General features: G+C 54.3%; 93 protein-coding genes, 3 tRNA genes and 1 riboswitch (1 of these 97 cut by a window edge). Of the genes, 51 read left to right on the plus strand and 45 right to left on the minus strand.

Annotated features, from left to right (window positions below):
• Window positions 1-69 precede the first annotated feature (69 nt).
• The 8 genes from H7846_RS11565 to H7846_RS11590 form a co-directional block, all read right to left on the minus strand.
• A complete protein-coding gene (locus H7846_RS11565; protein WP_186692257.1) occupies window positions 70-3,273 on the minus strand; it encodes an efflux RND transporter permease subunit in 3,204 nt (1,067 codons plus the stop codon).
• Entirely contained in the window at window positions 3,273-4,487 is a 1,215-nt protein-coding gene (locus tag H7846_RS11570; RefSeq protein ID WP_186692259.1) for an efflux RND transporter periplasmic adaptor subunit, read from the minus strand. Before H7846_RS11570 ends, H7846_RS11565 begins: the two co-directional genes overlap by 1 nt.
• A gap of 136 nt (window positions 4,488-4,623) precedes the next feature.
• Window positions 4,624-5,013: a hypothetical protein gene (locus H7846_RS11575; protein ID WP_186692261.1), complete on the minus strand. Its 390-nt coding sequence runs from the start codon at window positions 5,011-5,013 to the stop codon at window positions 4,624-4,626.
• Window positions 5,014-5,900: 887 nt separating this feature from the next.
• Window positions 5,901-6,422: an NAD-dependent epimerase/dehydratase family protein gene (locus H7846_RS17980; protein WP_255460584.1), complete on the minus strand. Its 522-nt coding sequence runs from the start codon at window positions 6,420-6,422 to the stop codon at window positions 5,901-5,903.
• A complete protein-coding gene (locus H7846_RS17985; protein WP_255460585.1) occupies window positions 6,394-6,873 on the minus strand; it encodes an NAD-dependent epimerase/dehydratase family protein in 480 nt (159 codons plus the stop codon). Before H7846_RS17985 ends, H7846_RS17980 begins: the two co-directional genes overlap by 29 nt.
• A gap of 266 nt (window positions 6,874-7,139) precedes the next feature.
• Complete coding sequence (locus tag H7846_RS18130; RefSeq protein WP_186696344.1) at window positions 7,140-7,250, minus strand: hypothetical protein; 111 nt, start codon at window positions 7,248-7,250, stop codon at window positions 7,140-7,142.
• The gene (locus H7846_RS17990) at window positions 7,229-7,363 is read right to left on the minus strand and encodes a hypothetical protein (RefSeq protein ID WP_255460586.1); all 135 of its coding nucleotides are present in this window, start codon (window positions 7,361-7,363) and stop codon (window positions 7,229-7,231) included. The genes H7846_RS18130 and H7846_RS17990 overlap by 22 nt, the downstream gene beginning before the upstream one ends.
• Window positions 7,350-8,270: a bifunctional heptose 7-phosphate kinase/heptose 1-phosphate adenyltransferase gene (locus H7846_RS11590; protein ID WP_186692263.1), complete on the minus strand. Its 921-nt coding sequence runs from the start codon at window positions 8,268-8,270 to the stop codon at window positions 7,350-7,352. Before H7846_RS11590 ends, H7846_RS17990 begins: the two co-directional genes overlap by 14 nt.
• A 208-nt stretch (window positions 8,271-8,478) precedes the next feature.
• On the opposite strand from H7846_RS11590, the gene H7846_RS11595 reads away from it, so the two are divergent.
• On the plus strand, window positions 8,479-8,784 hold the full coding sequence (locus H7846_RS11595; RefSeq protein ID WP_186692265.1) for a substrate-binding domain-containing protein: 306 nt from the start codon (window positions 8,479-8,481) through the stop codon (window positions 8,782-8,784).
• Between the two features lie 2 nt (window positions 8,785-8,786).
• Here H7846_RS11595 and H7846_RS11600 read toward each other — a convergent pair whose 3' ends face one another.
• The 3 genes from H7846_RS11600 to H7846_RS11610 all read right to left on the minus strand — a co-directional run bounded on the left by H7846_RS11600 (window position 8,787) and on the right by H7846_RS11610 (window position 15,796).
• Window positions 8,787-9,695: a hypothetical protein gene (locus H7846_RS11600; RefSeq protein ID WP_186692267.1), complete on the minus strand. Its 909-nt coding sequence runs from the start codon at window positions 9,693-9,695 to the stop codon at window positions 8,787-8,789.
• 261 nt (window positions 9,696-9,956) lie between these two features.
• Entirely contained in the window at window positions 9,957-12,281 is a 2,325-nt protein-coding gene (locus tag H7846_RS11605; RefSeq protein WP_186692269.1) for a GH92 family glycosyl hydrolase, read from the minus strand.
• A 101-nt stretch (window positions 12,282-12,382) separates the two neighbouring features.
• Entirely contained in the window at window positions 12,383-15,796 is a 3,414-nt protein-coding gene (locus H7846_RS11610; protein ID WP_255460589.1) for a TonB-dependent receptor, read from the minus strand.
• Between the two features lie 172 nt (window positions 15,797-15,968).
• Here H7846_RS11610 and H7846_RS11615 point away from each other — a divergent pair, with 172 nt between their 5' ends.
• Complete coding sequence (locus tag H7846_RS11615) at window positions 15,969-17,015, plus strand: LacI family DNA-binding transcriptional regulator (RefSeq protein WP_255460590.1); 1,047 nt, start codon at window positions 15,969-15,971, stop codon at window positions 17,013-17,015.
• A 13-nt stretch (window positions 17,016-17,028) separates the two neighbouring features.
• On the opposite strand, the gene H7846_RS11620 is transcribed toward H7846_RS11615, so the two are convergent.
• The 4 genes from H7846_RS11620 to H7846_RS11635 all read right to left on the minus strand — a co-directional run bounded on the left by H7846_RS11620 (window position 17,029) and on the right by H7846_RS11635 (window position 22,649).
• Window positions 17,029-18,066: a UDP-glucose--hexose-1-phosphate uridylyltransferase gene (locus tag H7846_RS11620; RefSeq protein ID WP_186692271.1), complete on the minus strand. Its 1,038-nt coding sequence runs from the start codon at window positions 18,064-18,066 to the stop codon at window positions 17,029-17,031.
• Window positions 18,063-19,268: a galactokinase gene (galK, locus tag H7846_RS11625; RefSeq protein WP_255460591.1), complete on the minus strand. Its 1,206-nt coding sequence runs from the start codon at window positions 19,266-19,268 to the stop codon at window positions 18,063-18,065. Before galK ends, H7846_RS11620 begins: the two co-directional genes overlap by 4 nt.
• A gap of 65 nt (window positions 19,269-19,333) precedes the next feature.
• Window positions 19,334-21,916 carry an ABC transporter permease gene (locus H7846_RS11630; RefSeq protein ID WP_186692273.1) on the minus strand — a complete coding sequence of 861 codons (2,583 nt, stop codon included), beginning with the start codon at window positions 21,914-21,916 and terminating at the stop codon, window positions 19,334-19,336.
• Window positions 21,917-21,920: 4 nt separating this feature from the next.
• Window positions 21,921-22,649, minus strand: a complete 729-nt coding sequence (locus tag H7846_RS11635; protein ID WP_186692275.1) for an ABC transporter ATP-binding protein — start codon at window positions 22,647-22,649, stop codon at window positions 21,921-21,923.
• Window positions 22,650-22,703: 54 nt separating this feature from the next.
• Between H7846_RS11635 and H7846_RS11640 the strand changes: the two genes are divergently transcribed.
• Complete coding sequence (locus tag H7846_RS11640; RefSeq protein ID WP_186692277.1) at window positions 22,704-23,444, plus strand: arylesterase; 741 nt, start codon at window positions 22,704-22,706, stop codon at window positions 23,442-23,444.
• Here H7846_RS11640 and truB read toward each other — a convergent pair.
• From truB to H7846_RS11665, 5 genes are read right to left on the minus strand one after another with little or no spacing between them, the layout of a single operon-like run.
• Entirely contained in the window at window positions 23,425-24,297 is an 873-nt protein-coding gene (truB, locus tag H7846_RS11645) for a tRNA pseudouridine(55) synthase TruB (RefSeq protein ID WP_186692279.1), read from the minus strand. The two genes, H7846_RS11640 and truB, sit on opposite strands and share 20 nt — an antisense overlap.
• A gap of 42 nt (window positions 24,298-24,339) precedes the next feature.
• Complete coding sequence (gene folE, locus H7846_RS11650; RefSeq protein WP_186692280.1) at window positions 24,340-24,945, minus strand: GTP cyclohydrolase I FolE; 606 nt, start codon at window positions 24,943-24,945, stop codon at window positions 24,340-24,342.
• Between the two features lie 14 nt (window positions 24,946-24,959).
• A complete protein-coding gene (locus H7846_RS11655) occupies window positions 24,960-25,388 on the minus strand; it encodes a 6-carboxytetrahydropterin synthase (RefSeq protein WP_186692282.1) in 429 nt (142 codons plus the stop codon).
• Window positions 25,385-25,798: a 6-pyruvoyl trahydropterin synthase family protein gene (locus tag H7846_RS11660; RefSeq protein WP_186692284.1), complete on the minus strand. Its 414-nt coding sequence runs from the start codon at window positions 25,796-25,798 to the stop codon at window positions 25,385-25,387. Before H7846_RS11660 ends, H7846_RS11655 begins: the two co-directional genes overlap by 4 nt.
• A gap of 44 nt (window positions 25,799-25,842) precedes the next feature.
• Entirely contained in the window at window positions 25,843-26,883 is a 1,041-nt protein-coding gene (locus H7846_RS11665) for a glycosyltransferase (RefSeq protein ID WP_186692286.1), read from the minus strand.
• Between the two features lie 70 nt (window positions 26,884-26,953).
• On the opposite strand from H7846_RS11665, the gene H7846_RS11670 reads away from it, so the two are divergent.
• The 3 genes from H7846_RS11670 to murA all read left to right on the plus strand — a co-directional run bounded on the left by H7846_RS11670 (window position 26,954) and on the right by murA (window position 29,414).
• Complete coding sequence (locus H7846_RS11670; protein WP_186692287.1) at window positions 26,954-27,433, plus strand: TlpA family protein disulfide reductase; 480 nt, start codon at window positions 26,954-26,956, stop codon at window positions 27,431-27,433.
• 153 nt (window positions 27,434-27,586) lie between these two features.
• Window positions 27,587-28,030 carry a hypothetical protein gene (locus H7846_RS11675; RefSeq protein ID WP_186692288.1) on the plus strand — a complete coding sequence of 148 codons (444 nt, stop codon included), beginning with the start codon at window positions 27,587-27,589 and terminating at the stop codon, window positions 28,028-28,030.
• A gap of 100 nt (window positions 28,031-28,130) precedes the next feature.
• Complete coding sequence (gene murA, locus H7846_RS11680; protein ID WP_186692289.1) at window positions 28,131-29,414, plus strand: UDP-N-acetylglucosamine 1-carboxyvinyltransferase; 1,284 nt, start codon at window positions 28,131-28,133, stop codon at window positions 29,412-29,414.
• 34 nt (window positions 29,415-29,448) lie between these two features.
• Here the strand turns inward: murA and ypfJ are convergent, their stop codons facing one another.
• Complete coding sequence (gene ypfJ, locus H7846_RS11685; protein ID WP_186692290.1) at window positions 29,449-30,318, minus strand: KPN_02809 family neutral zinc metallopeptidase; 870 nt, start codon at window positions 30,316-30,318, stop codon at window positions 29,449-29,451.
• A gap of 141 nt (window positions 30,319-30,459) precedes the next feature.
• Here ypfJ and H7846_RS11690 point away from each other — a divergent pair, with 141 nt between their 5' ends.
• Complete coding sequence (locus H7846_RS11690; protein WP_186692291.1) at window positions 30,460-32,046, plus strand: glycosyltransferase family 39 protein; 1,587 nt, start codon at window positions 30,460-30,462, stop codon at window positions 32,044-32,046.
• Window positions 32,047-32,068: 22 nt separating this feature from the next.
• Window positions 32,069-33,448, plus strand: a complete 1,380-nt coding sequence (locus H7846_RS11695; RefSeq protein ID WP_186692292.1) for an APC family permease — start codon at window positions 32,069-32,071, stop codon at window positions 33,446-33,448.
• On the opposite strand, the gene glgA is transcribed toward H7846_RS11695, so the two are convergent.
• Window positions 33,430-34,881 (minus strand): glycogen synthase GlgA, encoded by a 1,452-nt coding sequence (gene glgA, locus H7846_RS11700; RefSeq protein WP_186692294.1) that lies wholly within the window; start codon window positions 34,879-34,881, stop codon window positions 33,430-33,432. The two genes, H7846_RS11695 and glgA, sit on opposite strands and share 19 nt — an antisense overlap.
• A gap of 81 nt (window positions 34,882-34,962) precedes the next feature.
• Between glgA and rsmA the strand changes: the two genes are divergently transcribed.
• Entirely contained in the window at window positions 34,963-35,766 is an 804-nt protein-coding gene (gene rsmA / locus H7846_RS11705) for a 16S rRNA (adenine(1518)-N(6)/adenine(1519)-N(6))-dimethyltransferase RsmA (RefSeq protein WP_186692296.1), read from the plus strand.
• A gap of 9 nt (window positions 35,767-35,775) precedes the next feature.
• Here rsmA and H7846_RS11710 read toward each other — a convergent pair whose 3' ends face one another.
• Genes H7846_RS11710 through H7846_RS11720 form a run of 3 tightly spaced genes read right to left on the minus strand, consistent with a single transcriptional unit; the run spans window position 35,776 to window position 37,819 of the window.
• Window positions 35,776-36,483, minus strand: a complete 708-nt coding sequence (locus tag H7846_RS11710) for a hypothetical protein (protein ID WP_186692298.1) — start codon at window positions 36,481-36,483, stop codon at window positions 35,776-35,778.
• A complete protein-coding gene (gene ruvC, locus H7846_RS11715) occupies window positions 36,480-36,989 on the minus strand; it encodes a crossover junction endodeoxyribonuclease RuvC (RefSeq protein WP_186692300.1) in 510 nt (169 codons plus the stop codon). The genes H7846_RS11710 and ruvC overlap by 4 nt, the downstream gene beginning before the upstream one ends.
• Window positions 36,990-37,048: 59 nt before the next feature.
• The gene (locus H7846_RS11720) at window positions 37,049-37,819 is read right to left on the minus strand and encodes a thiazole synthase (protein WP_186692301.1); all 771 of its coding nucleotides are present in this window, start codon (window positions 37,817-37,819) and stop codon (window positions 37,049-37,051) included.
• Window positions 37,820-38,259: 440 nt separating this feature from the next.
• Between H7846_RS11720 and H7846_RS11725 the strand changes: the two genes are divergently transcribed.
• From H7846_RS11725 to H7846_RS11820, 20 genes are all read left to right on the plus strand, one after another.
• The gene (locus H7846_RS11725; protein ID WP_186692303.1) at window positions 38,260-38,919 is read left to right on the plus strand and encodes a metal-dependent transcriptional regulator; all 660 of its coding nucleotides are present in this window, start codon (window positions 38,260-38,262) and stop codon (window positions 38,917-38,919) included.
• A gap of 77 nt (window positions 38,920-38,996) precedes the next feature.
• On the plus strand, window positions 38,997-40,334 hold the full coding sequence (locus H7846_RS11730; protein ID WP_186692305.1) for an Nramp family divalent metal transporter: 1,338 nt from the start codon (window positions 38,997-38,999) through the stop codon (window positions 40,332-40,334).
• A 128-nt stretch (window positions 40,335-40,462) separates the two neighbouring features.
• Window positions 40,463-41,890 (plus strand): carbohydrate porin, encoded by a 1,428-nt coding sequence (locus H7846_RS11735; RefSeq protein WP_255460594.1) that lies wholly within the window; start codon window positions 40,463-40,465, stop codon window positions 41,888-41,890.
• A 137-nt stretch (window positions 41,891-42,027) separates the two neighbouring features.
• Entirely contained in the window at window positions 42,028-42,975 is a 948-nt protein-coding gene (locus H7846_RS11740) for a prepilin peptidase (RefSeq protein ID WP_255460595.1), read from the plus strand.
• A 72-nt stretch (window positions 42,976-43,047) separates the two neighbouring features.
• Window positions 43,048-43,455, plus strand: coding sequence for an NADH-quinone oxidoreductase subunit A (locus tag H7846_RS11745; protein WP_186692311.1), 408 nt, complete (start codon window positions 43,048-43,050; stop codon window positions 43,453-43,455).
• Window positions 43,455-43,937, plus strand: coding sequence for an NADH-quinone oxidoreductase subunit C (locus H7846_RS11750; RefSeq protein WP_186692313.1), 483 nt, complete (start codon window positions 43,455-43,457; stop codon window positions 43,935-43,937). The genes H7846_RS11745 and H7846_RS11750 overlap by 1 nt, the downstream gene beginning before the upstream one ends.
• Window positions 43,937-45,196, plus strand: coding sequence for an NADH dehydrogenase (quinone) subunit D (gene nuoD / locus H7846_RS11755; protein ID WP_186692315.1), 1,260 nt, complete (start codon window positions 43,937-43,939; stop codon window positions 45,194-45,196). Before H7846_RS11750 ends, nuoD begins: the two co-directional genes overlap by 1 nt.
• The gene (locus H7846_RS11760; protein WP_255460596.1) at window positions 45,196-45,576 is read left to right on the plus strand and encodes a transcriptional regulator; all 381 of its coding nucleotides are present in this window, start codon (window positions 45,196-45,198) and stop codon (window positions 45,574-45,576) included. The genes nuoD and H7846_RS11760 overlap by 1 nt, the downstream gene beginning before the upstream one ends.
• The gene (locus tag H7846_RS11765) at window positions 45,569-46,078 is read left to right on the plus strand and encodes an NADH-quinone oxidoreductase subunit NuoE family protein (RefSeq protein ID WP_186692317.1); all 510 of its coding nucleotides are present in this window, start codon (window positions 45,569-45,571) and stop codon (window positions 46,076-46,078) included. Before H7846_RS11760 ends, H7846_RS11765 begins: the two co-directional genes overlap by 8 nt.
• A 2-nt stretch (window positions 46,079-46,080) precedes the next feature.
• The gene (nuoF, locus tag H7846_RS11770) at window positions 46,081-47,397 is read left to right on the plus strand and encodes an NADH-quinone oxidoreductase subunit NuoF (RefSeq protein ID WP_186692319.1); all 1,317 of its coding nucleotides are present in this window, start codon (window positions 46,081-46,083) and stop codon (window positions 47,395-47,397) included.
• The gene (locus tag H7846_RS11775) at window positions 47,397-49,784 is read left to right on the plus strand and encodes a molybdopterin-dependent oxidoreductase (protein WP_186692321.1); all 2,388 of its coding nucleotides are present in this window, start codon (window positions 47,397-47,399) and stop codon (window positions 49,782-49,784) included. The genes nuoF and H7846_RS11775 overlap by 1 nt, the downstream gene beginning before the upstream one ends.
• Window positions 49,785-49,813: 29 nt before the next feature.
• Entirely contained in the window at window positions 49,814-50,872 is a 1,059-nt protein-coding gene (gene nuoH / locus H7846_RS11780) for an NADH-quinone oxidoreductase subunit NuoH (RefSeq protein WP_186692323.1), read from the plus strand.
• Between the two features lie 96 nt (window positions 50,873-50,968).
• A complete protein-coding gene (locus tag H7846_RS11785; protein WP_186692325.1) occupies window positions 50,969-51,475 on the plus strand; it encodes an NADH-quinone oxidoreductase subunit J family protein in 507 nt (168 codons plus the stop codon).
• Window positions 51,476-51,578: 103 nt separating this feature from the next.
• Window positions 51,579-51,884, plus strand: coding sequence for an NADH-quinone oxidoreductase subunit NuoK (nuoK, locus tag H7846_RS11790; protein WP_186692327.1), 306 nt, complete (start codon window positions 51,579-51,581; stop codon window positions 51,882-51,884).
• Between the two features lie 16 nt (window positions 51,885-51,900).
• Entirely contained in the window at window positions 51,901-53,880 is a 1,980-nt protein-coding gene (nuoL, locus tag H7846_RS11795) for an NADH-quinone oxidoreductase subunit L (protein WP_186692329.1), read from the plus strand.
• Between the two features lie 66 nt (window positions 53,881-53,946).
• On the plus strand, window positions 53,947-55,545 hold the full coding sequence (locus H7846_RS11800; RefSeq protein WP_186692331.1) for a complex I subunit 4 family protein: 1,599 nt from the start codon (window positions 53,947-53,949) through the stop codon (window positions 55,543-55,545).
• Window positions 55,546-57,045: an NADH-quinone oxidoreductase subunit N gene (locus tag H7846_RS11805; RefSeq protein WP_186692333.1), complete on the plus strand. Its 1,500-nt coding sequence runs from the start codon at window positions 55,546-55,548 to the stop codon at window positions 57,043-57,045. It abuts the gene before it with no gap.
• 116 nt (window positions 57,046-57,161) lie between these two features.
• Window positions 57,162-57,419, plus strand: coding sequence for a YciI family protein (locus H7846_RS11810; RefSeq protein WP_255460992.1), 258 nt, complete (start codon window positions 57,162-57,164; stop codon window positions 57,417-57,419).
• A gap of 143 nt (window positions 57,420-57,562) precedes the next feature.
• Window positions 57,563-57,910 carry a YciI family protein gene (locus tag H7846_RS11815; protein ID WP_186692337.1) on the plus strand — a complete coding sequence of 116 codons (348 nt, stop codon included), beginning with the start codon at window positions 57,563-57,565 and terminating at the stop codon, window positions 57,908-57,910.
• 30 nt (window positions 57,911-57,940) lie between these two features.
• The gene (locus H7846_RS11820; protein ID WP_186692338.1) at window positions 57,941-59,200 is read left to right on the plus strand and encodes an RNA polymerase sigma factor; all 1,260 of its coding nucleotides are present in this window, start codon (window positions 57,941-57,943) and stop codon (window positions 59,198-59,200) included.
• A gap of 366 nt (window positions 59,201-59,566) precedes the next feature.
• Here H7846_RS11820 and H7846_RS11825 read toward each other — a convergent pair whose 3' ends face one another.
• The 4 genes from H7846_RS11825 to H7846_RS11840 all read right to left on the minus strand — a co-directional run bounded on the left by H7846_RS11825 (window position 59,567) and on the right by H7846_RS11840 (window position 61,418).
• Window positions 59,567-59,878 (minus strand): ATP synthase F0 subunit C, encoded by a 312-nt coding sequence (locus H7846_RS11825; RefSeq protein WP_162403829.1) that lies wholly within the window; start codon window positions 59,876-59,878, stop codon window positions 59,567-59,569.
• Between the two features lie 123 nt (window positions 59,879-60,001).
• Window positions 60,002-60,736, minus strand: coding sequence for a F0F1 ATP synthase subunit A (gene atpB / locus H7846_RS11830; protein WP_186692339.1), 735 nt, complete (start codon window positions 60,734-60,736; stop codon window positions 60,002-60,004).
• A gap of 38 nt (window positions 60,737-60,774) precedes the next feature.
• Window positions 60,775-61,185 (minus strand): ATP synthase subunit I, encoded by a 411-nt coding sequence (locus tag H7846_RS11835; protein WP_186692340.1) that lies wholly within the window; start codon window positions 61,183-61,185, stop codon window positions 60,775-60,777.
• Window positions 61,182-61,418, minus strand: a complete 237-nt coding sequence (locus H7846_RS11840) for an AtpZ/AtpI family protein (protein ID WP_186692341.1) — start codon at window positions 61,416-61,418, stop codon at window positions 61,182-61,184. Before H7846_RS11840 ends, H7846_RS11835 begins: the two co-directional genes overlap by 4 nt.
• A 92-nt stretch (window positions 61,419-61,510) precedes the next feature.
• Here H7846_RS11840 and H7846_RS11845 point away from each other — a divergent pair, with 92 nt between their 5' ends.
• Window positions 61,511-63,418, plus strand: a complete 1,908-nt coding sequence (locus tag H7846_RS11845; RefSeq protein WP_186692342.1) for a lysine--tRNA ligase — start codon at window positions 61,511-61,513, stop codon at window positions 63,416-63,418.
• Window positions 63,419-63,432: 14 nt separating this feature from the next.
• Window positions 63,433-64,320 (plus strand): DUF817 domain-containing protein, encoded by an 888-nt coding sequence (locus H7846_RS11850; RefSeq protein ID WP_186692343.1) that lies wholly within the window; start codon window positions 63,433-63,435, stop codon window positions 64,318-64,320.
• A gap of 85 nt (window positions 64,321-64,405) precedes the next feature.
• On the opposite strand, the gene H7846_RS11855 is transcribed toward H7846_RS11850, so the two are convergent.
• On the minus strand, window positions 64,406-64,783 hold the full coding sequence (locus H7846_RS11855) for an RrF2 family transcriptional regulator (protein ID WP_186692344.1): 378 nt from the start codon (window positions 64,781-64,783) through the stop codon (window positions 64,406-64,408).
• A gap of 64 nt (window positions 64,784-64,847) precedes the next feature.
• Here H7846_RS11855 and H7846_RS11860 point away from each other — a divergent pair, with 64 nt between their 5' ends.
• Entirely contained in the window at window positions 64,848-65,642 is a 795-nt protein-coding gene (locus H7846_RS11860; protein WP_186692345.1) for a TIGR00282 family metallophosphoesterase, read from the plus strand.
• A gap of 12 nt (window positions 65,643-65,654) precedes the next feature.
• Here the strand turns inward: H7846_RS11860 and H7846_RS11865 are convergent, their stop codons facing one another.
• The 3 genes from H7846_RS11865 to H7846_RS11875 all read right to left on the minus strand — a co-directional run bounded on the left by H7846_RS11865 (window position 65,655) and on the right by H7846_RS11875 (window position 70,185).
• Entirely contained in the window at window positions 65,655-66,170 is a 516-nt protein-coding gene (locus H7846_RS11865; protein WP_186692346.1) for a GNAT family N-acetyltransferase, read from the minus strand.
• 42 nt (window positions 66,171-66,212) lie between these two features.
• Window positions 66,213-68,438, minus strand: coding sequence for a GH92 family glycosyl hydrolase (locus tag H7846_RS11870; protein WP_186692347.1), 2,226 nt, complete (start codon window positions 68,436-68,438; stop codon window positions 66,213-66,215).
• 436 nt (window positions 68,439-68,874) lie between these two features.
• Window positions 68,875-70,185 (minus strand): outer membrane protein assembly factor BamD, encoded by a 1,311-nt coding sequence (locus tag H7846_RS11875; RefSeq protein ID WP_186692348.1) that lies wholly within the window; start codon window positions 70,183-70,185, stop codon window positions 68,875-68,877.
• Window positions 70,186-70,690: 505 nt separating this feature from the next.
• On the opposite strand from H7846_RS11875, the gene smc reads away from it, so the two are divergent.
• The 8 genes from smc to H7846_RS11915 all read left to right on the plus strand — a co-directional run bounded on the left by smc (window position 70,691) and on the right by H7846_RS11915 (window position 79,450).
• Entirely contained in the window at window positions 70,691-74,572 is a 3,882-nt protein-coding gene (smc, locus tag H7846_RS11880; protein WP_186692349.1) for a chromosome segregation protein SMC, read from the plus strand.
• Window positions 74,573-74,631: 59 nt separating this feature from the next.
• A complete protein-coding gene (locus tag H7846_RS11885) occupies window positions 74,632-75,261 on the plus strand; it encodes a hypothetical protein (RefSeq protein ID WP_186692351.1) in 630 nt (209 codons plus the stop codon).
• Between the two features lie 132 nt (window positions 75,262-75,393).
• Window positions 75,394-76,311 (plus strand): phosphoribosylaminoimidazolesuccinocarboxamide synthase, encoded by a 918-nt coding sequence (locus tag H7846_RS11890; RefSeq protein WP_255460597.1) that lies wholly within the window; start codon window positions 75,394-75,396, stop codon window positions 76,309-76,311.
• Complete coding sequence (locus tag H7846_RS11895; protein WP_255460598.1) at window positions 76,308-76,901, plus strand: CvpA family protein; 594 nt, start codon at window positions 76,308-76,310, stop codon at window positions 76,899-76,901. The genes H7846_RS11890 and H7846_RS11895 overlap by 4 nt, the downstream gene beginning before the upstream one ends.
• Before the next feature lie 4 nt (window positions 76,902-76,905).
• A complete protein-coding gene (locus tag H7846_RS11900; protein ID WP_186692352.1) occupies window positions 76,906-77,208 on the plus strand; it encodes a helix-turn-helix domain-containing protein in 303 nt (100 codons plus the stop codon).
• A gap of 80 nt (window positions 77,209-77,288) precedes the next feature.
• Complete coding sequence (locus H7846_RS11905; protein WP_186692353.1) at window positions 77,289-79,145, plus strand: hypothetical protein; 1,857 nt, start codon at window positions 77,289-77,291, stop codon at window positions 79,143-79,145.
• Between the two features lie 87 nt (window positions 79,146-79,232).
• Window positions 79,233-79,307 (plus strand) — tRNA-Gly (locus tag H7846_RS11910).
• A 68-nt stretch (window positions 79,308-79,375) separates the two neighbouring features.
• Window positions 79,376-79,450, plus strand: a tRNA-Cys gene (locus H7846_RS11915).
• Between the two features lie 69 nt (window positions 79,451-79,519).
• On the opposite strand, the gene H7846_RS11920 is transcribed toward H7846_RS11915, so the two are convergent.
• From H7846_RS11920 to H7846_RS11930, 3 genes are all read right to left on the minus strand, one after another.
• Window positions 79,520-80,002, minus strand: a complete 483-nt coding sequence (locus H7846_RS11920; protein WP_186692354.1) for a tyrosine-type recombinase/integrase — start codon at window positions 80,000-80,002, stop codon at window positions 79,520-79,522.
• Between the two features lie 388 nt (window positions 80,003-80,390).
• The gene (locus tag H7846_RS11925; protein WP_255460599.1) at window positions 80,391-83,807 is read right to left on the minus strand and encodes a TonB-dependent receptor; all 3,417 of its coding nucleotides are present in this window, start codon (window positions 83,805-83,807) and stop codon (window positions 80,391-80,393) included.
• Between the two features lie 72 nt (window positions 83,808-83,879).
• Window positions 83,880-85,178: an MFS transporter gene (locus tag H7846_RS11930; RefSeq protein WP_186692355.1), complete on the minus strand. Its 1,299-nt coding sequence runs from the start codon at window positions 85,176-85,178 to the stop codon at window positions 83,880-83,882.
• A gap of 284 nt (window positions 85,179-85,462) precedes the next feature.
• On the opposite strand from H7846_RS11930, the gene H7846_RS11935 reads away from it, so the two are divergent.
• The 6 genes from H7846_RS11935 (at window position 85,463) to H7846_RS11960 (ending at window position 94,598) form a co-directional block, all read left to right on the plus strand.
• Window positions 85,463-86,512 (plus strand): LacI family DNA-binding transcriptional regulator, encoded by a 1,050-nt coding sequence (locus H7846_RS11935; RefSeq protein WP_186692356.1) that lies wholly within the window; start codon window positions 85,463-85,465, stop codon window positions 86,510-86,512.
• A gap of 96 nt (window positions 86,513-86,608) precedes the next feature.
• Window positions 86,609-87,355, plus strand: coding sequence for a 6-phosphogluconolactonase (locus H7846_RS11940; protein WP_255460600.1), 747 nt, complete (start codon window positions 86,609-86,611; stop codon window positions 87,353-87,355).
• 56 nt (window positions 87,356-87,411) lie between these two features.
• Window positions 87,412-88,416 (plus strand): sugar phosphate isomerase/epimerase family protein, encoded by a 1,005-nt coding sequence (locus H7846_RS11945; protein ID WP_186692358.1) that lies wholly within the window; start codon window positions 87,412-87,414, stop codon window positions 88,414-88,416.
• Window positions 88,417-88,455: 39 nt separating this feature from the next.
• Entirely contained in the window at window positions 88,456-89,769 is a 1,314-nt protein-coding gene (locus H7846_RS11950; RefSeq protein ID WP_186692360.1) for a Gfo/Idh/MocA family protein, read from the plus strand.
• Between the two features lie 85 nt (window positions 89,770-89,854).
• On the plus strand, window positions 89,855-92,251 hold the full coding sequence (locus H7846_RS11955; RefSeq protein ID WP_186692361.1) for a hypothetical protein: 2,397 nt from the start codon (window positions 89,855-89,857) through the stop codon (window positions 92,249-92,251).
• A gap of 589 nt (window positions 92,252-92,840) precedes the next feature.
• Window positions 92,841-94,598, plus strand: coding sequence for a glycoside hydrolase family 13 protein (locus H7846_RS11960; RefSeq protein WP_186692362.1), 1,758 nt, complete (start codon window positions 92,841-92,843; stop codon window positions 94,596-94,598).
• Window positions 94,599-94,637: 39 nt separating this feature from the next.
• Here the strand turns inward: H7846_RS11960 and H7846_RS11965 are convergent, their stop codons facing one another.
• Window positions 94,638-95,378, minus strand: coding sequence for a GntR family transcriptional regulator (locus H7846_RS11965; protein ID WP_186692363.1), 741 nt, complete (start codon window positions 95,376-95,378; stop codon window positions 94,638-94,640).
• A 32-nt stretch (window positions 95,379-95,410) separates the two neighbouring features.
• A complete protein-coding gene (locus H7846_RS11970) occupies window positions 95,411-96,364 on the minus strand; it encodes a dihydrodipicolinate synthase family protein (RefSeq protein WP_186692364.1) in 954 nt (317 codons plus the stop codon).
• An 83-nt stretch (window positions 96,365-96,447) separates the two neighbouring features.
• On the opposite strand from H7846_RS11970, the gene H7846_RS11975 reads away from it, so the two are divergent.
• Together H7846_RS11975 and H7846_RS11980 are read left to right on the plus strand one after the other, a co-directional pair.
• Window positions 96,448-98,085: an FAD-dependent oxidoreductase gene (locus H7846_RS11975; protein WP_186692365.1), complete on the plus strand. Its 1,638-nt coding sequence runs from the start codon at window positions 96,448-96,450 to the stop codon at window positions 98,083-98,085.
• A 15-nt stretch (window positions 98,086-98,100) separates the two neighbouring features.
• A complete protein-coding gene (locus H7846_RS11980; RefSeq protein ID WP_186692366.1) occupies window positions 98,101-99,432 on the plus strand; it encodes an MFS transporter in 1,332 nt (443 codons plus the stop codon).
• On the opposite strand, the gene H7846_RS11985 is transcribed toward H7846_RS11980, so the two are convergent.
• The 7 genes from H7846_RS11985 to H7846_RS12015 all read right to left on the minus strand — a co-directional run bounded on the left by H7846_RS11985 (window position 99,383) and on the right by H7846_RS12015 (window position 112,193).
• Complete coding sequence (locus H7846_RS11985; RefSeq protein ID WP_222597496.1) at window positions 99,383-100,549, minus strand: sialidase family protein; 1,167 nt, start codon at window positions 100,547-100,549, stop codon at window positions 99,383-99,385. The genes H7846_RS11980 and H7846_RS11985 overlap by 50 nt on opposite strands.
• 74 nt (window positions 100,550-100,623) lie before the next feature.
• Window positions 100,624-102,627 (minus strand): beta-L-arabinofuranosidase domain-containing protein, encoded by a 2,004-nt coding sequence (locus H7846_RS11990; protein WP_186692367.1) that lies wholly within the window; start codon window positions 102,625-102,627, stop codon window positions 100,624-100,626.
• A gap of 270 nt (window positions 102,628-102,897) precedes the next feature.
• A complete protein-coding gene (locus tag H7846_RS11995; RefSeq protein WP_186692369.1) occupies window positions 102,898-106,122 on the minus strand; it encodes a TonB-dependent receptor in 3,225 nt (1,074 codons plus the stop codon).
• Window positions 106,123-106,452: 330 nt separating this feature from the next.
• The gene (gene hpf / locus H7846_RS12000; RefSeq protein WP_186692370.1) at window positions 106,453-107,109 is read right to left on the minus strand and encodes a ribosome hibernation-promoting factor, HPF/YfiA family; all 657 of its coding nucleotides are present in this window, start codon (window positions 107,107-107,109) and stop codon (window positions 106,453-106,455) included.
• 11 nt (window positions 107,110-107,120) lie between these two features.
• On the minus strand, window positions 107,121-108,791 hold the full coding sequence (rpoN, locus tag H7846_RS12005) for an RNA polymerase factor sigma-54 (RefSeq protein WP_186692371.1): 1,671 nt from the start codon (window positions 108,789-108,791) through the stop codon (window positions 107,121-107,123).
• A 196-nt stretch (window positions 108,792-108,987) separates the two neighbouring features.
• Window positions 108,988-109,716, minus strand: coding sequence for an LPS export ABC transporter ATP-binding protein (gene lptB, locus H7846_RS12010; protein ID WP_186692372.1), 729 nt, complete (start codon window positions 109,714-109,716; stop codon window positions 108,988-108,990).
• On the minus strand, window positions 109,713-112,193 hold the full coding sequence (locus H7846_RS12015) for an LptA/OstA family protein (protein ID WP_186692373.1): 2,481 nt from the start codon (window positions 112,191-112,193) through the stop codon (window positions 109,713-109,715). Before H7846_RS12015 ends, lptB begins: the two co-directional genes overlap by 4 nt.
• Window positions 112,194-112,281: 88 nt before the next feature.
• Here H7846_RS12015 and H7846_RS12020 point away from each other — a divergent pair, with 88 nt between their 5' ends.
• The 3 genes from H7846_RS12020 to H7846_RS12030 form a co-directional block, all read left to right on the plus strand.
• On the plus strand, window positions 112,282-112,932 hold the full coding sequence (locus tag H7846_RS12020) for a hypothetical protein (RefSeq protein ID WP_186692374.1): 651 nt from the start codon (window positions 112,282-112,284) through the stop codon (window positions 112,930-112,932).
• Between the two features lie 27 nt (window positions 112,933-112,959).
• Window positions 112,960-113,048: transfer RNA gene (locus H7846_RS12025), tRNA-Leu, on the plus strand.
• A gap of 137 nt (window positions 113,049-113,185) precedes the next feature.
• Window positions 113,186-113,378: riboswitch (cobalamin riboswitch) on the plus strand.
• 83 nt (window positions 113,379-113,461) lie between these two features.
• A protein-coding gene (locus H7846_RS12030; protein WP_222597497.1) for a ribonucleoside-diphosphate reductase subunit alpha crosses the window boundary here: on the plus strand, window positions 113,462-115,343 show its 5' portion. 518 nt of this gene lie beyond the right edge of the window; the window shows 1,882 of its 2,400 coding nt (coding positions 1-1,882); its start codon is at window positions 113,462-113,464; its stop codon lies off the right edge, out of view.

Consider the following 115,343-nt stretch of genomic DNA (forward strand, 5'->3'; position numbering starts at 1 on the left):
GCGATTGATAAAACATCCGAGGTTCTGCTTCGTGCGTGAAGAAGCTTGGCGTGAACCATAGCTCCCGATCTATACAACGGCTGCTTCACGGTTGGCCTCCTTTGCGACAGAGGACTCTTCCTCTTTGTGATGGATGAGAAGATAAGCGGTTGGAACAAGAAACACGGTCACCACACCTGACACAGTGAGACCGCCCAAGATAGCCCGAGCAAGCGGTGCGTATTGCTCGCTCCCAGGCTCGAGGGCGAGCGCCATCGGAATAAGCCCGAGAATTGTCGCTAACGTCGTCATCAAAATTGGACGTAAGCGAACCTTACAAGCTTCCGCAAGAGCTTGCTTCAGCGGCATATCCTCTTTGCGTAGAGTACCGACGAACTCAACAATCAAGATACTGTCCGATACTGCAATTCCAGTCATCATGACCACCCCCATCAGAGACATAACGTTGAGTGTCGTTCCTGTCACCAAAAGGAAGATGAGTACCCCTGATAATCCGGGTGGGACCGCCAGCAAAATGATGAACGGATCGGAGAGCGAAGCAAACTGGGCCATCAGAATCAGATAGACCAGTACGACAGCTAGCACAAGTCCTATACCGAAACTTGAAAAGGACTGCTGCATATCTCGTACCGATCCTTGAACTTTCACAGTCACGCCCTCGGGGCGTTGAATGCCATTAAGAACTTTATTAACCTCTGCCCCGACCCGACTCAAATCTTCCTTCTTTGGCATGACATAGATATCGAATTCACGACGAAGTTGATAGTGATCCACTTCGGTTGGAGTACTAATCTGCTTAATATCAACACCTGATTCCAGTGGTGTCGTTGCGCTCGTTGCCTGAGAGCGAAGGGGGATCTGCATGAAGTCTGTGAGAGTCTTGATCTGCGTTTCGGGGTACTGAACCGTCAACATATAACTGTTTCCGGTTTTAGGATCGACCCAGAAACTCGGGGCTATCATACCGTCAGATGTAAGGGCCGTAATGACGTTATCCACCACCGACTTGGGGGAGACACCTAATAGTGCCGCCTTTTCTCTATTGATGTTCAGCTCCAAGCCGGGATAGTCCAGGTCTTGCGGAATAAGAACATCATTCACTGAATTCAATTCACGAAGCTTTTCAGCAGTCGATTGTGCTAACTGATACGTTTGCTTTAAATCGTTTCCTCCGATCTGAATATCGATCGGTGCCGGTTTCCCTTGATTGACAACTGAGTCAACTAAACCGCCCGCTTGAAAATAAGTGGTAACGCCGGGAAAATCCTTGGATAATTCCTTCCTCACCAGTTGCATATAAGCATAGCTACCCGTCTTATGTTCTTCTTTCAGGCTTACCTGAATAAACGCGGTGTGCATCCCTGAATTCGAAGTGTAAATCGCCGACAAATCGGGAGTAATTCCGATATTGGAAACGATCATGTTCAAATCGTCTGGCGCAACAACCTTACGAATGTCATCTTCCATCTTCCCGACGTAAGTATCCGTGAGTTCAATTCGTGTTCCTGCCGGAACTTTTACATTGATGACAAATTGACCAGGATCAGTCCGCGGGAAAAAAGCTTTTCCGAGAAAAGGGTAGAGAGCAAAACTGAGCACCACAAAAAGGCTGAACCCTCCAACTACAAGCTTGGGATGATCCAGACAAACTGCAATAGCCTTCTCGTATCTGATCTGCAAAGCTTGAAAAGCTACGTTAAATCTTCGGATTATGGCGTGAAATATCCGGTATTTATTCGAGGTATTGGCTGAAGATTCTAGACTGTCTTCTATAGCTAACTCGCTGCTATATTCATATCCTGGATCAATGCGAATAAAGGTTGCACAAAAAAGCGGAACCACAGTCATCGCTACAAGATACGAAGCGAATAAAGCAAGTACTACAGCCAGCGCCAGGGCAGTAAAGAGATACTTGCTCACACCATACAAAAGCACGACAGGAAAAAACACAATGCAGGTACTTACGGTCGCCGCCAACACCGCCAACTGCACTTCCTTGCCTCCACGTTCTGCGGCAATAGCCGATGCCTCTCCCATCTCCATATGGCGGAAGATATTTTCGAGCACAACCACCGAGTTGTCTATAAGGCGAGAGAGCGCCAAAGCGAGGCCGCCTAGCACCATCGTATTAATTGAGCTTCCTCCCAGATTAAGAGCCAGAAATGTCGCAAGGCAGGAAATCGGAATAGACAACAATACTGCAATCGTTGCACGTACATTCCCCAGAAAAAGGAGAATCATGAGAGCCGTTAGACAAAGGCCGATCGCGCCTTCGTTAATAACATTCTTAACTGCGATCTTCACGAACACAGATTGATCGAAAACAACATCGGTTTTAAGTGCTTTCGGAATATCGAGAAGATGAGCTACAGCTTTCTTCACACCATCAACAATCGTGATGGTATTGGAGTTCCCTCCCTGCTTTAGCACAGGAATATATACAGAATGCTGCCCATCGACCCGCACGATATTCGTTTGAAGTTGGCCAGCATCTTTTGCCTGTCCAACATCCGCAACCATTACCGACGCATCACCGACGGTTTTTAAAGGTAGATCATTGATATCCTCAACTACTGGCACTTGGCTGTTCGCATAGATGTTGTAATCTTTCGATCCAATGCGAACATCACCTGCAGGCAAAATGAGATTGGATTCATTGAGAGCATGGACTACATCCATCACACTCATCTCGTGTGCTTCCAACTTGACTGGATCGACGTACACCATGATCTGCCGATAGCGTCCGCCATACGGCTGCGGCACAGAGGCGCCAGGAACGTTTGCAACTTGATTTCTAACGCTGAACTGGGCCAAATCTTTTAATTGAGTCTCATTAAGACCTTGACCTTTTAGCGTGATAAGGCAAACCGGTAAATTTGATGCATCGAATTTAAGAACTACAGGGGGCAAAGTGCCGGGAGGTAATCGGCGCAAATTCGCCATGGCGAGGTTGGAGATATTGCTAACTGCCGCGTTGCCATCTGTACCCGGTTGAAAGTAGATTTTGATAAGGCTGACGCCAGATAGAGAGCGGGATTCGATATGGTCAATTCCACTCCCCAACGTAAAGAATCGCTCATAACTGTTGGTAATATCCGATTCAATCTGTTGCGGTGGCATTCCCGCATAAAATGTCGCAACGACAACCACCGGAATATTAACTTCAGGGAATAAATCAACTGGCATTCCTGCGACAGTGGTAAAACCAACGATGACGACAATTAGGCACATCATCAGCACAAAAAACGGGTACCTAATGGCGAAGGAAGACATTAGTTCCCGTCTCCATCGTTCGGCATTAGAACAGAAGCCATCTTCGGACGAACAACTTGTCCAGCCTGGTAGTTGGTTTGAGCAGAGACAATGACTAGTTCGTTGTCGGAAAGACCATTTGTAATTTCTGCCTTGTCCGCACCCTGAATACCCAGGGTTACAAGTTTCTTTCGTACATGGTTGGTGCTATCAACCACCAGGACATATGGCTGGGACTCCCCCTGCACGATTGCCTGGATTGGTATGGTAAGCACATGATTGCGCTGCTGCAACGAAATGACCGTCTCGGCATACATTCCCGGGCTCAGAGCCAACGTAGAATTTGCAACGTCAACCTCTGCAAGCATGGTCCGCGTTGATGGATCGAGCGCACGGGCAAAGCGAACAATCCTTCCGACGAAGGTCTTTCCCGTTGCTTGGACCTTAACTGTAACTTGACCGCCATCTTGAATATAGGGAACGTCTGATTCAGGGACCGGCATTCGTAAGCGGAGGACATCACTCTGTGCAATCCTCACCAGAGGCATAGCCTGAGTATTTGAGGCAGTTCCAGCCTGAATCAGGGACCCTGTGTCGGCATAACGCATTGTAATAACCCCATTAAACGGGGCTGTGACAGTCGAGTAGTCTGATAGCGACTGTAGGCGTTGACTATCGGCACGAGATACCCCTAGTCGTTGTTCAGCAGCTGAGAGAGCGGATTTAGCTATATTGATGCGGGCTTCAGAATCTTGGTCCTTCGCTCGAGCATCGTCTAATTCCTGCTCTGCGATCAATCCGGGCCGTTGCTTCGCTGCCTGTTCAAGTCGCGTATATGCCGAGTGTAGTGCAGCATGATTCGACTGGGCCGCAACGACCTCACTTTGAGCCCTGGCTATCTCTGATTGACTGTGCCTGACTTCAGCTTGGGCCCCTGTCAGCTGCGCGGTTAGCTCTGGAATCTCCAGCGTTGCGATAACCTGACCAGATCGTACCCGATCCCCGATGTCGACATTGATATGACGAACATATCCCGAAACTTTTGCGTGTAGCTCAACATCCTGATAAGGCTGGAACTGTCCTGCGACTGTAAGAGTGCTGGAGAGATTCTCACGAGTAACGCGAGCCACAGCGGCGCCGGCAATATCAGAGGTGTTCGCCTCCGATGTTGTGCCTTTGCATCCAGCAAACATCAGACTCGCCAGGAGATACAGGGCGATAATCCCTGCAGACATCAAGGAGGATCTCTTTTTCATGTCGTAAACACCGTATTCCGTCAATGCAGCATGAGAAGATAATTGCGACCTGTCCTATAGAAAGGGCAAATTACAACATTCTGAGCCATGACTCAGGGACTAGGATGTACTGGAATTAATTAAGATAGGAAGTAGTAGGAGGAGGGCGAAAGAAGAAAAAGCTTTGACCTTGGGGTCGTCGAATTCGTTTCGTATTCTGTACGTCTGAACGAACATACGAATACTCATGCTCTTCGCGAACGCACGAGAGGATGCTCACCCACCAAGCCAACGCAGTAATAAAGATCGGAATAGCAGCAACTGCGAGTTCTGTTACGTTCACCGAAGTGGGACGTTCCTTTTGAGAAAGCAACTTGGCAGCTGCCATGGGTGCTGACGCTTTAGCCGGAAGATTATACAGAGAGAGCTTGTACTGAGATCCCCATGAAAACACAGCAGCTGCAAGAAAAAGCATCCCAAGCGTCATTAAGTGGGAATACCAGCGTCTTGTGTCATCAAGAGTCATGGAAATCTCGTGCGCGGCCGGCAAAGGAAATCAATTCGCTAAAATTGCTTCACGATCCTCACCTGTCATTATGCAGCAAATTTTGATCTTCGGAAAAATGAATTTACTTATTGAAGATAAATAAATTTTATAAATTTCCTATATGAATCTCTTCCAACAGAATTTGACTCATCGTCTGTACGTTTCCTAGCATCGCTGACCGAATTGGCTTTGTGAAGCCACAGAATGATCTATGGTATGAGACGAATCCAGCGATCCACTCGTCACGTCAATAATTCCGTTGTGCTGTGGGCGAGTTAATCATCAATAAGATCCGATGCCTGCATGTTTTAGGAGACTTATTACCAGATGAAGATGGATCGGATGGGTATCCTGCGTGAGATTGGCCAGATTCCCAAATTTCAACTGAATTCAGTTTCGACTGCTCTGTTACCGGATTTGCCCAGCGCTTCCGGTTTAGAAGTATTGTCATAGCCATACCGCTATCATCATCCAACTGATTTAAGATCATCACCCGCGTCGTACTGCTCGTTCTTCGTTAATCCACTCGATCGAACGTAAGCTCTTCGGAAGTCGCCTCGTATCTCTACTCGTTCTTTGTCGACGCGGAACTGCATCAGTCCGAGGTCGTCGCTCTGAAGGTGACATTTTCTCCGCGTACATGGCTGAAATCGACGATCAAATCTGTACGCTCCGCTAGAGCGGGACAAGCCGGGTCAATTCGACAGGAGCTGCGAGGAGCCCTTGATCGCTCCCGATAATGTTGAAAGCCTTGCCCGTTTGAAAAGAGCCAGAAACAAACTGAATAATTGGGCATCGCTCCACGGCCAAGCCAGTTACGACTTATGTCCAAGTACAGTTCTCATCCGAACCCTCAGGTGAGAGTCTCACGCTTCCTGAGGCAAATAAAAATCCTGCACATATTCTCGGACAGCGTCCTCCAGAAGCGTAAAAGTCCGCATGTATCCAGACTTCCGCAGTTTTGAAATCTCCGCCTGCGTAAAATACTGATACTTCCCACGCAATTGTTCGGGCATCTCGATGAACGTAATCTGTGGCTGTACCCCCAAGCCAGCATAGACCGCGAGCACCAGGTCTTTCCATGTTCGAGCCTGCCCTGTGCCACAATTGAAAAGTCCGCCAGCTTCGCTGTTGAGAGCAAAATGAAGCGTCACATCTACAGCATCCTTGACATATACAAAATCCCTCATTTGCTCGCCATCTGCATACTCTGGGCGATAGCTACGGAATAATTGAACCTTTCCTGTTTGGCGTATCTGGCTATAGGCTTTAGAGACAACTGATCTCATATCTCCTTTGCTGTCTTCATACGGGCCGAAGACGTTAAAGTATTTGAGACCAACAATGCGATCTAACAGATTATGTCGGAGCACCCAAAGATCGAACATGTGCTTCGAATACCCCATACATATTCAAAGGCTTGAGGTGCGGCGTAATCGCATCATCGTCCGAATACCCCAACTCTCCGTCACCGTACGTTGCAGCGCTCGATGCGTACACGAACCGCGCCCCAGTTCGAATACACCACTCACATAGCTGGCGCGTGTAACGATAGTTATTTTCCAATAGAAAGTCTGCATCGCATTCCGTCGTCGCACTGCTCGCGCCCAGATGAATTACACGCCCTACCGGCTCCAGTCTTCCGCTCTGTATCAAATCAAGGAAGTGTGCAGGTGAAACCAGATCTTCGTAACGCAGACCGAGCAGGTGTTTCCACTTGTTATCCGCACCCAGCACGTCAACTAGCAGAATGTCCTCATGGCCACGACGATTAAGCTCTTCCACAACATTGCGGCCGATGAAGCCCGCCGCTCTTGTCACCGCAATACGCCCATTCATCGCTTCACCTCTGCATATGCTCGCAATACCTTCTCGATCACTCTTGTCGTCGATCGCCCTTCAACCATCTCAGCTACACAACACGTCCGTCATAAAGCTCCACGATCTCACGACCACTGACATAGCATGCCCAATCCCTTCACCATCACCTGTGGAAGAATCTTGCAAATCAACTCTTTCGACTCATCTTCACGAACAGAACCGCATAGTTGATGGATTGCAGAGAACCAACCATATAAGCACGATCTTCTTTAGAGTTAACTGGCCTAGCTCTCCCTTGTTCGACGCACTGACGTATCCGTGCTCAAACCAGCTACCAGAGCATCACCCTGGGAACACGCAAATGCCAGGTATGCTACATGGCCACGATGCAGAATATCGAAGCACCCATTGTGAACGCCGACTGCTTGCCTTCAGCTACGAGGCGATCACGTTCCGCAGGCATCTGCTCCGCAGCCAGAATGGCCGGCTCTGCTTTAGTGCATTCCACGCGCATTCTCCGCTGCTACTCGCAAAATCTCTTCTGGACTAGCCGTTCCAGTCGTGCGAATCTTCTGCACAGTCACCATAGCTGCGAGGTTCGCCAATTCGGCCGCCATCCTGGCGGACTGTCCACTACCCAAGGTTGCCGCCAATGCTGAAACTACGGTGTCTCCTGCACCTACGGTATCGACTTCGCCTGAGATATAAATGCCCGGAACATGACCCGCATCATCCCCTGCAGCAAATACGATCCCCTGCATACCGCGCGTTACAAACGCCGGCTTACCTGTGCGTCCCTGTAACTCACGTACCTGCTGAAGGGAACGGTCAAGCGATATCTCTTCGTCGTGAGCTTGCCCAAGGCATCGGCTTGCCTCCACGCTGTTTAACTTCAGTACAGCTGGCGCAAACTGTTCAGCTTTATCACGCGCATCAACTATGAATATGACCTCGGGCAGGGACTCTATCAGATTATTGACTCTCTGCATCATATGACGTGTCATCACGCCGCGGGGTACCTGCTGGTTAAGAATGACAACATCGCTCTGCCTGGCTGCAACTTCCAATTGGTCAGTCAAAGTATCGAGGTCTTTATCGCTAAGATCGTTGAAGGAACCGAAGTCGATACGGTTGCTTTCCGCACTTCCTATGCGCGGCTTTGCGTATACCATCGTCTGCCAGTCCTCTTGTAGTAAAAAGCCATCCATCAGAATGCCGAAACTCCGCAACAGATCGACCATGCGCGAACCAAAGACATCGAGACCTGCCACTCCCACTGCACGTACAGCACCTACACCGAGACTCACAAGATTGGCAACCACATTCCCCGCCCCGCCCAGCGAGTACTGTTGCTCACGAACTCTTCGTATCAAAAGCCCCGTCTCTACCGAAAGCTCCTGTTCTGCTTCATCCATGATCCAATACGCGTCGAGGCAAAAGTCCCCGAATACAGTCACTCGGGCACTACGTAATTGTTTAAGGGAGGCCTGAATATCACGCATATTGATATTTGTTTTCACAGAAGGAACTTGTAAAGTCATAACCGACAGCTTTCGTTGTAAAGAAACTCCATCTACCGATGGCAACTCGCGTTACTATAGCCAGAACGCTCGTCTAAGGTCTATGCATAGACAGTATTTTGTTGTTTTTAACAGGTTCTGCGCAAACGATCAGACCGCCGCACTCCTCTTGCGTACACTCAATACTCTCGGCGTCGGCGTACCCAGTCAGCTGCTCGTGGCTGGATTCGATGATGTGCAGTATGCCACATTGCTTTCTGTTCCACTCACTACGATTCGACAGCCTTGTCGTGAAATCGCTCGAGCTGCCACACTTGCTCTCATCGAGCGTATTGCTGATCCTGCTATTCCTGCCCGTGAAATCCTGCTGCCGGTCGAGTTGATTGTTCGAACTTCAACTAATATCTGAAATTATTGAGCAATAGTAGTCTTTCGCATCGGTTCATTCCACCCACTTAAAGAATCATTGAACGCACGCATAAACTCTGCCTTGATCAGCAGGTGATCGCTTCCAGGCGATGGATCCACATAAACTGATATCGCTTTGAATGGCATTTTCCCCCATGCATTAGGCCATGCCATCACACAATCGCTTCGAATGCCTAGCCTTGCAGCAGGATGTTCGGGTGCCAGAGTCGTACGAATGCTCCTTGGCAGAAAATCCTTCGCTCCACTGTCTCGGTAGATCTGGCAAACATGGCCTTCTTTGTCTGGATTGAAATCTGCCATGAATAGAACGCCATCATGTTCTAGGCCTTGACGCTGTAGAAAGCTGGCTGCTGTTTTTGTGCTTTCCAACTGTTCCGCTTGCGAGGCTCCATCACGTGTCCAGAACCCGTGATGTGTCGCCACTCTCACCCCATGCGGCCAACCCGGGACCATAACGGTACTGGCAACCACCACCCTATTCTGCGTGGCTAATACAAGGCGATCTGATTCTAGTGGGTCGCCTGTCCGTGCGTTCTTCTCATCTACCCCCTGGAGATCTCTGATCTGCCCATCTCCCCAGGTATGTTCTACTTCCATCGCATTCATAGGCCAACGAGAAGCGATGCATAACCCCAGCAACTCGCGCTGACCAAAGAACCACCCATTAGTCATCGGCACGAAGCAGAAGTACGGCAAAGCACATAGCGAGGACACAAGCGAAACTCGAAAATCTTGTAGGCAGAGCACGTCGGGAACATCGACGTCTGAATCGGAAAGACTTCGCAACCAGCGCAGCGACCGCGCTTCTTCTTCTCGGCTCTTTCCAGCGAATCTCGCCCCGTTTAGCGACCACGCTCTTAAGAACGACGGACCACGCATCTCCATGCGCATGATTCTCTCTTTCACTCTAAGAAGAGCGTACCTGTAATCGATGTCACATGTCCTATTTGTTAAAACAACTTTCTTCTGTCCAGCTAACAGAAGAAATGACTGTTGAAACAAATTGGCATGATCTCGCTCACTGATACACCAACCGATTTTGCGGATCTTCAGGGGGCGTTCTTCGTCTCTGGGAAACCATCGACCAATTACCACAAATTGAACCGCTATAATAATAGCGAAACAGGCAAATGGATACGCAGGCGAACCTCTTTACTTTCTGAAAGTCTCGTCCGACATGGAAGGTGGAGGATCACCCGTATCCCAATGTGCAGGTCGAGCGCCCATAGTCAATCTCAATTCGCCGCCGGCCATCAGCTGATCGTGAGTAAACCATGACCGATGATACGGTTGGTCGTTCCACGTTGCATTCTGAATGTAAATATTCGTAGGCGAGGTGTTCTCTGCGACAACAGAAAACGTCTTCCCATTCCCTAACTTTAGTGTCGTCTGAGGGAACGTTGGCGAGCCAATCAGGTAAACATCCTGTGCCGCAACCGGGAAGAAGCCCATCTGATTGAAGACCAGAAAAGAGCCCATCGCACCAGAATCGTCGTTTCCGGGTAAGCCGTTTACACCTGTATGATAACTCTCCGGAAGGATCGCTCGAATGGTCTTTGCAGAATTGCTCTGCTGCCCGATCCAGTTATAAAGATAAGGAGTCAGAAAGCCCGGCTCATTTCCCACGTCATAACGGTAGCGCTCCTCTAGACCAGGAGCGAAGAAGATATCCAGGCGCTCCTTAAAAACCTCCGGCCCTCCTGCCATCTTGATGAGACCCCGAACATCCTGCGGAATATAGAGAGAATACGTCCAGGTGCTGGCCTCATAAAAATTATCCTGATACCAGGTGCCTGTCAGATGAGGATTGAAGTTTTCCTTCCACCTGCCATCAGCATGACGAATCCAAATGAATCCCTTCACATCCCCCTGTGCCGTGTGATCGACAGCATCCGCATCCCACAGTTTCTTCCAATTCTCTGCGCGCTGCATAAATTTTTCAGCGTCGGCTGCATGCCCCAGGCCCTTGGCCATCAGGGCAACAGCATAATCGTTCGCAGCATACTCCATGGAACGCGATCCCGGACGATCGGGACCACCAGCCGGATCGGAGTGTTCGATGGAAAGATATCCAAGTCGCTTCCAATCCTCAATATCTCCTCGACCGAAACGAATCGGGTCTGTTGACTCCACATCAGCATCGTGAACCATCGCCTTATAAACATGCTCCCAATCAAGCCCCGGTAGATGCTTAAGAAAAGCATCGGCGAACATCATCTCCGCATCCGATCCACCTTGCGTCCTTCCCGAAAAGTTACCCGAGCGGCCGTCGAGAAAGAAGCCTTCGTGATCCTGAATCTCAAGTAGGGATTGCAGAATGGCTGTGACTCGTTCCGGATGTAACAGGGTAAGGAGAGGAGTTGAAGACCGGAATGTATCCCAGATACAATAAAAGTCGTCGTAATACGGCATACTGCTCTTCCATAGAGGATTTTCGCCTGTACGATCCACTGGCATGAGCATTGAGTGATACAGCCCCGTTGCAAACTGCTGCCTCTCATCCGGTGTTCCTCCATCGATCTTCACCGTTGAGAACTCTTGATTCCACGCTTCAACTGCTGCTTTACGCGTTCCCGCAAAATCAAATCCAGAAATCTCACTTTTCGCATTCTTCTTCGCCTGCTCAATCGATATAAACGATAGACCGATCTTTACCATGACCGGCCTTTCGCCTGAAGCAAAGGTCAAATAAGCCCCACTGCTTACGATTGGAGCGGGCTCAGGTATTGTTTTCATCGTAAAAGGCATTCGGTAACTGGCGGACTTTGATCCAGGCCGGATACTTTTTCCGTCTTCCCACGTTCCGCTTTCTGTCGCAGGCGTGTCGGTCACAAGATAGAAATAAACCTTCATCGGAGTGGTCTGGATATTCCACCCCATCACAGACGCTTGCATGCCAGCGATCTCGGTCGGCGATAGAACTTGAACGTCGGTCGAATAAACGACCTGGCTCTCGGGATAACGATGCGGCGTATCGTGCCTGCGCATCAACAAGTGTCCGACATCGACTAGCAGAGTCCGTTGCCCCTGAGAAGGATAGGTGAACCGATAGATGGGAGTTCGACGAGCCGTCGTAACCTCCGCGTGTATTCCCGTACCAGCTAGCTTTACCGAGTAATAACCCACCTCGGCATGTTCTTCCTGCCGGGGAGCGGAGCTATGCGCCGGATTGGCCTTCCCCATCATCGGCTGTACCAGGATATTTCCGTATTTCGGTCCACCTCCTGTTCCCGAAACATGCAACTGAGAAAACCCGTTGAGATTACCTGTGGCCTCCCACCCTGCATTGCCTTCGTTGTCTCCATAATCCGGACCAGGCTTTGCCATTCCAAACGGCAACGTTGGCCCCACAAAGACGTTTCCGCCATTCCCTGCTCCAAGCATCGGATCTACGTCGGCAGCATTCTGGGCGGTCAGAAAAGGGGTTGTTGCAAGGAAGAAGAAGAACGAGCCACAGCGGAGAAAACTTTTCATCATGGGATCAATCCAGAATTGAAATTACGCAGAAAAGAAATCAGCTTGCTCCTGTCGAAAGATCCTCGGCAGGAGCAAGCTGATTGGTTGATAGTACAGCCCTCTTAGAACGCGTAGCGAAGGCTGAACTGGAATTGACGCTCCGAAGAATACGTACCGCCCTTGGTCGTTACCTGACCGAAGGTGCTGCTGGTCGGGCTCATATCGGGATTGTCGAGGTTCGGGTGGTTGAGGTAGTTGAACGCCTCAGCCTTGAAGACCAGGGCATGGTTCTCGTGGCTGGGAATGATATGGAACTCCTTCTGCAGCGCTGCAGAGAAGCTGTTGAAACCGGGTCCATAAATATAGCCACGAGAACCGCGTGGAGCAAAGGTCCCAGGAGCAGCAGCCTTGAAAACAGACGGGTCAAACCAGGTGCCTGTCTTCCCAAACTGATGCGGCAGTTTAGCCTCAGCTGTTCTGAGGTAGAACTGATTCCCCGAACCGGGTCCAACCCCAGCCTGATCGAGGTTACGCGACACGCTCTGCGGACGTCCTGATTGCCCCTGGATCGTTCCGGAGAACTGCCAGTTGCCCAGGAGGGTGCGACCGAAGACATTGCTCATGCCATTGGCGAAGCCAATGTCATACACGTAATTGAGCACAAGCACGTGACGTGTATCGAAATCGCTGGGACCAAACATAATGCTGTTGTCATAAGCATTGACAATGTTCGTACCGTTCGACGAACCATAATCAAGACTCTTGGACCAGGTATATGCCGCACCGAAGAGCAGCCCCTTGGTGACGCGACGCTTCAGGTTAGCCTGCATGGAGTGATAAAAGGAGCCGCCGGTGTTCTCGGCCTCAATGATGGTCGAGAAGCCCTTGTAAGGACGCAGCGAGTCAGGGTTGATCTTGTTGATAAGATTTTGTGTTCCAGGAGCGACGGTACCAATCGGCAGCTGGTTAATATTGGCCAGTTGTTCCAGATGGTAACCACGACGACCAACGTAGCTCAACGTGAAGACCGCAAGTTTGGAGAAATCATGCTCCACGGTCAGATTCCAACCCCATGCTTCGGGGCTGGGGTACTTGTACGCATGTGACGTAAAAGCGAGTGGAAGTTGGTTGACGCCGTTTCCACCGGGTGCGTCAACACTACCGTTAGTCACCGAAGAAGCTGGCTGGAACGGAGCGTTACCGCCGACGTGAACCGTATCGCTGATACCCAGGCGCTGTACATAACGGCCTACGCCTGCACGAATTACCGTATTAGGATCGATCTGATACGCGAAACCCACGCGTGGCTGGATGTTCGTGTACACAGTCGGAGAATAGTTCGAGTCGTATCCGCGGAAGAGCCGCTGATAGTTGCCGTTGAGAATCGAGTCCGGCACATGGCCTTTGGCCTTGCTGGGGAAACCGCTGCCTGGGATCACAACACCGTTATACGGGTCGCCACCGGTGAGGAACCCCGTCTGGGGATTAACCGTAGGAGCCAAAGCCGGATTGTAATTGGCAGGATTGAAGAATGCCTGGTTACCCCACAACGCATGGTACGACTGCATGATGTCGTAGCGGAGGCCATATTCCAGCACCAGCTTCGGGTTCACACGCCACTGGTCCTGGCCATACATGCTGTACATGTTGCCGCGGAACAACGTGTAGGAACGGGTGCCGATCTCACCATAGGTATTGAAGTCACCTAGAGCAGCATTCGCAACGGCGGCCTTCGATGTAATGGCTTGTCCGTCACCGAAGTTGAATAGACCGTTCTGATTGTTGGTGGTTCCGGGACGCGTATTGTCAACGCTGATCTGGTCGTAGTTGTTCTCGCCGGCGTACTCCCACTGGAAGCCGAATTTAATCGTGTGATTGCCCCAAACTTTCGTGACGTTATCGCCAAAGTCATAAACGATACCGCCGGAACGCGATGGATACGGCCCGCCATCCAATGTAGTGAAACCCGCGATCTGGATAGTCGGGATTTTGTTCGGCACAACCTTGTCGGCAGCACCGAAGAGATACGGATAGTTGATGCCGTACTTAGTGCGGTCGAACAAACCTGACTTCGTATCGATGCCGATGGTGACATGATCTGCTGCACCCGAGGCATAGGCGTCATTAACCCAGGTAGGGCTGATGGTCCAAGTCCAATGAACAACACCAATCTGGTTCGGACGGTTGAAGATACGGGGGTTGGTGTTGAAGTTGCCGAAGTGCGGCTCGTAGTCGTTGTAATTGTAGTTCAGCATGCTGAACCGGAAGTGGTGTTTGTCGGTTGGAACCAGGTCAACCACGACAGAGTCTTTGCGCTGATTCTCTGTATAGAGTGCCGAATCAACCCAGTTGTAGGTTGGTGCGCTGACATTGGGCAAAGGATAGGCCCGTAGTAGACCGGTTCCGTTCTGGCTGAGTTGTCCCTGAGGAATGATATTGCCGGCGTACGGTGTTCCCGTTGTCGGATCCACAATCTGCACTGGAGAGCTATAAAAGATGTTTGATCCGAGCAGTTCGCTGAAGTTGCCCTGACGCATCAATGCGGTCGGCGTCTTGTTGAACACCACGTCGTTATGGGGGAACTTCACCCACTCCTGACCAACGAGGAAGAAGAGCTTGTCGTGGTTCTTGTTAAAGCCGCCAAAGAAGACCGGGCCATTAAGGTTCCAGCCGAACTGGTTATAGCGGAAGGCGCCACGGGCAGCACCGGCCTGGTTGTTCTTCCACGTATTGGCATTCAGCGCGCTATTGCGGAAGTACTCAAATGCGCTACCGTGAAATTCGGAAGATCCGCTCTTGGGAACCATGCGGATCTGACCGCCCGAAGTACGACCGTACTCCGCTGCATAGCTCGTCGTCAGCACCTGGATCTGGGAAGTTGAATCCACATCGGCGACGCCGACGCTGGTACCGTTCGAACGTGTGCGTACCATCGGGGCGCCATCGAAGGTAATTACGCTCTCCTGTGAGCGGGCTCCATTGACGTTGATACCGTTGTCCAAACCGAAGCTAAATGCGGCCATTGATTGACCGCGCACCACACCTGGCTCCATCTGGGCCAAATAGATTGGGTTGCGGCCATTAAGCTGAATATTCTTGACCTGTTCCTGGGTGATGAGCTGGCCTACAGCACCGCTTTCGGTCTGTACGGTATTGGCATTCGCCTCAACCGTAATGGACGTCGCTGTATCGCCGACCCGCATCGTGACGTCTACGCGGCGACCGATGTTCGGGTCAACCTGAATACCGTTAAGATCTGTCGTCTGGAATCCCGGCGCCTCAACATGCAGATTGTAGTTTCCCGGAGCCAGATTCGTTACGGTAAAGTTACCGCTATCGTTTGACGTAGCGCGAATCTCTATACGGGTCGCATTATTCCGAAGCGTAATATTTGCCTTTGGCACCAATGCCCCGGATGAATCTGTAATGGTGCCGGATAACGAAGACGTATCCTGCCCATACCCTGGAATTCCCGCTATAAATATGCAAGTGAAGACGAATAGAAGCGTACGGATAGTGCGTCTGTAACTTTTCACTTAACCTCCTCAAAAGATCCAACAACAAAACTGTCTTGTTATGATTGCGCTATCATAGCGCGAATCATGTTTACGCGTTTACGTTAATGCTTGTCAATAAAAATCATCTGAATTTATGGTGAATTTGCCCGTTGTCCTGGCTTCTGAGATGTGGTAGCCCTCTCATAAAAGGATGGAGTCTGTGCATAAATCTTCCCATTTAAAACGGGCGACTCTGCAAGACGTTGCACGGGAGGCCGGCGTAGGGCCTATGACAGTCTCCCGCATGATCAATGGCCATCCTTATGTTGCCGAAGAGACTGCACGGCGGGTCAGGGAGGCCATCCAGAAGCTGGACTACCGCCCCAATCATGCCGCTCGAATCCTTACCGGGAAGCTGTCCCGGTCCATCGGACTGATCGTTCCCGACATCTCGGATACATTTTTTTCCATTGTCAGCCATGCGGTTCAGGAGACGGCGCGCGAAAGCGGTTACTTAGTCTGGCTTGCAGCCTCCGGAGATGATCCCGTCGTGGAAGCCGCCCAGGTGGAGATGATGACCCATCATCCCGTTGACGGCATCTTGCTGGTTCCGGCAGACAGCCGCAGCCACCATCTGAAAACAATCGCAACGGGCACGATTCCTATTGTGACGATTGATCGGCCAATGGAGGTTGCTGCAACTGATTCTGTCGGGGTGGAGAATCGAGCGGGAGCGCAGATCTCTGTCGACCACCTCGTACAGCATGGCTATAAAAAGATCGCCTGCATCACAGCAAACTCCCACCTGATCACTATCAAGGAACGGATCGCCGGATATAAGGAATCCATGAGGAAGGCTAAGTTACAGTCACTCAAGGAGATTAACCTGTCCGGGCCAGAATCAGCAGCTTACGCGATAGCAGATCTTCTCGCCTCCTCTCATCGTCCCGACGCATTGTTCACCGCTAACAATGCAGCCACAATCTGGGTGATCGAGGCACTCAAGAAACTGGGCATTTCTATGGGCAAAGAGATCCCTCTCCTTGGCTTTGATGATGTCGACTTTTTTTCCTTGATTACGCCGTCTGTCACAGCCGTGCGCCAGCCCGCGTCGGAACTTGGAAATGTTTCCGCTCGCCTTTTGCTGCAACGAATCCGTGGCGAGCTCAAGACTTCCAGTGTGAGAACAGTCCTTCCCGTTACGCTGACGATACGAGAGTCCTGCGGCTGCAAATCAACACCACACACTTCACGTTAGCGACATCTGTTGTCTATTGGGAAGAGGAGGCTTTCCTCAGTGTTTCCGCAGCCGATTCCGGAGTGATGTCGCGCTGTGGCGATCCCAAAAGCTCAAATCCGACCATGAACTTCCGCACCGTCGCCGAACGCAGCAAAGGGGGATAGAAATGGAGATGGAAGTGCCATTCCGGATGCTCTTTTCCATCAAACGGCTGTGGGTGCAGCCCCATGGAATAAGGAAATGGGGTATCGAAGACGCGATCGTAGGCCGAGGTCACTGCTTTCAGGATCGTCGCCAGGTCATCTCGTTCCTGGTCGGTCATCGCGGCAAGATCCGCAATATGTCGCGCAGGTAAGATCATCACCTCGAACGGCCACACAGCCCAAAAAGGCACCAACGCAATAAAGCTGGAGTTCGAAGCGACGATGCGCTCGCCTTTTGCAATCTCCAGATCGCGATATGCGCAGAGCAAGCAGCAGCCGTGCTCGCTCAGGTAGACCTCCTGGGCGGCCTGCTCTACCGCCGCTTCATTCGGGACCGAACGACTCGCCCAGATCTGGCCATGAGGATGAGGATTGCTCGCTCCCATCATCGCGCCGCGGTTCTCAAAGACCTGAACGTACTGAATGTCTTCGCGGGCACCAAGCTCCTGAGTCTGTGCATCCCAGAGATTGACCACCTTCCGGATGTCAGCGATCTCCATCTTCGCCAGAGTCAGATCGTGACGTGGCGAAAAACATAAGACGCGGCAGATCCCGCTCTCCCCTTCTGCGATCAAGAGCCCTTTGCCTTCTTCGTCCTCGCGAAAGGCAGGAACATCTGCCTTCAGCGCCGCAAAGTCATTCTCAAAGACGTAGGTGCTGGTGTAAGAATCGGTTCGAACACCGCCAGCACGCAAGTTTCCGGGGCAGAGATAGCACTCCGGATCGTAGGCTAGCGCCGCGGGTTGTACCGGTTTCTCGACTTGCCCCTGCCAGGGACGTTGCGTTCTGTGCGGAGAGACCAGAACCCACTCCCGCTTCAAAGGGTTGAATCGCCGATGTGAGTTCTGCTGTGTGAACGAGTTCATGCCTTGCCACCTTTTGTCGCAAGTTCCAGTGCTCCATCGGCAGGCTCGCAGATAAAGCATTCCGCATCAATTCCCGTAGCCTGCCTATATTCGTTACGGACCATCGCAACAAAGTTATCCGCCGCTGAGACCTGCACGATATTGACAGTGCAACCACCGAATCCTCCTCCGGTGATTCTCGCGCCTACGCAGGCGGGGTGACGCAATGCAATCTCGACCAGAGAATCGATCTCGCTACAACTAGCCGCGAAGTCATCACGAAGACTTGCATGCGCCGCAACCATGAGATCGCCAAAGCCCTTCACGTCGCCGGCGAGTAATGCTTCGCGAGCCTTCTGTACACGACTGTTCTCCGTGATGATATGGCGACAGCGATGGAAGCTCGCCGGAGACATCTTTTCGCGACAGGACTCGAGATCCGCCAGAGTTGCATCTCTCAACAGATCAATCCCCGTCCGTTCATGGCGCAGAACCTCTTGCCCGGCCTCAACCTCATCACGACGGCTTCCATATTCCCCCGTTGCAACCGCATGCTTGACCATGGAATTCACGATAACCACGCGAACATTTTCCGGAAGAGGCAGGAGATCAAATTCGAGAGAGCGGCAATCCAGCATCATGGCCCGATGAGCTACTGCTCCAGCCACAACAAACTGGTCCATAATCCCGCTCTTGGCACCCACATACCCGTTCTCCGCTCGCCGACACAGGGTTGCAATCTTCTCCAGCGGCAGACCCTTACCCGCAAGGTTCAAAATTGCCATCACAGTGGCAACCTCAACCGATGCGGACGAACTCAACCCTGCTCCGAGTGGGACATTCCCGGAGAGAGTCATATTGAAGCCGCCGAATTCGATCTCTTCCTGACCAAGGCTCCAGGCGACCCCAGCGGGATAGTCGCTCCAGTGGTCGCGGCGGCCTTTCATCAGATCATTTGGTTCAAGAGAAACTTCTTCTCTATAATTTTGGGAGTAGAACACCATGCGATGGTCATGCCTCGGGCTCACGACAGCCGAGGTATGGAAGCCGATCGCCATGGGCATCACAAAACCACCGGTATAATCCGTGTGCTCACCAATAAGATTTACTCGGCCAGGCGCCCGAAAGAGCTTCCCTGTCGCACCATACCTCTCCTGATGCTTCGCCAGAAGCACGTCGTCCATTCCATCCATTGACCACACCGCAGTCGATCTAGATTGCAAACCTCTTCCATCGTACAGCCTGCGGAATCGTCGCTCACAGCCCAATTCTATGGAGCTGAATCGCTTTACTCTTCTCGCAACACTTCCAGAGGCTTTTGCCCAAGCACACGAAAACTTGCTGACCACCCGGTTGCGATAGTCACAATTACGGTCGCCAAGAGCGCTATCACGGTCCACCCCCAATGAAAGTGGTACGTCACCGACATTCGCTTCAATAACACTCGTGCGATCACATTTGCGAACCCGATTCCCACGATCCCGGCAATTGCTCCCAAAACGGCGAACTCAATAGAAAATACCGAAGCAATCCGCACCCGGGTCGCTCCCAGAGTCTTCAAAACGACGACCTCGCGTATTCTGCGATAACGTGTACCGGCAACGGCGCTTGCCAGGATCACAATCCCAGCAAAGATGCTGAATGCCGCTAGGAACTGGATGACATATGTGATCTGAATCACAACAGAACGCACCGTCTCCAATGCCTGCGCGACGTTGATCACCGTGATGGTCGGATACGTCTGATAGAGCGCTCTCTGGAGTTCGCCAACGCGATTCGGTACGGCATGAACCCCGCCGTACCAGACAACCGGCAGGTCCTTCAGGATCACCGGGGGCAGTATGAACTCGGCACGAGAATAGGTATGTTGTCCATCTGACTTCGTTAAGGCAATGACTGTCGCAACAAACTCTGAGTCTTGCGCAGCAAACGTTACCTTCGAGCCGACATGAACCCCTAATCGTTCCGCCTGACGTTTCGCGATAGCAACAACGGGTTGGTTTTCCTGCGCAGACCACCACTCGCCATCGACGACTGTTGTTCCGGCAGGAGCGGTTTTAAATGAAGTCAGCGAGATGGACTGCAGCATCCTTTTCGGAAAGTTTTTAAGTGTGGCCTTCGTTGCCGGGACTCCATCGATTGCAATAATTCGCGACGACACAACGGGAAGGAGCTCCGGATCAGCGGTCACGCTGGACTGCGATTTCAGTAATTGGCGAACACCCTCTATCTCGCTCGATGTGATGTCGATCAGGAAGACATTGGGCAGATTCGGCGCACTCGACAGATGAAGTTCCTTTACAACTGCCTGCTGCACCAAAAAGACAGACATAATCTGCATCACTCCAAGCCCAACTGCTGCGAGCAAAGCCGCTGATGGATTGCCCGGCCGATACAAGTTCGCGAGCCCATGCCTGAGGACCGACGGCAGACTAAGGCGAGTTTTGCTGAGAAATTTGCGGAGACCTACGAGGAGCCCGGCACAAGCGAGAAGCAGCACAGCAAGTACAGCAACGAGGCCAACAGCAAAGACCTGTCCCACGGTCGCCGAATCAGACAGCGTCGCTGCAATCGCCGCCAATCCAATCAAGATGAGCGCAACCGCTCCAATCTGAGACAGGTTCTTCACGAATTTGCGGCGCAACGCAATCAAGAAGGGATCGAAACTCTCATCGACTGCACGCCTCAGAATCAGAATGGGGCGGACGGAACGGATATCCAATAGCGGCGGTAAGGTAAAGAGAAGCGTTGTCAGAATTCCAACGCCAAAACCCGTCAAAACCGTACGAAGCTGGAGATGGACCGAGGTTGGAACACCCAACAGCTTCCCGAGAAAATAAGGAAAGGCCATCTGTACAAATCCGCCGAGAGCTACGCCAAGGCCACCTCCCAACAGGCCTAAGAGCAGAGTTTGGATCAGGTAGATCCGAATAATCTCCCGGGAGCCCGCGCCAAGCGACTTCATAATGGCGATTGTGTCGAGCCTCTGTTCCAGATGAGCCCGCATGGCCATCGCGACACCCACCGCTCCCAGTACCAACGCAACCAGGCTCATCAACGAGAGCAAGCTGGTGGCTCGATCGAGCCCCTGTGTCAATGCAGGGTTGGTCTCTCGGTAATCGATCACTTGTGATTCGGGAAGCAGCTCTTCCAGTCTCTCCTTCAGGTTCGCAACCTCCTTCTCGGAGATCGGCGTTCCATCGCTGGGCTTCGGAACCTTGAAGAGGAATCTCTGCCCCGCATGGCTTCCAGGAGCAAGCAGCCCACTCGCATCCAGTCCCGCGCGTGAAATAAAGACCCTCGGCCCAGCAGCAAAGTTACCCGAGAGGCGATCAGGTTCGTTTACGACTATTGCGGCAATCCGGAAGATGCGATTTCCGATCTTCAGCGAATCGCACGCATTCATATGCAGCCTTACCAGGAGGTCGTCTGCAACCACGACAGTGTCGTCCTTCAGGACATCCTTCAGCTTCCCTTTCGGCGAAAGCTCGACTTCTCCATAGAACGGATACGCCTGCGGGTCGACGGCCTTCAGAGAAACCAGTAATGGATCGAGTGTCTTCGACGAGCTCGCCATCGAGAGCATTTCGGTCACTGGCGTTATCTGAACACCCTCAGCGGCGATCGCGTCCAGCCCCTTTTGCTCTGCGGGCGTGGGCTGCTGAAACATCCGCGCAGACAGATCCGCCGCCATAATCGAGCGAGCGCGGTCCAGAAGTGCAGCCCGGAAGGAAGAAGAAAAGCCACGCACACCCGTAAGAGCCGCCACTCCTATAGCCACAGAGAGAACGACAAAGAAAAACTTTCCCCGCGAGAAATGAAGCTCGCGGCTTGCAATCTTGATGGCAGAACTATAGGAGAGCGAAGCCATAACGTTATCGATTCACCGTAAACTCTACGGGCTGCTGAACCTCATCTAAGATCACGGTTCCATCGCGAAGCACGATGCGCCGGTCTGCATAGCTCGCCAGCACTGGATCGTGAGTCACCAGCACAAGTGTTGTTCCTTCGGTGCGGTTCAGGTTCAGCAGGAGCTCCAGGATATGGGCGCCATTCGTTGTATCGAGATTGCCGGTCGGCTCATCAGCCAGCACGATGGGAGGGCGCAGGATAAAAGCCCTCGCCAATGCGACCCGCTGCTGTTCTCCACCAGAGAGCTGGACGGGATAGTGATCCATCCGATCGTTCAAGCCAACATTTGTCAGCAGCTCTCGCGCTCTCTGCTGACCTTCAGCTGCACTGGAACTCTCCGCATTCAGCTCATACGGTAAAAGGACATTTTCCAGCGCTGTCAGTGTAGGAACCAGCTGGTAAGACTGGAATACAAATCCGACGGTTCGCCCTCGAACTCTGGCCAGTTTATCTTCAGGAAGGTACGAGATTGCCGTTCCAGCCAGCTTTACTTCACCAGAGCTTGGTGTATCCAGACCAGCCAGTAAGCCCAACAATGTTGATTTCCCGCTGCCTGACGATCCCATCACCGCGACGAATTGTCCCTTGGGAACGGTAAAGCTGATCCCTTTGAGAATATCGACTGTCCTGGCGCCATTCCGAATCGACTTGTGCAGACCTTCCACCGTAATGATTGCTGATACTTCCGCCATTCCTTTGTTCTCCATTCCGGCCGGCCTGCCGCTTTCTTTGATAGATTCATAGCAATGCGGCGAGTCGCAATTGTTCCTATACTAGCGGTAACTCTGGTCTATTTTTCCGGTTGCCGGTCCACTTCTACTCCGACAATGAATTTGCAGGAGCAGCCAAAGGCTGAGCCTTCCTCTCCATCAGTAGGTTCTAACCACGTAGAGCTTAAGGTCGAGGCAGATTCCCGGCCACGCATTGTCTGCTTTGGCGACAGCCTAACGGCCGGTTATGGCACCGAGATGGGGCAATCCTACCCGGATTTTCTACAGACCGACCTCGATCGCCAGGGATATAGCTATCGCATTGTGAATGCCGGGATCAGCGGCAACACCACCAAAGATGGGCTTGAACGCGTCGCCCGAATCGCTGCCATGAAACCGGCCATCGTGGTCGTGGAGTTCGGCGGAAACGACGGCCTGCGAGGGCTGCGCATCGAAGACACAAGAGCCAACCTGGATAAGATCCTCTCCACTCTGACTGAAAGTGGTACTCGCGTCGTGCTGGCAGGAATTACATTGCCGCCGGACTATGGGCAGGATTACATCCACCAGTTCAACCAGACCTACAACCTACTGGCGAAGAAATACCGGGTTCCCATGCTTCCCTTCCTGCTCAAGGGAGTCTTTGGCGTTGACGGCATGATGCAGTCTGATCGAACGCACGCGACTGCCGCAGGCAACAAGGTCGTCGCCCAGAATGTCCTGGGATTGATTCAGCCTCTACTAAAGAAGGAACCCGCTACCCCATCACGACAATAGGTTGAACCAGGGTCCCGGCAATTCGACGGCCGATCGCCAACAGATCGGTCGGTCCCGTAAAAATCTTCAGCAACAGGGCCGGGGAAAAGTCAGGCACGTTCACCTGCATCCCATTGCGCAGCTTACCTGCGGTCTGCTCATCCACCGTAACGCTCGGCATCTCCGGTAATAGTGTGCGTGGATGCGGCAGACGAGCTTCAATCTCAGGTGTGCTGAACGACTTTAATTCATCGATTCTAATGGAGTGGACTAGCGTGAACGCTCCTGCGCGGGTACGACGCAGCATCGAGAGGTGTGCCCCGCAGCCAACGAGCTGTCCAAGCTCGTGCGCAACGGAGCGCACATATCCACCCGCCGAAACATGAATGAAGAAGTCCACCTCCTCGCCTTGCAGCGAGCGCAGCTGAAAACCATGAATGGTGATGCGTGCCGACTTGACCGGAACATCCATCCCAGCGCGTGCCAGTTTGTGCGCAGGAACACCCTGAATCTTCTTCGCTGAATAGATCGGGGGGACCTGGTCGATCTCGCCGTGAAACTGTTCTGTCAGCTTTCGGATCTGCTCCAGCGACATCAGCAGCGGCTTTGACGGCGATGTCGGCGTCCCCTCGGCATCGAAGGTATCGGTCGCATAACCAAACCGGATTCGTCCTTCATAGCACTTCTCTGACGAACCAAAAAACTGCGCCAGCCGGGTATATTTTCCCATGAGGAGAGGCAAAACCCCGGTCGCCATCGGATCCAAAGTTCCCAGATGTCCGATCGACCGTTCTCCTGTTGCCCGCCGGACAATCGCAACCACATCATGCGAAGTCATCCCGGCAGGCTTATCGACGACTAAAAGACCATTCATTCCACCATTTAGTTTACCGGTCAGAACTGATGAAAGGTTGCGCTAAAAGCTGCCATTTCTCCGGACCAGAGAAAGGAACTCATTTCGCGTCTGGAGCTGCGTCTTAAAGACGCCAAGCATGGCAGAGGTCACAGTCAGCGAATGCTGCTTTTCCACGCCGCGCATCATCATGCACAGGTGTTGGGCCTCCATAATCACTGCGACTCCCTGAGGATTAATCGCCTCCGTAATCGCATCGCCAATTTCACGTGTCAGCCGCTCCTGCACCTGCAACCTGCGAGCAAAGACGTCCACCAGGCGTGGAATCTTACTCAACCCAATCACCTTGCCATTTGGAACATAAGCAACGTGTGCCTTCCCAAAAAAGGGCAACAAGTGATGTTCACACATGGAAAAGAACTCGATATCCTTCACGATCACCATCTCGTCATAATCGACGTCGAACAATGCCTCGTGCAGCACATCGGTAATGTTCTTGCTGTAACCGCGGGTAAGAAAGGCCATTGCCTTCTCCATCCGCTCCGGTGTGCGGATAAGACCATCACGGTTCGGGTCCTCGCCAATGCGCGAGAGTATCTCCCGATAAAGGTCCTGCGTAGAAAACTCGGAAAGAGAGGTTGCTTCAAATACGTTCTTTGTACTGGCCATACCTGGGCCTTTCTTTAGAGAGTTCCACGGAGAAGCTTTGCATCGCCCGCATATTCGAAGGAATTGTTGCTTGTCTCTTCGATATGCACCTTCTCAAGATGAGCGGCAGGAAATCCTGCAAAGATCCGATGGACTTCTATAGATAGATTCTCCGTAGTGGAAACATGATTCGCAAAACAATCCAGCGCATTCAGATTGGTATGAGCAAAGCGGTCAATCAGACTCGTCTGAGCAAAGGCATCCAGTTCGGCAAGATCAAAGATCATTCCTGTAACCGGATCGACCTGACCGCTGAAGGTCACCTGGACAATGTAATTATGTCCATGTCCATGTGGATTGTTGCACTTACCGTAAATCTCCCGATTGCGCGCATCATCATAAGCCTCCGTATGTAACCGGTGCGAGGCGCTGAAGTGATAGCGGCGTGAGAGATAAGCCTTCATCCCTGCTCCCCATAAAAATCTGCGAAGAGATCGGGCATTTCATAGACACGAATGCGATGCAGCTTTGCATTTGGAATCTTGTCTTCAAGCCTTTTCCAGATCGCAATAGCGATGTTCTCCGTCGTTGGCAAACTTGACCGGAACTCCGGGACCTCCAGATTCAGATGACGATGGTCGTAGACACTGATCACCTCGCGCTCAAGGATGTCCTTCAGCTGCTTTAGATCCACGACAAACCCGGTGACCGGGTCGACCTCGCCCGCAACCGTCACTTCAATCGTATAGTTATGGCCGTGTCCATTGCGATTGGCGCACTTCCCGAAGATTCTATGGTTCTTCTCCTCGGTCCAATCCTCAACCCAGTAGAAGTGCGCGGCAGAAAACTCGGCCTTTCGAGTAAGAAAGATCATCTCTTCTAGTGTAGCCCTTCAAAATCTCGCAAGCGAATAGGCAGTTAGCTACCGGCCTGGTAAGTTCTTCCTTTCCATACAACGGCCTTTCGGAATCTGTGATGGATCGTGCTCCGAATCAGCAGGAAGACAAATAAAGGAATCCCCAGGATCGAGATCGCAATATCGAGGGCAGGAAAGTTGGACCTGGCAACACGCGCATAAAAACGCCACAACGTCCTGAGCCATAGCACCAGCAACGTCCACCGCTGCCAACTCACCAGCCAGGAAACTCCCAGGGCCAAAGCGGGCAAGCCAAAGTAAAGCGCAAAATCCAGTACTCGCCACGCAGTAAGATAAATTGGACGTGGAAATAACACGGCCAGATTTTTGGTCCAGCCTTCAATCATCTCCCGTGTGGTTCGATACATGCGGGTCGAAAGCGCATCTGCGGCATAACGAAAGCGAATGGCTCTGCCGCTCTGCTTCACTTCACGAGCCAGCGCGACATCTTCAAGAACGTCCTTCGCTACAGAGCGATGCCCTCCGATAGCAAAATAGGCCTCCCGTTCCATCAACAGAAACTGACCATTCGCCGCAGCCAACCGGTTGTCGGGGTCATTGATCTGCTTCATGGAATAGACGCTGGCCAGCTCTGAAAAAACCAATGGCATCACCGCTCTCTGCCAAAAGCCCTTCACAATCTGACGCGGTGAATAGGAGAGCAGAACGACATGATGGCGTTCCGCCTCTCTCAGTGACCGCGAAAGATCGTTCGGTTCGTGGAGCGTATCTGCATCTGTGAACAGCAGCCATCTTCCACAGGCGACCTCGGCCCCAGCCCAGCAAGCATTGTTTTTACCCGTGAAGGCGCTACCGCCGTTCGTCTCAAACTGCGGAGCATCTAAAACCCTAACCCCGCTGTATCGCGCAGCGAACTCTGTCGCAATGGACCGGGTTCGATCGCTCGAATCGTCGTTAACGACGACCAACTCCCAATGACGTCCCAGCTCGAACCCCGGTTCCGACTGACGCACCAGCGATTCGAGGCAACCGCCCAAGACCGCCTCTTCATTCCGTGCAGGAACGATCACCGAGACTTCCATCTCTCCAGCTGCACTCTGGGCGTCCACATTCTGAGTCACAACTTCGTATTATAGAAATGTGAAGAAATCAATGTGGATTATGTGGGTGAACCTTGCGTTGTTGCTCCTGACGGCGGGCTGCGACCGTGGACAGCATCCTGAACGGGTCAATAAGGTTGCTCCTCAGTTTTCGATCAGCGATGGATCTCAGTCAGTCGATCTTTCAAAACTGCGCGGCAAGGTTGTCTTGCTTAATTTCTGGGCGTCCTGGTGTCCGCCGTGTATCGAAGAGCTTCCAACGCTGATGGAGTTGCACCGACGAATGCCAGAAGTCGTCATTGTTGCCGTCAGCATTGATGAAGACGCCGAAAAATATCAAAAGTTTCTCACCAAAAATCACGTCGATCTTCTTACTGTCCGTGATTCCTCACAGAGAATCGAAACCATGTATGGGACCGTACAGATTCCCGAAACATATGTCATTGACCGCGAGGGCATGTTACGTCGCAAATTTGTCTCCGCACAGAACTGGACCAGCCCGGAGATTATGGATTATCTGGCTAAACTTTGATGCTCTCGTGTGAACGTAAAGCATTCATGCGGCATGCGCCCCGATAAATTTGTATCCAACAAGTGCCATTCGCCACAACATTCTTTTGCGTCCGTGTTTACGTCTTCAGCAGTACGGCAACTTAGCGTTGTCGAAAGGAGTACTCAGGACCCTATGAAACGAATTTTGTTCAGCTCCGCTCTGGCCGTTGCACTTGTGGCAACACCTGCATTCTGTCAACAACCGACCCAGCCTCCTGCAAACGACACCACGACGCAGCAGCCTGCAGCACAACCTGGCCATCGTCATCGCAAATTTGATCCGCAAAAAGCGGCTCAGCGGATTGGGAAAAAACTTAATCTCTCTGCCGACCAGACTGCGAAACTCGAACCGATCCTGGCGGGCCAGCAGCAGAAGATAGCTGAGCTTCGTTCCAACACCAGCCTGACTCCGGACCAACGCCGCGAGCAGTTTCGAGCGATCCACCAGGATACGCAGACTCAACTCGCCAGCGTCCTCACGCCAGACCAAATGCAGCAGCTTCGTTCAATGCGCCGCGGCCCCCATGGCAGGCGGCAGCAGCAGCCGGACTCGACTGGCCCATCTTCAGGCAACTAACCGTTCAGCCTAGGGGGAGCTGCCCTCAAAGGGGCAGCTCTCCTTCTTCCGTACCAATCTCAATACCCATTTCCTCGTAACTCTTCCGTAAACTGGGAGAATGGATAAGTTTGTTGTACGCGGCGGAAACCCTCTTCTCGGAACGATCAAAGTCTCCGGAGCTAAGAATTCAGCCCTTCCCTGTATGGCCGCCGCCATTCTGACGGAAGATGAAGTCATCCTCGAGAATATCCCCCAGGTTCGCGACATCGAGACCGAGCGCAAGCTGTTGTCCTCCATGGGCGCCGAAGTCGAGCTTGGATATGGCCGCGCTCAGCACCGCACACGCATCAAGTGCGGCATCCTCTCCGATCCCGTTGCCAAGTACGAGATCGTCAAGACCATGCGCGCCAGCTCTCTGGTCCTTGGCCCGCTCATCGCTCGTACCGGTATGGCGCGTGTTGCGATGCCGGGTGGCTGCGCGATTGGAGGCCGCCCCATTGACCTCCACATCAAGGGGCTCGAAGCCATGGGAGCCAACATCACCTACGATCACGGCTATCTTGAAGCTAAAGCCGACCGGCTCAAAGGCGCGCATATCGTCTTCGACAAGATCACTGTCACTGGAACCGAAGATCTTCTGATGGCGGCTGTTCTAGCCGACGGAGAGACTGTCTTTGAGAACTGCGCACGCGAGCCCGAGGTTACCGATCTTGCCGCCCTGCTCACTGCAATGGGAGCAAAGATCGAAGGCGCAGGCACTTCCACGATCAAGGTTCAAGGAGTTACCAGCCTTCATGGAGCACGGCATCGCATCAATCCCGACCGCATTGAGGCGGGAACCTTCCTCGTTGCAGGAGCCATTACCGGAGGCGACCTCAATGTCGACTCCTGCGAACCTGCTCATCTCAGCGCGCTCATCTCCAAACTCGAAGAATGTGGCGTCCGCCTCGATGTCGGCAAAGAATCCATCCGCGTCCGTTCTGGCGATATTCAATTGAAAGCTGCCGACATCTCCACCGAGGAGTACCCAGGCTTTCCGACGGACATGCAGGCGCAATACATGGCACTCGTTACCCAGACCGAAGGCACCGCCACCATCACCGAAAATATCTTTGAGAACCGCTTCATGCACGTCGGCGAGCTGAACCGCATGGGCGCCAACATCACAGTACAGGGACGCACGGCCACAGTTCGTGGCAAAACTCCTCTCCAGTCTGCTGCCGTAATGTGCTCGGACCTACGCGCCTCTGCTTCGCTCGTCCTCGCGGCGCTCGTAGCCGATGGCGAAACCATTCTTGACCGCGTCTACCACATTGACCGTGGCTACGAACGCATTGAAGAGAAACTGCGCGGAGTCGGCGCTCAGATTCGCCGCATGGGCGATGTCTTCGGAAAGAAGTAGCTTCTGTATTTCGTTTCGGAAACGGCAGCTTCGATCAGAAGCTGCCGTTCGATCCCCCACCCTGCTGGAAGGTATTGCACGAGTTCACATTGCCCGATTGAAGTCCTCGCACAAACCAGCTCTGCCGCTGTGCTGAGCTTCCATGGGTAAAGCTCTCCGGGCTGACCGCGCCTCGCGACATCTTCTGGATATGGTCGTCACCCACCGCTGCAGCCGCATTCAAGCCATCGTTCACATCGGCTTCATCGATGATCTTGCGCTGAGCTGCCGTGTGCGCCCAAACTCCCGCCAGGCAGTCGGCCTGTAGCTCCAATCTCACCGAGAGCTGGTTCCTCGCACCAGGGTTCTGTCCCTGAAGCTGTCGCATCTGCTGCTCAATCCCGAGAATGTTCTGTACATGATGTCCCAGTTCGTGTGCAATCACATACGCCTGCGCAAAGTCAGCCGTACTTCCACCTAAACGGCGAAGATCATCCCAGAATCCCAGGTCTATATATACTTTTTCATCCTGCGGGCAATAAAAAGGCCCCGTCTGGGACTGTGCCGTTCCGCAACCTGATCGGGTGTAATCGCGAAATAACACCAGCTTGGCATGGCGATAGGGTTGCCCGGTCTGTTGAGGAAGTAACGTCTCCCACTCTTTCTGTACATCGTCGAGTACGAAAGAAACCAACTGTGCCGATTTATCCTCCGCAAGCGAAGAGTTCGCCGGCCGGCTATTCGGCGTTGCGACATGCGCTCCGCCAGTCAGATAACTTCCGATGTAGTTTCGGCCGGTAATCAGGCTGATGATGAGCAGGAAGAGGATGCCCACAATTCCCAGACCACCACCGCCGAAGCCGCCTCCAGAGGAACCGCGACGGTCCTCCACATCTCTGCTGAGCCCACCAGGAGTCCAATCCATCACTCACCCCACGCTATTTTTTTTTGAAAATATTCGGGCCCATCGATACCAACATCAACATGTTAGATTACCGGAACAAAAACGAGAGCGTACCGTAATCTCTGGAAAGAATAGTAATCGAACTCCCCCGGAGAAACCTGAATGTCCACGGCGACCGCCCAAACTACTGTTGTCCAACCTGTCGACCCTTCACTACGTGAAGCTGTTCGCCTTGCCCTGCTCTTTGCCACCGTAAAGCTCGTCCTGCATATCGCAGCGAATCTCTGGCAGGCACATCTGGGTTGGGGATACTTCCGGGACGAACTGTACTACATCATCTGCGGCCGCCACCTTGCCTGGGGATACGTCGATCATGGCCCGATCGTCGCCCTCCAGTCCAGGCTTGCCGAAACTCTCTTTGGCGACTCTCTCACTGGGATACGCATGTTCTCTGCCCTCGCCGGAGCGGCTCGGGTCTTTCTCACTGGCATTCTCGCCTGGTCTCTCGGCGGCCGACGACCAGCGCAAGGACTTGCAATGATCTGCATCCTGGTTGCACCGCAATATCTCGGCATCGACAGCTTCCTCTCCATGAACTCTTTCGAGTCGATGTTCTGGATGCCCTGTCTGCTCGCGCTTATTTTTATGCTTCGTGGAGGCAGCGAGCGTTGGTGGCTTCTTTTCGGCATCTCCGCTGGTATTGGGTTGCTCAATAAACCCTCCATGGCTTTCTTCCTCGTCGCTCTGCTGGTTGCCCTGCTGCTTACACCACAAAGGCGCCTGCTCGCCAGCCGTTGGGCCTTCATCGGGGTTGCGCTGCTCATTTTGGTCGCATTGCCGAATCTGTTATGGCAGGTCCATAATCACTGGCCGACGCTCGAGTTCCTGCATAACGGCAAAGTTCATCACAAGAACGTCGAACTCGGTCCAATCGACTTTTTGCTGACACAGATTAAGAATCTTCACCCTCTGACACTATTTGTTTGGGGAGCCGGCCTCATCTGGCTGCTGCGTTCGCGTGACTACCGTTGGCTTGGGCTCATGTTCTGCTTCTTCTTCGTAGGCATGATGTTGCTTCACGCGAAGGATTACTATCTCCTCCCCGTTTATCCTGTCCTCTTTGCTGCGGGTGGTATTGCATGGGAAAGTTTCTATCACCGTTCACCTCCCGTCTCGCAGAACCGCGCCTTGGCCTTTCCCATCTTCGAGAGCGCGCTCATTCTTACTGGTCTTGTCCTGATGCCACTCGCCATTCCTGTACTCCGCCCCGAGACATGGATCGTCTATGCGCGCTATACGCACCTCTATCAGGTCACCAGTAGCGAACATCATGCCACCGGTCCCCTACCGCAGTTCTATGCCGACCGGTTCGGATGGCAGGAATATGCCGATCAGGTAGAACGCATTTATAACAGCCTTTCTCCCGAAGAGCAGGCGTCCGCTGTCATCTACGGAGAGGACTATGGTCTTTCCAGCGCAATCAATTTTCTAGGACGCAATCTACCACCTGCTATTGGCGGACATAACAACTACTTTCTATGGGGACCTCAGGGCAAAACCGGCGAGGTCCTTATTCTCCTGGGCAGCGACGGAGAGGGTCTCAGCGATAAATGGCAGTCGGTTACTGTCGTTGGCGAGATGAACAATCCCTATGCCATGCCCTACGAGCGACGAAAAATTTATCTCTGCCGCGGACTTAAAATACCGCCTCTATCGAAGATTTGGCCGAAAGTGAAGCACTATATCTGATGTGCTAATCTCCGAGGAACGCATGCAAACGAGCGGCCAGCCTCAGACAGAACTTCCGCGCGTCCTGAACGCCTCCCACGCTACTTCCATCGTCGTCGGAATCATTATTGGCAGTGGAATCTTTCTCGTTCCGCGCGAGATGATGGCAGCAGTCGGATCGTCGGGAATGGTCTACCTTGTCTGGATCGTAGGCGGCCTGCTCTCGCTCTTCGGAGCCATGACCTATGCAGAAGTTGCTGCCCTTCGCCCCAAATATGGTGGAGAGTACGCTTTCCTCCGCGATGCCTATGGTGATCTCACCGGCTTCCTCTATATGTGGACTTGGATCACCATCGCCAAACCAGCATCCATCGCGACCATCGCAGCAGGCCTCGCGCGTGTTCTGGCAACCTTCCCTATCTTTTACTTCTTTGAACACCGCGCCTTCGGACCACTGCTCTGGAGCCAGGTCTTTGCTATTGCCATGACCTGGCTCATCACAGGACTCAACATCCTGGGTACTCGCAAGTCTGGCAACGTTCAGCTTGCCCTTACCTGGCTCAAGATCCTTCTCATTGTCGTGATTGCCTGCTTTTGCTTCGGCGCCGCTGGCGACCGCGGAACCTGGCACAACTTCGCCACCGAGTTTACCCGAGCCCGGGGAGGCTTCTCCGGCTTCATGATCGCGCTCATCGCAGCACTCTGGGCGTATGACGGATGGAGCGACGTAACCCAGATGGCAGGCGAGGTTCAGCAGCCACAGCGTAGCCTGCCTTTGGCGCTCATCGGTGGAGTCGCCATCGTCGGCAGCCTTTATATGCTGACCAACGCCGCCATCCAGTATGTAATGCCTGCTGCAGCCATCGCTGCTGCCGATCGTCCTGCCGCAGATGCTCTACGGCTCATCGCAGGGAACTGGGGAGCAGGGCTCGTTTCGATTGGAATGGCGGTCAGTATCTGTGCGACCTTTGTAGGCTCGTCACTCTCAGGGGCGCGAGTTCCCTTTGCCGCAGCCCACGATGGTCTCTTCTTCCGTCAGCTCGCGCATGTGCACCCGCGATTTCAGACGCCTTCCACTGCACTGATCCTTCAGGCTGTCCTTAGTACGCTGCTTTTGCTGGCCATCGGACGCTTCCAGGCACTCTTTTCTCTTGCGATCTTTGCGGAGTGGTTCTTTTACGCCCTGACAGCAAGCACCGTCTTTGTCTTTCGCAGGCGCGAACCGAATGTCATCCGGCCTTACAGTGTTTGGGGATACCCGGTTCTCCCGCTTTTATTTATAGCCGCCGCGATTGTGTTGCTGGTCTTCTCCTTTGCCGACCAGCCACGCAATTCCATCATTGGGACTCTCATCATTCTGATGGGAATTCCTTTGCATTACGCATTCCAAAGAAGGGCTCGCGGTCAGTTGCCGCGATTCTGAATCGTACGCTCATAGATCCGCACGTACTCCTGAGCTGGCTTCTCCCACGAAAAATCCTGCGCCATCCCTCGCTTCATCATGGCTGTCCAGGTCTTCTTTTGGCGGAAGGTCTCTAAGGCTCTCTGCACCGCATCCCAAAATGCGTTCGAATCGTAGCCCTCGAATTTAAAGCCGTTTCCCTGCCCGTCCGGCAGTTCTTCGATCGTGTCCTGCAAACCTCCGGTCGCCCGGACCACGGGAACCGTGCCATATTTCAGGCTGTAGATCTGGTTCAGGCCACCGGGCTCATAGCGCGAAGGCATCAGGAAGATATCGGAACCTGCTTCGATCTTGTGCGCCATCACGTTGTCGAATTTAACCTGAACCCTCATCTTCGACGGATATCGTTCCGCCGCCTCTGTGAGAAGACGCTCGTAATACTCCTCCCCACTACCCAGCATCACCAGGACCACGTCTTCCTGCATCAGACGGTCGAGGATATCGACAATAAAATCGATCCCCTTTTGAGTGGCCAGCCGCGAGACGACACCAAGCACGGTCGTATTCTCATGAACGTCTTCAAAGCGAAACGCATGGAGCAGATCGCGCCTGCACTCGCGCTTCCCCTCCAGTTTGCTCGCCGTGTAGTGATCCGCGATATGCGGATCAATGGCAGGATCCCACTCCGTGTAGTCTGCGCCATTGAGAATACCGAACAAGTCCCCCGCGCGGCTTCGAAACGTCCCCTCAAGCCCGTTGCCGAACTCCGGGGTCTGAATCTCCTGCGCGTACGTCTGGCTTACCGTGGTGATCGCATCCGCATACACCACCCCGCCTTTTAGGAAATTCACCTTGTCATAGTGCTCCAGTTTGTCTTTGGTGAACATGTCCCAGGGCAGAAGCAATGTTTCCATGGTGCGCGGAGGAAACCATCCCTGATACCCTCCGTTGTGGATCGTCAGAATCGTAGGGACCTTACGGAAGACGGGATCGAAGTAGTAAATCGATCTCAGCATGACTGCAAGCATCGCCGTCTGCCAGTCATGGACATGGAAGACATCCGGGACCCCGAGCACTTTGGTGGACTCGATCACGGCGCGGCAGAAGGCCCCAAAACGCTCGGCATTATCGGGATAATCCCCAGAGGGCGTCGCATAGTAACTCTCGCGATCGAACAGCTCCGGGCAATCCACAAAGTACATCTGAACTCCGTCGACAACTCCTCCATCCAGAAGGCGAGCGAAGCGGCTATACGAAGGAAATGGGATGGTAATGCTCTTCAAAATCACGGCAGGGCTGGGGACGGCCTTCGCCACTTGGCGATAGTACGGGATAAAAACTTGTGCTTTATGCCCCATCTTCACCAGCGTCTTCGGCAGTGCGCTGATCACATCCGCCAACCCTCCCGTCTTTGCCCAGGGTGCGCACTCCGATGCCGCGAACACAATATGCATGCCGTCTCCTTCGTCCTTCTTCCACCAAAACGTTAGTCTATACAAAGAGATGCAGAAAATAGCCTTTACGCTTCCGAACCCATGAAACGCAAGCCAAAACTCGGCCAAAACTTCCTTATTGACGACCGTGCACGTCATGCCATCGCCGATGCTCTCGGAGATGTGAGCCAGAAAACCGTTATCGAGATCGGCCCTGGACGCGGAGCCATTACCGAGATCCTCGCCCCACGATGCGGCAACTTAATCGCTCTCGAACTCGACCGCGAGCTGGCTCCCGCGCTCGCCCACCGTTTTGCAGACCAGCCTCAGGTCAAGATCGTCGAGATCGACGTCCTCAAGGCCGACCTCGCCTCTCTGATTCCGAGTGGGCAAACGGCAGACGTTATCGGAAACCTACCCTACTACATCACCTCAGATATTCTGCTGAAGCTCTTCGCCGCAGGTTCGACAGGGCTACTCTCACACGCCGTCGTAATGATGCAACGCGAAGTTGCCGATCGCGTCGCCGCATCGCCGGGCGTCAGGGATTATGGCCTGCTCTCCGCCACCGCGCAGATGAACGCCCGGGTTGAGCACCTCTTTACCCTGCCTCCCTCTGCCTTTTCGCCACCGCCAGAGGTTTACTCCAGCGTTTTACGATTACACTTTGCTCCACGATTCACCGAACTCGGAGTCGATCCATCTGGATTCGACCGTTTTCTCAAGCAGAGCTTCGCTCAGAAACGTAAAACTCTTGAAAATAACCTACGGGCAGCTGGGTATTCCTCGTCCGAATTGGCCACTAGCTGGCCGACGGACATGCCGCGTCAGGCGCGAGCAGAATCCCTCAGCCTGGAGGTAATGGCAGAACTCTACCGTTCTCTTAGAGGTAACCAGCAAAACTAGATTAGCCGGTTATCTGCTATTCTCTTCCGCCTGAGCCAACAACTTTGCAGCCCGCTCCCGCACCTTCTGCATCAGAGCCTCGTCGGCAACGATCGAGCGGAGCGATGGAGCGATATTGCCCAATTCGATTGCCCGCTTTTCTTCGACTTCATGTCCCAGGACATCCATCTCCGAATACAGACCCAGGCGATCGAATCGATGCAGAAAGTCCAGCTTTCGACCTTCGTCCATTGTGAAGGCAATTGCCTGAAACATATCGGTCAGCTGCGTTACGCTCTTGTTCTCTGAATAGTTATAAAGACAAGATCCCTGACCATCTGAACCTTTGTAGCTCAGGATCTTCTTGCCGGTATCAGCAATATTTTTAGCCTTCGAAGCGCACTCGATGTTGAACCGATCCAACGAATGAGCGGTTTTGAAAATCGTCTCTGTTGTCTGTGAAGTAACTTTAATGGGCCGATTGATCGGAGGACTCGCAGGGGCCTGCGTTCCTATTCCCGCTCCATTGCTTACTGGAGCGATCTGCGCCTGGTAGCTTCCGGTTCCATCCTCGTGGACGATAAGGGTGAACTTAGGAACCGGCAGACCATTGCGTTCGAACTGAAAGCTTACCTCGGCCGGCGAACCAGCCGCGCTTCCTAATGCAGGATTTGCAGAGGTAACTGCCTGTGCCCAGGTAGACGCCGTGATCCCGAGGAGCACGAACAGGGTCTTCATCGCAGAGTTCCCTGGGCCATCAAAGTTTGCGCTGTGTGGATATGGCAGATGGCAATCGCCAGAGCATCGGCGGCATCGGCTGATTCGGGAGCCTGATCCAGCTCCAGCAGGCGGGTCACCATGTACTGCACCTGCTCTTTCGCGGCAAGCCCGTAGCCCACGACCGAACTCTTGATCTTGAGCGGAGCGTATTCCACAACCTCTAACCCCATGCTAGCTGCGGCCAGCATCGCAACTCCACGAACCTGCCCCAGCTTTAGCGCCGATTTTGCGTTTGCAGAAAAGAAAACCTCTTCTATCGCAACGACCTCTGGCTGGTGCAATGCAATTGCGGCGGTCAATTCGGCATAGACCTGGGCCAGCCGTTGCGGCGTCTTCTGTTTTTTGTTGAGGCGAATCGTTCCCGCAGCAACATGAAACAAACGGGGCATCCGCGCCTCGCAGTCCACCTCAACTACACCGTATCCGGTGAACTCCGTGCCGCAGTCGATCCCAAAGACTCGCATGGGCGAAGTTTACTTCATTTTTGGGGCGCTTCCGACTGGCTGGCTTGAGTCCTGAGAGCTTACTTTGAGATTCCCTCCAGCGGAGAGCTTGCAGTCGCATAAAGTTTGCGCGGCATCCGGCCCGCCAGGTAGGCCTGTCGTCCGGCTAGGACTGCGTGCTGCATGGCTTCAGCCATCAGTAGAGGATCCTTGGCCTGAGCGATAGCAGTGTTCATCAAGACGCCATCAAAACCCAGCTCCATCGCGACGGTGGCGTCCGAGGCAGTCCCGACTCCCGCATCCACGATCAATGGAACTTCAGTGATCAGTTCGCGCAGAATCCGAAGATTCGCTGTGTTCTGCAACCCAAGACCGCTGCCGATGGGTGCCCCCAGAGGCATGACGGCGGCGGCTCCTACATCAATCAACCGCTTCGCAAATACAATATCATCAGATGTATACGGAAGAACTGTAAACCCTTCCTTTACTAAAACACGAGTCGCTTCCAGCGTTGCCTGAATGTCCGGATAGAGAGTCGCCTGATCCCCGATCACTTCAATCTTTACCCAGTCCGATAGCCCCACCTCACGAGCCAGACGAGCTGCCCGAATCGCCTCTTCAGCCGTGTAACAACCTGCGGTATTCGGCAGCAGGAAGTAGCGCTGGGGATCGATGTAGTCCAGCAGAGACTCGCTCGAACGATCGAGGTTTACCCGGCGCACAGCAACCGTCACCATTTCAGCACCAGAAGCCTCGATTGCGGCCTGAGTCTCCGGCCCATCTTTGTATTTTCCCGTTCCAACAATCAGTCGCGACTGAAAGGCTCTTCCTGCAATTACCAGAGGTGTCATGCTGTCCATTCTACGGCTAAACGCGAACGGCCCGTGCTCATCAAGAGCAGCGGGCCGTTGTCGGTGAACTGTTGAGATTGACCTGAGGCGTCCTTGTTTGGACTATGGCCTCGGCGGAGTACGTTCAGCAAACAACTGAAGCCGCCAGGACTTAAGAGCAAGGACGCTCTAAGCCTCAGTCACCTCACGTGTGTTGATGCAACTTTTACTATCAGATTTCATAGGCTGGATCATCCTCCTTTCCCGTGTCCGCACAGGCTACGCTTTTCCTCTGTTCGGAATCAAGTTCTCTCTTGTGTACGTTCGTCTTCGCGAGGAAATTGGAAATCTCTCCGCTTCGGCGACGTTGCTGCCTTCGGTCAAGAATGACACGGTGGGTATTTCGATAAGCCACCGGGGTTAGCTATAGTTAATTCGGAAGTAAAGCGGAGAAGAGCTGGATGAACTCCATTACGGTATCGAAGGAAGACTACCTCAAAGCGATTCTTGAGGCTGAGTCCGAAGGGCAACACGTCATCTCCGCAACTTTGGCGCACTGGTTGTCAGTCTCGGCTCCAGCCGTAACCATGGCCATTAAGCGCCTGAAGCGCGATGGGTATGTCCAGGTTAAAACCGATGGCACCATTCAACTCTCCGCCAAAGGCAAAGAGACAGCCTACAAAACAGCCCTTCGACACCATCTGATCGAACGAATGCTCTCCGAGATCTTTGGGATGCAGTGGTACGAGATTCACGACGAAGCCGAACGCCTTGAGCACGCGGTTTCACCGGCCTTCGAAGCCAAACTGATTGAAAAGTTAGGAGAGCGCGGAACCTGCCCTCATGGAAATTCGGTTCTCCCGGAAAGCCCTTTGCGGAGAAAAAAGCGTGGATTGATTCAGCTTTCTGAGGCCAAAGAGCAGGAAGACTACATCGTTACCAGCCTGTACGAACGCGATCCTCAGTTGCTTCTGTTTCTACACAAGCTTGGAATCGACCCTCAGTCTTCGATCCGAATTGGCGCGAGAAACTACGATGAAACTATATCGATCGAAACCCCAAAAGGCGCTTTCACCCTCGGAAAACCCGCAGCCGAAAAGATCTGGGTGCGCATCAAGTAATCTACTGATTACAATTTATTATTAATCATGGTTAACGTTTCATGTCATACTCGTCTTAAGGGCCTTTCGCTTGAGGCATGGAGACCACAACCACATCGACCGTGACGAAACCTGAGACGGGCCGTCTCCCGTCCTTATCGGGAGCTCATGCCAGTGTTCGCGTCTCGAACTCCCATCAGCTTTGGCGACGTGCCGCAGGATTCCTTGGACCGGGATTCATGGTTGCTGTCGGGTACATGGATCCTGGCAATTGGGCTACCGATCTCGCCGCCGGATCGAAATACGGATATACACTTCTGTTCGTCATCATGGCCTCAAACCTGATGGCCATTCTGCTGCAAAGCCTTGCTCTCAAACTTGGAATCGCAACAGAGCGCGACCTAGCGCAGGCGTGCCGCGATCGCTACAGCCGCCCGGTCAACATCGTGCTCTGGATCTTCGCTGAGATTGCGATTGCTGCCTGCGATCTAGCGGAAGTTATTGGCTCTGCGATTGCTCTTGAGCTTCTCTTCGGAATACCCCTGATCGTCGGCGTCATTATTACCAGCCTCGATGTGCTTCTCATTCTTCTGCTGGAACATCGTGGTTTCCGTTACCTTGAAGCTTTTGTCATGGTCCTGATCGGAACGATTGCGGTGCTCTTCGGGATCGAGATTCTCCTGTCCCGCCCAGAGTGGTCGCCTATCCTCTACAACCTCTTCGTTCCCTCCAAATCGATCGTCTCCAACCCGGAGATGCTCTATATCGCCATCAGCATTTTAGGTGCGACGGTGATGCCTCACAACCTCTACCTGCATTCGTCCATCGTGCAGACGCGCGATTATCCCCGCACTCTCGCCGGGAAGCGTGAGGCCATTCGCCTGGCAAACTTCGATTCCGCAACGGCGCTCACGATCGCCCTATTTATCAATGCCGCCATCCTGATTGTGGCGGCCGCTGTATTCCACCGCAGCGGGCACACGGAGGTCGCGGAGATTAGCGACGCGTACAAGCTGCTCACTCCTTTGCTGGGCTTTACCGGAGCCAGCATGATGTTTGCCCTCGCCTTACTCGCCTCAGGTCAGAACTCGACGATTACCGGCACACTGGCGGGACAGATTGTCATGGAGGGCTTTCTCGATCTTCGCCTTCCAAACTGGCAACGGCGTCTCATCACGCGTTTGATTGCGATCGTACCCACCATCATCGTCACAGCAATTTATGGGAGTTCAGGCACGGGCCGTCTATTAGTCTTTAGTCAGGTCATCCTGAGTATGCAGCTCAGTTTTGCAGTCTTCCCTCTGGTGCGGTTTACGAGCGATTCGGCTCTGATGGGATCTTTCGTCAACAAAGCCTGGATTCGTATAGCAGGATGGTTTGTCGCTCTTCTTATCGCAGCTCTCAACGGCTGGCTCTTGCTGGAAACCTTTCGATAGACTCAAACCATCCCGTGAACTCTTTTCTCTCCTGCCGTTTTCTAATTGAAAATAGATTATTTTTGCGCAACATTCATCTTCTTCCTGCACCCTCTATACAGTTAATTAATATCTCGGGTATTCGAAAATTGATTCGACCCTTTCAAGCCCTCCTTCTTCTCACACTGACCCTCCCGATCTACGCCAACAATCAGCGCGGCAGCAAAAATGCACCTTCTCCGGAGCCCCTTCCCGACGCCCCGGCACCTGCAGAAAGCCTAAGCATCTTTCCGCACTCAGATTCCACCCGCTATTTCATCTCGGGACAGGCCAATATCATTCTCCAGGCCCACGGCCCATTCCATTCGCCTTACGACGGCACGAATAGCCTGCAAGGCCGTGGCGAATATAAAACATCCCTCGTGGGGACACTCTTCCTCGGGCTTCAACTCCATCACAACCTGCGCTATGCCACCGACGCCATCGTCGACTTTGAATCCACGGGCGGCCGCGGTATCAGCCAAGCCCTCGGACTTGCAGGATTCACCAATCTCGATGTCGTCCGCAATCCAAATCTGGGATCGAAGCCCTACGTGGCGCGTGTCCAGATTCATCAGGTCATCGGCCTGACTGACAAGTTGGTCGAATCCGATCGCACTCCGTATTCCCTGGCAACACAGTTGCCGGAGCGCCGATTCGAGCTTCACGTCGGCAAGATGAGCTTGCCTGACTACTTCGACATCAACTCTATCGGTTCCGATAGTCACCTTCAGTTCCTCAACTGGACCGTTGATAACAATGGAGCCTGGGACTATGCCGCCGATACTCGAGGCTACACCTACGGCGCTGTCCTCGAATACCATGACCGATCATGGTCAGCCCGATACGGCCTCGCTGCTATGCCTACAGTAGCCAACGGGATCGATCTCGACTGGGCCTTCAGCCGCGCGACTGGACAGAACTTCGAGTTCGAACTGCGCAAGTCGCTGCTCGGCCATCTCGCCTCTCCCGAACGCAAAGGAACCGTGCGCGTCCTCAGCTTCGTCAACCGCGCCCATATGGGACTTTATCGAGATGCAGTGAATGCCTTTCTTGCAGGCCACGATCCAAAACCCGACATCACAGCTCATGAGAGGTTCAGAGAGGTCAAATACGGTTTTGGCTTGAACGTCGAACAGGAGATCACTCAAAACCTGCGAACCTTTGCGCGATTCGGCTGGAACGAGGGTCAACACGAGTCCTATGCCTATACCGAGGTCGATCAGACCGTGGCCTTTGGTGGCGACTACTCCGGTCGTGGATTCTCTCGCCCGAATGACAAGATTGGCGTTGCCTTTGTCTCCAATGCCATCTCGCGAGACCACCAGAACTATCTGCGCTATGGCGGACTGGGCTTTCTTCTGGGCGACGGCACGTTGAATTACGCTCGCGAAAACATCGTCGAAAGCTACTACAATCTGCACGCATGGCGCGGGCTGTACTATGCGCTCAATATGCAGTTCATCGATCATCCTGGCTACAACAAAGACCGTGGCCCGGTACTCGTCGAAGCTCTTCGTATGCACGTCGACTTCTAAAAAAGCGAATCCAGTGTTCCTCCGCTCCACTGAAGACTTCATGTGCTGGTTTTCCTGATAGCAAGCCTGCACCGTCTTCTTCTGGTCTTGGGATACACCTATGCTGGTTTCGCTCTGATCGCCGTATACTTTTCTGTGTGACCTCGCGCATCGTCTACGAAGCAGCTGGTTTCATTCTCGGCCTGATCTTCGGCAGCTTTCTCAATGTCTGCATCTCTCGCCTGCCGCAGCGAAACTCCATCGTCAAACCTGGATCGCATTGCCCAGAGTGCAAAGCTCCCATTCGCTGGTACGACAATTTTCCGGTTCTCAGCTGGCTTTTTTTACGAGGCCGATGCCGTGATTGCAACCAGCCCATTCCGTGGCGCTATCCCGCCGTTGAGATGGCTACCGCTGTCTGGTTCACGATTCAGGCCGCGAGACTCCATACGATTCTGCATTTTTACTTCTTCAACAGCGGCCACAACGCGCCCTCTTCGTATGCACCGTTTGCGATCATCACCAATCTTGCCGTCACCATCCTGGGCTTTCTGCTGATTGGGCTGATGGTAATGGACTGGCAGACTGGGCTCCTTCCGGACTCGTTCACCTGGACAGGAATCATCCTCGGCTTCGTGCTGATCTGTGCACAGGCCATCTTCCTGGGGCCCACCGAGGATCAGGTCCTGCTGACCCGCAACAGCATCAAGCTGACCAGCGTGGGAGCAACCACCGATCCCGGTAACGTCTTCCTTACCGGCCCGGAAGCTCTCATCGGGGGTCGCCTGCTGGCGATTGTGGGAGCGGCACTAGTTCTGCTCGTTATCCGTTGGCTCTATCGCTCCATCAGGCACCGGGAGGGGATGGGCTTGGGCGACGTCAAAATGCTGGCAATGATCGCCGCGTTGCTCGGATTCTGGCCATCTATCCTGTCGCTGTTCTTTGGGACGTTGGTTGCCAGCCTTTATGGCGTCTATCTCCTCGTCCGTGGCCGAGCCGCCGGCTCAACCAGGCTCCCCTTCGGTAGCTTTTTAGCGGCAGGAGGCTTGCTTGCGGCACAAATCGGCGACCGCATCATCGATGCCTACTCTCAGCTTTTGCGTTGAAGGCGCGATAGCCGCACAAATAGGCGTTTGGCTTGACACTGGACAACCACAAACTTAGTCTCAAAGATGGCCATGCACAATTATCCTTACATCTGGAACTATCTTCCGCTTGTCCTGCAAATTCTAGTAGCTCTTGGTCTTGCATGCGGAATGGTGGGGGCCTCGTTTCTGATCGGCAAGCATAAAAACTCACGCACCAAGGCTGGACCCTACGAGTGCGGCATGGACCCCATCGGCGACGCGCGCGGTCGCTTCTCGGTCCGCTTTTATATGGTTGCGATGCTCTTTATTCTCTTCGACGTCGAAGCCGTCTTCATGTTGCCCTGGGCGGTCATCTTTCGGCGTCTACCCCAGATCACCGGGTCGAAGATGTTTGGTTTCTATGAGATGCTCGTTTACCTCGGCTTCGTCGCCGTAGGCCTCTTCTATGTATGGAAGAAGGGCGTCCTTGACTGGTCCACCGACAAGGGAGATCTCTAATGGCCCCGGCAATCTTTGGAACTCAGGCCGTCTTTGAGGCGTTTCCCGACGAGCCTGCCGTAAAGGCGCTCTCTCATCTCGCGACCGACGCCAAATTTGATCGCGGTGAGCTGACACTTACCGTCGCCCGCGAAAACATTGTCGCAGCCTGTCAGGCCGTGAAGCAGGCTGGGTATAACTTCTTCGAGGATGTCACCGCCGTCGACTGGTATCCCTCGGAGCCCCGTTTTCAGGTCAGCTACAGCTTTCTCTCTCACGCTTTGAAGCGCCGCCTTCGCCTTGTAGTTCGCCTGGTCGGCGACGACGCCTCCCTCGACAGCATCACAGGGGCATGGCCTGCGGCGAACTTCTATGAACGCGAGGTCTTCGACCTCTTCGGCATTCACTTCGGCGGCCATCCCAACCTGCGCCGCATCATGATGCCTGAAGACTGGAAGGGCAACCCGCTGCGTAAAGACTACCCCGTGGAGGGCTACCGCTAATGTCTCCTGTTGCCGCTCCTGACCAGATCATCCCCGGAATTGAAGACGTCGTCGCGGACGCCAATCTCCACAAGCATGGCACCGACCCCATCGCCGACCAGACGATGGTCATCAACATGGGGCCGCAGCACCCTTCGACCCACGGTGTGCTCCGCCTGGTGCTCGAGATCGACGGCGAAACCGTCGTCTCCCTGGCGCCCGATATCGGCTATCTGCATACCGGCATCGAGAAGACCTGCGAGGCAAAGTTCTACCAACAGGTTGTTCCGCTGACCGATCGCATCGACTATCTCTCGCCGATGACCAACAACACGGCGTACGCTCTTGCAGTCGAAAAGCTGCTAGAGCTTGAGATTCCCGAAAAGGCCCAGTGGCTGCGCGTGCTCTTCAACGAGCTGATGCGCATTAACTCGCACCTGGTCTGGCTGGGAACGCACGCGATGGACATCGGCGCTCTCACCGTCTTCCTCTACTGTTTCCGCGAGCGCGAGCAGCTAATGCGCATCTTCGAGGCCGTTAGCGGCCAGCGCATGATGACCAGCTATATCCGTATCGGCGGCGTCAGCCTTGAGCCACCTCTAGGCCTCTTCGAGGCGATCCGAGCCTTCCTCCTCGACTTCCCCTCGAAGATCGACCAGTACGAGTCGCTTCTCACAGGCAATCCCATTTGGATCAACCGTCTGAAGGGCGTGGGCTACATTACACCTGAAGATGCCATCGCCCTCGGCGTCTCCGGCCCTCCTCTACGTGCGGCTGGAATCGACTTCGACCTGCGCCGCGACATGCCGTACTCCAGCTACGAGAAGTTCCAGTTCAAGGTGCCGGTTACGACCGAAAGCGACGTCTGGGCACGCTATGTACTGCGCATGGAGGAGATGCGCGAATCGGTCAAAATCTGCCTGCAGGCGCTGGACGGCATGCCCGAAGGCCGCATCGTCGCCGACGCGCCGAAGATCATCCTGCCCGACCGTGAGCAGATGAAGACCCAGATGGAGTCGCTGATCCATCACTTCAAGATTGTCACCGAGGGTTTTGCGGTTCCGGCCGGTGAAGCCACCAGCTCAGTAGAAGCGGCGCACGGCATGATGAATTACTACGTCGTCTCTGACGGCACCGCCAAGCCTTATCGTGTGCACATGCGCAATGCTGACTTTGCAAATCTTCAGGCACTCGAGACCATGTGCAAAGGCAGGCTGCTCGCCGACGTTGTTGCAGTCATCGGTTCTCTCGACATCGTATTGGGAGCCATCGATCGCTAATGCCATTGCCTGTCATTCTGAGCGAAGAGAAGAATTCCTGTATCTCGCTAAGAACGACACCGAATTTGGAGGCAGTCCATATCAACGACCGACTCCATCATGAACTTTGGACCTCCTGGGCGTCGTTGCTTCGCTCCTACGCCGCCGCCCATGGACTCAACAGCCGGCATCATGCAGTCGTCGAGGTCGGCGCAGACGAGATCACGCTTCGTGTCGCCAGTCGTTGGCTTCGTTTTACGCACGATCTCGCCGAAGGCAGCGAAGGAAATCGTTCTTCCTTTTCACTGGAAGAGGATGGAACGGTTAAACTGGATGGAAAGACACAGGAGATGGACCTTGCCGCCGAACAACTGGCGCGGGAGATGATGCACAGTGAGTAAGATCGCCAATTCAATCTTTACGCCCGAGACCGCAACGCGCTTCGACCACTTGGTCACGCTTTATCCGGTCAAGCGCTCCGCCCTCGTCCCCATGCTGCTCTACGCGCAGGACGAAGTTGGCTACGTCTCCGACGCCGTTGTCACCGAGATCGCCCAGCGGCTCGACCTGCTTGAGTTGGACGTCCGCAATGTGCTTTCGTACTACTCCATGCTCCGTACCAAGCCTGCGGGCAAGTACAACGTGCAGGTCTGTACCAATATCTCCTGTATGTTGCGCGGCGGGTACGAGATTCTCGATCACTGCAAGCACAAGCTTGGTATCGGCCATAAAGAGGTCACCGCCGACAAGCTTTTCTCCCTTGAAGAGGTCGAATGCATCGGAGCCTGTTGCTGGGCGCCGGTCATGCAGGTCAATTATGACTTCCACGACAATCTCACCCCCGCCAAGGTCGACGACATTCTCGAGACCTACCGCGCCGGCAAGGGAAAGGATGTGAAGTAACCATGCCGACCCTCGTCTCCCATCCCGATGAAGTGAAAGTCATCAGCCGCCGCTTCGGACAGGGCGCAGCCGATATCGACAAGTACCTCGAGCTCGACGGCTACAAGGCCATCCAGAAAGCAATCGCCGAAGGCCCGGATTGGGTCATCAATACCATGAAGGCTTCCGGCCTTCGCGGACGTGGCGGGGCTGGTTTCCCCACCGGTATGAAGTGGTCCTTCGTACCGAAGCAGTCGGAAAAGCCCAAGTATGTCCTCGTCAATGGCGACGAGTCCGAACCCGGCACCTGCAAAGACCACGTCATCTTCCTGCATGATCCTCATGCGGTCATTGAAGGAACCATGATCGCCGGTCTCGCTATCGGCGCGAAAATGGGTTTTATCTATCTGCGCGGTGAGTACCGTTATCTCCTCAAGATCGTCGAAAAGGCCGTTGCCGACGCTTACTCCCGCGGCTTCCTGGGCAAAAATATCTTCGGTTCGGGAGTCGACTTCGACATCGTGACCCAGTCCGGTGCAGGAGCCTACGAAGTGGGCGAAGAGTCTGCCCTCATGGAGTCCCTCGAAGGCAAGCGTGGTGTTCCCCGCATCAAGCCACCCTTCCCTGCTGTTGTCGGCCTCTACGGTGGCCCTACCGTCATCAATAATGCAGAGACGATCGCCTCCGCTCCGCACATCCTTCTGATGGGTGGCGAGGCATACGCCAAGATTGGCTCCGAGCGCAACGGCGGTACTCGCCTCTTCGGAATCTCCGGTCACGTGGAGCGCCCTGGTGTCTACGAGTTGCCCATGGGCTACAACCTCAAGAAGGCCATCTACGATGTCGCTGGCGGAGTGAAAGACGGCAAGAAACTCAAGGCTGTCGTTCCCGGGGGATCCTCCTGCCCGGTCCTGCTTCCCGAAGAGATCGACGTAGGGCTCGACTTCGACCAGATGGGCAAGGCGGGCACCATGCTCGGCTCTGGCGGCATCGTGGTGCTGGACGAGACCGTTTCAATCGTCGAGTTTGCCCTGCGCACCATCGCCTTCTATCAGCACGAGTCCTGCGGTTGGTGCATCCCCTGCCGCGAGGGCACAGACTGGATCAAGAAGACCCTCACCCGTGTCTATAACGGCGGCGGTTCGAAGAAGGACGTAGCCAACGTTCAGTACCTTGCCGAAAACATGATGGGCCGTACCTTCTGCCCACTCGGCGATGCTGCTGCTATGCCGACGCTCGGCTTCGTCAAGAAGTTCCGCAAAGAATTCGAAGACTACATTGAAGGCCACAAGGCCGGAACCCCGATCATTACGGTCGAACAGCTCGTGGGAGCGCACTAATGCCAGACGTAACCCTCACCGTAGACGGCAAACAACTCACCGCCCCGGCGGGCACTCTGCTCATCGATGCCTGCAAGGCTGCTGGCATCGAAGTCCCCGCCTTCTGCTACTACCCGGGACTCTCACTTCAAGCCGCCTGCCGCATGTGTGTCGTCCGCATCGAGAAGATGCCCAAGCTCCAGACCGCCTGCACCACACCGGTCGCCGAGGGCATGGTCGTCCAGACCGAGACCCCAGAAATAGCCCAGGCCCGCAAGGCCACCCTTCAGCTCCTTCTCGGCAATCATCCTCTCGACTGCCCTGTCTGCGACGCAGGCGGCGAGTGTGAACTGCAGGACATGACCTTCAAGTACGGCGCAGGTGAGAGCCTCTACGCCGAGGCTAAGAACCACCGCGAAGAGCAGCAGTGGTCACCTGTGGTCTACTTCGACCGTCCCCGCTGCATTCTCTGCTACCGCTGTGTTCGCATGTGCGGCGAAGGCATGGACGTCTTCGCGCTTGGCATCCAGAATCGCGGGTCGTCTGCGGTGATTGCTCCCAACATCCCTGCCCAACTGTCGCCTGATAACCTCGCGCACCTTGACTGCGAGCAGTGCGGCATGTGCATCGATGCCTGCCCTGTCGGCGCTCTGACTTCGGGCACCTATCGGTACAAGACTCGCCCGTGGGAGATGAATCACGTCGCCACCGTCTGCACCCATTGCGGAGACGGCTGCAAGACCACTCTCGGGGTCCGCTCCACGACTGACGGAGCAGAGATCATCCGCGGAGATAATCGCGACAAGAGCGGCATCAACGGTGACTTCCTCTGCAACAAAGGCCGTTACGCTTTCGACTTCGCCAACTCCGCAGACCGCATCACCACGCCGCTTATCCGCCAGTCCAATGGCGAGCTCAAGCCTGTCTCCTGGGAAGAGGCCTTTACCCACACCGGCAAAAAGCTGCGCGAGCTGCGTGATGCCCGCGGTGGCAAGTCCATCGGCGTGATCGGCGGCAATCGCCTCACCAACGAAGAGGCCTACCTGCTGCAGAAGTTCGCCCGGACTGTGCTCGGCACCAACAATATTGATCACCATCGCACCGCCGACTACGTCACCTTCGCCCAGGCGCTCGCAGGCCAGAAGGGCCGTACCGCTTCATGGCGCGATACGCAGAACTTCCCGGCCGTCCTCGTCGTAGGAGGAGATCCCACCAACCAGGCTCCCGGAACAGCGTGGAATCTTCGTACCGACGTCCGCCTGAACAAGGCGCGCCTCTACGTTGCCAACACCGCAGAAATCAAGCTCCGCCGTCAGGCCAAGGCCTTCCTCCAACTCGCTCCCTTTGGCTATGGCACACTTGCTGCCTATCTCGCAGGCGATGCCGCTTCGGCCTCCAACACTGCATCTGACGCAAACGCACTCTCCGACTTCCGCGATGCGGTCAAAGCAGAGGAAAAGCTTCTCATTCTCATCGGTTCAGAGTTCCGTGGAGCCGACCTCAAGCGTCTCATCGACTTCGGCCTCACCATCCCCGGCGCAAAGTTTGCCCTGCTCTCCGACTACGCAAACTCCCGTGGAGCAGCGGACATGGGTCTGCTGCCCGACATGCTCCCCGGCTATACGCCGATTGCGAATCCCGGGCCCTTTGCTGAATACTCCATTCCCACCGAACCCGGCCTCGATATGCTTCAGATCTTTGAAGCGGCCGGCCGCGGCGAGCTCTCGACACTCTATGTCGTCAACTCCAATCCGGTTGCGCGCTATAACGTCGATCCCGCCGCGCTCAAAGACACCTTCGTTGTCGTGCAGGAGATGTTCATGACGGAGACCGCGCAGCTGGCCGATGTCATTCTTCCCGCTGCGAACCTCTATGAGAAGTCGGGTTCCGTCACCAACAGCTATGGCGACCTCCAGCTTGTGCAAAAGGCCGGTGACCGCGCCGGGGTCCGTACTGATTTCGAGATGATCGTTCGTGTTGCTGACAAGATGGGTGCCGATGTCCACGCCCTCGTTCCCTTCGGCAAGAGCACGCCAGGGACCCGAGCCGACATGGGCCAGAGCCGTGGCGCACAGGCAGGCGAGGCCGACCGTCACGCTGTCTGGCTCACCGCGAACAATCTTGAGCCGAAGCTTTCGCCGTTCGATCCCTTTGCCATCCTCGACGAGATCCAACGTCTCGTCCCTGGATACAACTTGCTTCGCCTGCAGCTTCTCAGCGGAAACGACCAGCACCTTGAACCTGCGGCTGCTCCCTCCGCTGCCTCCAATCGCCGCGATCTTGTGCTTCCCTCCGGCGACACTTTATTCACCTCAGGAACCCTGGGCCGCTTCTCGCCCATGCTGAACGATGTGCGGCAGTTTCAGGCCAGTGAACCACTGATCCAGATCCACACCGCAGCCGAATGACACTGAACCAGGAGTAAGAGTAAAAAACCGTGAGCCACCTCACCGACTTCCAGACATTCCTGCTGCTCTCGATCCTCAAGATCGTCGTCGTGCTCGTCATCACCTTGACGGCCGTCGCCTACACGGTTCTTCTCGAGCGCAAGGTTCTCGGCCGTATGCAGAATCGCTGGGGTCCTTCTCGCGTCGGTCCCTTCGGCCTGCTCCAACCTCTCGCCGACGGCATCAAGTTGTTCCTCAAAGAAGACCTCATGCCCATGGCCTCTGAGCGTCCGCTCTTCCTCATCGCTCCCATCATTGCGCTCACCTGCGCGCTCATCTCCATCGCTGTCGTTCCCTTCGGCGCAGTCACCCATGTCGCCGGCGTGGACATGTTCGCCATCTCCGACATCAACATCGGCCTTTTGGTGATCCTCGGCATCACCTCCATCGGCGTCTATGGAATCGCCCTCTCTGGCTGGTCGTCCAACAACAAGTTCGCTCTGCTCGGCTCGTTACGCGCAACTTCACAGGTCATCAGCTACGAGCTTGCTCTCGGCCTCTCGCTGGTTGGCGTTGTCCTTCGCGCCGGTTCGCTTCGCCTTCGTGACATCGTCGACAGCCAGGCTGGACATGGCATGCTCTCCTGGAACCTCTTCGGCGGCTTCCAGTTCGTCGCCTTCTTCATTTACCTCATGGCGGCCTATGCCGAGACCAACCGCGCTCCCTTCGACCTCCCCGAGGCCGAGTCCGAGCTCGTCGCCGGATACCACACCGAGTACTCCTCCATGAAGTTCGCCATGTTCTTCATGGCCGAATACGCCAACATGATCACCGTCGCCTGCGTCGCGACTCTGCTCTTCCTCGGTGGCCCTACCAGTCCCTTCGGAAATCTGCTGCCGACGCCCTCGAACGTGATCATCGCAGCGATTCTTCCGGTCTTCTGGTTCGTCGTCAAAGTCTTCGCGTTTCTCTTGCTTTACATCTGGGTCCGGGCCACGCTGCCTCGCTTCCGTTACGACCAGCTCATGGCTTTTGGCTGGAAGTTTCTGCTTCCAGTCGCGATCCTCAACATTCTTGCTACCAGCCTCGTCCTCGCACTCAAGGGATGAGCCCAACGCTACCTGCTTTACAATCAACAGGTAGCCCGAAAATTCGCGTAGTCTCAATGATTCAAGCGATTCACTGAACCGAATCCGCGGAGCATCATGCAACTGGCACTGTTCATTATCTTTGGTCTGCTCGCCGTCGCCGGAGCCGTCAACTTCCTGCTGCAGCGGCACCCTATCAATTCGGCGCTTTCACTCGTCGTCGTCATGATGTCGCTGGCGGTCCTCTACTGGTCACTCGGAGCCGAGTTCCTCGCCGCTGCCCAGGTCATCGTCTACTCCGGAGCCGTCATGGTGCTCTTCGTTTTTGTCGTCATGTTGTTGAACGCTGGCGAAGAAGAACGCACCCACGGCAGTCGCGCGGCCTATCTCGCTGGAGTTCCCGGAGCGGCAGCCGTCTTCTGTCTGCTGAGCTTCGTCTTCCTCACGAACAGCAAGGCCTTCGGTTCAACCGATATCACCAGCCACCTCACCCACGCGGTCAATAATATCGCTGAGATTTCGCAGGTGCTCTTCAAGGACCTCCTGCTTCCCTTCGAGGTCACCAGCATTCTGATCCTCGTGGCCATCCTTGGAGCCGTCGTGCTCGCGCGAAAGGAGCAGTAATGCACATTCAGATGAACCATTTCGTGCCAGTCTTCACTGCCTTTATCGCCGCCGGCATCTGCATCCGCGCAGCAGTACGCAAACAGAGGAGGGGGAATATAAAATGACCGTCCCGATTTCCTATTACCTGATCCTCGCCGCCATTCTCTTCTGCGTCGGCGTTGCCAGCTTCCTCATCAAGCGCAACATTATCACCATCTTCATGTCGATTGAGCTGATGCTCAACGCCGTAAACCTTACCTTTGTCGCCTTTGCGCACATGTGGCACCAGATCACCGGACAGATCTTCGTCTTCTTCGTCATGGTGGTTGCCGCAGCCGAGGCAGCCGTCGGGCTGGCCATCATTATCGCGATCTTCCGTACCCGCCAGACCCTCAACGTCGACCAGGTCAATTTGCTCAAGAATTAAGGACACGAGACTCGAGATGCCCGCTGACTATCTTTGGCTGATTCCGCTGCTTCCCTTCGCGGGATTCCTCATTAACGGAACCCTGGGCCGCCGCCTTCCCCGCCCGCTCGTCTCTGCCGTCGCGCTTATCCCCACTTTTCTCTCCGCTAGCCTCTGGGTCTGGCTCTGGTTCACCATGAAGGCTGCCGGAGCGCCCGAGTCCATCCACTCCACCATCACGCTCTTCGGCAACTCCTGGATCTCCGTCTCTGGCTTTCATGCTGACTTCGCCTTCACCGTCGACCACCTGACGCTCATCATGCTCGGCGTTGTCACCTGCGTCGGTTTCCTTATTCATCTCTACTCGGTCGGCTACATGGCCCACGAGGAAGGCTACTGGCGCTTCTTCGCCTACCTGAACCTGTTCATGTTCTTCATGCTGGTTCTGGTACTCGCCGCCAACTTCCTGCTCCTCTTCGTTGGATGGGAGGGTGTCGGCCTCGCCTCGTATCTGCTCATCGGCTTCTACTTCAAGAAGGACTCTGCCGCCGACGCCGGCAAAAAGGCCTTCATCGTCAACCGCGTGGGCGACTTTGGCTTCCTGCTGGCGATGTTCCTTCTCATCGCCAACTTTGGTTCGCTCGACTTCGACACCATCTTCACCTCCATCTCGCAACACTCCGAGTGGCAGGGCGGCATCCTCACGGCTATCGCGCTCCTGCTTGTTGTAGGAGCCACCGGTAAGTCCGCGCAGATTCCTCTCTACGTCTGGCTCCCGGACGCCATGGAAGGACCCACCCCAGTCTCGGCCCTCATCCATGCCGCCACCATGGTCACCGCAGGCATCTACATGGTGGCCCGCGCACATGTCATCTTCGACCGCAGCCCGTATGCTTTGGGCGTCGTCGCCATCATCGGAGCCGCCACTGCCATCTTCGCCGCCTGCATCGGTATGGTCCAGCACGACATCAAGCGCGTGCTCGCCTACTCTACCGTTTCGCAGCTCGGCTACATGTTCCTCGCCTGCGGAGTCGGGGCCTACACCGCCGGGATCTTCCACCTCCTCACGCACGCCTTCTTTAAAGCGCTGCTCTTCCTCGCCGCCGGTTCTGTCATTCACGCCCTCTCCGGTGAACAGGACATGCGCAAGATGGGTGGCCTGCGCAAGCGCATTCCCGTCACCTTCTGGACCATGACGATGGGTGTCTTCGCCATCGCTGGAATCCCCCCGCTCGCCGGCTTCTTCTCCAAAGATGAAATCCTCTTCCGCGCCTTCACCAGCCCGAATCCAATCGGAAAGCTTCTCTGGCTCGTCGGCCTCGTCACAGCCGGAATGACTTCGTTCTACATGTTCCGGCTCTGGTTCAAGACCTTCTTCGGCAAGGAGCGCTTCGAAGAGCACCACCGTGACGCTCACCACGGAGACCATGGACACGCGCACGGCGTCCACGAGTCCCCGCTCGTCATGACGCTCCCGCTCATGGTTCTCGCCCTGCTCTCCATCATCGGAGGATGGGTGGGTGTTCCTGCTGCCCTTGGCGGCCACGACGAGATTGGCGAGTTCCTCGCACCTGTCTTCTCCGGCGTTCAGGTCACCGAAGTTGTCAGCCACTCCACCGAACTCGGCCTTGCTGCCGTCTCCGTGCTCGTCGCGCTTCTCGGCCTCTTCATTGCCTACGTGCTCTACTGCAAGAAGCCCGGAACCGCCGCAAGCTACGCGCAGAAATTCCCTGCCCTCTATCGCCTCGTCGAGAACAAGTTCTACGTTGACGAGATCTATCAGGCACTGATCGTCACACCGTTGCTGGTCTTCTCTCGTCTCATCCTGGGCACTCTTGTCGATGGTGGCCTGGTCAACGGCTCTGGCTATGCTGCCGGAGCGTCCGCCCTCGGACTTGGTGCGCTGGTTCGCCGCGTCCAATCCGGAAACATTCGTTCTTATGCTGGCTGGCTTGCTCTGGGAGCAGCCGCCGTCATCGCTGTCATGATCTTCGGCCACACACGCTGGTTGAACTAATTTTGCTTATCATTCCGCACCGCAGCGGAGGAATCTGTTTTTCGCATCAAGTACTAAAAGGAAACGATGAATCTCGATCACAACATCCTGACGATCATCACCTTCACCCCGCTGGTCGGGGCCATCGTCCTCGCACTGTTGCCCGACCGTGACAAGCTTCAGCAGTGGGGAGCACTTATCGTCACTCTGCTGACCTTCTTCTTTACGCTTCACCTTCCCTTCCACTACGACTACAGCGCTCCCGCGGACTCCTTCCAGTTCCAGCAGAACCTCTCCTGGATCACCTCTCCCTCCATCCACTATCACGTCGGCGCCGATGGCCTCTCGCTATGGCTTGTTGTCCTCACCGGCCTTCTCGCTCCGCTCGGCGTTCTCATCTCCTGGCGTGCTATCGACAACCGTCGCCGCCTCTTCTATACCCTCTTCCTGCTCCAGCAAGTCGCGATGCTCGGCATCTTCGTCTCGCTCGATCTCTTCCTCTACTACGCCTTCTGGGAGCTTTCTCTCGTCCCCATGGCGCTGCTGATCGCCACCTTTGGGCGTACCGAAAACCGCCGTCGCGCTGCCATCAAGTTCTTTCTCTACGCCTTTATCCCCTCGGCTATCCTGCTCGTCGGAATGCTCTGGCTCTACGCCCGCACCAGCACCTTCGACTTCCCTCAGCTCGCACAGCTGGCTGCAACCCACAGCATCTCCTCCAATCAAGCTGCTCTCTGGCTTGCCTCCCTGGCCTTCCTTGTAGCCTTTGCGGTCAAAGTTCCGGTCTTCCCGCTGCACGGCTGGCTGTCTGATGCCGTCTCCGAAGCCCCCACTGCCGCAGTCATGGTGATTGCCGGGAAGCTCGGTCTCTACTCGATCCTGCGCTTTTCCTTCGGCATCTTCCCTGCCCAGTCGCACCGCATCGCTCCCCTGATGCTCGCTCTGGGAGCCATCGGCATCGTTTACGGCGCGCTCATCGCTCTCGTCCAGAAAGACCTCAAGCGCCTCGCTGCCTTCGCCACCCTCGGCCACGTCAGCGTTGTCATTCTCGGCATCTTCGCCTTCACTGTCTCCGGTATCGACGGCGGGATCTATCAGATCCTCAACGAGGGCATCGGCGGCGCAGCTCTCTTCATGCTCCTCGGGTTGCTCTACGAGCGCTATCACACCTACGACATGCGCGAGTACGGCGGCCTGGCCTCTCGTCTGCCGTGGATCGTTACCATGTTCGTTCTCACGGCGCTCTCCACCGCAGGCCTCCCCATGCTCAACGGCTTCGTTGGTGAGTTCCTCGTCTTTTCCGGAGCGATGCAGTCTGCTATAGCGCATCATGTCGGCTGGACGGCCTTCGCCACCACCAGCGTCATCCTCACCGCCTCTTACATGCTCTGGATGATTCAACGGGTCTTCTACGGCGATCTCAGCCGCCGCGCCGAGCGCGTGATTCCCTACGACCTCACCTCTCGCGAACACCTGGCCCTCTGGCCGTTGGTCGCGCTCTTCCTCTTCATGGGAATCGCATCGCCTGTCTTCATGCGGGCAATCGACACCGCTGGCTCCCGTATCGCGGCCACGGTCAATCACAGTCAAGCCGTTACCGTAAACTTCGAAGCTTCTTCGAGCAGCGCGACTGCACCTGAGACAGCAACCATGACAACATCCTCTGCGGCGAAAGGAGCCCGATAGATGTCTCCTAACGTCCTTGCTCTTCTGCCCGAGATCATCCTCACCCTCGCCGGGGTCATCATCATGCTGGCGGAACCGCTCTTCCCCGTGGGAGCAACCCGCAAGCCCCTCGGCTGGCTCGCGGTCCTCGGAACTTTCGCCGCTGGTCTTGCCAGCTGGTATCAGCTCGGCTTCGGCACCATCCATGCCTTCTTCGGAACCATTCAGGTGGACGCATTCTCGGTCTTCTTCCATCTACTGATTGCGGCCATTGTTCTGGTCACGCTGCTCAGCTCGATCGACTACTTTGAAGGTCACGCCTCCCACGCAGGCGAATACTTTGCGCTCGTCCTCTTCGGCGCGGTCGGCATGATGCTCATGACCAGCTCCGTCGAGTTGCTCATGGTCTTTGTTGGACTTGAGATCTCCTCCATCTCCACCTACATCATGGCCGGCTTCCGCAAAGGCCAGGCCGCGACCGCCGAGTCCTCCATCAAATACTTCCTGCTTGGATCCTTCGCCACGGCCTTCTTCCTCTACGGAATCGCACTGGCCTTCGGCGCCACCGGCTCCACCCGCATCGACATCATCTCGCACGGCCTCTCGACTACCGCCTCCCCAACCCTGGCTCTGCTCTCCCTTGCCCTCATCATCATCGGCATCGGATTCAAAGTCTCGGCCGCGCCCTTCCATGTCTGGACCCCCGACGTCTACCAGGGCGCACCAGCTCCGGTCGTCGGCCTCATGTCTACGGCTCCAAAGGCTGCCGCCTTCGCTGTCCTGCTCCGTATCCTCTTCTCCGGCTTCCCCACCTACGAGCCGCGCTGGGCCATGCTGATCTGGGTCATTGCTGTGCTCTCCATGTTCATCGGGAATCTGGGCGCTCTGCTTCAGCGCGACGTCAAGCGCATGCTGGCCTATTCTTCCATCGCGCACGCGGGCTATCTGCTGGTCGCCTATACGGCCTTCCCTGCTGACGGCATTGCCTCAGCCTGCTTCTACACCGCCGCTTACGCTGCCATGAACGTCGGCGCCTTTACCGTCATCACCTTGATCGGCGGGTATGACGAACGCGCTCGCACCATCGATGACTACACCGGCCTTGCCCTCAAGCGTCCGGTGCTGGCCGCCGCACTCGGCCTCTTCCTCATCTCGCTGATTGGAATCCCTTTCACCGGAGGGTTCTTCGGTAAGTTCTACGTCTTCACGGCTGCGCTGCATGCAGGTAATGTCTGGCTTGCGGTCTTCGGCCTGCTCAACAGCGGTATCGCCTGCTTCTACTATCTGCGCCTGCTGGCCGCTCTCTACACCCGCCCGCACACGGAAAACGACCGTGTCGACGCCCATGCACCGGTCACAATCCCCGCAGCAATCGCCCTCACCTTTACTGCGGTTGCGACCCTGCTTCTCGGTGTCGCTCCGAACCGCATCCTCGGCCTGGCTCAGAAGAGTGCGGATGTAACGATTCATAGTACTCCGGTCGAACCCGCACAGAACCCCATGACCAGCATCAACCGTTAGAAACGGTAATCCACCAGAAAGACCTCGCCCGCGATATCCTTTCGCTGTAAGAGCGAGGTCTTCTTATGTTTTTCTTTCTTAAACTCATCCCGCCACGCTCATCTTTCGCGGCCGATATGAATCCGCAGGAGCGAGATCTAATGCAGCAGCATGTTGTCCATATCCGGTCGTACTTCGAATCCGGCTCTGTGCTCGCATTTGGACCAGTCCTTGCCCCCGAAGGCTCCTTCGGAATGGCAATCTTGAACGTCCCCGATCTCTCCGCTGCTCAAAACATCCTCGAGACTGATCCCTCCGTCGTCGCCGGACTCAACCGTTTTGAGATCTACCCTATGCATCTAGGCGGAGCGCAAGGAGCCCGCGAAAGTTCTTGAACCGACAACCGAACAGCTCCGTCTCTAAACTTCTACAGTTCCCTTAAGCAAAAAAATCCCTTCCCTGTCCAATTCACCCTCCCTGGGACGACATACCAGTAGCAGGAGATAATCCTGACTACAGACGGAACAGGAGAACAACAATGCAATATCTACTGGCGCTCTACTCGCAGGAAGACGGATGGAAGGCTCTTACCAAGGAGCAGCAGGAACAGGGAGTAGCTGCCTATACAGCCTATGGCGAAGCGCTGCGCAAGGCCGGTGTCTATGTCGGCTCCAACCGGCTGCAGCCGGTCGCTACGGCTACGACCGTGCGTTTGGTTGACGGCAAATCGCAGGTGCTGGACGGCCCTTATATCGATTCGAAAGAGCAGCTTGCCGGCTACTATCTGATCGACGTCCCCGATCTGGACACCGCACTGGCCTGGGCCGCACGTTGCCCCGGAGCTAGCCACGGCATTATCGAAGTTCGTCCCATCTGGGCCTACTAACCACGCTCGAACACAGCAAGGTACCGACCTATGACGAAGACCTCCATCGACGTCGTCATCAACCACGAAGCCCACAGAACGGCCGATATGGTAGCGCGGCGCAGCTACGGCAAGTTGATTGCCTTCCTCGCCGCGCGCACCCGCAACGTCGCCGCCGCCGAAGACGCGCTCTCCGAGGCCTTTGCCTCGGCGCTTGCCGACTGGCCGCGCAACGGTTGTCCTAATAACCCCGAGGCATGGCTCCTGACCGCCGCTCGGCGAAGGCTCATCGATGCTGCACGGCGCCGCAATACCAGTGACGGAGCCGTCCCGCAGCTCCAGCTTCTCTCCGAAGAATTAGAGGTTGCATCCGCACAGACTGAGATTCCCGACCGTCGCCTCGCATTGATGTTTGCCTGTGCACATCCCGCCATCGACGCAGAACTACGCGCTCCACTGATGCTACAAGTCGTAGTCGGTCTGGATGCAAAGACTATCGCCTCGGCCTTTCTCGTCTCTCCCGCGGCGATGAGCAAACGCCTGGTACGCGCCAAGACCAAAATCCACGAAGCAGGAATCCCCTTCCGCATCCCGGAGCCCGAAGAGCTGGCGCCCCGGCTCGACGCCGTCCTCGACTCCATCTACGCCGCCTTCGCCGAGGGCTGGACCGATCCCGGCGGCACTGACATCGCTCGACGCGATCTCACCGAAGAGGCTTTCTTTCTCGCCCGCTTGGTCGTCGAGTTGCTGCCTGCTGAACCGGAACCGTTCGGCCTGCTTGCGCTGATGCTCTATGCCGAGGCTAGGCGCAATGCGCGTCGCAACGCGAGCGGAGCCTACATCCCGCTCACCGGGCAGGACACCACGCAGTGGAATGCTGGCATGATTTACGAAGCGGAAGTGATTCTCCATCATGCCCGCACGTTAAGCATTATTGGGCGCTACCAAATCGAGGCGGCCATCCAGTCCGCGCACATTGCGCGACACCGCAGCGGTCACAATAACTGGCCGGATATCGTGACGCTGTACGACGCGCTGGCAGCCATATCCAACTCACCAGTCGTTGCCATCAACCGCGCACTCGCCATCGCCGAAATCGAAGGTCCACGCGCCGGACTCGACGCTATGCCACGGCTTACGAACGATACCCGTCTCAACCAGTACCAACCCTTCTGGGCAGCGCGCGCAGAACTGCTTTCTCGCATCGGAGCATGCAACAAAGCGCGTGAGGCATACGATATGGCCATCGGACTCGAACGCGATCCAGCCGTTCGCAGCTTTCTCCAGCAGCGCCTTGCGGCATTAACTTAACGTCCTAAGGTCATTGGCTTCTATAAAAATTTGTCGTCCTGAGTGAAACGGCTTCAGCCGTGAGTCGAAGGATCTGGGTTTCAATATCTTGTCAACCCCAAATTCCATACATGTCACACAAAACAAACCATATCCAAGTTGCAGATTTACCCCACCTCACCAGCTAAACTTAAAGCAGTACAAAAGATACGTTTAAATCCACCCCAACCTGCAAGAAAATCTAGTCCGAACTTAAGTTATTTTTCATCAATACTTTGCGCAAAAAAGATAGGGGGGGTCATTACAAAACTATCCCTACCCACTAACCGGATGGTTAAACAAAGAAGGCCCTCGCCGAAGCGAGGACCTTCCAACAACCAGACGAGCTTACGCCTGCACCTTGAGGAAGATGATCACGAAGGTGAACAGCGCGAGCGACTCGATGAAGGCCAGACCGAGAATCAGGAAGATGAAGATTCCGGGGCGGGCGCCAGGGTTACGAGCAAGAGCCTCGGTGGCCGAAGCGGTTGCCTTACCCTGACCGAGACCGCAGAGACCAGCCGCAAGGGCCATGCCCAGACCGGCGGCCAGAGGAACCCACTGCGAAGCGGGCGAGTAGTTTGCTGCGCCCTGCGCAAAAGCCGGCGTTGCGAGCAGCATCGCGGCCAACGACATAAACAGATACTGAAGCTTCTTCATATCAACTCCATCTCCCGTCAGATACGCCACCAGTGGGTGGTTGATGCTCACCGTGCTGGCACCCTCACGCTCGCGGCGTTATTGCTACGGTAGAGAGGGAGTCCCTCCACCGCAAACTCAAGATTAATGATCGTGCGCCACTGCCAGCGACAGATAGATCGCAGCCAGCAGGAAGAACACATACGCCTGTACCACGGCAACGCCCAGGTGCAGTCCCAGGAAGATCAGCGGAATACCGATCGGCACCAGCGAGAAGAACGCCAGGGTTACCAGATCGCCGGCAAACATGTTCGCGTAAAGACGGACCGTCAGCGAAAGCACGCGGGCACAGTGCGAGATGATCTCAATGGGAAACAGCAGAGGATACAGCCACCACACCGGCCCGAGGAACTGCTTGATGTAAGCAACACCGTTCGCGCGCAGGCCATGGTAGTGGTAGTAGAGGAACGTAACCAGAGCGAAGCCCAGCGGCACCACAGCGTTCGCGGTCGGCGACTCAAACCACGGCGAAGCCAGTCCCAGCAGGTTGCTCAGCAGGATGAACAGAAACAGCGCCGTCAGGAAGCTGACGAAGCGTTCATAGCCATGCCCGATGATCGATTCGCCCTGCTCTCTCACGAACGAGTTGGTCATCTCCGCCAGATGCTGGAAGGCCCCCGGCTTCTCAACGCTCAGAGTCACCCGCACCACAAGGAAGTACGCCAGCAGAATCAGAAAGACCAGCAACTCCATCGCAAAGGCATTCGTAATCGGAGCCTGCGGATACTTCGGATGCACATGAAACGCCCCTAGCAACGCGGCGACTGGCGCAGCAAAGTGGGCGTTCAGAAACTTGGTAAACAGAAGCTGAGTCGGCATATAAAAATAAACAGAACAGTTTTAGGATCTAGCAACTCTTAGACAGTCCACGCCTTGACCAGCCTCAGGCCCTCAACTGTGAGTGCGAACACCCCCAAGGCCAGCCCGGCTGCAAGTGCATAAACAGAACCGTTCAGTACCTTAAGGCTAACATACAGAAGCGCTATCGTGGCAGCTAGGCGCAGAAAGAATCCCAGCAGAACCATTCCCATCGGCTTCGCTACCCCGCCCTGGTCCATCCGGGCCATGACCGCACTCATCAGACGCAACCACTCCCACAGCCCTGATGCAGAGATGATCGCCCCTACCGCCAGCAGCGCTGCACTCTGCCATCCCAACTTCCACCACAGCAACAACGCTCCGACCACAGAGATTACCGCCAGCAGCCGTAGCGCCCGCAGGATCGTCTGCCGGAAATCCTGGTCCGAAAAAGTCTCTAACACTCTCACTTATCCCGCCTCAGGTATCGCGATGCCGTCATAAAGATCTGTAGGAATCCCCCGATCGCACCCATCAAAATGCCTACAATTCCAATCCAATTCTGGTGAAAGTGACGGTCCAGCCACGCCCCGATCAGCCATCCGATCACGCAGCCAGCAGGCAGAGCAATCGCCAGCTGAATCATCGACTCAGCCTTTACCAGCTCACCCAGCGCGCCGCCTTTTTTCCCATCCTCAGACATAACGAACACCATTACATCACGATCACGTGCCGCAATCGAACCCGGCTATCGCCGCTATACTGAACAACAACAATCATTCAAGAGGAAATACCTTGCACTTCGAGTCCGAATTCGAGCAGAAGCTCTACCAGCAGCGGCAGGAGAAGCTGCAACAGATCGCCGCGCTAGGCGCCGAAAACGGCCTCAACCCCGCGCAGGCCACTTACCCTAACTCCTTCACGGTCAATGCTCTCGGGTGGGACGAAAAACAAGGTGACCTCATCCCATGGATCAAGCGCCAGTTTGACTCTACGGAATCTCCTGTTTCAGGCGAGCAGCTCGAAGCCGACCACAAACAGGTCGCCATCGCCGGACGCATCATGGCCATCCGCCTCCAGGGCAAGGCCGGATTCGCCCAGCTCCAGCAGGGCGGCCAGCGCCTCCAGATCTACGTCCGCAAAGACGACGTCGGCGAGAACGCCTTTGCCCTTTACAAGCTCCTCGATCTTGGCGACCACATCGGCATCCGCGGCTACCTCATGCGTACCCGCACCGGCGAGCTGACCGTCCACGTCACTTCTGCACCTGAACAGACAGGCCTCGCCTTCCTAGCCAAGGCCATGCTCGCCCTGCCCGACAAGTACCACGGCCTCGAGGACACCGAGCTTCGCTACCGCCAGCGCTATGTCGACCTCTTCATGAACACCGGCCACAGCGCCAAGGCCGACAAGTCAGCGAACTCGGCATCGACCTCTACTGAAAGTGTCAGTCTGAGCGGAGCCGCAGGCGAAGTCGAAGGATCTGCGGTTAGCCCTGCGGTTGAAACCGAAGAAGTCCCCCGCAACGTCCGCGAGGTCTTCGTCAAACGAGCCGCAGTCCTCCGCGCCCTGCGCAAGTTCTTCGACGCCCGCGGCTATCTCGAAGTCGAGACCCCGATGATGCAACAGATCGCCGGCGGAGCTGCCGCGCGCCCCTTCATCACCCATCACAACGAGCTCGACATCGACCTCTTCCTCCGCATTGCGCCTGAGCTCTACCTCAAGCGGCTTGTCGTCGGCGGCCTCGATCGCGTCTACGAGATCAACCGCAACTTCCGCAACGAAGGCGTCAGCACCCGGCACAACCCCGAGTTCACCATGCTCGAGTTCTACCAGGCCTACGCCAACTACCACGACCTGATGGACCTCACCGAAGAGCTCATCAAGTTCGTAGCCATGGAAGTCAACGGAACCACGATCACTCACTTTAACGGCAACGAGATCAACCTCGGCAATTGGACTAAGCTGAGCATGCGCGAAGCAATCATCAAATGGTGGCCCAAGGCTGCGGGCCCCGCTCCGAGGTTGGAAGACTTTGCTGCCGCGAGTTCGCTTGCCGCTCACTTCGAAGAAGCTCACAAAGCGATGGAGGCTTATCGCGCAAAACGCGGAGAGACCATCGACCCTATCTGGATCGAAGGCGAGTCACCCGAGATCCAGGAACCTGCTGATCAGCAAATGATGTTCGAGGCTTGGGGATTAGTTCTCCGTAAATATCCGGACCGCCTCGGCAAGATGATTGCTGACGTATTCGAGCTTCTCGCCGAAAAGCATCTCATCCAACCCACCATCATCTACGACTTCCCCCTGGCCGTCTCGCCGCTCTCGAAGGTCAAACCCGAAGAGCCCGACTGGGTCGAGCGCTTCGAGTTCTACATCGGCGGCTTCGAGGTCGGTAACGCCTTCTCCGAGCTTAACGACCCCGTCGATCAGGACAACCGCTTCCAGCAACAGATCGAACAGAAGGAAAAGGGTGACGAAGAAGCCATGTCCGCCGTCGACGACGACTACGTCCGTGCCCTCGGCTACGGCCTGCCACCGACAGCAGGCGAAGGCATCGGCATCGACCGCCTCACCATGCTACTAACAAACTCCAGCTCTATCCGCGACGTCATTCTCTTCCCTCTCATGCGCCCACGACAAAAGACCGCCGAACAAGTCGCACAGAAGGAAGAGCAACCGCACGGTGAGTCAACCGAATAAATCAACCTTTGTTCATGCTCAGCTACACCAGAACTCGCTTTCACGAAGTTCGATTACGCCTTGAGCATCACGTTCCAACAAGCAGGCTCAACGCTTTTCTCTGGGAGTTCTTCCTCTTCGGATTCAAACAAGCGTGGGCCTGTCTCTTTGGCGGGATCATTCTCGGCCTCGTGTTAGTAACAAAAATCTACTGGCCTCCTCATGCAAGTCTTGCACGATATGACTTCTTGTTTCTTGCTGCACTTTTGGTCCAATTCGTTCTGCTTGCTTTCAGGATGGAAACGATTCGGGAGGCCAAAGTCATATTGGTCTTTCATATTGTGGGTACATTGATGGAGCTTTTTAAAACCTCCGTAGGCTCCTGGACCTATCCCGAACACAACCTCATCCGAATCGGACATATCCCTCTCTTCTCCGGCTTCATGTACTCATCGGTTGGCAGCTATCTGGCCCGAACCACTCGCATTTTAGACATGCGATATACACATTACCCAAATAAAAAGTTCACCCTGGTTTTGGCCGCTCTTATCTACTTAAATTTCTTCACGCATCACTTTCTACCAGATATGCGCGCTTTACTTTTTCTTCTTGTAGCAATTGCCTTTGGACGCACCTGGGTTTATTACCGCCCATATCGAAGGATTCATCGCATGCCTTTGCTATTGGGGTTCTGCCTCGTCGCTTTCTTCATTTGGATAGCTGAAAATGTGGGAACCTTCGCCACCATATGGGTCTACCCTCATCAGCAAAATGGCTGGCATTTCGTCCACTTTGAGAAATATGGTGCTTGGTTTCTCCTTATGATCATCAGCTTTATTCTGGTTTCTTTTGTTCATCCGCCGCGTGCTCCAGTAGAGAAGGAACTCTCGGGCGAATCGCTTCTCTTGGATTCAGAGGCGTGACAGAATCATCCGATCAACTACTAAGTCAACGATATCCAGCAGTGAATATGACCACGTGCATGGGAATTCACCCAAAAGGGCGATGCTATTTCCCCTTCTTCAGCCGCTTCACCACACCGGCCAGCGAGTGGTCGTTCATCGCCTCCACCGCATCTTCCCGCAACTTCTTCAGCAATCCGGTGAGGGCTTTGTCTTCCATTGAGAGCCAGTCCCCTGCCGTGGCCTGGAACACGTCTCCCAGCCCGATCTGCTTGGGAGGCAGCTTGAGCCTTGCTCCACCGTTGGGCCCTTTGCGCTGTTCGATCAGTCCCGCTTTATGGAGCAGCAGAAACGTGCGCCGCACCATCACAGGACTCTCGTGTAGCTCTTCGGCGATCTCAGCCGAGGTCATCCGGCCTTCTGACGCCGCGGCCAGGACTGCCAACACTCTTACACCCAACTGAAACCGCTCGCTGTTTGCCACGCAAGCAAACTAACACAGCAAACGGAGTGGCGTCCCCTGCCCTTCTCCCATGTAGAATTTTGAGGTGAACATCCTTTTCGTCGGCGACGTCTTCGGCTCTGCCGGTCGCCACATCGTACGCGAGCACCTTCCACACGTTCTCGAAACCAACTCCGTCGACCTGCTCGTCATCAATGGCGAGAACGCCGCCGGTGGCTTCGGTATTACCCCCTCCATCGCCGAAGAGATCTTCGATATGGGAGCCCACGTCATCACCACCGGCAACCATATCTGGGACAAGCGCGAGATCTTTGAGTACATGACCGTTCCGGCCGACTCGCACGAGCGCAGCCGACGCATCATCCGCCCCGCCAACTATGCCGTCGGAACACCCGGTTTCGGCTTCTACCAGGGCGAGCTTCCTGATGGACAGCAGTATGCCGTCATGAATCTTCAGGGCCGCGTCTTCATGTCCTCCTGCGACGACCCCTTTCGCAAGGCGGACGAACTTCTCAGCCAGATCACAGCAAAGGTTGTCCTGCTCGACATCCACGCCGAGACCACCAGCGAAAAAGTTGCGCTTGGCTGGTATCTCGATGGTCGCATCACCGCGGTCCTCGGGACTCACACCCACATCCCCACAGCCGATGCTCGCGTTCTTCCTAACGGCACAGCCTTCATCACTGATGTAGGGATGTCCGGCCCCTACGACTCCGTGATTGGCGTCGAGACCGAGCTTGTCCTCAACCGCTTCCTTACAGGAATGCCGGGAAAGTTCGAGGCCGCCAAAGGTAACCCAAAGATGTGCGCTGTCCTCATCGGTTGCGATGGAGCTACGGGCCGCGCGCACTCCATTCAGCAAATCATTTTGGGCGAGTAAGGAGAACTAACCTTACAAGCCCTTTTCCATCATCACGAACTCCAGATCGTCTCGTAGAGGTTTCCCTACTCGTTCATCACCATACGGAAACGGCTCCAGCTCTCCGGTTCTTACATATCCACGGCGCTCGTACCATGCAATCAGCCTCTGCCGGACGTTCACGACGGAGATGCGTATACGTCTGCCGCCTTTTTGCCGTACAGCATTCTCCGAGGCTTCTACCATCTTTCGGCCTAGCTGCTGTCCTTGCTGATCAGGTTGAACTGCCAGCAGCCCCATGTACCAGAGACCATCATGCTTCGGCTCCAGCCAGACCGATCCCAGTAATCTTCCGTTCGTCTCATCCCGATAGATCATCAGCAACGCATCGGAATGCTTCGAGAGGTTCTCCTCCAGGGTCTTCTGACTGATTCGTTCGCCTTCGATGTACTTGCTCTCTACCGTCCATCCAACTCCACCTCGAAAGGCGAGGTTCGTCAACGCAACGATCTCAGGAAAATCCGAAGAAGAAGCAGATTTGAATTCCATGATTTTTTCTCGGTGTTCTCGGACTGCACCAACTCTCCTCAGTTACACAGCAAGAAACGTAAGCTGTTTTGCGCGCATCAACTCAGCATGAGGGATGAAGGAGCTTTTGGAGACACCATCGAGCCTGACCTGGTTGTAGAACGCTCCCGCTTTGTGACTCTTCGCATCGATACGAAGGACGTGGCCTGAAGAGAATCTAATCTCTGCAGAGGGAAACAGCGGTGCTCCCAGCGCCCAATCCGGCTTGCCGGGGCAAAGCGCAAACAGGCCGAGTGAGCTGAGAATGTACCACGCGCTTGTGGCACCGGTGTCTTCGTCGCCAGCAAAGTTGTCTGGAGAATACAGCTCATTGAGGACACGGTGGATCCAGTATTGCGCCCTGTCCCGTCGGCCCGCCGCGGTAAACAGGTAGAGCACGTTGTGGACCGGCTGGTTGGAATGCGCATACTGACCGAAGTCCACAGCAGCCATCTCAGACATCTCGTGAATCTCTTCGCTGTATGTTCCGACATGAAAGACCGGGGCCTGGGTCAGCATCTCTTCGAGGAGCTTCACGCACTCTTCTCTGCCCCCAAACTGCTCCATGAGTCCCTCTGGATCATGGAGGACATTGAAGCGATATTGCCAGGCTCCGCCTTCCACATAGGCTCCGCCCCATGTGTATTGGTCGAAGGGTTCAAGCCATGATCCATCCGCATTGCGGCCGCGAATGAACTTCGTAGAAGGATCGAAAAGCTTTCTCCAGTTCTGCGAGCGCTTCTCAAACATCGCCGCATCCTCAGACATACCGGCTGCACGCGCAACCTGAGCGATGCAGAAATCACCATATGCGAAATCCAGCGTCTGGGCTGCTCCGCCTTCAACCGCGTCGCTGGGGACATAACCCAGCTTCAGATAGTGCTCAATGCCGACGCGACCATAGCCTTTGGAGGGATCGCCTTTTTGTGTCGCGTGCTTTTTCAGGCCAAGATAGGCTGTTTGAAGATCAAATCCAGTCAGCCCCTTGGCTACAGCATCACCGAAGACAGAGTCGATAAGACTGCCGGTCATTGCACCGCGATAGCCGGGGCATGGAAACTGCGGGAACCAGCCGCCTTCCTTGAGAGCGTTGACCCACCCCTCGAGAATCTGCGTCAGTCGTTCTGGATAGAGCAGAGCCATCATCGGGTACCAGGCGTGGTAGTCATCCCAGTAACCGTGGTCAGCGAACAGGACACCTAGTTCGATCTTTCCGTTGTAAGGGCTGCGATGCACGATCTTCCCGGTAGCGTCCTTCTCATGCCACATGCGTGGAAACAGCTTCGTGCGGTACAGGCAGGAATAGAAGGTCCGCAGTTGTGTGTCCGTAGCGCCCTGAAGATGAACACGGCCGAGTGCCTCTTCCCACACTGCTGCCGCTTCATGCGCCAGATCGTCGAAGGTCTTTTCTCCAATCTCTGCGTTGAGGTTCAGCGTCGCCTGATCGGAGGAGATGAAGGAGGTGCCGACACGCAGATGCACGGTATCAACCTTCGAATCCGCGAAGTGGACAACGGCGACACGATGCTTCTGGAACGACTTCATCTCGACTTGTGCGATCGGAGTATCCGACTTGAACACGTAGTAGGTCGCAAAACCGGGCTGAACGCCACCTTCGTTCTGGTGGGTCAGAGCACGAATCAAGTTGTTTGCGGAGTCATGCTCGATCTCTGCGTCGTCCCCGGGCAGATCGAGAAAAACGCCGCGCTGGCCATCGCCCTGAAAGGTGAAGCGCATCGCGGCGCCGTGCTCTGTCGGCGTCAGCTCCAGCCAGCAGCGATAACGCATGAGTTGCACCTTGAGACGGTGCGGAAAGATTTCAAGCTCGTGAGGGCGATAGGAGGAAGCTCGTTTGCCTGGCTCCGGTGCGGCCTCTCCACTGAAAGGGAGTACGGTGGCGTATCCGTAGTCGCCCAGCCAGGGGCTGAGCTGGTGAGTACAGCGAACCCCTTGCAGGCGCTCATCCTGCGGCTGAAAGAACCAGCCGCGCTGATCGTTGGATTGCAATGTCCAGTGCGCCATGCCGAACGGCATAGCGACGATCGGCAAAGTGTTTCCACGAGAGAAGAGTCGTGTGGATGCGGTTCCCTGGAGGGGATTGACGTATTCCACCAAACGAGACGATGAGCTGCCGCGCTTACGCTCCGGCTCTTGTCCAGGCTCAGCCTTGGCTTCTCCAATGCACGATGCGAATGCAGCCGTGCTCCCTAGCTTCAAAAATGTACGCCGATTGAGATCCAGTGTGTCCAAGGCTCCGATTTCTCCTCGTAATGATTTTGCTATAAATCATGCCGATCCATGACATTGGAGACATTGGAACAAAAATGGGCCCGCTACTCCCCCTCCCCTCAAAAATAGCGTAAAGTATTCAATTAACAATAGTTAGGCGTGGACCATCGATCTAGATGATCCAGAATTTCAGGCTTTTGAGGAGTGACCTCTGCAAAGTATTCAACGATATAGGGTTACGAATCCCTGAGAAATCATTTCTGGTGAAGCGGCTGCTTCTTTCTCTCTTTTAATTCTAACGAAAGGCGTGGGGAAGATCCGCAATCGATAATCCATTTATTTACTGCGAGATAGAGGAGAAGAGGGGTTGACAAACTGTAGAGACCGATTGATTTGCTAGAAAAGCAGAATCGGCAGCCGAGATGGCTGCCGATTTCGTCGTAATGCCCTTCGCCTTTTAGCGTCGACGGGGAGCACGGTGGGCAGGCGTCGGTTTCGCTGGAGCCTTCTTCGGCTCAACGACAGCTCCGTTGCTCATCGTGATCATGAGTGGTTTGGGGGTAAAGGAATCATAGGTTCCAGTGACTGTGACCTTGTCTCCTACTGCAGGAGGCGTCTTGAGAGGAGCAGTCAGGTTGAAGGTAAAGTCCGCAGTCTTGGATTGAACAGCATCGTCAGAAACGGCGACCTGAAGCGCGGTGTCAGAGACCGAAACTACGGTCGTATCCGGAAACTGGACCGACTTGCCCTTGATGGTGTCCCACACCTTGGCAGCATCATCCGCGCTTCCGTTTTGGAGGATAAACTCCTTGTCGGAAACTGCCAGAGTTGCCAGATCAGGAGTACTTGCGATCACCTGCTTCACGATATCTTCAGGCTTCGGAGCAGGCTTAACCGTGCTGGCAAAGTCTGCCGGCGGTTCAAGGCTTTGCTGCGAGGCTGTCGCGACTGCATCAAAGCCGTCGTCTGCGCCGTGGTACTTCTTGTAGCAGTATTTGGCCAGGGGCATCATCTGCGACTTGTAGGGCTCGGGAGCAAACGATGCTGCTCGCGCTGCATACCATGTGCAGTTCAACAAATCCGGAGGAGTGGACTGGTAGTACGCCTGAGCGAGAGTATAGGTGTCCTGCAAGAGCGGACCAGGGGTCTTTGTCTGGTCGACCGGAACACTGGAAAGGCTCTGCTTCAGTTGCGTGACCGCCGTTGCAGAGTCCTTCTTATTCAAAGCTGCTGTTGCAATGGCGCGGTGAAAGACAGGCGCAGCCGCTTCCTTGAGCTTGGCAAAATCCGCATCACCTAAACTGGCAGGCTTGGGCGCGTCCAACCCCTTCTGGCCGGATTCAGCAGCCTTATCTAGCTCAGCCTGCTTCGCCGTTGCGTCAGTCAGCTTTTCAGCGTTCTGCAAACGGAAGTACGACTCGAAGGTAAGGGCGCGGATGTTATTGGGATCCACCTGCAAAAGCCGGTCAGCAGCATCGAGCGTCTTAGCCGGATCGAAGGAACTGTAGGCCAGCATGAGGCGCTGCAGAACATCTTCCTTCACCTTAGACTGCGGGTAGGTCTGCAGGAAGGACTCCAGTGCAGGAGCCTGCGTCTGCGGTGTGCTCTGCCCAATGGCCGCTGTATAAGCATTGTATTCCGCCGGGGCTAATTGAACGCCCGACTGCGCGTTAGACCCGGTATCTGCCGGGGTTTGTGCAACCGCAATACGCGCACACGATGCAACGCTAGCGACCGCCAGGAGAGACGCAACCACTGCCTTCTTCATTCCCACACTCCTCAGTAAATCTCTTCAGTAAAAACTTTTTCGCAAATCTGCCAACCGAATTCTAACGGGTGGTCAGACCGATATATTACATTTTTGATGTATCACAGCACAGATAACGCATAAGCCAATCATCCCTTTGCATTCAATTCAAAGGAAGGGTCAACTGAGTTTGTGCATCATGGCATGATGATGCGGATTATAGAAACCACGTTGCTCCGTGGCAAGCTGCGCGAATGGAGCGACTTTCCGGGCCATTTTTGCGGATCTTCGAAACTGCTCCTGACACTGTAACGAGTCCATCATGAATCTGTGACAAATTTCTGCCATTGGAAACCGGGCTAAAAGGCCAAATATCTGCGCGGTAAACCCATAGGTTGTATTAGGTACTGATTATCCACAATAGCTTGTATTATCCCCGTTGATTCTGTGATTCTCCGAGGCTAACCTTAGCTCAGTCTTATTCCTGTGTTCCCTATTTCGACGGTACACCTGTGGAGAGGTGACTTTGCTCAAACTTAAGAAAGTCCAGATTCTCGGATTCAAATCGTTTTGCGACCGCACAGAGGTTCAACTCTCTGGTGAAGGCATTGCGGCCATTGTCGGCCCTAACGGCTGCGGCAAATCGAACATCTCAGACGCGATCACGTGGGTTCTGGGAGAGCAGTCGGCGAAGAGCCTGCGCGGCGTAAAAATGGAAGACGTGATCTTCGCAGGAACGAGAGATCGTAAGCCGACAGGAATGGCCGAGGTCTCTCTAACGCTCGTTGATCCTGAGGTCTATGACGGGACAAGCCTTTCTCCGGATGGGCCAGAGGTAGTGATCACCGACGAACATCCCGCCGAGCAGATGGCCAACACTACCGATTGGGATGAGGCGGCTCTACGTCAACAGCACGCGCAGGAGACGGACGACGCTGTTGCTGAAGCACAGCCAGGTACGGTGATCGAAGGCGAGGCCACTGAAGCTCCCGTAGGAGGCGTAGAGGCGGGCAACAACAACGTTGTTCTGAAGATTCGTCGCCGGAAGTTCAATCGCGCTCCTGTACGTGCGGGAGAGCTAACCATCACGCGCCGCCTGTTCCGCTCTGGAGACTCGGAGTATCTGCTGAATGGCAAGATCTGCCGTCTGCGCGATATTCAGGACATCTTTATGGGAACGGGCCTCGGCGGCGAGTCCTACGCCATCATCGGCCAGGAGCGAATCGGGCAGTTGCTCAGCTCGAAGCCGCTGGATCGCCGAAGCATTATCGAAGAAGCTGCGGGGATTACGCGCTTCAAGACCAAGAAGCGTTTGGCGGAGCTGCGCCTGGAGTCTGCAAAGCAGAACCTTGCGCGCGTCAATGACATCTTCGAAGAGGTCACACGGCAGATGGCTACCCTGAAGCGTCAGGCAGCCAAGGCGGAACGTTACGGCGCACTTCGCGATGAACTGCGCACGCGGCTTCGGGTTGTGCTGGCTAGCCGTATGGCTCAGCTCGATACGGAACAGACTGCAACCAACGAGAAGATTGCTGCATTGGCCGCGCAGATCGATGCTCAGGGCGCGACGTTAGAACAGATGGACGCGGAACACACCACAGGTGTGAATCGCGGCTATGAGCTCGATCAGCAGATTCGTGAGGCGGGCGCGCGCGCCAATCAGTCAGCAGTCGAGCTAGAGCGGATTACCGCACGCACGGCATCGAACGCGGACCGCATTGCCGAGCTGACGCAGAGGCTTACCTCGGGCACGGAAGAGCTTGCCCAGGCACGCGAGCAGTTAACTTCGCTGGCGGGAGAGCTGGAGCAGCACAAGAATTTTCTGGAGAACGCGACCACGGAGGCCGCTTCTTCTCGGCAGGCTGCACAGCAGCAGCAAAACGAAGCGCAGGAGGCGGTACGGGGCCTTCAGGCAGTAGAACAACAGGCCGAACAGAATCGGCGGCAGACATTGCAGCTGGTTCAGCGTGCCTCTCAGACTCGAAATGAAGAGGCTCAGGCGGCGGCAGCGCTTGCCAGCCTGGAGCAGGAAGCCCAACGCCTGGAGCGAGAGTCTGAGACTGCCCGGCAGGAGTTGGAGACTCTGGGGCTGCAAAGGGGACAGGTCAAGATCTCCTTTGAGTCGGTGACGGAGCGACTGAAGCGTCTCGAGGCAGAGATCGCGGAACTGCGACTCCAGATCGATGCGCGACGCAAGGAAGAGAGCGAGAACAAGCGGAGAGGAGACCAGCTTCGCGGCGAGTTGGCCACGCTCCACGGACGGCGCAACTCTCTTGAGGGATTGATCCGCGACCACAGCTATTCCACGGAGACCGTTCGGAACATCTTCAAATCGAGCACAGCTGCGCAGTCCGGCAATATGGCCCCGATTGGCACGCTTGCGGACTTTCTGGAGGTCGAAGGCAAGTACGAGAGCGTAGTCGACGAGTTTCTGCGCGATGAGCTGAACTACATCGTCGTCAAGAGCTGGGACGCGGCGAACGCAGGAATGCATCTTCTACAGACTGATGTCGCCGGAAGGGCAACTTTCCTGGTCCATCCCAATGATGCACAGGCGAACTTCTCCTTTACTGAAGGCATGGAGAGCGAAGCGGCTGTTCAAACAGCACAGATCGAAGGCGTTGTGCCGCTACGGGAATGCGTCCGAGTGCTGGACGGTTTTGGAAAATCCCTGGAGGTGATCCTGCCTAAGTTGCGGGAGGGTTACGTTGCTCCGGATTCCTATACGGCGCGCAGCCTTGCACTTTCCAATCCGCATGCTTTCTTCCTTGCCCCAACGGGAGAGACGTTTCATAACGTTACGGTGACGGGTGGACGGGCACGTGCCCAGGGTCCGCTGGCTCTAAAACGTGAATTGACGGAAGTACAACAGAAGATTGAGCAGACGGAGCAGGCACTAGCCCAAGCGGACCTGCATACGGCCGATTTGCAGCGCCAAATCGCAGAACAGACCTCAGCCATTGACACGAAGACACAGGAGAGGCGAGAGGCAGAGCGCGAGGCAGCAAACTCTGGTGCGGCGTTGCGTCAGATGGAGTCGGAGACAGCACGGATTGAACGACGACTACAGGAGTGGACTCTCTCGACGGAGCGGAATCGCGATGCCCGCAATCAGAAGACCGAGTTGATTGGACGTCGACAACAGGAAGCTGCCACTTTTGAAGCTGAGCGGGCCGGACTGGAGCAGGCGCTAACGAATCTCCAGGCGCAGCTCGATGAGCTTCGTGGACGCCGAGAACAGCTGCAACAGGCAGCAGCGGAGGCTTCTGCCTCTCTGGCAGGGCTGGAAGAGCGTCGCCGCAATGCGCAGGCGAACTTCGACCAGACATCGCGCCTTTACAACAGCCAGAATCAGCGCATTCAGCAGGTGGAGCAGCAACTGTCGGCTGCGGGAGCGGAGAAGCTGCGGCGTGAAGAAGAGACCAGCAGCCTGGCCGCGCAACATACGGAGCTCTCTGAGACAAAGGCTACCGCCATTGCCGAGGGCGCACGACTCACCGAAGAAGCCAATCAGCTTCGCGCGACCATGAATGAACTGGATCAGAAGCTGCGAACGCTGCGACATGAGACAGAGGCTCTTCGGGAAGAGCGAGCCACCCACACGGCACGGGCCGCAAAACTTGCCTCGGACATCGAACATATTGAGGCCACCTGTCTGAATGATCTGGCGGTGGAAGCGGCTGCGCTTCGAGCAGACGAGGGCATCGCGCGCATCGATGGCGATGCCCTGCACGAGGAAGAAGAAACTTCGCGGGCACTGAAGCAGAGACTGGAATCGATGGGTCCTGTCAACATGATGGCGCTTGAGGAGTACAACGAGACGACTCAACGTCATAGCTTCCTAGAGACACAGCGAAAAGACCTGCTGGACTCCATCGAAAATACGCAGGCTTCCATTAAGGAGATCGACGAAATCTCGAAGCAAAAGTTCAACGAAGCTTTCGGGGTCATCAACGAAAACTTCTCCGTTACCTTCTCGAAGCTCTTCGGCGGCGGACAGGCCTTTATGAAACTGACGGACGCGGAGAACTCGGCCGAGAGTGGTATCGACATTGTGGCCTCGCCTCCAGGAAAGAAGCTCCAGAACATTCTTCTGCTCTCGGGTGGTGAAAAGGCGCTGACGGCACTTTCTCTGCTCGTGGGTATCTTCCAGTTCCAGCCGGCGCCGTTCTGCATCCTGGACGAGGTCGACGCACCTCTAGACGAGACCAACGTGGGCCGTTTTGCCAAACTCATTGCGGACATGAGCGCCAGCACGCAGTTTGTCGTGATCACTCACAGCAAGCGGACGATGGCACAAGCCGACATCATCTACGGAGTCACGATGCAGGAGCCGGGAGTCTCCAAGGTGGTCAGCGTCAATCTGAACCGCCGCGACGAGAACACGACGCGGCGCGCAGTGGCCTAGGCGCTTCCTGAGGGAAGCGTCTAGGTGATCACACGGAACGGGACCAGCGCTCTACGCTTATGTATCTGCCTCTCACATTTGGCCTGCTTGGATTGCTGACCGCCGCTGTGATTGTTCTGCGTTTTCGGTGGTGGAATATCCCTTCCTGGATTCGCAGGACGATATTGATCGTCGCGTTCGCAGCGGTCTTTCTGCGAGTCGCTTTTCTTGCTACCCAGTGGAGCATGGTTTTCCCACGCATGAATGCTATGCACGCCTGGGTTTCCGTTACAGGATATGAGATCCTGCTCGCTCGTTTCAGCCTGATGCGGCCGCGATGGCTGACCTCCATTGGCGCTCTTATCCTGCTTATGCCGTTGATCGGGTCAACGCTTGTGATGCCCCTTACACGATTCTTCGACTGGTCGAAGGCGGACATCTCTTCGCTAGGTGGTCCTTATATCGTGGAGAAGAGTCCGTGGGATACGGATGCTTCCGGCAACTCTGGAATGGACCTAGTTGTGTTTTACCGGCCCCAGTTCTTTCCCTTTGTCCGCCACATGGTGCAGAGAGCAGCTTTCGGAAACGATGAATGTCGATCAGAGGCTGCAACAGTCAAGGCGGATCTGGAAACGCGTAGCGTCCATTTTCATTGTCCCGCCAAGGAAAGCGGGAAGGCTCCTATCGATCTGGTACTGCCTCTTCGTTAAAGGCCACGGACCGCTGGGAACGGTGATAGAGCACTCTCCTGATACCGCGGTTCTGGAAGAGCCAATGAAAGCCGTTTTCTTCACGGGAAAACGGCGCAAACATTGAGGCGTTGGTTTACACCTTCAGGAGAAATGCTCTACCGTCAAAGAGTGATGCAAACCGCACTGACAGAAACTCATCTTGATTCACTTCCTCTTATCGCGCGCGGCAAGGTCCGCGACATCTATTCGCTCGGCGAAAAAGAGTTGCTCTTCATCGCAACAGACCGGATCTCGGCCTTCGATCATGTCCTTGGCAGCGGCATTCCAGATAAAGGAAAGATCCTGACGCAGCTTTCGCTGTTCTGGTTCGACTTTCTTAAGAACACGGTAAAGAATCACGTCCTGACGGCAGATCCAATACGGTTTCCTTCCCTGCTCGCTCCTCATCTCGATCAACTTGCAGGGAGAAGCATGGTGGTTCGCAGGGCGCAGATGTTTCCAGTCGAGTGCGTTGTCCGCGCCTATCTCTCAGGTTCGGGATGGAAGGATTACCAGGCCACCGGAGCGGTTTGCGGGATCAAACTACCTGCCGGTCTGCGCGAATCTGACCGATTGCCGGAACCGATCTTTACCCCGGCCGCCAAAATCAATACCGGCGGTCACGATGAGAATATCTCGTTCGCAGATGTGGTTTCGGCCATCGGTACAGATTATGCCCAGGCACTACGTCAGCTCACGTTGGAGATCTTCACAAAAGCTTCTCGCCATGCAGAGAGTCGAGGCCTCATCCTTGCGGATACGAAGTTCGAGTTTGGCTTGATCGATGGGGAGATCGTGTTGGCAGATGAAGTTCTGACACCCGATTCATCGCGCTACTGGCCAGCGGAAGGCTATGCTCCGGGAGGCGCACAACCCTCATTTGATAAGCAATATGTGCGAGATTACCTTGAGTCGATTCGCTGGAATAAACAGGCACCGGCTCCTTCTCTTCCTGAAGAAGTGATTGAACGCACGCTCGCAAAGTATCTTGAAGCCTATCGCCTGATTACAGGTCGCACCGAGCTATGAACTCCCTGAATCCGTTGGACTGGCTGCTGATCGCAATTGTCGGTGTCTCAGCCGTTCATGCCTTTGTTCGCGGGCTCATTCTGGAGTTGTTTTCGCTAGGCGGGCTGCTTTGCGGCATTCTTTTGGCGGCGTGGAATTACCAGGTTGTAGCAACCAGCCTGGCTGGAATGATTCCGCATCCTGGGGTCGCAAAAGTATCCGCTTTCCTCCTTATCGCGGTTGCAGTGATGATTTTGGCAACTCTTCTTGGCCGCGCGCTTCACTCTTCAGCCCACGCCATTGGATTGGGATTCTTAGACCGCCTAGGTGGAGCAGCCTTTGGCATGGCTCGCGGCTGCCTCACCGGAGTTGCTATTTTGATGGCCCTAACGGCCTTCCTTCCTGACACTGGATGGCTTAAAAATTCTTTTCTCACCCCCTATTTCCTTACTGGGGCACATGCGATATCCTTCGTTGTACCCCACGACCTTGAACAGCTCATTCTGGACGGAGGGTCCGAACTCAAGCACAACGTACCCGATTGGATCAAATCGCACCCCCAGGGTCACAATGAAAGAACGTCACAGTTAGAACCGGCCAGCGAGGAGTAAGCCTTTGAAGCGAGAATTGGACAGCCTTGTCATCCAGATGTATAGCGCGGGGGTTTCGTACTCGGACGCCGTTCGTCAGTTTAAACGCCGCTATATTCTTGAGGTCCTTGCTCAACACAAAGGAAACCAGTGCAAAGCTGCTGAAGAACTGGGAATGCATCGCAATACCCTGAGCCGAACCCTGGCGGATCTTGAGATGGATTCGGCCCAGATCCGCACAGGAATCCGACGGCCTCCTGTAAGCGAGCGCCCAAGCGTACAGAGTATCGTCACGAACCTTACCCGTAGCGCGACAGGTACACGTTAGGCTGAACTTCGTCTAATCCGTTGTCCATGTCTCTTTCTTTTCAAAAGGCTTCCATTTTCGGCATTCTTGCAGGGCTTGCAATGAGTTCGGCGATCCCGAGCTGCGCTCAGGAGGTGCCTGCCGGAACTCCTCCGACCACTCCGTCTGCACCAGCAGTCAGCAAACAGCAGATACAAAAGGCAGAGGACGCCTACCTGACCGGGGTACGGGCCCTCGACCGGGGAAATTTTACCGTCGCTGAAACTCAATTCAGTAAGGCTGCACAATTGAATCCAGCGCGAGCGGATTATGCCCAAGCTATTGCGCTGGCTCGTGAACATCGGCTTACGGAACTCGTTCAACAGGCAGGCAAAGCCCGCATGCTGGGTCACCCTGAAAAGGCGGAGAAACTTTTCGCCGAGGCCCACACGCTCGATCCGGAAAATGAGATTTTGACGCAGCATACGGATCCAGCAAAGCCCTCTCCTGGTTTTCATCCTGAAATACAAGCTCACGATGAAGGCTTACTTCGGTCAGCAGTTCTCGCAGGCCCTATCACCTTACTCCCCGCTTCCGGTCAGCGCGCTGTTCATCTACGCGGGGACTCCCATCAAGTCCTTCAACAGGTGTTTTCTCTCTACGGCATTCGCGCCGCTATTGATGATTCCGTAGAACATCAAAATGTCCGAGTCGATCTGGATGATGTTGATTATGCGCAAGCGTCGTCCGTTGTTCTGGATCTGAACCACTCCTTTGCGACGTCGTTGGATGCTCATACTGTCATCGTCGCTAAAGATACTCCTGAAAATCGCGCTCGATTTGAACGTCAGTTACAGGAAACGATTTACGTCCCTGGATTGCCTCCGGATCAGATCCAAGAGATCGGGACCCTGATTCAGAACACCTTCGATGTCAAGAAGGCGAGCATTCAGAGCAATGGCGGGACGATTGCAATCCGTGCCCCGGAAGGCACTCTCTCGGTGATCAATCAGGTCCTTTCGGACATAGTCGACGGCAGCGCCGAGGTGGTGGTCGACATTAATCTCTACATGGTAGATCGCACCCGGCAACGAGACATCGGAACACAGTTACCGCAACAGATTGGCGTTTACAACGTAGAGAGCGCGGCCCGAGATCTTGTGAATTCGAACCAATCTCTCGTCAACCAGGCGATCGCACAAGGACTGATTCCAGCAAATGCGAATGACATTACAATTGCACTGGCCCTGATCTCATCGGGACTAGTTCAAAGTTCTCTCCTCGCAAATACCGTCGGCTTTTTCGGCGGAGGACTTACGATGACGGGAGTCACGACGAACGCCAGCACCACCTTCAAACTTGCACTCAATTCCAGCGATACCCGCGCGCTCGATACGATCAAACTTCGTCTTGGAGATCGTCAAACCGGGAGTTTTCGCTCCGGGATGAGGTATCCGATTATTACTTCGACTTATACAACCGGGTCCGCGGGCACTCCGAGTTCCCTGGCTGGCGTGACGATTAATGGGGTAAGCGCACAAAGCTTGCTCAATCAAGCCTCCACGGTGACGATCCCACAAATTCAGTTTGAAGATTTAGGCCTTATTCTGAAAGCTACCCCCACGGTACAACGATCAGGGGCGGTCAGTATCCAGCTTGATCTAAAGATTCAGGCCCTTGCAGGGGGTTCACTCAACAATCTTCCTATTTTGAACAGCCGCCAGTACGTTTCTACAATTACGATGCGCGATGGAGAGAGTACCCTCCTGGCGAGTTCGCTTTCCCGCACCGAATCCGCTGCAGTAAGTGGTCTGCCTATCCTGAGCGAGCTTCCGGGGTTTCAGACAGCAACGGCAGATAAGACCACGGAACGGGATACAAGTGAGCTTGTCTTATTGATTACTCCACACGTTGTACTGCATCGTAAAAACACAGCAGCAGGGCCACGCATTGCATTCGAACAGCGACTTCCAGATTAAAGAATACCTATATCGTTCCATGGATTTGCACCTCCACGTGGTTGTTTGACCCAACGTTCGTCCCTCGTTATACTTAGTCATGTACGAGCGGGAGTAGCTCAGTGGTAGAGTGCTTCCTTGCCAAGGAAGATGTCGCGGGTTCGACCCCCGTCTCCCGCTCCAAAACAACCCTGCCTGCGTTACACTTTCCCTACCATCTGCAGGGCTGGATAGAGTAAGCGGCCCATCGAGGCGCGGTACCCAAGTGGTAAGGGAGAGGTCTGCAAAACCTTTATGCGTCGGTTCGATCCCGACCCGCGCCTCCAAATCTTCTCAACAACTTAGAGCGATTTATCGAGGCAGTAAATTCGCATTGTTTCCAATATGGTTGCCAGTTAGCGAATAACCCTTGATAAGTCCGCCAGTTGGGCAGATCGCGCGGCAGAAAAACTGCCGCTCAACTGCCCGCTCAGCGTCTCTGCCGCCATGTCCGCCGACTCATCGAGGACATGGGCGTAGACCTTGAGAAGAAGGTCGGGATGCGAGTGCCCAAGGCGTTCCTGCGCTGCCTTGATGGGCACACGAGCCGCCACCATCTGTGTCGCTCCCCAGTGTCGGAGAAGACGCCACGTGATATGTGGAAGTCCAAGCTCCCTTGCCACCGGCTGAATGCGCCGGGACATGAGAGTCTCGTGCCAGATCGGACCGGGCTTCATCTTCTTGCCCGCATTCTTGATGCGATTGGGAAACACCCAGTCTTCATCCTTCGCCTTCATCCGTGCCTTCAGGGCGAGCAGACGTTCGACATCTGCCTCCGTCAGCCGGATGGGGCGATTGGCGCGGTGGTACTTCGGGGTGTGGAACTTCCCCTTGTTCATCGCACGCACGATCTTCAGGTTGCGGAGCTCAGGTTTCAGGTTGGAGTGCCGGCGAATTTTGTACCAGTGGGGGTGATCGTGGCGAACCTTAACCTTGAGGTGCTGGTGTTGAAGGATGTGACCTCGGGAAACTTCTAAGCCCTGAACGGCGCCGTGAGGGGCTGAAGGTACCGGCGAGGCAGAAGCTGCGGTGGAGGCTGTGGTTCAACAAATGATGAACCATTTCCAATTAGTTCTAACTTTCGTTCATGACCTGCGAAGATTTCAGCGTGGAACGAATTAGCTGATTCGACTTATACCTTGCTTTGTGTAATGAATGGCTCTACTCCATCGGTAACACGGTTAATAAATACTCTGAGCGCCCGCTTTCTTGCGGGCGCTCAGGTTCCTAAAAGGAAACCTTCAAGGATGCTTGCATGGAACGACCACCACCGATGCCATTTACACTTCCCTGGCCCGAGCTTGCCGTGCTTGTCACCTTTCCAAAGGTCGATGACGAACTGGCGGAATATGTCGAGTTGGGATTGCTGAACTGCGGCGTGTTGCTCAGCTGAAATGCATCCAGCCGAGCATCGATCTTCGACTCCCGGATGAAAGGAAATGACTTGAAGATCGAGAAATTATTCTGGAGATAACCGGGACCATAGAACTGATTGCGTCCCGTATTCCCCAGACCGACATTTGCGTCAGTGCATGGAGACGACGGGCACCCCGTCGGCTGAGCAAATGCAGTCGGATCAAACCAGGCGGATCCGGTTCCGATTCCCTTCAACACACGATACGGCCCTACCAGGCTCGCCGTCTGGCTTGTACCTGGAGTGTTGAGGCTGGTGGCATTAGCTGTCAGGGTGAAGGGAGAACCCGAAACCAACGAAACGATACCTGAAAGTTTCCAGCCCCCGAAGACCAGCGATGAGACTCGGGATGACGCCAAACGATGTCCTGAGCCGAAAGGCAAGGCATAGGTGAAACTTTCAACCAGCGTCAAACGGCGATCATAGTCGTTTGGAGCATAGTTTCTGCGTTTGTTGACATTGAACAGAAGCGCCGAGTCGTCCGAAGGGACATAACCTAACCCCTTCCCCCATGTAAATGCGGTCGATGTCGCAATGCCATTGGAAAAGCGACGATCAAGTTGAGCCTGCAGCGCGTTGTAGTTGGAGGAAAATCCCATCGTAATGATTGTCGTCGTTGCCGTACGGCCAAATGGAGCATATAACGGCTTGGAGGTATTTCCCCCTCCATATGTAGAGGGAAGATTCATATCCTGCTGGGTGGCCATTCGAGTACCGTGATTGCCGACATACGCTAGTTGCAGCGATAGCTTCCACGGCAGCGCTTGCTGTACGGCGACGTTCCACGACTGCACATAAGGGTTCTTATAATCCAGAGGAACTACGTTGTAAGCCTGCTGCGTGAGAGCTGATGTATTGGCTGGAATGATGCCATTGCTTGGGATGGTAACTGGCACGGGCGCCGGAAAGCCGGCCTGGAACGTCGCGACCTGACCATTGCTCAGGACTGCGGGCGTATAGGAGGTACTTCCTACCGGTGTATAGCTATTGTTCGATCGCACTGGATAGTTGAACGCATAGCTATCATCTGGAAAGGGCATGTAGCTAATGCCATATCCACCACGAAACACCGTTGCTTCCGACACACGATAAGCAAAACCTGTGCGCGGAGCAAAATACCGATACTGCGTCTTCATTCCGAGATTCGCTGGATTATTGCCAATACCAGCCAGGACCAGCGTATTGTTTGTTGGATTGTAGTTGGAGAAACCGCCCGCTTCTGCTGGAGTCGCCGGCGGATAAAACTCCCAGCGCAGCCCAAGGTCGAGCGTGAGTTTTTGGGCCACCTGCCACTTGTCGCTGATGAATGAAAAGAGCCACCACTGGCGATAGCGCGTCGGATTTACAATATCCCGTCCAACGGAGCTTGGAAGATCAAGCAGGAAGCTGGCCATCGTGTTCGCGACATTGTTGACAGCGCCAGATACGTTCGTTGACGTTTGATTGCCGACAAAAGCGATCGTGCCCGGACCACCGAAGGTCTGTGACTGAGAGATATCGTCGCGAACTCGGCGAAGATCTACGCCGAACTTTACTGTGTGGTTATGTAGGACCTTCGTCCAGCTATTAACAAAGTCAATATTGGACTCCGAGCGATCCCATGGAATCGATTTTGAATAGCCAAACGCCGGATTCGAAAAACCGTCTAGGCTGATCTGGATCTGGCCGGAAGTAAAAGGAATTCCTGAGATGTTCACACCCGATATGCCAAGCTTAGTGGCATCGTCAGAGCCATAGTTTGTAGGCCGCGCCCGATTGATAAGGTGGGCAACGCCAACGCGCGTCTCCGTGAAGAGTGTGGGAGAAAAGACATGGCCGTAGTTCACGCCTGTGCTATAGGAGTTCTGAACGCCTGTTCCTTGAAATCCATTTCCGGCTGGTCCTCCTGCAAAGGAGCTAAACGCAGGAGCCTGCATGATCGTGACGCGCTGGAAGCTATAGCGAGCGCTGAGGCGATCCTTCTCACTTAAGCTGTAATCCCCTTTTAGGTCGAAGCTTTGTGTGTCCTTGGTAAACGGCAGATTGATAACGTAGTTGTTTGTTGGCGCCGCGAGGTTCGTCAGATTCTGATTCGGCTTTGGCATCTGCTGCAAAATCGCCAGCGAGATCGGGTTCACACGACTGATCGGGATCTGATTGTTGACGAAGGGTTGCCGTCCCGTGCCATCGGCATTGCCGGTTGCCGGATCATAGATCTGGCCAGTCTTCTTTGCGGTATCAAGAGGCCCGCTCAGGTCGATATTGCCCTGCGCATTCGGGGTATAAAACTGAGTGGGAACAATGGTAAATGTATTGGCGATGGCCTCACGGTCCGTTGTTCGAAGATAGTCTCCGAACAGAAAGAGCTTGTTATGAACGAGGGGCCCACCCAGGCTTCCACCGAAGTAGTTGTAGGCAAGGTGACCAAGCGGCCCACCGAAGTAGGAACGTGCGTTCACTGCGTTGTTCTGAATGAACTCAAAGGCAGAGCCATGAATCTGGTTCGTACCGGACTTCAATATGACATTGGTAACAGCACCAGTTGCACGACCGAGTTCTGCTTCATAGTTATTGGTCGAAATGTCGACGGAACCGATGGCATCTGCCGGAGGAATGATGAACTGCAAGAGCCCAGTCCGATTCGTATCATCGATACCTTCGATCTGGTAGAGATTTCCATGACGGGGAATACCATTCACTCGTGTCTGTAAGGCGCCGACCGCGTTGAAGAACTGTGAGTTCTCAAAGCGGACCGGCGTTGTACCAGGCACAAGATTCAAAAGCTGCTGATAGTTGCGCGTTCCGCTTATCGGAAGATCTGCGATCTGTCGATCTTCAATATTGGTGGTAATGTCGGCGCGGTCTGTCTGCAATTGCGCGGGTGCCGCGGAAACATCAATCGTCTCTGACACACTACCGGGAACGACAGTCACGTCAGCGCGAGTCGTCGAATTGACGAAGATGACGACATGTTCTAACGCCTGCTTCTTGAATCCCTCCTTCTCGACTGTAACTCGATATTCTCCGGGGGGCGTGCCTGGAAACGTATAGTTGCCGCTGCTGTTGGTGATCGCCTGTTGAGACACATTCGTTTTTTCATTGGTAATGGTGACATTCGCATTTTGGATGGAAGCTCCCGATTGATCCTGCACAATACCGACGATCGTTCCACTGACAGCCTGACCATAGGCTACAGTCGCCAATAATGCCATAGAAATACATAGGGCCTGGGAAATTCGTTGAATGAGCATACCTTTTCTCCCTCAAAATTCTGGTGCCTTACAGGTAAATCGCCGACACATCATGCCGGGTGCGACCGTCACTCAGGACGGATTCATCATCTCTGGATATGTCATTGGCGATCGCAAAAGCACAACGACACTTACAGTCGCCAGTACAGGCATTAGCGCGGCGACAAAAAATGCGGGTGTATATCCGAACTTGCTAACCGTGTTCCCCACGAGAATGGTGAATGCTGTGCCAGCAAGCCCAGCGGCAAAACCGCTAAGACCTGTAGCAGTGGCTACAACGCCCTGAGGCAGCAAGTCTGAAGGGAAAGTGAGTCCCATCGTGGACCAACTCGCAAATCCCCATAGCGCGATGCAGACCAAAGCCATTGCAGCCGACGGGCTTGAGGTTCGAGCAGCCGGGATACCTGCAAGCATGGGAATGCAGCTGACGATGCAAATAAGAATCCTGGCGCGCAACACCGGAATACCATGGCGAATTGCAAATGCCGAGACATAACCGGCCGTCAGGTTTCCAAGGTCTGCCGCCGCAAAAGGAATCCAGCCAAACGCAGCCAGCTGCTTGAGTGAAAAGCCCCGCGCATCGGAGAGATACTGTGGCAGCCAGAAGACATAGAACCACCAGATCGGATCGGTCAGGGATCTCCCAAGGATGATGCCCCACACATTTCTGTTTGCGAGCAGACGTAGCCAGCTGACATCCCGGTCCGCAGTATGGGCGGTTGAGCGCCCAGTCAGAATCACCTGCTTCTCTCCCTCGCTGAGGCGCGGATGCGCATCGAGCGGATGGTAGACATAGAGCCACAGGGCCAGCCATAGAAACCCTAATAATCCCGTAAAGAAAAACGCAGAACGCCATCCCATCCACAATGCAATGACAGGCAAAGCTATCGATGCCAATGCCCCACCAATACTCGACCCACTATCGAAGATCGCAACAGCCATGCCGCGCTCCTCGTCGGGAAACCACTCGGCGACCGTCTTCGATGCCCCTGGCCAGTTGAACCCTTCTCCTATTCCAAGAAGAAAGCGCGTGACGACAAACCCCGTAACAGATCCCACAAACGCGCTCAGGGCATTCACCGCGGACCAAAGAATGACCGCGAAGCTCAGCCCTTTCCGCACTCCTATTCGATCGAGGATGGGACCACCGACCAGCCAGGCCAAAGCATACGCAAACTGAAACGCCCCAAAGATCTTGGCTAGGTCCTCATGCGTGAAATGCAGTTGAGTCGAGATTGCAGGAGACAGCACCGAGAAGCTCTGACGGCTGATGTAGTTGATGACGGTCGAGAGGAACAGAGTCCACGCAATACCCCAGCGGATGCGTCCTTGACGCTTTTTGTCCGTTCTTCTGGATTCCAATGTCTGCATCGAGTATTCCCATGTGTCGACAATACAAATTCATATGTCGGCTGAATCGAAACCATAACGACTCATCATGCATTTGTCAAAATTATTTTTCCTAATAAATTGGCAAATTTTCCAATACACCCAGAGTCAAATGCCTCGGTTATCGCGGATATTCGAGTCTTATTCATCTGGCATCCACTCTTAATGTGCCGTTTTACGGCAAATTATGGATACCTCTTGGCAAGGTTTTTTACTCGCTGCTACACTGCCGATTATTCACGTGAGCCGATGGAGTGGAGATAGCAATGAAACGCAGGACAAAGTCAGCCAAACCGGCAGATGCGGGTAAAGTTGGCCTTAAACATGTGGCTGTCCGCGCAGGCGTCAGTATCTCGAGTGCCTCCCGGGTACTAAGTGGCAGTCGTAGAGTTGACGATCGAACGAGAGATGCAGTCCTCGAGGCGGCCAATGCGCTTGGCTTCGATCTATCGAAGTCGCAAAAAGAAAAATCCCTTGCCTTTCTGTTATGCAATCGCACGATGCATGATGCCTTTCACACCCGCATTTTGATGGGCGCGGAGGCTGCATGCGCCGAACACGGATGGGAGATGATCTTTCTCTCCTTCAATTACTCCCCGCATGTGCCTTGGAAGGAACTTCATCTCCCTCGCGTCGTCCAACGGCACGATGTAGTCCGTGCCGTGCTACTCGCTGGGACCAACTCCGCCAATCTCATGGAACTGCTCGTTCACAAGAACGTCAACTTCGTCACATTAGGAAACAACGTCCTGGGAACGCCGCCTCAGCTCAAGCCTGACATGGTCTATTCTGACGACGTTCAGGGCGGCTACGACATAACGCGATACCTCATCAATAGCGGTCATGAACGCATCTGGTATGTCGGCAATATACGGCTGCCGTGGTATGCCCGCTGCTACGAGGGTTATGAACAGGCGATGAAAGAGGCGCAGCTCAAACCCCAGATCTCATCGATCGATTCACAGGACAACGCTGAGATCGGCTACCTGGGTACCAAGTCCATCCTAGCGAACGGCAACGCTACAGCGATCTTCTGTGGAAGCGATTTTGCCTCCCATGGCGTTTACCGTGCTCTACGCGACAGCGGTCTTCGTATTCCCGAAGACATCAGCGTCGCAGGCTGCAACGACACGGTAGGCAATTGGCTGTATCCAGGCTTGACCACCATTCGAGAGTTTCCGGAACAGATTGGGAAAAAGATGGTGGAGGCAGTGCTCAATCGCATCGCCCACCCCAACACACTGCCGCAAAAGATTGTCATTCCAACGGAGTTCGTTCGAAGGGACTCTTGCCGGGAGCTCCGTTCAGGAAGCTGAAGGGTTCTGAATAATCCGCGAGTGCTCCTTTGGCACTCCTCATACGAAAGAAGTGAAGGGACACACCCTTTGAAAACGTCACAACAGGGCACTCTATTGGTCGAATCATATGTTGACAATTGTATTTTAGGAAATGCAGATGCCGACAAAACATCCAACGAGATCCTGCGGCTTGCCCGTGACCGCGAAACGTTTGGCGTCATCTTCGCAACAGGCGCCTCTCAGTTCGAAACCCTGCGCCATCTCCGGAAGCGAGTAGACCTTCCATGGCATAAGATTATCGGCTTCCATTTGGATGAATATGTTGGCCTCACACCGGAACATGGCGCTTCGTTTCGAGGCTATCTTCGGGAGGCGCTTCCTCTGTCGAAGATGAAGGCATTCTATGAACTGGACGGAACCTCTTCGAATCCCGATAAGACTGCGGAGCAATACGCTGCCAGGCTTCGCGAGGTGAATCCCTCCTTGTGCCTGCTTGGCATCGGCGAGAACGGCCACCTGACTTTCAACGATCCATGGGAGGCCGACTTCAATGATCCTAAGGATGTCCGTCTCGTCAATCTTGACGATCAGTGCCGCGAGCAGCAATACGCCGAAGGCTGGTTCGACAGTATTGCCGACGTTCCCCTTCGTGCGCTTACCCTAACTGTTCCCGCGATCATGCGAGTTCCCATGTTGATCGCCGGTGTTCCCGGCAAGCGTAAAGCAGCAATTGTCAAAAAGGTTTTCGACGCACCGATCACGCCAGGTTGTCCTGCAACCATTCTTGGCACTCATCCGAACGCAACTCTGTATCTCGACACCGAATCTTCGACGGGGATCACTTCTTTACTCCACGAATAATCGGTACTTACATTCTCAAGAACGAAGCTTCACCAATTTTATTTTCAGGAGTGGAAATGCGGATTTCAAGACGATTCTTTCTTCATAGTACCGCGATCACCGCCGCGGTCACATCGATGCGCCGTGCATTGCCAGCAGCTTCTTTTGTCGCTTCTCCTACTGAATGTACCTTTCGCATGGCGGTCATCACTGATGAAATCTCCCAGGATTTCGGAGAAGCTTGCGAGACGGCCACCCGGCAGATGGGGCTGGGGTGGGTTGAGATTCGAACTCTCTGGGGAAAAAACATTACGCTTCTCGACGAGAAGGAGATTGCAGAGGCGAAGAAGATTCTCAAAAAGAATCAGCTTAAGATCACCAATTTAGGCAGCCCTCTCTTCAAAGTTCCCTGGCCACACTCTGACCAGGCTGACAACAAACTCGGGAAGCTCGACCGGGGATCCTTCGACAATGAATTTGGCTTCAAGCAGCAGGATGAGGTTCTCGAGCGTTGCATCTCTTTATGCAAACAGCTCGATACGGAGCGCATCCGCTGCTTTGACTTTCTGGCGCTCAAGGACCAAAAGCCTTATCGCGATGCCATCAATGCAAAACTGCGACAAGCCTCCGAAAAATGTGAGAAGCATAAGGTTATTCTCGTCCTCGAAAATGAGGAGAGTTGCAACACCCAAACTGCAGAACAAGCTATAGAAGTTCTGAAGGCGGTACCCAATCGGAACTTCATGTTGAACTGGGATCCCGCAAATGAGGCTGCGGTCGGCGGGCAGCCTTTCCCTCAGGGATGGTCTTTGCTGCCAAAGGATCGTATCGGTCACGTGCACTGCAAAGATGTAGTTCGCAAGAATGGTTCCTACGTCTGGTCGCCAATCGGTGGGGGCGTCATGGATTGGGTCGGACAATTTCGCGCTCTCGCTGCTGCGGGATATCACCTCGGCGTAAGCCTTGAGACGCACTGGCGTGGTCCAGGCACCAAAGAAGAAGCAACACAGAAAAGTATGGACGGTCTCAAATCTGCACTTCGCCAAGCGGAGATTCCTTGCTCTCGCGTTCTCCAGCTCTAAACACACACCGCCACTCCATCAACCAGGAGAAATGATCTTATGCAAGCAAACAGTATCGGACGTCGTCAATTTCTTTCCGGGATCGCCGCGACTGCCGCCAGTCAGGCCCTCCCCCATCGCGTGCTCGGCCAAACCAACCGTATCATAGGCGCTAACGATCGCATCCGTATCGGCCTCATCGGTGCCGGATCGCGAGGAACAGAAGACTTGCGTAGCGCTCTTCGTCAGCACAATGTCGAATGTGCTGCCGTTGCCGATGTTTTCTCACTCCACCGCGAGCGGATGAAGCACACTTATCCATTCATTGATACCTATGATGATCCTCGCCGTCTTCTTGATCGCAAGGACATTGACGCTGTCATCAATGCAACACCGCTTCATGTCCACTCGAAGTACTTTCTCGATACACTCTCGGCCGGCAAGGATCTCTATTGCGAAAAGACCATGACCTGGAATATTCCCGAAGCTGAGGCCTGCCTGAGAGCTGCAAAGGCATCCAAGCAAATTGTTCAAATCGGGCTTCAAGATGCTACGGCCGGTTCACTACTCGATGCAAAAGATTGGATCGCGAATGGGCTCACCGGCAAAATCACCATGGTGGAATCCTGGATGAGCCGTAACACGAAGCATGGTGTCGGACAGTGGAGACGCCCCATCCCCAAGGAGTGCACCGCCTCCAATGTCAATTGGAAGCTCTTTCTCGATGGCCGTAAGCTCGAAACCTTCGACGCCGAGAAATTCATCAACTGGCGGCTGTATTGGAGCTTCTCCGGCGGGAATACCGCGGAAAACATGGTCCACCAGCTTGCGTGGGTGATCGAAGCTATGAACCTGCCTCTTCCCAAAGCCGCAGCCATGACGGGCGGCATCTTCTCCGTCAGGGATGGACGTGAAGTACCAGATACGATCTCGGTCACAATCGAATACCCAAACGATTTTGTCTTTGTCTGGCAGTCTGTCTTCAACAATAAATTCTACGGTATGGGAGAACGCTTCCTTGGAAGCGATGGAACGATTGAGCACCTTAGTGGCTCGAATAATATGATCACCGGACCTGCGGATACGAGCCAGGATAAAGAGAGCGAAGAAAACGCCCCTGGGCCAGTTCGCTACTATCCCGAGACACTCAATAACCCCAATGGCACGCCACTACTTGGCAAAAACCCCGGCGAGAATCATATGGCTCACTGGGTCGCCCGTCTCCGCGACCGCAAGCAACCCGCCGCTTCTGTAGAGTTGGGCTACCGGTCTGCTCTCGGAGTGCACATGGCAAATCTGTCTTATCGGCAGAAGAGGCGCATCACTCTCGAAGAAGCGCTTGCAATGCCGGCAAGCGCCTATCTTTCGCACTAACTCCTCAATACCGTGCTCCCAACCTAATCGGGGCACGGTCCATTCCAAGCTAGAAATAACTCACACTATGATTGGATTGTTCGCAATGAGAGCGCCACATCTTCTACTTTTTGCTCCCGTTATAGTCAGTCTGTCGCTCGTAGCTATACCGGTTGCGGCACAGCGGCTGACCGACAACCGGATCATACTCTCTCCGTTGGCAGATGCTCACGAAAGGCTCGCAGCGCAGGTTCTAAGTGAAGAGGTTTCAAAGCGAACGCATATCGCGTGGCCCATTTCCTCTGAAGTTGCCAATACAAACTCGCTCCATGTCATCGTCACCACAAAGTCACATCTAGCCGGAATTTTGGCAGCGGGACATCTGGCGATGCCTCACGTCCCCATGACCGCCAAACCCGAAGGCTTCTCCATTCGCGTTCTTGGCAAAGATAAACGCTTTGTCGTGATCGCAGGCAATGACGCACGAGGCGTGCTCTTCGGAGTCGGCTACTTTCTGCGCCATCTAGATATGAAGCCACAAGCCGTATCTTTAGAGAATCTGTTCGATACTGACCAGGAGCCGGAATACAGTGTGCGTGGGCATCAGCTCGGTTATCGTCCCAAGAACAACACCTACGACGGTTGGAACGTTCAGGCATTTGATCAATACATTCGCGATCTTATTCTCTTCGGCACAAACACCATAGAATTGATCCCTCCCCACTCTGACGATGCGGCGATGAGCCCTCTCTTTCCCGAACCGCCGATGGAGATGATGGTTAAGCTCTCCGCTCTCATCAATCACTATGGGATCAGTTGCTCCATTTGGTTTCCTGCAATGGAGAAGGACTACTCCGATCCGGCGCAATTGGAGCGTTCCATCCATGAGTGGAGCAGCGTTTTTTCGAGTCTTCCACAGGTCGACGCTATCTTTGTCCCAGGAGGTGATCCCGGACACACTGCTCCCAAAGTTCTCTTTCACTTCCTCGAGCGCGTCGGGGTTGAGCTACACAAATATCATCCTCACGCTGAGATGTGGGTCTCGCCACAAGCCTTCAGCGAGGAGTGGCTTACACAGTTCTATTCCTTGCTGAGAGATCGCCCATCATGGCTCACTGGCGTCGTCTATGGGTCCGAGATGCGCCCGACTCCAGCCGAATTCCGCGCGCAGGTTCCGTCGTTTATTCCCATTCGCTTTTATCCTGACATCGCTCACACGGCATCATCCGAGCAGCCGGTACCGAATTGGGATCCAGCTTTCGCACTTACCGAAGGTCGCGAGCCCATCAATCCACGCCCAGTTGATGAAGGCCTTATCTTCCATAGCGACTTGAAGACTAGCATCGGCTTCGTAACCTACTCCGAAGGAGTCAACGATGACATCAATAAGTTTCTATGGTCAGGATGGGGATGGGACTCGAAGCAAACCGCCGACGACATACTCGCACAATACATTCGTCTTTTCCTTGCGCCAGCGCTACCTGATGAACTTCTGGCCCCCATTCATGGGTTAGAGGAAAACTGGCGCGGCTCCGCACGCAACAATCCGAGCATTGAGCCCTCACTGGCTGCCTTCCAGGTGCTCGCCTCTAAATATCCCGGCCTCAAAACTAACTGGCGCTTTCAACAGCTTCTCTATCGCGCTTACTATGACACATACGTTCAGCACAGATTGAGGAGCGAAAGTTCAGCTCAAGAAGAAGCGATCCAAATCTTGCGCTCCGCCTATCCCTCAAATACCAATGAGAACATCGCCGCTGCGGAAGCAGCGATCGAAACACCGCCTCAGTGTTCCGTCTCCAACTTATGTCAACAGATTCAAAAGCTTGCCGATGATCTTTTTACCTCCATCCACATGCAATTGACTGTCACCCGCCACCATGCCTCATCGGTGGATCGAGGAGCCAACGCTGACTCTGTCGATGAACCTATCACCGACAGACTTTGGATCCTTGGCAAGCTGAAAAATGCAGAGGTTATATCCGGAGCTGATCGCACCGCCGCCATAAAAGAGATCCTCGATACGGTCGCACCAACCTCCACGCTTTACGATGATGTTGGCCAACCAGGACACCAAGCCCACATTCTGCCGCAACCTCCCGCACTCGATAGCCCTGTACTCAACGAACGAATCTACTCTGGAGTTATCAAATCGCTTCAATCCGATCAGGTTCTTCCGATCAGCAAAAGGACTTACCTTGGTAGCCTCTATGACGCACCTATGAAGATGAAGTATCACACTCTCAAGAAGAGTACGAATTACCTCTTCCACGTCACCTATGCCAAGGACATCACCGACCTAAAGCTCACCGTCAATCACATCCCTGTCAAAGGAACGTGCCATGTCAGCTCTGACGGTTGTCTCGAGATGACTTATTCGATTCCAGCTAACCTAACCTCATTAGGAGAATTGGAGTTCGAGTGGCGTCTTCCCGAGGGTCGCGGAGGCCACGGCCGCGCCCTACAGATTACAACCACCGAGTTGGTCGAGGATCCTCAGTAGTGTTAGGTTGCGCTGCCTGCGAGAGGGTTGGCATGCCTCATCGTCAACTAGGATCTCACGCGAGTTGTGAAACGCACGGAAATGCTATAAGCACTGGGGTTGGGATACATCATGGCGATGGGCGACAAAAAATGACACAAACTGATTAACTCATGCTGTCGACGAGAGAAGGCAATCAATGATTGCTCTGGATTCCCAAAGACCTTCGAGTTTTTGAAAGATTATTTATCTTCAATAACTTGAGTTCCAACCACAATGGTCGCGTATTGGAAGCTCCTTGTGCTTCTGTAAGTCCAATACGATCTTCTAGATATGAGCGCTCAATGAGCAACGCTTGCCTGTTATCCAGATGGCGGCGTCCCAGATGAGTACATTGAAAAGTAGGTATTCAGATTACACGGTGCTGCAAAAAGCACGCGCTCTATGTAGGTGCGGAGGGAAAATTCGAGAAAAGCTGACTTCTCAGCCGTTTGGCGGGGAGAGCCTACATAGGAGTCAGCGTAGCTCCAAAAATTGTCAGCCCTTGACACTATTTAAAGATTAATTGTAGATTGTCGACTATCTCGTTTTGTGCAGGACTAGACCCTGAATGCATTTGATTCGATCGTTCACCTTGAGTGTGCTAATAATTGGTTGTTTCTCGGGAACCCTCGTCGCCCAGTCGTACCACGCTTCCACTGTCTCAGCGCGAGGTACCCAAGCTGCTTCCGATCCATGGTGGAAGCACGCGGTCATCTACGAGATCTACCCTCGCAGTTTTCAGGATTCCAACGGCGACGGGATCGGCGACCTGAATGGCATTACAGAGCGGTTAGATTATCTACAAACCCTTGGCATCGACGCGATCTGGCTGACTCCAATCAATCCATCGCCGCAGGTGGACTTTGGCTACGATGTAACAGACTATAACGCCATCGATCCTGCATACGGTACGCTGGCAGACTTCGATCGCCTCGTCGCAGAAGCGAAGAAGCGCGATATCCATATTCTTCTTGATATGGTGATGAACCACACGTCGAACCAGCATCCCTGGTTTATCGAATCGCGCTCCTCGACCGACAATCCGAAGCGCGACTGGTATGTCTGGCGCGGCGGCAAGTTAGATGGTACGCCGCCCAATAATCCGCCAACGAATTGGATCAGTTCCTTCGGCCACAACGGCTGGCAATGGGATCCGAAAACTCAACAGTATTATTGGCACCACTTCTACATTGAGCAGCCTGATCTTAATTGGGAGAACCCAGCAGTAGAGAAGGCGGTATTCGACAGTTTCCGCTTCTGGATGAACCGGGGCGTCGGTGGCTTCCGTCTTGATGCCGTGACAGCACTGTTTGAAGATCCGCAATTGCGCGATGCTAAACTGCTCCCCGGCCACAACTCTTACGGCGATCAACTACAGGACAACTCCTACTACTCCAACCTGCCAAGAGAGCATGACGTAATGCGCCGCTTGCGCAGGCTCACCGACACCTACCCTGGAGACATTGTCCTCGTAGGAGAAACGCGCCTGCCCACCGAAGAGCTCTCGCGCTGGTATGGAGGCGCAAAGCATGACGAATTGCAACTGCCAATGGATCTTGCCTTTGGCTTCATCGACAAGATGGATCTGCAGCAATTTCGCCACCTGCTATCCGAAGCCGAATTCCATCTCGATGGCAATCAGCCGCTCTTCGTTTTCAATAATCACGATCGTCCGCGCAGTCTCGACCGCTATGGTGACGGCGTACATAATCCCCAGATCGCGCGCCTGTTAGCAGCACTGCTGCTAACAACCAAGTCCGCTGCCATGATGTATTACGGTGAAGAGCTTGGAATGGTTACCACGCCCCCCAAACGAAAAGAAGACGTGAAGGACCCCATCGGCCGTTATGGCTGGCCTGTGCAGAAGGGCCGCGACGGCGAACGCACTCCTATGCAATGGGACGCGAGCACCAGCGCCGGCTTCAGCCAGGCTGCTTCCACATGGCTCCCCCTGCCGCCTTCATACACCACTGTGAACGTTGCAGCAGCGTTAAAGGACCCCAACTCACTGCTCAACTGGTATAAGCAACTCATCGCAATGCGGCGCACAGTGCCGTCGATTCATCGTGGCGACATCACTATCCTCAATGCCGACCATCCCGCTGTGCTGGCCTATGCCCGTCACATAGAAGGGGCGCCTTCGACACTTGTTGCTATGAACTTTACGGCGCAGCCGCAATCAATCACGCTCGACGCAGCGAAACACGGCGTCAGTGGTTCGCATGTAAAGACCCTGATGAGCAGTGCGGGCGAACTCAAAAGCAACATGAGTGTCAGTTTCACATTGCCACCGTTTGCAACCTGGATCGGCAGTCTGACTAAGTAGGGCAGGAGATGATCCAGCATAACGCCGCGCCCCTTCTCCTTAAGAGGTCGTATTGCGTAGTTTTGTTGATGGCTTGCTTTCAGCTTGAAGATACTCTTCCAGATGCGAACGAATGAGCATCCAATTCGCTTCAATGTGCTCACGGATCGCTGTAGCAGCTTTGTTCGCGTTACGTGACTTGATGTGTTCCATCAAAGCGGCGTGACTGCTGCGCTGAATTGTCTTACGCAGTGGAGTACGATTGGTACGTTCAGCATGGCGCATGATGGCGCCCATTGCGAAAAGCGGTGCCGTGATTTGCAAAAGGACCTTCTGCAGCGTGCCATTGCCCGATAGCTCCCACAGCTTCTCATGGAATGAGAGATCAAGTTCCGAAGTCGCATCAGGGTCAGTCCGGGCATCGTGAATCTGGCGTGTGAGCTTTTCGAGATACGTTACATCGGCCGCAGTGATCGATTTCACCGCTAGACGAACGGCCTCAGCCTCTAACAGGACACGTGTACTGATAATTTCATCTACCTGCTCGGGCGTTAGGGAAACGACGCTGCTGCCGCGATACGCATTCTGCTCTACGAGGCCGTCATGCGCCAGCTCTTGCAATGCCTCGCGAACCACCGCGCGGCTTACCCCAAAATCCTTCGCCAGTGAAATCTCGGTCAAACGCTGTCCGAGCCGTAGCCTGCCATCAAGAATCGCGCTACGGATTGCGCTGTGGACCTTTTCCCGCGTCGATTCGCGGCGGACGGGTTCAAAGGTAATGCCGGTTTTTCTGGATGCCATAGAGGTTATGTTTCGGTAAGTTGCAATGTCTGTCAAGCAATAGAACGCATGCAGGGATCTTCTGTACCAGCATCGGTAAGCAAACTCACATACGGTTTCAAGATACCCTCCTGTTCCAGCATCTCCAGCACCCGGCGGCGCTTCTTCTCTTCCATGGGCGTGTCGAAGGGATGAATTGTAGCCTGACGGGCAATACCCATGTATTGGAATGAGAGTTCTAATCCACGCCAACCGCCATCGACCTCCAGAATACGGAAGCAACGATTAATTTTCTGCTGGATGAGGTCTGCGGCCTTGTAATCGCCGCGTGCCGCCGTATCGTAGATCTGACGAGCGACATCGGGAATGATGTTGTGAAGACCTTCGGTAATGCCGTCGAAGCCAAGCTGCAGTGCAAGACTCGTCATTTTGCCCGCACCGCTGATCAGCGCAAAACGCTGGCGCGGCAAAGGTGCGCGTAACAAATCCATCCAGCGGGAAACATCGGTCCCGCTGAACTTGATACCGATGATATTGGGGTGTTCCGCAAGACGAACGATGCTTTCCACGCTCAGCGAATTCGACACAAGCCGCGGATTGTCATAGAGGACGATTGGCTTCTCAGCATGATCAGCTGCATTGAGAAAGAACCGGATCAGTTCCTGTTGCTGATAGATGTAGTAGTACGGGGGCAGAAGGATGAGACTATCTACAGGCTGCCGGCCGATGGTGCGAATCTTCTCCATCACACGTGTCGACCCGCTGTCCGATATACCGCCATGCACCGGAACACGCCCGTTCGCGATGCTCACCACGCGCTCTACGACCTCTTCCTGCGTCGCATCCGGGAGCATGGCAAACGCCCCCATGGAACCATTCGCAAATAGCTGGTGCGCGCCGTTTCCAATAAGAAATTCCACTAGTCTCTCGAGCCCTGAAGGGTCGACGCTGTAGTCTTTTCCCACTGGAACAGCAACAGGAACAATTACGCCCCGAAGTGTACTCATTCTGTTCTAACCCCTAACTCGTCGTTCTTATGGTAGCCTGATTTTGTCGGATTGTCGACAACATACTAAAACGAGCTTTTGCGATGAATTCTGCAATTCCCCGGAACCACTCAGCTGATATCGTCATTCTGGGCGGCGGCACAGGCGGATGCGCTGCAGCGCTGGCCATCCTGGAAAATGGGTTTTCTGTCATCATGACGGAAGAGTTCGAGTGGATTGGCGGTCAATTCACCTCGCAGGCTGTCCCACCTGACGAACACGGCTGGATTGAGTCTTTCGGCTGCACAGCGCGATATCGCCAATTTCGCGAACAGATTCGCAATGTGTATCGTCAGTATTACCCGCTGCTTCCGCAATACCGTGATGAGCCGCGACTGAACCCCGGCAACGGATGGGTGTCGCCGCTGTGTCATGAACCGCGCGTCGCATTGTCAGTACTGCAGCGTATGCTGCAACCCTATCTCTCTTCAGGGAGATTGCTCCTGCTGACGCGATGTGAGCTGCTGTCGATCAGAAAAGACGATGATGATCATGTTCATTCTGCAATCGTCCGCACCGTGAGAGGTGAAGCAACGGAGTTGCGCGGTAAATATTTTCTCGATGCCACCGAGAACGGAGATGCCCTGCCGCTCGCCGAGATGGAATACGTTAGCGGAAGCGAGTCGCGCGCGATGACTAACGAGCCGAGTGCTTCAGAAAGCTATCGACCTGGCAACGTGCAATCGATCTCAGTCTGTTTCGTCCTGGATGAAACAGACGACAAGAACAATATCGCTGCACCTCCCGAAGGTTACGAATATTGGCGTAACTACGAACCAAAGCTTACACCGCCGTGGCCCGGTAAACTGCTTTCCTGGAACGGTCTGAACCCCCGCACAATGCAAACGATGCACTACAACTTCAATCCGCATCGCGAGAAGCCCGGGCTTTTCTCCGGGCTCTGGGCGTTCCGGCGTATCATCGACCGCGCACAATTTATGGAGGGCATCTTCCCCAGTGATCTCTGCCTGGTGAACTGGCCCATGATCGATTACATGGAAGCCGACATTCTCTCCTGCAGCCAGGAAGAACGGCACCGGCATATCGAAGCGGCGCGACAGTTGAGCTTGTCGATGGTCTATTGGCTACAGACAGAAGCACCCCGCCCCGATGGCGGAAAAGGCTGGCCAGGGCTGCGTCTGCGGGGCGACATTACTGGCACACCGCATGGACTTGCGATGGCGCCGTACATTCGTGAGTCACGTCGCATTGTTGCCAAACAGACCATCGTAGAGCAAGATGTTTCCGCACAGTGTCGCCCGAACGACATGCTTGCTGAACGCTATGAAGATTCGATCGGTCTGGGCTACTATCGCATCGACCTGCATCCCTCAACGGGAGGAGATAACTATATTGACGTGCCGTCGCAGCCTTTTCGCATTCCGTTGGGAGCGCTGGTGCCAATGCGTATGCAGAATTTGCTGCCTGCTGCCAAAAATATCGGCACCACCCATATTACGAACGGCTGCTATCGCCTACATCCTGTGGAGTGGAACATCGGTGAAGCGGCAGGCTTGCTAGTTATTTACTGCTTGCGCAATAACACCACTCCGGAGAAAGTCCACGCGTCTCGCGACCTCTTCCGCAAGTTTCAGATTTCCATTATCGAACAAGGTATCGAAACAGCATGGCCTGAGGGACTGAATCTGGATGATGGTGATCCGCACGCACACGCACGTTAGGGTGGAAGACATATCGTGATCGCCCGACTTCTCCATCTCGTACGATCGCACAGGCGATGGCAGATTGTTGCTCTGTTGTTTCTCTTTTCGGTGGTCAACAATCTTGACCGGCAGACGCTCTCCGTTCTCGCGCCGACGCTGCAGAAGACCCTGCAGTTTGGGCCGCAGCAATACTCCTATATCGTCACGGCGTTTCTTGCGGCGTACACACTGGGATATCTCTTCTCTGGAGCATTGCTCGATAGGTTTGGCGTGAAGAAAACGCTTGCAGCGGCACTGCTCTTTTGGACAATCGCAAGTATTTTGCATGCAACTGCCACAGGATGGCGCTCGCTCCTGCTGCTTCGCTTCTTGCTCGGTTTGGGAGAAAGCTTCACCAGCCCCGCTGGCATCAAAGCGCTGGCAGAATGGGTACCTGCGCGTGAGCGCGGGTTGAGCGCTGCGATCTTCACGAACGGCAATATCGTTGGAGCGATACTCGCACCGCCGATCGTGACACTCTTCGCATTACACTATGGATGGCGCAGCGGATTTATTGCACCTGCGTTGACCGGGCTCGTTCTCCTATTTGTATGGAACATCTGGTATCACGGGCCGAAAGAAGATCCATGCATCAGCGAAGCGGAACGTGAAATCGTTCTACGTGAAACTGCTATCGTAGAAAGTCATGCAAAAACTCATGTCGGTTATACGGTTGTGCTGCAACCATTATTCATCGGATTTTTTCTGATGCGTTTTCTTACGGACTCAGTCACTTACTTCTTTTCTTTCTGGATGCCGAGTTATCTGTCGTCGTCGCGTGGCTTCTCGCTTGCAGCGCTTGGCGCCGTAACGTGGATTCCTTTTCTCGCGTCGGACTGCGGCGGGGTCGGCGGCGGTGCAGTTTCAGACTGGCTGATTCGACATGGATTGCCCGTCACCATAGCCCGCAAACGCATGTTGTTGCTCGCTGCATTATTAATGACCTCGACTGCTGCCGTTGTCCTTGCGCACACGGCAGCAATGGCCATTGCGTTAATGGCTCTCGCCTTCGCCGCGCAGAGTTGGTGGATGGCTAACCAACTCGCGCTAATCTCTGAAAGCGCAGAAAAACAGATCATCGGCAGAGTGCTTGCCTTCTCAGCCCTGGGCGGAAGTCTCGGCGGCATGTTCTTTACGCTGATTACCGGACATATCATTGCCACCGCCGGTTATCGTCCAGTCTTTCTTGCGGCAAGCCTCTTTCATGTCACTGGTTGGATGATTCTTGCTGCCGCCCAACGCGCTCAGTCGCGATATGAACTAAAAGTACATTCTTCTAGCCGCGCAGAGCAGCATCCAGTTCTGACAGACGGAAACGCACACTGACGACGGAGTTCTTCTCCGGTCCAGGCCGGTATTGAATGTACGTTGTCGCAACGAGGTTTCCATCTGGCAGCACCTCGAGCCCTGAATAACCACAGTCACCACCGTGGTAGCTCTCCAGCAGCTTGACGCGGTACCGGCCGTCTTTGCCACTGAGGATGTCCTCATACCGTCCGATCCAGGCGACGAAATGCTTACCTGTTGGGCTTTCAGCGCCAGTATCACGCATCGTGACGACAATATGTCCGTCGGCGGTATAACGTGGCATGTGACGATCACCCCACAGTCCCGGCGGCAACGGTTTGTACTTAGACCAGGTTTTGCCCTCATCTTCGCTAGTCATGTAGAGTGCTACGCGTTTCACATTCTCGCGAATCAGGCAGAGTATTTGTTTGCCATCCGGCGAACGAAATGCCGCGGGCTCACATGGCTTAAGCCCCGGGATGTCGAGGATTACGCGCCATGGAGCCCAAGTCACGCCGCCATCTTCAGAGATGCTTGACGCAAGGACGTTGGAACGCTGTTCTACCTTTTCATCTGGTCGACGAATGTTGCTTAATCCCAGCAAGCGCTTGCCACCATCAATCGGCACAATGGAGCAGAAGGGCATCACCGCCTCTTTAAGATGGTTCGACTGCATCGGCGACCAAGTCACGCAATCATCATCGGATGTTGCATACTGCATACATTTGTCAGGACCATTGCCCGCATATACAAAGACTCGCGATCCGCCCTTTGGTTGCGGCAGCCGATAGATCGCCGGGCAGTTCTTGGCCACAGTCCAATTGGCAGGAGTAGGCAGTAGCCCACTCCACGTGCGTCCTTCGTCAGTTGTCTTCTTCAATGGACCGCAGGTGCCGCCATGTCCGATCGTCCACACTGCGTATATCGTCTTCTTATCGAGAGCAAGTAACGTTGTGGGATGACCCTGATAAATATCTTTTGTTCCCTGCGCCACTACACATTGACGCGAGATGTCCGCAGAGAGATCGAACGTCGGAACGCCGTGATACGGAGCAAGCTTTGCGATTTTCCCTGTGTCATTTACAACCCCGAACGCACCTATAGTGGGCATAGCCCCCGTTGCAAGAACTCCTTGAACAAATGATCTGCGGTCCATTTCCCTCCTTACCGGATCTAGAGAATTTTTCTAGGGCACAATCTTTCCGTCGCTGACCAGAATCAGTGAATGTGCTACCAATCATGGAATGTGGCAAGAGCTGTACCACTGTCGAAGACGTTCGTTGGCTGGGAGCTCAGCTCCACTGTTTCTGGAAGTGATCTCCACTTCCACGCTCCAGGACCATCTCCAGCTACGGGAAAACACGAAATCCGGAGACGCGCACAACCAAGGGGGATTAACTCAATCGTTTCCACAGGTGCGTCAACAGCTACAGGGCTAGGCTGTAGTTCGGTAACTGTACGGTTCTGTTGACCCCAAACGTGCAGGCGCTTGGCACGGCAACGTATAACGAGTGGCGCGGTTTCAGGACTCCAAGGCTCTAACAGATTCTCATCCTGCATTACGATTTCGAATTGAGATCCAATCGCATCGTTCGAAATTGCTAGAGCATAGTTCCACGGACTCTCTGGAAGCACTTCCCAATTCGGCCACTCAACTGTCCCTTTGTAGTGTTTAGGATCGCCTAGATCGGGATGCTGTCTCCAATTTTCTTTAATTCTCAGTGAGTAGCTAAGTGGGCCGCGATCGACGGTTACGCTGCCATTTCGAGGCCAACGCGTCAGATGGATACTCATACCGAAGTTGATTGTCAACACTTCGCCCTTTGTCCACGCGCGCTTTATGCAAAGGTATTTACCTTTTGCTTCTTCGATAATCTCTTCTGTGCTATTCAGACGAGCGGTAGCAGAACTCGCCCATCTGGGGACCCTGAGGTACAAAGGGAATGGAGAATTCGCCCCCGCGATACATTCAAGAATGATCTCGCCTGAGAATGGGTAGTCCGTCTTCATGCGGAAGCTGACCATCTCCGTATGTGGGCCCACCTTTGCCGTCACGCTGTTAGGGGAGTAACACCAGGCGACGAGGCCGTCATCTGCCGATGCCAACCATAGGCTCTCGGTGAATGTTGGCCATCCCATACCGGTGTTATGGCCACAGCATCGATTCAGTGGCGTGTACCCGATATAGGACGTGTTACCGATTAATTCATTGCGGAATAGATGCCCCGCTGTACCATCTCGTTGCGCCATATTGGGTGCAGTGAGATAAGCAACGGCTTTCATGTTCTGTGTTAGAGCTGCAGTGAAGTGGTTGAACAGAACGTCTTCGCACCGATCCGCCCAGATTGTATCTCCCGAGATACGACCCAATTGCTGAAAACTTCGTGCAAATTCGACCATCGCACACGCTTCAAACGCCTGCCTGGGATCAACACATCGAGGGCGCAACCGTTCGTCCATCGCCATGGCCCCCCGTGGCATCTGTCCCCAGGTTGCTTTTGTTTGTGTGTACCAATCTTCAGACGATTGCAGATCACCGATATCATGCGAGAGTGGATAGTAGTAACCGGGAGCGGCAAAGCGTTGGCTAAACATCACCCCATGATGATTGAGCCACTCATCCCACGGAAGACGAAGATGGCGATAGACCCGATGCGCCAGATCAAGTAGCCAGGACTCCGGCTTGCGTTCATACACCCAGAAGATAAGTGGAAGCGCATCACCGCCTCGCTCCTGCTGAAAGAATGGCGCAATGCTTCCAAAGTCGCCTCCGCCCCAACCTCGGTAGAGGACTTTGCTGGATGGGATGAAGGCATCTTCCGGGACGCTTTGACAGAAGTGGAAGAAGTTAAACAGCAACGGCAGGATACGAGAGTCTCCAGTATATTCAGCGTGCTGTATGAGCGCAGGGATGATCAGGAAGTGCGGGCCCAGGTCGCAAACTACCCTGCCGTCCTTACCTTTTACTGTCTTCAACTTTCGAGGGCCGAAAAAACCGTCCTCCTGAGCGCTCGCAAGTATGGCTTCGATATACTGCTTCGTTATTGTCAGGCATCTATGATCTTGTGTCAGTACGGCAAGTGGATAGAACCCGCGAAACCAGTAGGGAACCTCTTCCCAGTAACCCACCTGCGAATCTGGGTATAGCCAAGCGTTGTCTGGCTTAACAAAGGTGCCGTACTCGGGCAGACGTCCAGTGATTCCATCCAACATCAACTCCAACTGTCGATTCAACCAGCCTTCTGGCCGGATTGAACCTAGTGGTAACTTGAGAAGCGGCGGCGGAACCAGTGCATTGGGTGATGTTGCGTAGGCATTGTTTCTACCTTCCGACGGCAATGTATCAACGACTCTTACGAGTCTTGAATCACTTGTTGGATGTTCTCTAAACCGTTGCGCTATGGTCGCCGAAGCGCTTGTCGGATAAAGCGTACAAGTCCCTAAGCCTGCCAAGAATGAACGTCGGTCAACCATTATCGATTCCTCCGCGGCCACAGCCAGCAGTTAGAAGATGTACTTGAGTGCAAGTTGCCCGATGCGCGAGCCGATCAACGGTGCTGATGTGATGGTTCCAAACGTTGTTGCACCCACAGAGTGATTCGGCATTCCATAGATCGGGTGATTCAACACGTTGAAGTACTCAGCACGAAACTGAAACTTCTGTTCGTTATAAACCGGAAAGAACTTCATGAGGGAGAAATCTACCTTTGTTACTCCCGGTCCTTCCATCGTATTGCGCCCGACATTGCCAAAAGTGTAAGCCGCTGGATTCGCAAAAGCATTGGGGTTGAACCACAGCTTCGCGGAGCGGTTCGGTACTGAAGAATTTCCTACCTGATTGGCGCGTTCGCTATTGGTGTACTGCCCAATGTTTGCGATGTCACCCGATGCAGTAATCGTGAACGGAAAACCCGTGTGCCACGTTACGAGCGATGCGATTTGCCATCGACCAAATAAGTTACGTTCCCACCCATGGAGACCGAAGTCTTTCAACTGATAGACAGCCGACAGCGTGAAGCGATGTCGCATGTCCGTTGATGAGAGACCATATTCCGCGCGCTGGTCATATGGGTTTTGTGCAATGCTGTTCTCGTTGCTCAGTCCGCCCCACTCGGAGGCCGTATCCAGTGACTTAGAATACGTGTAGGCCGCCAAATAGCGCAGACCATGGCTCATATTCTTTTCTGCCGTGACCTGCAGTGAGTTGTAGTTGGTCCATGCATCTGCGGTCGACATCAAGATCGCGCCATACATCGGGAATCTTCGTCGCGCCTGAATGGTGCCCGTAGCAGGCGGAGCGGGATTCGTCTCCGAACGACGATTAATATGCGTGCCCTTGCTGCCCACATACAGGACCTTCAATGAATAGTCCTTGAAGAATTGCTTCGCAAAGCCGAGGTTCCACTGCTGAATGTAGCCGTTGCGATAGTTGCGCGGATCCAGCGTGATAAACGAGGGATTCGTAGGCAACAGTGAATTGGAACTTACCGTCGGAAAAACACCGAATTGCAGTTCAGGCGTAGTACTGCCGCTTGTCGAAGTCTGTCGCAGGAAGAAAGGTGGTGCGGTGGCGGCATTTTGTACGGGGTTCGCAATCGACTGGCCCAGAAAGAGGCCATACGCTCCGCGAATTACCGTGTCGCTGGTATCGAACGGGCGGAATGCGAATCCGATACGTGGAGACACCCCGCTCTGCGGATGCTTGATGTCGCGTATGTCTTCAAAGCGGTACGGGTAGGGGAATGTCGTAAATGGAATCTTGGCAGTTCGCGGGTAGACGAGCTGACCAGTATTCGCATCGAAGTATGCCCAGCGATCATAAATATCTCTCCATGCACCATCACGCTCCCAGCGAATGCCGAGATTCAGCGTTAAACGAGGCAGCACGTGAAAATCGTCTTGCAGAAACAACTCGACACGTTTGTTGCGAACGTATTGGCCGACGTATCCCGTGCCATTGAGGATCGATTCCGAAGCCGGTAAACCAAGAAGAAAATCGGCAATACCGTTGGAATAGGACGATCCCGTCTTTCCGGTAAAAGCGCCCGTGAAGGAGTATGCACCGGAGAGCGTTTGCGGCTGCACATTATTGAACTGATAGACACGAAGATCGCCGCCAAGTAACAGCGAATGCCGCCCCAGATTCCAGTTCAATGTGTCGATGTACTGGAAGGTATTTTCTGCTCGATTGAGTGGAAGTGTCGCCTGCCCACTCAGAGTTGAGATGTTACTGATCGTCAACGATGGAAATTGCAACCGATCCGCTGTTGCGCCGTAGGTGGGGAGACCTAACTTTGACGGGTAATCGATACCGAGTGAATCCGGCAGATAGTCGAAGCGATAACGCTGCGCGCCGATTCGAATATCATTGACGATCTTCGACGAGAAGATGCGCGTGTAACCAAGCACGATTCCGCGTGGATGGTTGATAAGACTGTTGCCGTTGTATGGCAGCGCCGGCGAGTAGGCCACGCTGTTGTTATAGGAAAGCCGCAGGAACAACTTGTCGCGATCGCTGATCGATTGATCGATACGCAGCGTCTGTTTGTCCGAATTCGTTGGCGAAACCTGGGTCACAATGTAGTTTGATGTCGAGGTGTCGTTGGTCGGCTTTGGGAAATAATTGTTCAAAATGTTCACGGCAATCGGATTCTGACGACTCGCCGGAATCCGATTGCCTGCAAACTGCTGTCGCTGTCCGCCAACTACATTGAACGGATCGTAAATCGCGCTTGCGAACTGCCCGGACCGCTGCGCCAGTGTCGGAATGGTGTACAGATTGGTTTGGCCCTGACGCAGACGCAGCCACTCCGCGCCGTAGAAAAAGAACGTGCGATCTTTGCCGCTGTATAGCTTCGGAATGGTGACGGGGCCGCCCAGAGAAAAACCAAATTGATTTCGTTTCAGCGGGTTGACCCCGGTAGAGAAAGGCGCTGCTGCATCAAAAATCTGGTTGCGCAGGAATTCGTATACGGTTCCATGGGACTGGTTTGAACCCGACTTTGTAGCCACCTGCACTACAGCGCCGGACGCCCGGCCAAACTCCGCCGAGTAGTTCGCCGTTTGCACCTTGAATTCCTGGATCGCATCGACCGAGGGAATGAGTACGGCAAGGCCAAGATTCAAATCATTATTATCGAGTCCATCGAGCATATAGTTGTTGTCCTCAGCTCGCATGCCATTTACGCTTAGCGCCTGCCCCTCTTGGCGTTGCACGATGGTGGTGTTGCCCGGGGCGCCTTCCGTCGCACCTGGCACAAGCGTACCCAGTTGGATGAAATTACGGCCATCCAGCGGCAATTCCGTGATGGTCTGGTTGTCAATTACCTGCCCTACATCAGCACGTTCGGTATCAATCAGGGGTGTCGCCCCGGTTACGGTTACCGTCTCATTCACGTCGCCGGCTGATAGCATCGAATCCACGCGCGCGGTTTGGTCTACATTCAGAGTGATCGGCGAGCGGGACGATTTCTTATAGCCACTCTTCTCTACGGCTATTTCGTACGTGCCAATTGGCAGGGTTGTCAGTGTGTAGTTGCCCGAAGAATCAGTCACGACACTACGATGTTCTGCCGTGGACATATTGGTGACGGTCACACGCGCCCCCACAACAACGCCGCCTGAGGAATCCTTAACAGTACCGACGATTGCGCCGGTGGATTGCGCAACACAGACACCACTGATCAGCAATAGGAGAAACAGGGTTGGAGCAAGTTCAAATCGACGCATTTGAGCCCTCGATCATTTTCTAAATTGTTAGATGGTCGACAATCTACACATTGCAATCAAAGATTGTCAATCCCTAACCGCAAAAACAAATCGCGACGATTAAAGAGGTTTAAATTCTGGTTTTGAAGATTCCAGTTTGTTCGTAGGAGATCGAGGGTTGGTGCAAAGCGAGCATCGTCTAACGCAGTTACTTTATAATCGCGCTTCAAATGTATCGAGGCGCAATTTCATCTCTTTCGGCCATCAAAACGCCGTAGGCTCAATAAGAAATTTATGGCCGCAGCATCTCCAATGCTGCGGCCATACCGGATCGATATTCAAATAACATTGCTACGGAACTTCAATCAACTCCATCTTTCCATCGCGTTTTCGATGGAGCACCATGGCTTGGCCATCGTGGTCACGGAAGACAAAGACTTCGCGATCGCGAAAAGCTGCTTCCTTGACAGCTTCCTCCAAGGACATCGGACGAAGTGCAATCCCATCTTTTGAACGAACAAGATGAGGCTCTTCCAAAGGAGACTCTGATGGAAAAGAGTGAACCAGCATCGGAACAGCCTTCCGAGCTGAGCCATTTTTGGAAATCATCGACTTTTCAATCCGCTGTACCTTGAGTGCCCCTGAACCATTCGTGGGCTCAGCAAGAGCCACCTCTCTTACACCTTCTTTAGCATGCCGTTTGATCGTTGTTTTCTTCTTCTTATAGCGAATCGCCTGCTTTTCAAGGGCCGCTAAAGCATCGCGAAGGGCCATTTCCAGATCGGTGGACTCACAGGCTGCCACCAGTTTTAGGTTCCTCGTCTGGACAGTTAACTCTGCAATGCGACGATATTTTTCTGTGGTCAGAATCACGTGAACGCTGCCCGCATCCCCAATAATCCTGGAGATTCGATCCAGCCCCGCTTCCGTTTGTGCCTTGAGTTTTTTGGTGATCGTCGTCTGCCTGCCGGTGTAATCAACGTTCATCACGGTACCTCGTGTGGACATATTACGCTCGTTCAACGAATCCGGCGCTGATGAGTACTCGGAATTTGCATATCTTCCCGATATTTCGCAACGGTTCTTCGTGTCACTTGAATTCCCTGCCGCTGCAACTCCGCTGCCAGCTGATCATCGGTGAGCGGCTTACGCGGATCTTCTTCCTCAATCAGCTTCTTGACCTTTCGCTTAAGTAGAATCAAGGGAAGGTCTCCACCCTCGGGACCATTGACGCCTTCGGAAAAGAAGAATCGAAGTTCATAGACCCCCTGTGGGGTATGCACATACTTATTCGCCACCGCGCGGCTGACCGTGGAAGGATGGACGCCGATCTCTTCGGCTACCTCCTTGATCATCATCGGCTTCAGCGCGTCCACCCCATGTTCCAGAAATTCTGTCTGCCGACGCACGATGACCTCGCAGGTTCGCACAATCGTGTTCTTTCGCTGTTCGATATTACGCAACAGTTGAATTGCCGACTTGTAGCGTTCCTTCACATACTCCTTAACCTCTTTTTCGGTCTGCTTTTCCTGAAGCATGCGTCGATAGCTATGATTGAGTCGAAGAGCCGGCATATCCTCTTCATTGACCATCACGACGTATTGGTCTTCTCGTTTGACGAATGCCACATCCGGTTCAATCAGGCGCGTCTCTGTATGGTTGTAACGTTGTCCTGGACGAGGATCGAGCGAACGGATCAGGTCAACTGCTGCCTGTGTCTCCTCAGGCGAACGGCCACAACTACGCGTCAGCTCGCGCATATCCTTCTTCTGGAGAAGCGGAAGACAGTTTTCAACGATATGTGCGGCGATCGTGAAGAGGTCTTCTCGATCGGTTACTGAAGAGTGGCCATCCCCTGCGGCAGCCGCCTCCTGCTGACGTCGCAGGACCAAGGCTGCCTCTTCTCGCTGGGCTCCTATCTGAATCAGCAGACACTCCCGCAGGTCGCACGCTCCCACACCCACTGGATCCAGACGATGGATAATCGCTCGCGCCCGGGTTACCGCCGCAGAAAACAATTCGCGTTCCGATAGATCTGCTGAAGCAGCCATTTGTACTGTCGGCGCTTCCTCCTCGGTCTCTTCCACAATGGCGTCTGCTTGAGGCTCCCGACGCTTTGCCCCAGTCTCGAAGGGAATCGGCGATGGAAGTGGGCTGCGCTTTGCTTCCAGAAGCAGAGCGAGCAGTTCTTCTTCCGTTGCAGTCAAGTATCCGTTTTCGTTCAGGTTGCCAATGATCAGTTCAGCTGCCGCCCGAACTTCCGGCTCCAGGGTGAGGGATCCCAACTGCCAAAGGAGGTGATCGCTCAAAGTACTTGGCTGCGACAGAAAGTTCTCGAAGGAAGGCTTATCGTATTCTTCGAAGTTGGAAGCCGTCCGGAAGCCCGGATCGAGATACTCCTGAAAGTAATTCCCGAAGTCAATCTCTTCGAATGGATCCTTTTCTTTCTCCCCCTGGGCAACGGCTTCTTCCGCTGAACGCTCGAGATCACCTTCCATTCCAGATCTCTCTTCAAGACTGATCGAATGGTCCTCAATCTCTTCAAGTACTGGATTTTCAACAATTTCTGCGTTAATCATCTCCTTGAGCTCTAATTTATTCAAGGCAAGCACACTGACCATCTGCACCAGGCCAGGTGTAAGCACCTGGCGTTGGGAGACTTTCAAATTGAGCTTTGGCTGCAGGAGCACGTTTCAGGTCCCTCAGAATTTACTGCACGATCATAGGCGAATCCCCCGGCATGGCCTAATACATTTCAACTGAAGCACATCTGCCGAGTATCCAACGATTTGTTTTAAACTTAATCTGCCTCGAGTTTATCGCGACCTGTTCCATCCAGAACTGTGTCGCTGTGAGCACTGTTTTACAACAGAAGTTGTAATAGCTCTAATCCATCGAAAACTTCTCTCCCAGGTAAATCTTACGGACTTCTGGATCTCGCCCCAGATCTCCAGGAGTGCCCGCACGGAATATCTTTCCTTCATTAATGATATACGCGCGATCGGTCACAGACAGGGTTTCGCGCACATTGTGATCCGTAATCAAGACCCCGATTCCTGCCCGTTTGAGGTCGAAGATAATCTGCTGCAAATCGATCACAGCGATCGGGTCGATCCCGGAAAAAGGTTCGTCCAATAAAATGAACGCCGGATTGATTGCCAGGCAGCGAGCGATCTCCACTCGTCTTCTCTCGCCACCACTCAAGGCGTAACCATGCGTCTTGCGAACATGGGCAAGATTTAACTGCTCAATCAGCTTTTCGGTACGGGTTCTTCTCGCCTCCCAGCTGAGCTGCTGGGTTTCAAGTACAGCCAGAATGTTGTCTTCCACCGAGAGCTTACGGAAGACCGAGGGTTCCTGGGGCAAATAGCTGATCCCATAATTACGAGCCCGTAGATACATCGGAAGCCGCGTAATATCGTCACCATCGGCGAGTACCCGACCAGCATCCGGCCTGACCAGACCGACAATCATATAGAAACTGGTCGTTTTGCCCGCGCCGTTTGGCCCAAGCAGACCGACGACCTCGCCCTGCTCAATCTTCAGGCTTACCCCTCTTACTACCTGGCGGCCGCCATACGACTTACCAATCTCTTCCGTCGATAGCGTCCTCATCGTTCTCTCTTCACTCGCGTCTCCGTGCGAACCCTGGGCCCTGTACCGCTCGTCTCTCCATTAGAAATCACAACGCTCTCATCCTGCTGACGGAAGCGAAGTTCTTTTCCCGTAACGGTACCTCGCGTTGCATCCATCACCTTGGGTGGCTGCACGTCGGTTCCTGTCAGAACAAAGACGCCATCGGAACCCGTATAAGTCAGCTGGTCTCCTGTGGCGCGCCTCCCCATCTGTGTAATCTCGATTGAACCGTTGACAACAACGCGTTCTACCGCTCCCCCGAAGAGATCCGGGTTGACCGCCGATGCGTTCTTCTTCCCGGGCGTCGATTGCATATATGCCGTCGCCTGTCGACCCTGCATGACACCGTCAGCGCTCTCCACCTTGACCCCACCCGTAAATTGGGCTGTGTGGTCCTCCGAGGAGTACACCATCTCCCGGCTGCCGATTCGGACCACGGCAGGTTCTCGTAACTTTGTACCGATTCCTGCTGCCGATGCACCATTCTGACTAGGTACCTCCGAGGAACCAACACTCACCAGAACGGTATGAACCGCCATAGGCGCTCCATGATCGTGCGCAGTCAATCTTCCCTGCTTCCGCTCCAATTCAAGAACGGGAGCCTCGATCTGTGAGCCTCCCTGCCAAATTCTGGCAGCACTTCCTGCCTTTCCATAAAAGATGACCTTATCGCTGGCCTTATCAACATCGGCACGGACCGCCAGAACATGCAGAGCTTCCCCTTTTTCTCCTTGCCGATAGCTTCCTTTGATTGCTCCATCCGCAGCAGCATTGCCTGTCTTCTGGTCCACGACAACCTGGTTTGCCCATAAGACACCGTCAGTGCTTTGCATTTGGACAGAACCGCTCAGCGTCAGGTGCTGACTCTTACCGTCATAGACAGCCTTTTCCGCTGTAGCTTTATCAGTCTGAATTCCGGTCTGTCCCGGTTTAGCTGGCGTAGTACGCGTGGTAATCACATGTCCCTGCTGAACCGCAGTCGCAATCTCGTTCCCGATGCCGACGGGTGCTCCCGACGATGCCCCAGGAGAATGACGGAAAGTCACATGAAGCGCATCGCCAGAACTCGTCTGCACGGTACCATCTTCACTTTTTTGTTCGAGCCTTGTATTTCCATTCCCTGTCACTTCATCGAGTCTCGATCGCCCAGCCTGCAGGATGAACTGCGCTGTCAGTACATCGCCGGCAAGAGCATTGGCTCGCTGACCCGAGCCAGCCTTTACTGAATCCACCACTTTCAGCCGCGCGCCTCCACTGGCTTTGGCACTCTGCATCCATGTCTTTCCATGACCATCATTCGCCAAAGCTACTTCGACTGTGTCGGCTGCAAGGTTCCGCTCACTTGCGATGGACTTCGGGAGACCCGGAGAAAGCTTTTCGTTCAAGTGGACTGCTCCCACCAGAACGGCCTTCATAGCCTCTCCTTGCTTATTAAATGCCAGTCTCATCTCTGCGGCTTCTCCATCCGCCTGCCGTTGTTCATCTTTGGAGGTATAACGGACCCCACCCCACATCCGGATGGACTGGGGTTTATTCGCTTCACTCAACACGGCCTCGCCACGCGGAGCCACCATTTGTGAACCATCACCATCCGTCACGGTTACACCATCTTCGCCTGTCAGATGCTCCACCGAGCCGTCTGTGCGTAGAAATGCGATGGCCTTTCGTGCTGCGATGGTCTGCCGTGCGCCGATTCCATCCTTTTCACCGTTCACCGTTACATACTTTGCCTGAGTAAGCAGTACTTTACGATTCGTACGGTCGAGTTCGGCATGAGCAGCCGTAAGCAGAGCAGGTTCTCCTTTTTCTAAGCCGCTAACCTTCACGTCGGAGTGCAGCACGAGCATACCGGTATCCGCGTTGTAATCAGCCCCATCTGCCTGTCCAGTCAGGCCGTTGTACTCAAAATCAATCTGTTGATCGGTCGCAGCAACACCCAGTTTTTGCAAATAAACCAGGCCGCTGGTCTTTACATGTAAAAGCTGTGAATCGGCTGGCTCCGGCTCATTTGCTCGATCCGCTTTCGCTTCTTTTCCTGCGCTATTCATCGTCTGTGCGGGAGCCTGCAAATCAAGATGGACCTCCCCCATCGCCCGCACGACTCCTGCGGCTTGATCTAGTTCAAACTCCTTGCCATAGATACGATCCACGCGGTTCTTCTGGTCCTCACCATTTCCGTAGACCGACACCGCGACATCGCGCAACGTATATTTGCCGTCTTTGCGTTGGATCGCCTTCGCAGCATGGACGGTAAATATCGTTCTTCCCTTAACGGTCTGTGACCAGGTAAAGGAGTTCGCTTCCTGCTGAATATCCGCACCGAGTTTCCGCGGGAGTTCTGTAAGGATGCGGCGAGCACGATAGTGTCCGTACGTGAGAAAACCTGCAACGACCAGAACCAGGAGGCCTGCCCCCGCAAGTAACCATCTCCGCAGCCTTTCCACTGAAACATTCATGATCTGGACCGTCTGTTTATCTTCTCATCTCTATATGGAGAAAGCGCCTCCAGCTCTTTTCTTCCTTCCCCACCTGTACACTAGGGATATGGCCGACCAGCTTTATCTCAGCCTCTGGTTTCCGAATTTTCGCTTTGAAGCCCTTCCGGTAGCTCTAATCTCTGTCCTCCGGCAATTTACGCTCGTCAGTGGCGAAAAACGGGTGTCGGCAGCCTCGGTCTACCCCATCGATTTCACTGAATCGCCGATCTACCAACGCATCTACGTCAACGACGATCGCGCTGAGTCCACAGAAAGCTCCATCATCGAAAATGCTGTCAAAGAAGCCACCGAACAGTTCCATGAAGATATGGCTTATGAGTTCGAGATGAAGTGGAATCTCTGGATGCCGGAAAGTAATCCTGCTCCACTGGCGGAAGCAGCCCTCGATGTCCTCTGGCGCCCCCACCCCTCAACGGTAAAGGTTATCGGCTTTGGCCCGGAGTTCGACCGCGGAGCCTATGAACAGAACGGCCATATCCGCGTTGACTTCGGCCTGGACACCCCATGGGTCATGGATGAGGAAACCGGAGTCGATCTGGATGAAGAGGCAAAGAAACATATCCAGCAAAATGTTGAAATGCTGCTCGCCTTCACCTTATCTGTCGAGAAAAACTCTGGAATCTCAGGCCGCCTGCTGTGGACAGAATCCGGCGAGCCTCTCGCCGAGAAGCTTCGTACTCGGCTCTCCCTGAATTAGCATGGGAGAGGCTACTCCTTCCTATACGCCCGGATGGCGAAATCGGCAGACGCAGCGGACTTAAAATCCGCGGACCTGAAAGGGTTGTGGGGGTTCAAGTCCCCCTCCGGGCACCATTCATCGATGAAAAACATTTGCTGGATTTAAGAAATAGTTTGCGTGTCCAAACTGGGCCAAGCCGCTTGTTTTCATCAGGAAAGAATCGCAACATATCCACAACATATAGTCATTGACCTGAAACATTACCCTTGTTATAGTGAGTGAACTTCACGGTGTCCTGACCTGCTCGGTCAGGGCTGAAAAGGGAATCCGGTGAAAATCCGGAGCTGCCCCGCAGCGGTAAGCAGGAACGAAAGCTCCACCATGGCACTGGCTGAAAAGCTGGGAAGCCGGAGCAAGTAGGTAGCCTGCAGAGTCCGAAGACCTGCCTTGAAGCGATTTCACACACCTCCGAGGGGAAGGTGCGGTGGTTGCGCTTGCTTTCAGCAGACGTCTCCGCTTCATCCGCTCGGGGAAAAGGAGACTCCCCATGGCGGCACAAGCGACCCTGACCGAAGTCGATCCCCATTTCCCACCTGCCGATGTCGTTCCCCAAATGCAGGTGCGCAAACGCAACGGTGCGCTTGAGCCCGTCAATGTCAACAAGATTGTCCGTGCTGTAGAGCGTTGCTGCCATGGACTGTCTCACGTTGACCCCATCCGGGTTGCCAGCAAAACCATCGGCGGACTCTTCGATGGAGCGAGCACTCGCGAGTTGGACGCCATCTCTATCCAGACCGCGGCGGCTCTCATCGCTGAAGAGCCTGAGTATTCCCGACTAGCAGCACGCCTGCTACTGGCCACAATCGAAAAAGAAGTTGCCGGCCAGAACATCTATTCATTCTCACAATCCATCGAGACTGGCCATCGCGAAGGCGTCGTCTCCAAAGACACTGCCGAGTTCATAGCCGCCAATGCTCGCAAGCTCAACAGCGCCATCGACGATCGCTTCTCCGACCGCTTTGAATACTTCGGCCTGCGGACGGTCTACGATCGCTATCTGCTTCGACATCCCATCAGCCGACAGGTCATTGAGACACCGCAGTACTTCTTTATGCGTGTCTCCGCTGGACTCTCCACACGCGTTCACGAGGCGGTAGAGTTTTACCGTCTCATGGCATCGCATGACTATCTGCCGAGTTCCCCAACATTGTTCAACAGCGGGACCAAGCACTCGCAGATGTCGTCGTGCTATCTTCTCGATTCCCCCAAAGACTCTCTGGAATCCATCTATGACGCTTACAAACAGATCGCCATGCTGTCGAAGTTCTCTGGGGGCATCGGACTCGCATTTCATCGCGTTCGCTCAGAAGGCTCCTTGATCCGCGCAACCAATGGCCTCTCCAACGGCATCGTTCCCTGGCTGCGCACTCTGGACGCGTCTGTTGCTGCAGTCAATCAGGGAGGCAAGCGCAAAGGAGCCTGCTGCGTCTACCTGGAACCGTGGCATGCCGACGTCGAATCCTTCCTGGAGATGCGCGACAATACTGGCGATCAGGCACGCAGAACCTACAACCTGAACCTGGCCAACTGGATTCCCGATCTCTTCATGCGCCGTGTCGATCAGGATGAGACATGGTCTCTCTTCGACCCGAAAGATGTACCGCATCTGCCCGATCTCTTTGGAGACGACTTTGATCGTGCCTATGAAGAAGCTGAACAACAGAAGAAATATATCCGGCAGGTCAAAGCACGCGATCTCTACGCCCGCATGATGCGTACCCTCGCTGAAACCGGTAACGGATGGATGGTCTTTAAGGACGCCAGCAACATAAAGTGCAATCAGACCGGACGACCAGAAAACGTCGTACACCTCTCCAATCTGTGCACCGAGATCACCGAGGTGACTTCGTCCGCAGAAACTGCCGTCTGCAATCTTGGCTCGATCAATCTTGCTCGTCACCTCACCGATGGTGCCTTCGACTTCGAAAAGCTGGCCGCCACCGTGCGTCAGGCAGTTCCGATGCTCGATCGTGTCATCGACATCAACTTCTACCCTGTTCCACAGGCCGCCTCTGCAAATAGTCGCTGGCGACCTGTTGGCCTCGGCCTTATGGGCCTCCAGGACGTCTTCTTCCAGCTTCGTCTTCCCTTCGACTCGCCCGAGGCGCGAACGCTCTCTGCAAAGATCCAGGAGGAGATCTACTTCCACGCTCTCACCGTCTCCTGCGAACTGGCGGAGCAGAACGGACCTCATACAGCATTTTCAGAATCTCGCGCGGCAAAGGGCGAGCTGCAATTCGATCTTTGGGGAGTCACACCCGAAGACTCCGAGCGTTGGAAACAGTTGCGCGAGCGCATCCTCCGCGTCGGTCTGCGTAATTCGCTGATGATCGCGATTGCTCCTACTGCAACGATCGCCTCCATCGTGG

Origin of the sequence: Edaphobacter sp. 4G125, assembly GCF_014274685.1 — a bacterium.
Taxonomy (GTDB): domain Bacteria; phylum Acidobacteriota; class Terriglobia; order Terriglobales; family Acidobacteriaceae; genus Edaphobacter.

Excerpts from the sequence above, each read along its gene's own strand:
- H7846_RS11695 (WP_186692292.1), top strand. The coding sequence starts at position 32,069 with ATGCAAACGAGCGGCCAGCCTCAGACAGAACTTCCGCGCGTCCTGAAC.
- H7846_RS11615 (WP_255460590.1), top strand. The coding sequence starts at position 15,969 with ATGGAGTCTGTGCATAAATCTTCCCATTTAAAACGGGCGACTCTGCAA.
- lptB (WP_186692372.1), bottom strand. The coding sequence starts at position 109,716 with ATGAGGACGCTATCGACGGAAGAGATTGGTAAGTCGTATGGCGGCCGC.
- H7846_RS11975 (WP_186692365.1), top strand. The coding sequence starts at position 96,448 with ATGAATTCTGCAATTCCCCGGAACCACTCAGCTGATATCGTCATTCTG.
- H7846_RS11840 (WP_186692341.1), bottom strand. The coding sequence starts at position 61,418 with ATGTCTGAGGATGGGAAAAAAGGCGGCGCGCTGGGTGAGCTGGTAAAG.
- H7846_RS11575 (WP_186692261.1), bottom strand. The coding sequence starts at position 5,013 with ATGACTCTTGATGACACAAGACGCTGGTATTCCCACTTAATGACGCTT.
- H7846_RS11710 (WP_186692298.1), bottom strand. The coding sequence starts at position 36,483 with ATGAAGACCCTGTTCGTGCTCCTCGGGATCACGGCGTCTACCTGGGCA.
- nuoL (WP_186692329.1), top strand. The coding sequence starts at position 51,901 with ATGCCCGCTGACTATCTTTGGCTGATTCCGCTGCTTCCCTTCGCGGGA.
- H7846_RS11590 (WP_186692263.1), bottom strand. The coding sequence starts at position 8,270 with ATGGATGAAGCAGAACAGGAGCTTTCGGTAGAGACGGGGCTTTTGATA.
- H7846_RS11690 (WP_186692291.1), top strand. The coding sequence starts at position 30,460 with ATGTCCACGGCGACCGCCCAAACTACTGTTGTCCAACCTGTCGACCCT.
- H7846_RS11825 (WP_162403829.1), bottom strand. The coding sequence starts at position 59,878 with ATGAAGAAGCTTCAGTATCTGTTTATGTCGTTGGCCGCGATGCTGCTC.
- H7846_RS11815 (WP_186692337.1), top strand. The coding sequence starts at position 57,563 with ATGCAATATCTACTGGCGCTCTACTCGCAGGAAGACGGATGGAAGGCT.
- ruvC (WP_186692300.1), bottom strand. The coding sequence starts at position 36,989 with ATGCGAGTCTTTGGGATCGACTGCGGCACGGAGTTCACCGGATACGGT.
- H7846_RS11930 (WP_186692355.1), bottom strand. The coding sequence starts at position 85,178 with ATGCAGACATTGGAATCCAGAAGAACGGACAAAAAGCGTCAAGGACGC.
- H7846_RS17980 (WP_255460584.1), bottom strand. The coding sequence starts at position 6,422 with ATGTTCGATCTTTGGGTGCTCCGACATAATCTGTTAGATCGCATTGTT.
- H7846_RS11745 (WP_186692311.1), top strand. The coding sequence starts at position 43,048 with ATGCACAATTATCCTTACATCTGGAACTATCTTCCGCTTGTCCTGCAA.
- H7846_RS11720 (WP_186692301.1), bottom strand. The coding sequence starts at position 37,819 with ATGACACCTCTGGTAATTGCAGGAAGAGCCTTTCAGTCGCGACTGATT.
- folE (WP_186692280.1), bottom strand. The coding sequence starts at position 24,945 with ATGGCCAGTACAAAGAACGTATTTGAAGCAACCTCTCTTTCCGAGTTT.
- glgA (WP_186692294.1), bottom strand. The coding sequence starts at position 34,881 with ATGCATATTGTGTTCGCGGCATCGGAGTGCGCACCCTGGGCAAAGACG.
- H7846_RS11595 (WP_186692265.1), top strand. The coding sequence starts at position 8,479 with ATGCATAGACAGTATTTTGTTGTTTTTAACAGGTTCTGCGCAAACGAT.
- H7846_RS11820 (WP_186692338.1), top strand. The coding sequence starts at position 57,941 with ATGACGAAGACCTCCATCGACGTCGTCATCAACCACGAAGCCCACAGA.
- nuoF (WP_186692319.1), top strand. The coding sequence starts at position 46,081 with ATGCCGACCCTCGTCTCCCATCCCGATGAAGTGAAAGTCATCAGCCGC.
- H7846_RS11970 (WP_186692364.1), bottom strand. The coding sequence starts at position 96,364 with ATGAGTACACTTCGGGGCGTAATTGTTCCTGTTGCTGTTCCAGTGGGA.
- H7846_RS11810 (WP_255460992.1), top strand. The coding sequence starts at position 57,162 with ATGAATCCGCAGGAGCGAGATCTAATGCAGCAGCATGTTGTCCATATC.
- H7846_RS11885 (WP_186692351.1), top strand. The coding sequence starts at position 74,632 with ATGTATCTGCCTCTCACATTTGGCCTGCTTGGATTGCTGACCGCCGCT.
- H7846_RS11660 (WP_186692284.1), bottom strand. The coding sequence starts at position 25,798 with ATGATCTTTCTTACTCGAAAGGCCGAGTTTTCTGCCGCGCACTTCTAC.
- H7846_RS11850 (WP_186692343.1), top strand. The coding sequence starts at position 63,433 with ATGCTCAGCTACACCAGAACTCGCTTTCACGAAGTTCGATTACGCCTT.
- H7846_RS11920 (WP_186692354.1), bottom strand. The coding sequence starts at position 80,002 with ATGAACAAGGGGAAGTTCCACACCCCGAAGTACCACCGCGCCAATCGC.
- H7846_RS11875 (WP_186692348.1), bottom strand. The coding sequence starts at position 70,185 with ATGAAGAAGGCAGTGGTTGCGTCTCTCCTGGCGGTCGCTAGCGTTGCA.
- H7846_RS11675 (WP_186692288.1), top strand. The coding sequence starts at position 27,587 with ATGAAACGAATTTTGTTCAGCTCCGCTCTGGCCGTTGCACTTGTGGCA.
- H7846_RS11890 (WP_255460597.1), top strand. The coding sequence starts at position 75,394 with ATGCTCTACCGTCAAAGAGTGATGCAAACCGCACTGACAGAAACTCAT.
- H7846_RS11905 (WP_186692353.1), top strand. The coding sequence starts at position 77,289 with ATGAGTTCGGCGATCCCGAGCTGCGCTCAGGAGGTGCCTGCCGGAACT.
- H7846_RS11665 (WP_186692286.1), bottom strand. The coding sequence starts at position 26,883 with ATGGAAGTCTCGGTGATCGTTCCTGCACGGAATGAAGAGGCGGTCTTG.
- H7846_RS11925 (WP_255460599.1), bottom strand. The coding sequence starts at position 83,807 with ATGCTCATTCAACGAATTTCCCAGGCCCTATGTATTTCTATGGCATTA.
- H7846_RS17985 (WP_255460585.1), bottom strand. The coding sequence starts at position 6,873 with ATGAATGGGCGTATTGCGGTGACAAGAGCGGCGGGCTTCATCGGCCGC.
- H7846_RS11800 (WP_186692331.1), top strand. The coding sequence starts at position 53,947 with ATGAATCTCGATCACAACATCCTGACGATCATCACCTTCACCCCGCTG.
- H7846_RS11635 (WP_186692275.1), bottom strand. The coding sequence starts at position 22,649 with ATGGCGGAAGTATCAGCAATCATTACGGTGGAAGGTCTGCACAAGTCG.
- H7846_RS11630 (WP_186692273.1), bottom strand. The coding sequence starts at position 21,916 with ATGGCTTCGCTCTCCTATAGTTCTGCCATCAAGATTGCAAGCCGCGAG.
- H7846_RS11730 (WP_186692305.1), top strand. The coding sequence starts at position 38,997 with ATGGAGACCACAACCACATCGACCGTGACGAAACCTGAGACGGGCCGT.
- H7846_RS11605 (WP_186692269.1), bottom strand. The coding sequence starts at position 12,281 with ATGATGAAAAGTTTTCTCCGCTGTGGCTCGTTCTTCTTCTTCCTTGCA.
- H7846_RS11620 (WP_186692271.1), bottom strand. The coding sequence starts at position 18,066 with ATGAACTCGTTCACACAGCAGAACTCACATCGGCGATTCAACCCTTTG.
- truB (WP_186692279.1), bottom strand. The coding sequence starts at position 24,297 with ATGAATGGTCTTTTAGTCGTCGATAAGCCTGCCGGGATGACTTCGCAT.
- H7846_RS11950 (WP_186692360.1), top strand. The coding sequence starts at position 88,456 with ATGCAAGCAAACAGTATCGGACGTCGTCAATTTCTTTCCGGGATCGCC.
- H7846_RS11655 (WP_186692282.1), bottom strand. The coding sequence starts at position 25,388 with ATGAAGGCTTATCTCTCACGCCGCTATCACTTCAGCGCCTCGCACCGG.
- atpB (WP_186692339.1), bottom strand. The coding sequence starts at position 60,736 with ATGCCGACTCAGCTTCTGTTTACCAAGTTTCTGAACGCCCACTTTGCT.
- H7846_RS11955 (WP_186692361.1), top strand. The coding sequence starts at position 89,855 with ATGAGAGCGCCACATCTTCTACTTTTTGCTCCCGTTATAGTCAGTCTG.
- H7846_RS11895 (WP_255460598.1), top strand. The coding sequence starts at position 76,308 with ATGAACTCCCTGAATCCGTTGGACTGGCTGCTGATCGCAATTGTCGGT.
- H7846_RS11565 (WP_186692257.1), bottom strand. The coding sequence starts at position 3,273 with ATGTCTTCCTTCGCCATTAGGTACCCGTTTTTTGTGCTGATGATGTGC.
- H7846_RS11640 (WP_186692277.1), top strand. The coding sequence starts at position 22,704 with ATGCGGCGAGTCGCAATTGTTCCTATACTAGCGGTAACTCTGGTCTAT.
- H7846_RS11935 (WP_186692356.1), top strand. The coding sequence starts at position 85,463 with ATGAAACGCAGGACAAAGTCAGCCAAACCGGCAGATGCGGGTAAAGTT.
- H7846_RS11785 (WP_186692325.1), top strand. The coding sequence starts at position 50,969 with ATGCAACTGGCACTGTTCATTATCTTTGGTCTGCTCGCCGTCGCCGGA.
- H7846_RS11965 (WP_186692363.1), bottom strand. The coding sequence starts at position 95,378 with ATGGCATCCAGAAAAACCGGCATTACCTTTGAACCCGTCCGCCGCGAA.
- H7846_RS11985 (WP_222597496.1), bottom strand. The coding sequence starts at position 100,549 with ATGGACCGCAGATCATTTGTTCAAGGAGTTCTTGCAACGGGGGCTATG.
- H7846_RS11760 (WP_255460596.1), top strand. The coding sequence starts at position 45,196 with ATGCCATTGCCTGTCATTCTGAGCGAAGAGAAGAATTCCTGTATCTCG.
- H7846_RS11775 (WP_186692321.1), top strand. The coding sequence starts at position 47,397 with ATGCCAGACGTAACCCTCACCGTAGACGGCAAACAACTCACCGCCCCG.
- H7846_RS12020 (WP_186692374.1), top strand. The coding sequence starts at position 112,282 with ATGGCCGACCAGCTTTATCTCAGCCTCTGGTTTCCGAATTTTCGCTTT.
- H7846_RS11945 (WP_186692358.1), top strand. The coding sequence starts at position 87,412 with ATGCGGATTTCAAGACGATTCTTTCTTCATAGTACCGCGATCACCGCC.
- H7846_RS11750 (WP_186692313.1), top strand. The coding sequence starts at position 43,455 with ATGGCCCCGGCAATCTTTGGAACTCAGGCCGTCTTTGAGGCGTTTCCC.
- H7846_RS11865 (WP_186692346.1), bottom strand. The coding sequence starts at position 66,170 with ATGGAATTCAAATCTGCTTCTTCTTCGGATTTTCCTGAGATCGTTGCG.
- H7846_RS11570 (WP_186692259.1), bottom strand. The coding sequence starts at position 4,487 with ATGTCTGCAGGGATTATCGCCCTGTATCTCCTGGCGAGTCTGATGTTT.
- H7846_RS11670 (WP_186692287.1), top strand. The coding sequence starts at position 26,954 with ATGTGGATTATGTGGGTGAACCTTGCGTTGTTGCTCCTGACGGCGGGC.
- H7846_RS11600 (WP_186692267.1), bottom strand. The coding sequence starts at position 9,695 with ATGCGCATGGAGATGCGTGGTCCGTCGTTCTTAAGAGCGTGGTCGCTA.
- nuoD (WP_186692315.1), top strand. The coding sequence starts at position 43,937 with ATGTCTCCTGTTGCCGCTCCTGACCAGATCATCCCCGGAATTGAAGAC.
- H7846_RS12015 (WP_186692373.1), bottom strand. The coding sequence starts at position 112,193 with ATGAATGTTTCAGTGGAAAGGCTGCGGAGATGGTTACTTGCGGGGGCA.
- H7846_RS11805 (WP_186692333.1), top strand. The coding sequence starts at position 55,546 with ATGTCTCCTAACGTCCTTGCTCTTCTGCCCGAGATCATCCTCACCCTC.
- hpf (WP_186692370.1), bottom strand. The coding sequence starts at position 107,109 with ATGTCCACACGAGGTACCGTGATGAACGTTGATTACACCGGCAGGCAG.
- H7846_RS11725 (WP_186692303.1), top strand. The coding sequence starts at position 38,260 with ATGAACTCCATTACGGTATCGAAGGAAGACTACCTCAAAGCGATTCTT.
- rsmA (WP_186692296.1), top strand. The coding sequence starts at position 34,963 with ATGAAACGCAAGCCAAAACTCGGCCAAAACTTCCTTATTGACGACCGT.
- H7846_RS11995 (WP_186692369.1), bottom strand. The coding sequence starts at position 106,122 with ATGCGTCGATTTGAACTTGCTCCAACCCTGTTTCTCCTATTGCTGATC.
- ypfJ (WP_186692290.1), bottom strand. The coding sequence starts at position 30,318 with ATGGATTGGACTCCTGGTGGGCTCAGCAGAGATGTGGAGGACCGTCGC.
- H7846_RS11960 (WP_186692362.1), top strand. The coding sequence starts at position 92,841 with ATGCATTTGATTCGATCGTTCACCTTGAGTGTGCTAATAATTGGTTGT.
- nuoK (WP_186692327.1), top strand. The coding sequence starts at position 51,579 with ATGACCGTCCCGATTTCCTATTACCTGATCCTCGCCGCCATTCTCTTC.
- murA (WP_186692289.1), top strand. The coding sequence starts at position 28,131 with ATGGATAAGTTTGTTGTACGCGGCGGAAACCCTCTTCTCGGAACGATC.